The organism is Rhizobium sp. BK602 (genome assembly GCF_014195095.1).
In the GTDB taxonomy this organism is placed as follows: domain Bacteria; phylum Pseudomonadota; class Alphaproteobacteria; order Rhizobiales; family Rhizobiaceae; genus Rhizobium.
This window is the reverse complement of record NZ_JACIBC010000007.1, coordinates 57,672-173,014: the sequence shown is the minus strand read 5'-3', so window position 1 is coordinate 173,014 and position 115,343 is coordinate 57,672. Positions and strand designations below refer to the sequence as shown.

The 115,343-nt window shown below is 61.0% G+C and carries 105 protein-coding genes, 2 tRNA genes and 1 pseudogene (2 of these 108 cut by a window edge); 56 read left to right on the top strand and 52 right to left on the bottom strand.

Annotated features, from left to right (window positions below):
- The 4 genes from FHX11_RS22605 to FHX11_RS22590 form a co-directional block, all read right to left on the bottom strand.
- Positions 1–1,449, bottom strand: partial view of an alkaline phosphatase family protein gene (locus tag FHX11_RS22605; RefSeq protein WP_184361122.1) — the 5' portion only. The gene continues 108 nt to the left of window position 1, outside the view; the window shows 1,449 of its 1,557 coding nt (coding positions 1–1,449); the start codon lies at positions 1,447–1,449; its stop codon lies off the left edge, out of view.
- Positions 1,427–2,410 carry a UDP-glucose 4-epimerase GalE gene (galE, locus tag FHX11_RS22600; protein WP_184361118.1) on the bottom strand — a complete coding sequence of 328 codons (984 nt, stop codon included), beginning with the start codon at positions 2,408–2,410 and terminating at the stop codon, positions 1,427–1,429. Before galE ends, FHX11_RS22605 begins: the two co-directional genes overlap by 23 nt.
- A 1,279-nt stretch (positions 2,411–3,689) precedes the next feature.
- Complete coding sequence (locus FHX11_RS29985; protein WP_246781117.1) at positions 3,690–3,878, bottom strand: hypothetical protein; 189 nt, start codon at positions 3,876–3,878, stop codon at positions 3,690–3,692.
- 78 nt (positions 3,879–3,956) lie between these two features.
- Complete coding sequence (locus FHX11_RS22590) at positions 3,957–4,523, bottom strand: cytochrome b (RefSeq protein WP_184361113.1); 567 nt, start codon at positions 4,521–4,523, stop codon at positions 3,957–3,959.
- A 228-nt stretch (positions 4,524–4,751) separates the two neighbouring features.
- On the opposite strand from FHX11_RS22590, the gene FHX11_RS22585 reads away from it, so the two are divergent.
- Positions 4,752–6,038, top strand: a complete 1,287-nt coding sequence (locus FHX11_RS22585; RefSeq protein WP_184361110.1) for a nucleotide sugar dehydrogenase — start codon at positions 4,752–4,754, stop codon at positions 6,036–6,038.
- Positions 6,039–6,105: 67 nt separating this feature from the next.
- On the opposite strand, the gene FHX11_RS22580 is transcribed toward FHX11_RS22585, so the two are convergent.
- A complete protein-coding gene (locus tag FHX11_RS22580; protein ID WP_184361107.1) occupies positions 6,106–7,041 on the bottom strand; it encodes an SDR family oxidoreductase in 936 nt (311 codons plus the stop codon).
- A 188-nt stretch (positions 7,042–7,229) separates the two neighbouring features.
- On the opposite strand from FHX11_RS22580, the gene FHX11_RS22575 reads away from it, so the two are divergent.
- The gene (locus FHX11_RS22575) at positions 7,230–7,805 is read left to right on the top strand and encodes a sugar transferase (RefSeq protein ID WP_184361104.1); all 576 of its coding nucleotides are present in this window, start codon (positions 7,230–7,232) and stop codon (positions 7,803–7,805) included.
- A 204-nt stretch (positions 7,806–8,009) separates the two neighbouring features.
- Entirely contained in the window at positions 8,010–9,389 is a 1,380-nt protein-coding gene (locus tag FHX11_RS22570; protein WP_348649728.1) for an O-antigen ligase family protein, read from the top strand.
- A 91-nt stretch (positions 9,390–9,480) separates the two neighbouring features.
- On the opposite strand, the gene FHX11_RS22565 is transcribed toward FHX11_RS22570, so the two are convergent.
- From FHX11_RS22565 to FHX11_RS22530, 8 genes are all read right to left on the bottom strand, one after another.
- On the bottom strand, positions 9,481–10,602 hold the full coding sequence (locus FHX11_RS22565; protein WP_184361099.1) for a glycosyltransferase family 1 protein: 1,122 nt from the start codon (positions 10,600–10,602) through the stop codon (positions 9,481–9,483).
- Positions 10,603–10,645: 43 nt separating this feature from the next.
- Entirely contained in the window at positions 10,646–13,543 is a 2,898-nt protein-coding gene (locus tag FHX11_RS22560) for a glycosyltransferase family 1 protein (RefSeq protein WP_184361096.1), read from the bottom strand.
- A 6-nt stretch (positions 13,544–13,549) separates the two neighbouring features.
- Positions 13,550–14,764, bottom strand: a complete 1,215-nt coding sequence (locus FHX11_RS22555; protein ID WP_184361093.1) for an FkbM family methyltransferase — start codon at positions 14,762–14,764, stop codon at positions 13,550–13,552.
- 2 nt (positions 14,765–14,766) lie between these two features.
- Positions 14,767–16,002, bottom strand: coding sequence for an ABC transporter ATP-binding protein (locus FHX11_RS22550; RefSeq protein WP_184361090.1), 1,236 nt, complete (start codon positions 16,000–16,002; stop codon positions 14,767–14,769).
- Complete coding sequence (locus tag FHX11_RS22545) at positions 16,002–16,787, bottom strand: ABC transporter permease (protein WP_184361087.1); 786 nt, start codon at positions 16,785–16,787, stop codon at positions 16,002–16,004. Before FHX11_RS22545 ends, FHX11_RS22550 begins: the two co-directional genes overlap by 1 nt.
- A 50-nt stretch (positions 16,788–16,837) precedes the next feature.
- On the bottom strand, positions 16,838–17,806 hold the full coding sequence (locus FHX11_RS22540) for a GDP-mannose 4,6-dehydratase (protein ID WP_184361084.1): 969 nt from the start codon (positions 17,804–17,806) through the stop codon (positions 16,838–16,840).
- A 28-nt stretch (positions 17,807–17,834) separates the two neighbouring features.
- On the bottom strand, positions 17,835–18,809 hold the full coding sequence (gmd, locus tag FHX11_RS22535; RefSeq protein WP_246781114.1) for a GDP-mannose 4,6-dehydratase: 975 nt from the start codon (positions 18,807–18,809) through the stop codon (positions 17,835–17,837).
- A gap of 428 nt (positions 18,810–19,237) precedes the next feature.
- Entirely contained in the window at positions 19,238–20,350 is a 1,113-nt protein-coding gene (locus FHX11_RS22530; RefSeq protein WP_184361077.1) for a glycosyltransferase, read from the bottom strand.
- A 262-nt stretch (positions 20,351–20,612) separates the two neighbouring features.
- On the opposite strand from FHX11_RS22530, the gene FHX11_RS22525 reads away from it, so the two are divergent.
- Positions 20,613–20,981, top strand: a complete 369-nt coding sequence (locus tag FHX11_RS22525) for a phosphomannose isomerase type II C-terminal cupin domain (protein ID WP_184361074.1) — start codon at positions 20,613–20,615, stop codon at positions 20,979–20,981.
- Between the two features lie 117 nt (positions 20,982–21,098).
- Here the strand turns inward: FHX11_RS22525 and rfbC are convergent, their stop codons facing one another.
- The 5 genes from rfbC to FHX11_RS22500 all read right to left on the bottom strand — a co-directional run bounded on the left by rfbC (position 21,099) and on the right by FHX11_RS22500 (position 26,257).
- A complete protein-coding gene (gene rfbC / locus FHX11_RS22520) occupies positions 21,099–21,647 on the bottom strand; it encodes a dTDP-4-dehydrorhamnose 3,5-epimerase (RefSeq protein WP_184361071.1) in 549 nt (182 codons plus the stop codon).
- Positions 21,648–21,712: 65 nt separating this feature from the next.
- Positions 21,713–22,600: a glucose-1-phosphate thymidylyltransferase RfbA gene (gene rfbA / locus FHX11_RS22515; protein WP_184361068.1), complete on the bottom strand. Its 888-nt coding sequence runs from the start codon at positions 22,598–22,600 to the stop codon at positions 21,713–21,715.
- Between the two features lie 81 nt (positions 22,601–22,681).
- A complete protein-coding gene (gene rfbD / locus FHX11_RS22510) occupies positions 22,682–23,596 on the bottom strand; it encodes a dTDP-4-dehydrorhamnose reductase (RefSeq protein WP_184361065.1) in 915 nt (304 codons plus the stop codon).
- Positions 23,593–24,660: a dTDP-glucose 4,6-dehydratase gene (gene rfbB / locus FHX11_RS22505; protein ID WP_184361062.1), complete on the bottom strand. Its 1,068-nt coding sequence runs from the start codon at positions 24,658–24,660 to the stop codon at positions 23,593–23,595. The genes rfbD and rfbB overlap by 4 nt, the downstream gene beginning before the upstream one ends.
- Positions 24,661–25,291: 631 nt before the next feature.
- Positions 25,292–26,257 carry a hypothetical protein gene (locus FHX11_RS22500; RefSeq protein ID WP_184361059.1) on the bottom strand — a complete coding sequence of 322 codons (966 nt, stop codon included), beginning with the start codon at positions 26,255–26,257 and terminating at the stop codon, positions 25,292–25,294.
- Between the two features lie 49 nt (positions 26,258–26,306).
- Here FHX11_RS22500 and FHX11_RS22495 point away from each other — a divergent pair, with 49 nt between their 5' ends.
- A complete protein-coding gene (locus FHX11_RS22495; RefSeq protein WP_184361056.1) occupies positions 26,307–26,594 on the top strand; it encodes a hypothetical protein in 288 nt (95 codons plus the stop codon).
- A 360-nt stretch (positions 26,595–26,954) separates the two neighbouring features.
- Here the strand turns inward: FHX11_RS22495 and FHX11_RS22490 are convergent.
- Positions 26,955–27,028, bottom strand: a tRNA-Gln gene (locus tag FHX11_RS22490).
- A gap of 166 nt (positions 27,029–27,194) precedes the next feature.
- Positions 27,195–28,151 carry a hypothetical protein gene (locus FHX11_RS22485; RefSeq protein WP_184361053.1) on the bottom strand — a complete coding sequence of 319 codons (957 nt, stop codon included), beginning with the start codon at positions 28,149–28,151 and terminating at the stop codon, positions 27,195–27,197.
- Between the two features lie 438 nt (positions 28,152–28,589).
- Here FHX11_RS22485 and FHX11_RS22480 point away from each other — a divergent pair, with 438 nt between their 5' ends.
- Positions 28,590–29,501 (top strand): DUF1003 domain-containing protein, encoded by a 912-nt coding sequence (locus tag FHX11_RS22480; protein ID WP_184361049.1) that lies wholly within the window; start codon positions 28,590–28,592, stop codon positions 29,499–29,501.
- Positions 29,502–29,587: 86 nt separating this feature from the next.
- Positions 29,588–29,989 carry a cupin domain-containing protein gene (locus FHX11_RS22475; protein ID WP_184361046.1) on the top strand — a complete coding sequence of 134 codons (402 nt, stop codon included), beginning with the start codon at positions 29,588–29,590 and terminating at the stop codon, positions 29,987–29,989.
- A 51-nt stretch (positions 29,990–30,040) separates the two neighbouring features.
- Here the strand turns inward: FHX11_RS22475 and FHX11_RS22470 are convergent, their stop codons facing one another.
- The 3 genes from FHX11_RS22470 to FHX11_RS22460 form a co-directional block, all read right to left on the bottom strand.
- Positions 30,041–30,985 carry a DUF4357 domain-containing protein gene (locus FHX11_RS22470; protein ID WP_184361043.1) on the bottom strand — a complete coding sequence of 315 codons (945 nt, stop codon included), beginning with the start codon at positions 30,983–30,985 and terminating at the stop codon, positions 30,041–30,043.
- A 48-nt stretch (positions 30,986–31,033) separates the two neighbouring features.
- Positions 31,034–34,429, bottom strand: coding sequence for a class I SAM-dependent DNA methyltransferase (locus FHX11_RS22465; protein WP_184361040.1), 3,396 nt, complete (start codon positions 34,427–34,429; stop codon positions 31,034–31,036).
- Positions 34,430–34,763: 334 nt separating this feature from the next.
- Positions 34,764–34,853 (bottom strand) — tRNA-Ser (locus FHX11_RS22460).
- Between the two features lie 306 nt (positions 34,854–35,159).
- On the opposite strand from FHX11_RS22460, the gene rplU reads away from it, so the two are divergent.
- From rplU to modC, 11 genes are all read left to right on the top strand, one after another.
- Positions 35,160–35,477 carry a 50S ribosomal protein L21 gene (gene rplU / locus FHX11_RS22455; RefSeq protein ID WP_004127263.1) on the top strand — a complete coding sequence of 106 codons (318 nt, stop codon included), beginning with the start codon at positions 35,160–35,162 and terminating at the stop codon, positions 35,475–35,477.
- A 32-nt stretch (positions 35,478–35,509) separates the two neighbouring features.
- Positions 35,510–35,779, top strand: a complete 270-nt coding sequence (rpmA, locus tag FHX11_RS22450; RefSeq protein WP_018855954.1) for a 50S ribosomal protein L27 — start codon at positions 35,510–35,512, stop codon at positions 35,777–35,779.
- A 126-nt stretch (positions 35,780–35,905) separates the two neighbouring features.
- Positions 35,906–36,541, top strand: coding sequence for a GNAT family protein (locus FHX11_RS22445; RefSeq protein ID WP_184361037.1), 636 nt, complete (start codon positions 35,906–35,908; stop codon positions 36,539–36,541).
- Entirely contained in the window at positions 36,538–37,125 is a 588-nt protein-coding gene (locus tag FHX11_RS22440) for a GNAT family N-acetyltransferase (protein ID WP_184361034.1), read from the top strand. The genes FHX11_RS22445 and FHX11_RS22440 overlap by 4 nt, the downstream gene beginning before the upstream one ends.
- Before the next feature lie 541 nt (positions 37,126–37,666).
- Positions 37,667–38,779: a GTPase ObgE gene (obgE, locus tag FHX11_RS22435; RefSeq protein WP_184361031.1), complete on the top strand. Its 1,113-nt coding sequence runs from the start codon at positions 37,667–37,669 to the stop codon at positions 38,777–38,779.
- A 5-nt stretch (positions 38,780–38,784) separates the two neighbouring features.
- Complete coding sequence (gene proB, locus FHX11_RS22430) at positions 38,785–39,954, top strand: glutamate 5-kinase (RefSeq protein ID WP_184361028.1); 1,170 nt, start codon at positions 38,785–38,787, stop codon at positions 39,952–39,954.
- On the top strand, positions 39,947–41,230 hold the full coding sequence (locus tag FHX11_RS22425; protein WP_184361026.1) for a glutamate-5-semialdehyde dehydrogenase: 1,284 nt from the start codon (positions 39,947–39,949) through the stop codon (positions 41,228–41,230). The genes proB and FHX11_RS22425 overlap by 8 nt, the downstream gene beginning before the upstream one ends.
- Before the next feature lie 37 nt (positions 41,231–41,267).
- Positions 41,268–41,849 carry a nicotinate-nucleotide adenylyltransferase gene (locus tag FHX11_RS22420; RefSeq protein WP_246781124.1) on the top strand — a complete coding sequence of 194 codons (582 nt, stop codon included), beginning with the start codon at positions 41,268–41,270 and terminating at the stop codon, positions 41,847–41,849.
- 610 nt (positions 41,850–42,459) lie between these two features.
- Complete coding sequence (gene modA, locus FHX11_RS22415) at positions 42,460–43,257, top strand: molybdate ABC transporter substrate-binding protein (RefSeq protein WP_184361578.1); 798 nt, start codon at positions 42,460–42,462, stop codon at positions 43,255–43,257.
- A gap of 86 nt (positions 43,258–43,343) precedes the next feature.
- Complete coding sequence (modB, locus tag FHX11_RS22410; protein WP_184361022.1) at positions 43,344–44,045, top strand: molybdate ABC transporter permease subunit; 702 nt, start codon at positions 43,344–43,346, stop codon at positions 44,043–44,045.
- A complete protein-coding gene (gene modC / locus FHX11_RS22405) occupies positions 44,042–45,115 on the top strand; it encodes a molybdenum ABC transporter ATP-binding protein (protein ID WP_184361020.1) in 1,074 nt (357 codons plus the stop codon). Before modB ends, modC begins: the two co-directional genes overlap by 4 nt.
- Before the next feature lie 4 nt (positions 45,116–45,119).
- On the opposite strand, the gene FHX11_RS22400 is transcribed toward modC, so the two are convergent.
- On the bottom strand, positions 45,120–45,500 hold the full coding sequence (locus FHX11_RS22400) for a winged helix-turn-helix domain-containing protein (RefSeq protein WP_184361018.1): 381 nt from the start codon (positions 45,498–45,500) through the stop codon (positions 45,120–45,122).
- Positions 45,501–45,766: 266 nt separating this feature from the next.
- Between FHX11_RS22400 and rsfS the strand changes: the two genes are divergently transcribed.
- From rsfS to FHX11_RS22370, 6 genes are all read left to right on the top strand, one after another.
- The gene (gene rsfS, locus FHX11_RS22395; RefSeq protein WP_184361016.1) at positions 45,767–46,213 is read left to right on the top strand and encodes a ribosome silencing factor; all 447 of its coding nucleotides are present in this window, start codon (positions 45,767–45,769) and stop codon (positions 46,211–46,213) included.
- Between the two features lie 116 nt (positions 46,214–46,329).
- Positions 46,330–46,812, top strand: coding sequence for a 23S rRNA (pseudouridine(1915)-N(3))-methyltransferase RlmH (gene rlmH, locus FHX11_RS22390; RefSeq protein WP_184361014.1), 483 nt, complete (start codon positions 46,330–46,332; stop codon positions 46,810–46,812).
- Positions 46,813–46,993: 181 nt separating this feature from the next.
- Positions 46,994–48,466 (top strand): murein hydrolase activator EnvC, encoded by a 1,473-nt coding sequence (locus tag FHX11_RS22385; RefSeq protein WP_246781113.1) that lies wholly within the window; start codon positions 46,994–46,996, stop codon positions 48,464–48,466.
- Positions 48,456–49,781 (top strand): S41 family peptidase, encoded by a 1,326-nt coding sequence (locus tag FHX11_RS22380; RefSeq protein ID WP_184361012.1) that lies wholly within the window; start codon positions 48,456–48,458, stop codon positions 49,779–49,781. Before FHX11_RS22385 ends, FHX11_RS22380 begins: the two co-directional genes overlap by 11 nt.
- 117 nt (positions 49,782–49,898) lie before the next feature.
- On the top strand, positions 49,899–51,098 hold the full coding sequence (locus FHX11_RS22375; RefSeq protein WP_184361009.1) for a divergent polysaccharide deacetylase family protein: 1,200 nt from the start codon (positions 49,899–49,901) through the stop codon (positions 51,096–51,098).
- A gap of 83 nt (positions 51,099–51,181) precedes the next feature.
- Positions 51,182–51,721, top strand: coding sequence for an RNA pyrophosphohydrolase (locus FHX11_RS22370; protein WP_184361006.1), 540 nt, complete (start codon positions 51,182–51,184; stop codon positions 51,719–51,721).
- A 47-nt stretch (positions 51,722–51,768) separates the two neighbouring features.
- On the opposite strand, the gene bfr is transcribed toward FHX11_RS22370, so the two are convergent.
- From bfr to FHX11_RS29980, 5 genes are all read right to left on the bottom strand, one after another.
- The gene (gene bfr / locus FHX11_RS22365) at positions 51,769–52,254 is read right to left on the bottom strand and encodes a bacterioferritin (protein ID WP_184361003.1); all 486 of its coding nucleotides are present in this window, start codon (positions 52,252–52,254) and stop codon (positions 51,769–51,771) included.
- Positions 52,220–52,531 (bottom strand): (2Fe-2S)-binding protein, encoded by a 312-nt coding sequence (locus tag FHX11_RS22360; protein ID WP_184361000.1) that lies wholly within the window; start codon positions 52,529–52,531, stop codon positions 52,220–52,222. Before FHX11_RS22360 ends, bfr begins: the two co-directional genes overlap by 35 nt.
- 229 nt (positions 52,532–52,760) lie before the next feature.
- A complete protein-coding gene (locus tag FHX11_RS22355; RefSeq protein WP_184360997.1) occupies positions 52,761–56,249 on the bottom strand; it encodes an error-prone DNA polymerase in 3,489 nt (1,162 codons plus the stop codon).
- Positions 56,246–57,676 (bottom strand): DNA polymerase Y family protein, encoded by a 1,431-nt coding sequence (locus FHX11_RS22350; RefSeq protein WP_246781123.1) that lies wholly within the window; start codon positions 57,674–57,676, stop codon positions 56,246–56,248. Before FHX11_RS22350 ends, FHX11_RS22355 begins: the two co-directional genes overlap by 4 nt.
- A 40-nt stretch (positions 57,677–57,716) precedes the next feature.
- Complete coding sequence (locus tag FHX11_RS29980; protein WP_246781112.1) at positions 57,717–58,703, bottom strand: hypothetical protein; 987 nt, start codon at positions 58,701–58,703, stop codon at positions 57,717–57,719.
- Between the two features lie 163 nt (positions 58,704–58,866).
- Here FHX11_RS29980 and FHX11_RS22345 point away from each other — a divergent pair, with 163 nt between their 5' ends.
- Positions 58,867–59,304, top strand: coding sequence for a metallopeptidase family protein (locus FHX11_RS22345; RefSeq protein ID WP_184360994.1), 438 nt, complete (start codon positions 58,867–58,869; stop codon positions 59,302–59,304).
- 47 nt (positions 59,305–59,351) lie between these two features.
- On the opposite strand, the gene FHX11_RS30080 is transcribed toward FHX11_RS22345, so the two are convergent.
- The 3 genes from FHX11_RS30080 to FHX11_RS22335 all read right to left on the bottom strand — a co-directional run bounded on the left by FHX11_RS30080 (position 59,352) and on the right by FHX11_RS22335 (position 60,880).
- Positions 59,352–59,477, bottom strand: coding sequence for a hypothetical protein (locus FHX11_RS30080; protein ID WP_281411620.1), 126 nt, complete (start codon positions 59,475–59,477; stop codon positions 59,352–59,354).
- A 249-nt stretch (positions 59,478–59,726) separates the two neighbouring features.
- A complete protein-coding gene (locus FHX11_RS22340) occupies positions 59,727–59,933 on the bottom strand; it encodes a DUF1737 domain-containing protein (RefSeq protein ID WP_184360991.1) in 207 nt (68 codons plus the stop codon).
- Between the two features lie 23 nt (positions 59,934–59,956).
- On the bottom strand, positions 59,957–60,880 hold the full coding sequence (locus FHX11_RS22335; RefSeq protein ID WP_184360988.1) for a CoA ester lyase: 924 nt from the start codon (positions 60,878–60,880) through the stop codon (positions 59,957–59,959).
- A 125-nt stretch (positions 60,881–61,005) separates the two neighbouring features.
- On the opposite strand from FHX11_RS22335, the gene FHX11_RS22330 reads away from it, so the two are divergent.
- The 12 genes and pseudogenes from FHX11_RS22330 (at position 61,006) to FHX11_RS22280 (ending at position 70,723) form a co-directional block, all read left to right on the top strand.
- On the top strand, positions 61,006–61,242 hold the full coding sequence (locus FHX11_RS22330) for a hypothetical protein (protein ID WP_184361570.1): 237 nt from the start codon (positions 61,006–61,008) through the stop codon (positions 61,240–61,242).
- A 188-nt stretch (positions 61,243–61,430) separates the two neighbouring features.
- On the top strand, positions 61,431–62,039 hold the full coding sequence (leuD, locus tag FHX11_RS22325) for a 3-isopropylmalate dehydratase small subunit (protein WP_184360985.1): 609 nt from the start codon (positions 61,431–61,433) through the stop codon (positions 62,037–62,039).
- Between the two features lie 187 nt (positions 62,040–62,226).
- Positions 62,227–63,045, top strand: a complete 819-nt coding sequence (locus FHX11_RS22320; RefSeq protein WP_184360982.1) for a sugar phosphate isomerase/epimerase family protein — start codon at positions 62,227–62,229, stop codon at positions 63,043–63,045.
- Between the two features lie 186 nt (positions 63,046–63,231).
- On the top strand, positions 63,232–64,344 hold the full coding sequence (gene leuB / locus FHX11_RS22315; RefSeq protein WP_184360979.1) for a 3-isopropylmalate dehydrogenase: 1,113 nt from the start codon (positions 63,232–63,234) through the stop codon (positions 64,342–64,344).
- A gap of 102 nt (positions 64,345–64,446) precedes the next feature.
- Positions 64,447–65,262 (top strand): phosphatase PAP2 family protein, encoded by an 816-nt coding sequence (locus FHX11_RS22310; RefSeq protein ID WP_184360976.1) that lies wholly within the window; start codon positions 64,447–64,449, stop codon positions 65,260–65,262.
- A 62-nt stretch (positions 65,263–65,324) separates the two neighbouring features.
- Positions 65,325–66,068 (top strand): lipid A 1-phosphatase LpxE, encoded by a 744-nt coding sequence (lpxE, locus tag FHX11_RS22305; RefSeq protein WP_184360973.1) that lies wholly within the window; start codon positions 65,325–65,327, stop codon positions 66,066–66,068.
- Positions 66,069–66,187: 119 nt separating this feature from the next.
- Complete coding sequence (locus tag FHX11_RS22300; RefSeq protein WP_184360970.1) at positions 66,188–66,481, top strand: helix-turn-helix domain-containing protein; 294 nt, start codon at positions 66,188–66,190, stop codon at positions 66,479–66,481.
- Between the two features lie 160 nt (positions 66,482–66,641).
- Positions 66,642–67,391, top strand: a complete 750-nt coding sequence (locus FHX11_RS22295) for a glucose 1-dehydrogenase (RefSeq protein ID WP_184360967.1) — start codon at positions 66,642–66,644, stop codon at positions 67,389–67,391.
- Between the two features lie 284 nt (positions 67,392–67,675).
- Positions 67,676–68,185, top strand: a complete 510-nt coding sequence (locus FHX11_RS22290) for a DNA starvation/stationary phase protection protein (protein WP_184360965.1) — start codon at positions 67,676–67,678, stop codon at positions 68,183–68,185.
- Positions 68,185–68,408 (top strand): annotated as a pseudogene (locus FHX11_RS29860) (hypothetical protein). Before FHX11_RS22290 ends, FHX11_RS29860 begins: the two are co-directional and overlap by 1 nt.
- Before the next feature lie 110 nt (positions 68,409–68,518).
- Positions 68,519–69,553 carry an aspartate-semialdehyde dehydrogenase gene (locus FHX11_RS22285; protein ID WP_184360962.1) on the top strand — a complete coding sequence of 345 codons (1,035 nt, stop codon included), beginning with the start codon at positions 68,519–68,521 and terminating at the stop codon, positions 69,551–69,553.
- A 348-nt stretch (positions 69,554–69,901) separates the two neighbouring features.
- The gene (locus FHX11_RS22280; RefSeq protein WP_184360959.1) at positions 69,902–70,723 is read left to right on the top strand and encodes a lytic transglycosylase domain-containing protein; all 822 of its coding nucleotides are present in this window, start codon (positions 69,902–69,904) and stop codon (positions 70,721–70,723) included.
- A gap of 89 nt (positions 70,724–70,812) precedes the next feature.
- Here the strand turns inward: FHX11_RS22280 and FHX11_RS22275 are convergent, their stop codons facing one another.
- A complete protein-coding gene (locus FHX11_RS22275) occupies positions 70,813–71,454 on the bottom strand; it encodes a carbonic anhydrase (RefSeq protein WP_184360956.1) in 642 nt (213 codons plus the stop codon).
- Between the two features lie 170 nt (positions 71,455–71,624).
- Positions 71,625–72,500 (bottom strand): pyridoxal kinase PdxY, encoded by an 876-nt coding sequence (pdxY, locus tag FHX11_RS22270; RefSeq protein WP_184360953.1) that lies wholly within the window; start codon positions 72,498–72,500, stop codon positions 71,625–71,627.
- 290 nt (positions 72,501–72,790) lie between these two features.
- Here pdxY and FHX11_RS22265 point away from each other — a divergent pair, with 290 nt between their 5' ends.
- Together FHX11_RS22265 and FHX11_RS22260 are read left to right on the top strand one after the other, a co-directional pair.
- The gene (locus tag FHX11_RS22265) at positions 72,791–77,581 is read left to right on the top strand and encodes an NAD-glutamate dehydrogenase (RefSeq protein ID WP_184360950.1); all 4,791 of its coding nucleotides are present in this window, start codon (positions 72,791–72,793) and stop codon (positions 77,579–77,581) included.
- A 49-nt stretch (positions 77,582–77,630) separates the two neighbouring features.
- Entirely contained in the window at positions 77,631–79,019 is a 1,389-nt protein-coding gene (locus FHX11_RS22260) for an MFS transporter (protein WP_184360947.1), read from the top strand.
- Positions 79,020–79,218: 199 nt separating this feature from the next.
- On the opposite strand, the gene purH is transcribed toward FHX11_RS22260, so the two are convergent.
- The 4 genes from purH to htpX all read right to left on the bottom strand — a co-directional run bounded on the left by purH (position 79,219) and on the right by htpX (position 85,190).
- Positions 79,219–80,835, bottom strand: a complete 1,617-nt coding sequence (gene purH, locus FHX11_RS22255) for a bifunctional phosphoribosylaminoimidazolecarboxamide formyltransferase/IMP cyclohydrolase (RefSeq protein WP_184360944.1) — start codon at positions 80,833–80,835, stop codon at positions 79,219–79,221.
- 170 nt (positions 80,836–81,005) lie between these two features.
- Entirely contained in the window at positions 81,006–82,631 is a 1,626-nt protein-coding gene (locus FHX11_RS22250) for a heparinase II/III family protein (RefSeq protein ID WP_246781111.1), read from the bottom strand.
- A 169-nt stretch (positions 82,632–82,800) separates the two neighbouring features.
- The gene (locus tag FHX11_RS22245) at positions 82,801–84,207 is read right to left on the bottom strand and encodes an RsmB/NOP family class I SAM-dependent RNA methyltransferase (protein ID WP_184360939.1); all 1,407 of its coding nucleotides are present in this window, start codon (positions 84,205–84,207) and stop codon (positions 82,801–82,803) included.
- Positions 84,204–85,190, bottom strand: a complete 987-nt coding sequence (htpX, locus tag FHX11_RS22240; protein WP_184360936.1) for a zinc metalloprotease HtpX — start codon at positions 85,188–85,190, stop codon at positions 84,204–84,206. Before htpX ends, FHX11_RS22245 begins: the two co-directional genes overlap by 4 nt.
- Before the next feature lie 109 nt (positions 85,191–85,299).
- On the opposite strand from htpX, the gene FHX11_RS22235 reads away from it, so the two are divergent.
- The gene (locus tag FHX11_RS22235; protein WP_184360933.1) at positions 85,300–85,518 is read left to right on the top strand and encodes a DUF1674 domain-containing protein; all 219 of its coding nucleotides are present in this window, start codon (positions 85,300–85,302) and stop codon (positions 85,516–85,518) included.
- 150 nt (positions 85,519–85,668) lie between these two features.
- A complete protein-coding gene (locus tag FHX11_RS22230) occupies positions 85,669–86,433 on the top strand; it encodes a DUF3800 domain-containing protein (RefSeq protein WP_184360931.1) in 765 nt (254 codons plus the stop codon).
- Between the two features lie 307 nt (positions 86,434–86,740).
- On the opposite strand, the gene acs is transcribed toward FHX11_RS22230, so the two are convergent.
- The gene (gene acs, locus FHX11_RS22225; protein WP_184360928.1) at positions 86,741–88,699 is read right to left on the bottom strand and encodes an acetate--CoA ligase; all 1,959 of its coding nucleotides are present in this window, start codon (positions 88,697–88,699) and stop codon (positions 86,741–86,743) included.
- Between the two features lie 222 nt (positions 88,700–88,921).
- On the opposite strand from acs, the gene FHX11_RS22220 reads away from it, so the two are divergent.
- Positions 88,922–89,629: a DUF1013 domain-containing protein gene (locus FHX11_RS22220; RefSeq protein ID WP_184360925.1), complete on the top strand. Its 708-nt coding sequence runs from the start codon at positions 88,922–88,924 to the stop codon at positions 89,627–89,629.
- A 162-nt stretch (positions 89,630–89,791) separates the two neighbouring features.
- On the top strand, positions 89,792–90,205 hold the full coding sequence (locus FHX11_RS22215; RefSeq protein WP_184360922.1) for a hypothetical protein: 414 nt from the start codon (positions 89,792–89,794) through the stop codon (positions 90,203–90,205).
- 40 nt (positions 90,206–90,245) lie between these two features.
- Here the strand turns inward: FHX11_RS22215 and FHX11_RS22210 are convergent, their stop codons facing one another.
- Positions 90,246–90,905 (bottom strand): YggS family pyridoxal phosphate-dependent enzyme, encoded by a 660-nt coding sequence (locus FHX11_RS22210; protein WP_184361567.1) that lies wholly within the window; start codon positions 90,903–90,905, stop codon positions 90,246–90,248.
- Positions 90,906–91,106: 201 nt separating this feature from the next.
- Between FHX11_RS22210 and leuS the strand changes: the two genes are divergently transcribed.
- Genes leuS through holA form a run of 3 tightly spaced genes read left to right on the top strand, consistent with a single transcriptional unit; the run spans position 91,107 to position 95,301 of the window.
- Positions 91,107–93,737 carry a leucine--tRNA ligase gene (gene leuS, locus FHX11_RS22205; protein WP_184360919.1) on the top strand — a complete coding sequence of 877 codons (2,631 nt, stop codon included), beginning with the start codon at positions 91,107–91,109 and terminating at the stop codon, positions 93,735–93,737.
- Positions 93,727–94,248 (top strand): LPS assembly lipoprotein LptE, encoded by a 522-nt coding sequence (gene lptE / locus FHX11_RS22200; protein ID WP_184360916.1) that lies wholly within the window; start codon positions 93,727–93,729, stop codon positions 94,246–94,248. The genes leuS and lptE overlap by 11 nt, the downstream gene beginning before the upstream one ends.
- A 15-nt stretch (positions 94,249–94,263) precedes the next feature.
- Positions 94,264–95,301: a DNA polymerase III subunit delta gene (holA, locus tag FHX11_RS22195; RefSeq protein WP_184360913.1), complete on the top strand. Its 1,038-nt coding sequence runs from the start codon at positions 94,264–94,266 to the stop codon at positions 95,299–95,301.
- Positions 95,302–95,476: 175 nt separating this feature from the next.
- Here the strand turns inward: holA and FHX11_RS22190 are convergent, their stop codons facing one another.
- From FHX11_RS22190 to hemE, 9 genes are all read right to left on the bottom strand, one after another.
- Positions 95,477–96,358 carry a ParB/RepB/Spo0J family partition protein gene (locus FHX11_RS22190; protein ID WP_184360910.1) on the bottom strand — a complete coding sequence of 294 codons (882 nt, stop codon included), beginning with the start codon at positions 96,356–96,358 and terminating at the stop codon, positions 95,477–95,479.
- A 30-nt stretch (positions 96,359–96,388) separates the two neighbouring features.
- On the bottom strand, positions 96,389–97,186 hold the full coding sequence (locus tag FHX11_RS22185) for a ParA family protein (protein WP_184360907.1): 798 nt from the start codon (positions 97,184–97,186) through the stop codon (positions 96,389–96,391).
- A 19-nt stretch (positions 97,187–97,205) separates the two neighbouring features.
- Entirely contained in the window at positions 97,206–97,823 is a 618-nt protein-coding gene (rsmG, locus tag FHX11_RS22180; protein ID WP_184360904.1) for a 16S rRNA (guanine(527)-N(7))-methyltransferase RsmG, read from the bottom strand.
- 25 nt (positions 97,824–97,848) lie between these two features.
- Positions 97,849–99,729 carry a tRNA uridine-5-carboxymethylaminomethyl(34) synthesis enzyme MnmG gene (gene mnmG, locus FHX11_RS22175; protein WP_184360901.1) on the bottom strand — a complete coding sequence of 627 codons (1,881 nt, stop codon included), beginning with the start codon at positions 99,727–99,729 and terminating at the stop codon, positions 97,849–97,851.
- Between the two features lie 111 nt (positions 99,730–99,840).
- The gene (gene mnmE / locus FHX11_RS22170; RefSeq protein WP_184360898.1) at positions 99,841–101,175 is read right to left on the bottom strand and encodes a tRNA uridine-5-carboxymethylaminomethyl(34) synthesis GTPase MnmE; all 1,335 of its coding nucleotides are present in this window, start codon (positions 101,173–101,175) and stop codon (positions 99,841–99,843) included.
- 35 nt (positions 101,176–101,210) lie between these two features.
- The gene (locus FHX11_RS22165; protein ID WP_184360895.1) at positions 101,211–101,978 is read right to left on the bottom strand and encodes a methyltransferase; all 768 of its coding nucleotides are present in this window, start codon (positions 101,976–101,978) and stop codon (positions 101,211–101,213) included.
- Positions 101,979–102,171: 193 nt separating this feature from the next.
- Positions 102,172–103,437, bottom strand: coding sequence for a transcription termination factor Rho (gene rho, locus FHX11_RS22160; protein ID WP_004127423.1), 1,266 nt, complete (start codon positions 103,435–103,437; stop codon positions 102,172–102,174).
- 201 nt (positions 103,438–103,638) lie between these two features.
- Positions 103,639–104,193: a protoporphyrinogen oxidase HemJ gene (gene hemJ, locus FHX11_RS22155; protein WP_184360892.1), complete on the bottom strand. Its 555-nt coding sequence runs from the start codon at positions 104,191–104,193 to the stop codon at positions 103,639–103,641.
- Between the two features lie 4 nt (positions 104,194–104,197).
- The gene (gene hemE, locus FHX11_RS22150) at positions 104,198–105,232 is read right to left on the bottom strand and encodes a uroporphyrinogen decarboxylase (protein WP_184360889.1); all 1,035 of its coding nucleotides are present in this window, start codon (positions 105,230–105,232) and stop codon (positions 104,198–104,200) included.
- Positions 105,233–105,632: 400 nt separating this feature from the next.
- Here hemE and FHX11_RS22145 point away from each other — a divergent pair, with 400 nt between their 5' ends.
- The 5 genes from FHX11_RS22145 to dnaQ all read left to right on the top strand — a co-directional run bounded on the left by FHX11_RS22145 (position 105,633) and on the right by dnaQ (position 109,362).
- Entirely contained in the window at positions 105,633–106,454 is an 822-nt protein-coding gene (locus FHX11_RS22145; protein WP_184360886.1) for a pyruvate, water dikinase regulatory protein, read from the top strand.
- A gap of 129 nt (positions 106,455–106,583) precedes the next feature.
- Entirely contained in the window at positions 106,584–107,183 is a 600-nt protein-coding gene (locus tag FHX11_RS22140; protein ID WP_184360883.1) for a Maf-like protein, read from the top strand.
- The gene (locus FHX11_RS22135; RefSeq protein WP_184360881.1) at positions 107,176–108,033 is read left to right on the top strand and encodes a shikimate dehydrogenase; all 858 of its coding nucleotides are present in this window, start codon (positions 107,176–107,178) and stop codon (positions 108,031–108,033) included. Before FHX11_RS22140 ends, FHX11_RS22135 begins: the two co-directional genes overlap by 8 nt.
- Complete coding sequence (coaE, locus tag FHX11_RS22130) at positions 108,033–108,650, top strand: dephospho-CoA kinase (RefSeq protein WP_184360878.1); 618 nt, start codon at positions 108,033–108,035, stop codon at positions 108,648–108,650. The genes FHX11_RS22135 and coaE overlap by 1 nt, the downstream gene beginning before the upstream one ends.
- 1 nt (position 108,651) lies before the next feature.
- Positions 108,652–109,362 carry a DNA polymerase III subunit epsilon gene (gene dnaQ / locus FHX11_RS22125; protein WP_184360874.1) on the top strand — a complete coding sequence of 237 codons (711 nt, stop codon included), beginning with the start codon at positions 108,652–108,654 and terminating at the stop codon, positions 109,360–109,362.
- Positions 109,363–109,386: 24 nt separating this feature from the next.
- On the opposite strand, the gene FHX11_RS22120 is transcribed toward dnaQ, so the two are convergent.
- The 3 genes from FHX11_RS22120 to FHX11_RS22110 all read right to left on the bottom strand — a co-directional run bounded on the left by FHX11_RS22120 (position 109,387) and on the right by FHX11_RS22110 (position 111,277).
- Positions 109,387–110,019 carry a LysE family translocator gene (locus FHX11_RS22120; protein ID WP_184360871.1) on the bottom strand — a complete coding sequence of 211 codons (633 nt, stop codon included), beginning with the start codon at positions 110,017–110,019 and terminating at the stop codon, positions 109,387–109,389.
- Between the two features lie 145 nt (positions 110,020–110,164).
- Complete coding sequence (gene secB / locus FHX11_RS22115; RefSeq protein WP_184360868.1) at positions 110,165–110,647, bottom strand: protein-export chaperone SecB; 483 nt, start codon at positions 110,645–110,647, stop codon at positions 110,165–110,167.
- A 93-nt stretch (positions 110,648–110,740) separates the two neighbouring features.
- Positions 110,741–111,277 carry an FxsA family protein gene (locus FHX11_RS22110; protein ID WP_184360865.1) on the bottom strand — a complete coding sequence of 179 codons (537 nt, stop codon included), beginning with the start codon at positions 111,275–111,277 and terminating at the stop codon, positions 110,741–110,743.
- A gap of 146 nt (positions 111,278–111,423) precedes the next feature.
- Between FHX11_RS22110 and FHX11_RS22105 the strand changes: the two genes are divergently transcribed.
- The 5 genes from FHX11_RS22105 to gyrB all read left to right on the top strand — a co-directional run.
- The gene (locus FHX11_RS22105) at positions 111,424–112,125 is read left to right on the top strand and encodes a Tim44/TimA family putative adaptor protein (RefSeq protein ID WP_184360862.1); all 702 of its coding nucleotides are present in this window, start codon (positions 111,424–111,426) and stop codon (positions 112,123–112,125) included.
- Positions 112,122–113,240, top strand: coding sequence for a murein transglycosylase A (locus FHX11_RS22100; RefSeq protein ID WP_184360859.1), 1,119 nt, complete (start codon positions 112,122–112,124; stop codon positions 113,238–113,240). The genes FHX11_RS22105 and FHX11_RS22100 overlap by 4 nt, the downstream gene beginning before the upstream one ends.
- Positions 113,240–113,818 (top strand): Smr/MutS family protein, encoded by a 579-nt coding sequence (locus FHX11_RS22095; protein ID WP_184360856.1) that lies wholly within the window; start codon positions 113,240–113,242, stop codon positions 113,816–113,818. The genes FHX11_RS22100 and FHX11_RS22095 overlap by 1 nt, the downstream gene beginning before the upstream one ends.
- Positions 113,815–114,180, top strand: coding sequence for a helix-turn-helix transcriptional regulator (locus FHX11_RS22090; protein WP_184360853.1), 366 nt, complete (start codon positions 113,815–113,817; stop codon positions 114,178–114,180). The genes FHX11_RS22095 and FHX11_RS22090 overlap by 4 nt, the downstream gene beginning before the upstream one ends.
- A gap of 148 nt (positions 114,181–114,328) precedes the next feature.
- A protein-coding gene (gene gyrB, locus FHX11_RS22085) for a DNA topoisomerase (ATP-hydrolyzing) subunit B (protein WP_184360850.1) crosses the window boundary here: on the top strand, positions 114,329–115,343 show its beginning. Its footprint extends 1,421 nt past the window's final position; 1,015 of the gene's 2,436 nt are visible here — the first part of the coding sequence; its start codon is at positions 114,329–114,331; its stop codon lies beyond the right edge, outside the window.

The window sequence follows — 115,343 nt, the reverse complement described above, 5'->3', positions numbered from 1 at the left end:
GACCGCCGCATAGCTCTCCTCGCCAGCGACATCGACGAGCTCCATCGGGTCCTTTTCCAGATCGTAGAGCAGCGGCGGCAGCCCGGCGAAATGGACATATTTGAAGCGCTCGTCGCGGATGACGGCGAGATTGCAGGCATTCGATCCCAGCCCGAAATGCCGCTCCGCCTCGCCGCCGGCGATGTCGCGGAAATCGAATTCCCAGAAAGCCGCATCGCGCCATCCAGCCGGCTCCCTGCCGTCGAGGAAGGGCACAAGCGTGCCGCCGTCCAGATGATTGCCGGGCACGAGGCCGAACCGGTCGCAGAGCGTCGGGAAGATATCGGCGGCGCTGGTGAAACGGTCCACTCGCCGCCCCGCCCCGGCCGGATGGCCGGGATCGCGGATGACAAGCGGCACGTGATAGCTGCCATCGAAAAAGCCGCCCTTGCCGAGCATCCAGTGGTCGCCCATCATCTCGGCATGGTCGGAGGTGAAGACGATCAGCGTCTCGTCCCAGGCGCCGGCATCCTTCAACGCCTGCCAGATCCGCCCAAGCTGCGCATCCACCTCGGCGATCATGCCGTAATAGATGGCGCGGATCGCCGAGAGATCGCCTTCCGTCCAGTCGCTCGCCGGCCCTTCGCCGCCATGAATGAAACTGCCCTTGCCGATCTGCGGCAAGGCGAAGGCGAGGAAGGGATGCGCCGCCTGCTCCGTCTTCCGGTCGGGAGCGCGCGCGAAAGCCGGCCCGTCGCTTGGCGCAAACATGCGGTTATAGGGCTCCGGCACCGAAAAAGGCGGATGCGGCCTCAGGAACGAGACATGCGCGAACCAGGGCGCATCCTGCTCGCCGAGCCAGCGGATGAATTCGCCGGCGAGAAAGGCCGTCTGCGTCTCGTCCCTGGAATAGGAGGGCGCGGCATCGGAGATTTCACCGGGCCTGGCGCCGACCGGAATATGAATATCGCGGCTCGTCGCTTCCGCGTGCCCGCGCGAGCGCAGCCAGGAAAGCCATTGCTTCTCATGCTCGGGCAAGAGCTGGCGGGCGCTGAAACCGGGCAGCACGCCCTCATAGGTCGTCAAATGCGGATCGTTCGCGTCCATGCCGCGCGGATCGGGCGCGGTATCCGTATAGCCGAACAGCGTCGGATCGTAGCCGGCGCGGCGGGCGGCAAGCGCCAGATTGTCGAACCGGGCATCGAGCGGCGACCCATTGCGGCAGACGCGATGGTTCATCTGGTAAAGGCCGGTATAGAGCGAGGCCCTTGCCGGCGAACAGGGCGCCGTCCCGGCATAATGCCGGGCGAACAGCACGCCCTCGCGCGCCAGCGCATCGACATTCGGCGTCGTGACGCAGGCGTGGCCGACGGCGGAGAGACAATCGCCCCGCCATTGGTCGGCCGAGATCAGCAGCACGTTCGGGCGCCTGCCCGACGCCGTCCGATCAGTGCTGGTTGGACTTGGCATGCCAGTTCCAGGCGGATTCGATGATGCGCGAGAGATCATATTGCGGCGACCAGCCGAGAATATCGCGGGCCTTGTCGTTGTTGGCGACCAGAGTGGTCGAATCGCCCTCGCGGCGGCCGACATATTCGACCGGGAACGGCCGCTCCGACACGGTTTCGATCGCGCCCAGCAGCTCCTTGACGGTGGTGCCGGTGCCGGTGCCGAGATTCAGCGCGACGGATTCACCACCCCTCAGCAGATATTCCACCGCCCGCACATGCGCGTCCGCCAGATCGAGAACGTGGATATAGTCGCGCACGCAGGTGCCGTCGCGCGTGTCGTAATCGCTGCCGAAGACCTTGAAGCCCTGGCGGCGGCCGAGTGCTGCCTCGATCGCCAGCGGGATGGCATGGGTCTCCGGCGTGTGCCATTCGCCGATGCGGCCCTCGAAATCGGCGCCGGCGGCATTGAAATAGCGCAGCACCACGGAGCGCAGCCCCTTGTACTGATCGTAGTCGGCAAGCGCCTGCTCGACGATATATTTGGTGCGGCCATAGGGATTGATCGGCACCTGCCGGTGGCTCTCGTCCAGCGGCACGCTCTGCGGCAGGCCGTAGGTGGCGCAGGTGGAGGAGAAGACGAAGGCGCCGACACCGGCCGCCTGCGCCGCCGAAAGCAGCGTCAGCGTGCCGATGACATTGTTTTCATAGAAGGAGACGGGGTCCTTGACCGATTCGCCCACCTCGATCAGCGCCGCGAAATGCAGGATGGCCGCCGGCTTGTATTTCGCCAGCACCTCGTCGAGCCGCGCCCGGTCGCGGATATCGCCCTCCTCCGCCGGACCCCATTTGACGAATTCGCGATGACCGTTGGAGAAATTATCGTAGACGACGGGCTGGAATCCCTTGTTCGCCAGATCCAGACATGTGTGCGAACCGATATAGCCGGCGCCCCCGACCACAAGAACCGTTTCCCCTGCCATTCGCCATCCCTTCTCGACTCATAACGATTTGCCGCCCGAAGCGCGGCGGACCGGTTCGATCCGACGCATAGACTTAGAGAGCTGTAGCCGACTTGCAAGGCTTGGGAAAGGAGCAAGGCGGGCAGCGTCAAGAATGGACACAGGCCGCAATATGCTACATATCGAGGTTGTATCCCCTTGCCCAATTGGGTTGTGCTTTGCTAGCTTTCCGCCCAGAGAGCTGGGGGCGCTTCATGATTTTCGTAGTTTTTTGGCATCTTGTGCGTGGCGCCGCTGAAGCTTGTCGGCGTGGAGCCATGGCAGGATTGGCACTCTTTGGATTGACGACGGCTGTGGTCGCCCAGGTGCCGGGCGCGCCAATGCAATTCATGCTGGTTCATGCCGACCCCAACTCCGGCAACTGTCGGCCCGAGGGCTGCATGGACTGGATTGCGGCCGAAGGCATGATCGATGCGCGATCTCCCGCCGATCTGCGCAAGCTTCTGGCCAGCATCGGCAACAGGAAATTGCCCATCATCGTGAACTCGCCCGGCGGAAATGTAGCGGCCGCGATGGAAATGGGTGAGATCATCCGGAAGCGCGGCCTGTCCGTGGCTGTGGGCGGCACCAGGCTGCTGTCCTGTCCAAACGGCCAGCCGCTCTGCGGCGATGGCTGGCGCGCCGGCGCGAAAGGCGTCGTCTATTCCGTCGGCGCCACATGTCTTTCGGCCTGCCCTTTCGTGCTGTCCGCCGGCGTCAGACGCGTCGTCAGCCCCTTCAGCATCACGGGCGTCCATCAGATAAGGACGACCTATGACCAGGAGCGGATACTCTACCGGATGAGATATCAGGTCATTAACGGCAAGAAGCACATCATCAACCGCCAGGAGCTCAGCCGTAAATTTGTCGGACTGTACGACAGCACAAAACTCTCGAAATCGCTGCGGTCAAAGATCCTCGCTTATTTCAAGAAAATGGGCGTTGATAGGTCGATCCTCGATATGGCGATGAGTGCTGCTCCAAGTTCGATACGGCTCATTACGCCGGATGAAGCGATGAAAATAGGCCTGCTGACCGACCTCGCCGGAGCCGACGACTTGGTCAAGGCCGGAGCTTGCGCGGTCGGCCAGCCGTTTACGTCCTGCCAAGCACCAATATCCACGGATGCAACTGCCCTTATTGCCAATCCACCCTTTGCGGATTGGCAATTGAACCCCATGCAGGATTTCCTGCCATCTTTTGCGACGCCGAACAGCAGCCCGACCCCACAACGCAGCGACTGCGTCCAGGAACCAGTGAACTACTCGCCCCACTGGGATTCGAGCCGGGCGATTTCCTCCGAGATTTCCGTAATGCGTTGCCGCAACTCCGCTTCCGTACCGTCGTCGACTTCGCCCTCGCCGAAACAATAGCGGGCTATATGCAGCTCGAGCTTGGCTTCCAGCGCTTCCCGCTGGTCACGAAGATGTTTGAGATAGCTGTTTCGCATCGCGAACCACGCTTTCCGAGAATTGGTCTCAGAATACTAAATAGGTCCGGAGAGGGAAAGTTTCGATAGTGTCGCAGGCTATCCCCGGGTCGGGACCATGCGGGCGAGCACCTGATCGCGCAACACATAGTGATGCACCAGGGCAGCGGCGGCGTGCAGTCCGGCGACGGCGATGATCAGCCAGGCCGTGACGCTGTGCAGTTCACCGATCACCCGCCGCGTCGCCGGATCGACGACCACAAGGGCCGGAATCGAGAAAAGCCCGAAGAAATCAGGCGCATTGGCGGACGCCCAGCGGATCAGCAAGCCATAGGAGACCTGCGCGACCATCAGCACATAGAGAATGAGGTGCACGAGGGTCGAGGCCACATGCTGAAGCCCCGAGACGGCGGGCGCGACGCGCCGATGCGTCAGGAGACGCCAGACGATGCGCAGCAGGAGGACGGCGGCGAGCAGGATGCCGAGCGAGACATGCAGAGAAATCAATCCCAGGCGCATCGGCGTGCCGCGGGCGGCAAAATCCCAAATCTGCGCCGTCCCGAACAGGGCCAGGACCAGGCCCGCGGTCAGCCAGTGCAGCGTAATGGTGAAACGGTCGTAGCGGGTGGCCCGCTCGCCGGCGGCTGCGCTGTCGAAATTCTGCATGATCAATGATCTCCTTGGGAAGGACACGGGAGCAAACGCGCGACGCCTTCTCATTATTCGATCGCCTCGAAACGAGGGGCGGCGTCTTGCCGATCTCCCTATTGCAAAGCCCCGACCTGATATTCACATTGATCTGACACGCACCTGAATTCGCACCTCGACACAAAGATTTGCGCTGACATGCCCCTGCGGTTTGGGCTAATTCAGGTCGATTGTTCGAGGTAGATTGTGTTGACCGAAAAAATTGCCGTCATCGGCCTGGGCTATGTCGGATTGCCCGTGGCCATCGCGCTCGCCGAAAAATTTCCCGATGTCGTCGGCTTCGATATCAAGGCCTCCAGGGTCGCCGCCCTGAAAGCGGGCGAGGACAACACGCGCGAGGTCTCGCCGGCGCGCCTGAGGGAAAGCGGGCTGCGCATCACCGGCGACATCCAGGATCTGCGCGACCGCGACATCTTCATCGTCGCCGTGCCGACGCCGATCGACCGCAACCGGCAACCGGATCTGCGCCCGATGATCTCCGCTTCGCGCACTGTCGGACAGGCTTTGAAAAAGGGCGGCATCGTCGTCTATGAATCGACCGTCTATCCCGGTGTGACCGAGGAAGTCTGCGGCCCCGTGCTCGCCGAGGTCTCGGGCCTGCGCCAGGGCGAGGATTTCCATCTCGGCTATTCGCCGGAGCGGATCAATCCCGGCGACAAGGAACATACGTTCGAGCGCATCGTGAAGGTGGTGGCCGGCGACAGCGAGGAAGCGCTCGAAAGGATCGCCGCCGTCTACGGTGCGGTGGTCGAAGCCGGCATCCACAAGGCGCCGAGCATCAAGGTGGCGGAAGCCGCCAAGGTGATCGAAAACACCCAGCGCGACCTCAACATCGCCCTGATGAACGAGCTGTCGATCATCTTCGAGAAGATGGACATTCGCACCGCCGATGTGCTGAAGGCGGCAAAGACGAAGTGGAATTTCCTGCCCTTCACCCCCGGCCTGGTCGGCGGCCACTGCATCGGCGTCGATCCCTATTATCTCACCGCCAAGGCGGAAGAGCTCGGCTATCACCCGGAAGTCATCCTGTCGGGCCGCCGCATCAATGACGGCATGGGCGCCTTCATCGCCCAGAAGCTGATCAAGATGCTGGTTTCGGCGCAAAAACCGATCAACGGCGCCCGCATCGGCATTTTCGGCCTGACCTTCAAGGAAAACGTGCCGGACCTGCGCAACAGCCGCGTGCCCGACATCATCCGCGAACTGCACCAGTTCGGCCTCGAGCCGCTGGTGCACGATCCCATGGCGAGCCACGGCGAGGCGGAAGAGGAATATGGCGTGCGGCTGGCGTCGCTCGACGAGTTCGGCACGCTCGACGCCCTGGTGCTCGCGGTTCCCCATAAGTCCTACCTGGCGGATGGCGCGGCGGAAATCCTCACCCTGCTCGGCGAAAACGGCGTGGTGGTCGACGTGAAGGCGGCGCTGGAACGCGACAATCCGCTGCTTGAAGGCCACGCCGTCTGGAGCCTTTAGAGCAATTCCAGGAGAAGTGCGTAGCGGTTTTCCGTCCGGAATTGCGTAGAAACAAAGGGATAGGCCGTTACGACCGATCCTGCATGGCTGCGGCCACCGTCAGCCGCAGCCCTTCATCGACCGAAAAAGGCGGCGACCAGCCGGTGACCGCGATCGTCTCGCCGATATCGACCTGCAGCGACCCCAAAAGACGCTCGGCCGCCGCGCGACGGCCGGCGAGCGCCGCGAGCCCTTCCAGCAGGCGCGACGGAACGGGCAGCATGAGCGCTCGTCTCCCCATCGCCGTCGCAAGCTTGCCGATCAGCCCCCCGGTCGAAAGATCCGCGCCGTCACTGATCAGAAACACCCGGTTCGCCGCCGCCGGGTGACGGGCGCAAGCCAAGATGAAATCGACGAGATTGCCGACGAAGACCAGCGACCGTCTGTTCTCGACGAGGCCGAACGGCCAGGGAAATGGCCGCCCGGCCCATGTCATCAGGCTCGCGAAATTCGCCTTCACCCCCGGCCCATAGACGAGCGGCGGGCGGATGATGACGATCTCCATGCCCGTTTGCGCGCCGACGGCCAGCAGCGCTTCCTCCGCCTCCAGCTTCGACTGGCCGTAGGGGTCTTGCGGATGCGGCGCATCGGATGCGGTGAAGGGCCTGCCCGGCGCGGTCGCCTCGCCATTGACCTTGATCGAGCTCAGGAAGATGAAACGACGGACGCCGGCGCTGGCCGCCTGCCTTGCCAGATTGACCGTGGCATCGACATTGACGGCACGGAAGGCGGCAAGCGGATCGGCGGCCTTGTCGTTCATGACATGGACGCGCGCCGCCAGATGCACGACGGTTTCGACATCCGCAAGTGCAGCGGACCAATCGCTCGCACCATCGATCGCGCCCATGGCCAGGAAACCGGGCCGCGGATCACGGCTGATGGGGCGATGCTCGATCCCCCGTCGCGAGAGCTCCGTGCAAAGCGCCTGCCCGACGAAACCCGTTGCCCCCGTGACCAGCATCATGCGCCCATCGCCCTTCGATTACGCTCATACATCCGATTGGCCATGCTTTCGCATACTCCGCCGAGAAGGAACAGGCCCGACAAAATCCTCGCTGGGACGATTGTGCATAAATGCATGATATGAGATGGACTGCACGTAAACCCATCATCGGCGCCGCGAAATCGGCTCCGGTCAGATCATCAGAGACGATGCCCTATACGATCGCCAAGCGCCTATTCGACTTCCTTGCCGCCCTCGCCGCAGCCGTCGTCTTTTCCATTCCGGTCCTGATCGTCGCCGCCGCCGTGCGGCTGACCTCCCCCGGCCCGGTTCTCTACTGGTCGGATCGCGTCGGGCGCGGCAACCGGATTTTCCGCATGCCGAAATTCCGCAGCATGCGCACCGATACGCCAGCGGTCGCCACACACCTGCTGAAGGACGCCAATGCCTATCTGACGCCGATCGGCTCCTTCCTGCGCAAATCGAGCCTGGACGAGCTGCCGCAGCTCTGGTGCATCCTGAAGGGCGAGATGAGCATCGTCGGCCCCCGCCCCGCCCTCTTCAACCAGCACGACCTGATCGCGCTGCGCACCGAGCGCGGCGTCGACGCGCTGCTGCCGGGCCTGACCGGCTGGGCGCAGATCAATGGCCGCGACGAACTGCCGATCCCGCAGAAGGTGGCGCTGGACGAAGACTATCTGCGCCGCCGCTCCTTCCTCTTCGATCTCAAGATCATCTTTCTGACGGCCTTGAAGGTTCTGCGCAGCGATGGTGTGACCCATTAGCAATTCCAGGAAAAGTGCGCAGCGGTTTTCCGTCCGGAATTGCGTCAACCAATTCTGGCCAGCCTCGAGCGGAAACGGCGATGGCGGACAAGCCCATGCCAAAAATGCCGTATTCCTGCCCCTTTACAGCCCTACTGGCCATCGTGAATGCTCGACAGGCCGAATGAATCGAACCGGACGAAGGCGGAGACACCATTGGACGACGTGCGCGCGAACAAACCGCAGGCCGAGCTTACGGCCGGAGCCATTGCCGGCACGCGCCCCACGGGCATCATGCCGTGGCCCCTGGCGATCTTCGGAAGCCTGCTCTGGATTCTCGTCGCCTCCCCGACCCTGGTCGAAAGCGATGCCTATCGCTACGCCTGCGCCCTCCTGTCGCTGATCGCACTCTATTACTACATGAAGGCGCCGGTGCGGCCCAGGACCGACTGGATCGGCTGGCTGTGCATGGGCTGGGCCGCCTATGTGCTCGCCCGCTTCGGCGTCACCTACTGGCTGACGCCGGGCCACGATATCGGCGCTTCCGACTGGCTCTATGCCTTTCCCTTCTTCTTCCCGATCCTCGGCGTCGCCCTTCTGCTGCACGAGGCGCTGCTGGAAAAGATCGTCGCGGCCTATTTCGCCGTGACCCTGACCATGCTCATCGCCACCCAGCATTTCCGCGAGGTCTTCGCCGGCGAGACCGTCAAGCCGCTGATCATGAACAACCAGATCCACGGCGCCGTCGCCTGCGGCATGATCGTGATCTTCACGCTGTTCTGGCTGCTGCATTACCTGACCGACAAGTCGAGCGACCGGCGGATCGCGCGTTTTGCCTATATCGTCTCGCCCTTCATCGTCGGCCTCTGTTTCATCGCCATCTACGGCGCCAAGTCGAAGGGCGTCTGGCTGGCACTCGGCATCACCCTGCCGCTGCTGGCGCTGGTGGCATTGAGCTATCTGCGCCTGAAGCTCGGCGCCATCGTCATCGCCATCGCCGCCATCCTGCTCGTCACCGGCATCTACAGCGTGCGCCACAATCTCGACAAGACGGCGGGCCCGACCGTGACGGCGACCGTCGCGATGCTGGAAAGCGTCACCGGCGGACACGATCTCGGCGGTGCCGTGACGAACACGATCGGCTCCACCAACACACCGGTGTCGATGGACGAGCGGCTGCAGCTCTGGTCGAACAGCTGGGAGGTCTTCTCCTCCGCGCCCGTCTTCGGTTGGGGCAACCGCTGGCTCGAGCGCTGGAGCGAGACGCGCTATTCGCACATCCAGTACACGCTGCTGCACAACGGCTATCTCGAGATCCTGGTGCGCTACGGCCTGTTCGGGGCCGCCGTGCTCGCCTTCATGCTCGCCACCTTCGTGCGCACGGTGCGCCGCGCCTACAAGGCCGCCATCATCCCCCGCGCCGCCTGGCACGCCTATGCCGTCTGTCTGTTCTTCTTCGCACTGACGCTGCTCAGCAACTCCAACAACCGCCTGGCCATCGGCGAAAGCCTGGCACTCGCCAGCTCCGCCTTCGCCTGCTGGTGCAATATGCGGCTGAAGGGGGAGCACCTGGCGATGACGAAAGTGGATTCGAAGGTCGCCTGATCCGGACGAGCACTTGCGGTGGCCGCGATGGGAAAGGGCATCCACGCACCGCCGTTTCCGTCAATGTCTGACGTGAAAGCGATGCGTCCGATCAAATAGCGCCACGGCGCTTGGCGATCGCCTTTTCAAAAACGCGCTCCAGCTGCCGCGCGCTCTCGCTCCAATCGAAGCGGGCGGCATTCGCCCTGGCGTTTGCGCAAAGGCGCGCATGGAGGGCATCATCGGTGGCAAGGCTTTCCAGGCCGCTGCGGATCGACTGCACGTCGTTGGGATCGACGAGCAGGCCGGCATTGCCGGCGACTTCCGGCATGGAAGAGGTGTTCGACGCCAACACGGGAATACCCATCGCATTGGCCTCGATGATCGGGAAGCCGAAGCCTTCATAAAGCGAGGGCATGGCCAGGAACCGCGCCTGGCCGTAAAGCTGCGCCAGATCGGCATCCGATACATAGCCGGTCAACCGGACGGACGATTCGATCTGCAAATGGGCGATATGCCCCTTCAAATCCCCCAGCCGCCAGCCCTGACCGCCAGCAAGCACAAGCAGAAACCGCTGGCGTATCGCCTCGGGCAAGGCGGCATAGGCCTGCAGCAGCCGCAGCAGGTTCTTGCGCGGCTCGAGCGTCCCCACGAAAAGCATATAGGGTCGATCGATGCCGAAGGATGCGAGAGCCTTGGCGTCCTGCGCCCCGCCGATCGCCGTCAGGCCAGGATGGATGACGTGAAGCTTGCCGGCGCAGGCCGGGAACTCCGATTTCAAGACATCGGCCGTGGCGGCGGAAACGGCGACGATCTCGTCGGCAACGGCAACGCCCGGCTTCATCAGCAGCCGATCGGCCATCCAGGTCTGCCAGCGCATGGTGGCGGCCATATCCCGCCAGACGAGGTCATGGATGGTGATGACGCGCGCGATCCGCCGGTCGAGACGATAGGGCAAGCGATGGGCCGGGCCCCAGAAGATGTCGACCTCGTCCCTCGCCGCAAGCCGCGGCAACACGGTCTGCGCCCAGACCATACGGCGCACGCCGCCGGGAAACCGCGAGACACGCACCTGCCCCGCCGCCAATACCTCCTGCCCGGAATGAGGCGCTTCCGGCAAATAGAAATAGAGCTGATGCCCGAGCAGCGCGAGATGCCGGCTCATTTCCAGCACATATCGGCCAATGCCGGTCATGCTGGTTATGAAATTGCGGGCGTCGATGCCAATTTTCATCGGTCGGGTATCATTTCCAAGCGGTTCCGTATGACAGGGCGAATTACAGCGATACTCGCAAAGGATCGCTCCACCAACCTACGGCTTCCTGAATAAGAGCCACCTCGGCAAAGGCGCCGCTATTTTTCTTGAGTTCCACCGGAATTTCGATCGCAACATACAGGCTGTCGCCCGCAGGCAGCACGAAGGGTATCGATATTCGCGGATTTTCGGCGGCGACTGCCCTTCCATCCGCGGCAAAGACGCGGTAGCCGACCTTCACCGCAAGCGAACCATCATCCACCCCAGCACTCGACCAGGCGCTGGCGGACAGGTTCGTGACACGAACCGTGTATTTCAGCATACGGTCAATGACGATCGGCCCTTCTACCAATTCCAGCGTATGCTGCGTTTCCCCCGCACGAAGCACCTTCTGCATTTTCGTATTGCCGATGGCACTGATCGGAACAAAGGTTTTATCCGAGCCAGGCTTGTAGACCTTGTACCATTTTTCATTAAGAACGACGTTCTGCAGTTCCTGCGCACTCGATTGCCAGCTTACACTATCCTGGGACGCTACTGCCGCCGATCGATCACCACGCGAGCGAATGAACGTTCGAACAGTCTCCGCCAAAGAGGCCGGAGAACCCACCGTGAAGAAATCGCAGTGCGGGCAATAGGCGGTCACTTCACGAAATACCGGAATGTCGCTGGCGATGACCGACTTGCCGAAATGACCCGCCTCGACAATGGGAAGGCCAAAACCTTCGGCAAAGGACGCAGCGATCAGTGCATCGCTGTCGGCATAGGCCTTTTGCAGCTTTTCGTCGGAAATGCCGTTGAACCAGAACAGGCGCTTGCCGTACTCGGGGTGGTTTTCAATGCGGCGGATGACATGCTCCACTCCCCAACCAGGTTTTCCGACAATCGTCAGCGTGATATCCCGCCCTTCACCCCAGAGAATGTCAAAGGCATCCAGCGCAACCGCATGCCCCTTGCGCGGCTCCAATGTTCCGACCATCAGAAAACTTGGGCGCTCGTCCTGGCGAATAGCAACCACTTCGGCAGACGAGGCTTGCTCGGCAAAATCAGCACCAAGATGCCAATAGCCAATCTTCATCTCTCTCGGAAACTGGATCGCTTCGAGTATTGCAATCAATTCATCGGCGACCGCTTTTGAAATGCAGATAAAAGCATTTGAATAAGATAGTGCCGCCTGAAACCAACTCGAGAAGAGAGGGGGCATACCCGGGTCGCAGAAACCCGGAAATCTTAGCGGTATTGTGTCATAGAGGCACGAGATGACGGTCGCCCCCCTCAAGCGAGCCGCGCGTAGCGTCACATAGTGATGCCTGTAGAACTCCCAGGAGCTATCGAGCATCAAGATACGATCACGCGCAGAGAAATCCAGCCTTGCATCCGTCGTGAAGGCGGTTGCTGCCCTGTTTTTCTCGAGTGTCTCCGGAATGGCAAACCAGCCATCGAGAGAATCGCTGTATGCAACGACCCGCTCGACGCCATCGTCATCCTGCGTCTCGAGATTGGCGCAAATATTCTTGACGACCCGCTGAATGCCGGTCTTGTGGTCGATGCGATAGGTGGAGGTCGCATCGAGAATAAGGCGCTCGCGCGTCGGGACTACTTTCTCAGAACGGGCCAATAATTCGGCGACTTCATCTGCGGATAAGGTCGTATTGTCCACATGCCCGAGTACAGTTTTGCGAGCATCAATCTCCGACGAGGCCGCCTCTCTGGACCTCCAGAGGGCTACAGTTTCTTCCAAGGCATCGACCGCAATAGCGGCGGATTTTGCCCAACTGAATTCCTGAGCGCGAAAACGCTGCTCTTCCGCAATCGCCTTCGTCCCATCCTGATGGGTAAGAGCCTGCTCCATCACCCGCGCGATGTCCTTTGCATCGGCTGGATCGAACAGAAGCCCGCTATCGCCGATGACTTCCGGCAGAGCACCAGTCTTCGAGGCAATGATCGGAGCGCCGCAGGTCATAGCCTCCAGAGCCGTAAGGCCGAAACCTTCGAGCAACGAGGGCTGGATAGCCAGATCGGTGGCTTTGTAGAGCGAAACAAGTTGGGTGTCGGTCACATGACCAAGTGTTATCAGATCCTCTTCAGGAAGACCTAATTTCAACCATCGATCCATCTCGTCCTTGAGAAGCGACTGAGGATGATCGCCGGCCAATACAAAGCTATAGCGATTGCGCATTTCCGACGGAAGTTGAGCGAAAGCCTCGATGGCCGATTTCACGTTCTTTCGCCAGTCCAGACCGCCCACATAAAGAATGAACGGCTTCTCGATAAAATTCGGCAATTCAGCGTTCGGCCGCCCTATCGCGTCGATAAAATCCTTCGAAACGCCGGCAAGAATATTAACGGCTCTCTCATTCTTCGAAAGCGCAATACTCTCGGTGCGCGAATAGTCTGAGATGCAAAGATTGAGATCGTAGCGCGCATAAAAGGCGAGGCGTCGCTCATAATATGACCGCATGCCGGAAGACGCGAGGTATTGCTGAGGATAACGATAGGGAATCGCATCATAGAAAATCGAAGCGATTGGAATTCCTGTGATGTCATTGGGAGTCAGGGGGACAGCCCTATCACCATAGCCTTCAAAAGGGCTGGCGGACAACGCGATGTCAGGTCCCAAACACGAAACATGATAAGCGAGCGCAATCTCGCTTAACCGCCGCTCTTCCGTATACCCGTCGACACCTTCGCCCCCTGCGGCAATGCCATGCCACATATGAATATTGTCGGGTTTGATCCATTTTTGCAAATGATCCCGGGCCGCCAGAGCCTCCAAGGGCATGGCTGCATTGAGCGAAACAACAAGCTCGACATCCGGATGGTTGTCGACGATTCCCAGGATCAGTTCTTGTACATAACGTCCGATCCCCCGCAACCGGCTCGCCGTCTGAAAGCACTGACCATCAATCCATAGCCGCATAGGCTGTTATCTCTCAATTTTTGGCGGAGTATTTTCCAGCAGCTGTTTCCATTGCGCTGAAAAGTCCTTTGGAGCGTCGATATACCACTTGGCTTCACCGTCGATATCCGTACCATACGACGTGACGCCATATCCGCGTGACCGCGCGAATGCTTCCAGCTTGCCTCGTAGTCTTGGGAAGCGGTGAAGCTCCCGCAGAGCTCTACCCTTCCATTCCTGATTCTTGGAAAGCCAGCGGATTACCTTTTCAAGCAAAACCCTCACGAATTGCCGAGGTAAGCTGACCAGTTTCGCTTTTAAGACATTGATTTCACGCAAGGGGCCTGTCAGGCGCCAGGAAAGGCTATGGTAAATCTCACGCAGTTCGGCGCTAAGTTGCGCTTCTCTGTCACGCGTGTTCGAAAGCGCGCCTTCCAGAATGCCAAGTCGCTCGTCGCGAAGTTGAATATCCTGTCTAAGCTGAACCTGCTCGGCACGAACGCCTTCCAATTGACGGTCGCGTTCCGCCAGCAAGGAGCGCAACGGTGTGGCGAAGCCACTGTTCTCGGCAAGTACGAAATTATCGAATACATTCGGACCCGGACCGAAGAAGGGCAAAAACTCCGGATGTTGCTCGCTCACATAAAAACGGCTCAGCCCGTCAAAATAGGCAAAAGTATAGCCGAGCTTCAGAAGCGTAGGTTCCCAAGCGTCATGAGCAGCGATCTGCGAATTCGGCAGGGTGCTTTCGACAACGACGATCCATGGCCGAGCCTTCGACGGCTGCCAGCTTTCTATGACGGACTGCTCCATCCCTTCGACATCGATTTTGAGCCAATGGATATCGCGGTCGCCTCCCTGGGATAGGACGACGGACAAAGGCACAAGCGGAACTTCGGTTTCCACGACCCGATGGCCCGACGCTTGATGCTTCGCAGCAATATCGCGATTGCTGGTACTTAGCCCCGTTTCGGGAATTTCGAAAAACCGTAACGAGCCTTCACCAGCACCGATTGCCGCCTGAACTACCAACTCGTCGGGCCGATTCTGACGGACCTTGTCTGCATAATATGTCGTTGCTTCAGCATGGACACCACGCCAGCCATTCTCGTAAAAGGCGCGGCTTACGGAATCGGTAACCGGGTCTTGAGCACCGATATCGATATAGAAACCGTTCTCGATATGCTTCAAGGCGCGCCAAAGAATGACATCTTCGAAGTTCTGTGCGTAGGAAGTGAACACGCCTAATCAACCCTTACTATGCGAAATGTTGCATCCAGCCAGCTGCTTCCGATAAAATCGAACTGATTGGTGTTCACGACGTCAAAAACCAAGGCATTATCTTGCCACTCGTAATTCCTGTCGAGATGAGTATCCGAGTTCACCAACGCTGGCGAAAACGAATAGGAACCGGGGCCAAGCGTGCAGGTGAAAGGCAATTCATACAGAATTCTTTCTCCTGACTTCACATTTTCGACGATCTGTTTCGTATGCCATGTATTCGTACCCCAAACGACATGACCGGTTCGGTCTCGAAGCATGTAGCCAAGGACGAGTTTGGGGATGTCCACATACGCGTTCACTTCGAGACGCAGCAAAAGCCGCTGGCCCACGTAGGCTGTCTTGATAGGCTGCCGCGTATCTTCGTCCAATAAGTCGATGGCCTCTGAGCGGACCTCGAAACTTCCCGATCGCGTATGCAACCATCCATCCTGATTGCGTTTCTGCTCTATGGTCAGATTGCTGTTTTCCCGCTCCGCGATCATCGCATTATAATAATCGACAACCTCGTCCGGCGGACCGTCTTTCAGGATCGCGCCCTTATCCAGCAGGATCACCCTGTCGCACAGCGCCTTGACGTCTCCCAGACCATGCGTGACGAGGAGGATCGACGTTCCCTCTGCCTTGAACTGCCGGATGCGGTCGAAGCTCTTGTGCTGGAAATAGCTGTCTCCGACGGAGAGAACCTCGTCGACGATCAGGATGTCAGGCCGCTTCGCGGTCGCCAGCGCGAAGGCGAGGCGTGCCTGCATGCCGCTCGAATAGACGCGCACAGGCTGGTCGAAGAACTCGCCGATCTCGGCGAATGCCTCGATGGCCGGCATGAGCTCGCTCAGTTCCTGCTGCGAAAACCCCATCAGTCCGCCGGCCTGATAGACGTTCTGCCGGCCGGTGAACTCGGGATTGAAGCCGAGGCCCAGTTCCAGGATAGCGCTGATGCGGCCGGAAACATGGACGCTGCCGCTGCTCGGCCGGACGGTGCCGGTGACGATCTTCAACAAGGTGCTCTTGCCGGCGCCGTTCTGGCCGATCAGGGCCACGGCTTCTCCGGGACCGACTGCAAACGAAATATCGCGGCTCGCCCAGAATTCCGAGACAGGAGCAAACGACGCCCCGAACCAGTTCGCGAACCTTTTCAGATTGCTGTGATAAGTCGGATAGCGTTTGCTGACGCGATCAACCGTAAGTACTGAGGTCATCAAAGCGCATCCACAAGATCGGCGCTGGCGCGACGGAAGACAAAGAAGGACAGGAAAACCATGAATGCACTCAGCACGATTGCGGGCCACATGCCGCTCCAGGAAGGCCCCTGATCGAGAAGCAGGGCATTCTGGTAGAGCGTGACCAGCGGCATCATCGGATTGAAATGCAAAAGCAGCTGAAATCGTTCAGGCACGGCCGTGGTCACATAGACAATCGGCGTAAACCAGAACCAAAGCTGCATCACAACGGTCATGACCTGGGCGACGTCGCGGGCAAAGACATTCAAAACGCCGAGAAATACGCCGATTCCGAACGCAAGCACTGAAATCAGCAGCATGCCCGGTATCAGATAGAGCCAAGCCAGACCCGGATAGTGACCGAAGAACAGGAAAATCACCGCAATGGCAACCAACAGCAGCAGATGATTGATGATCGCGCTGCCCCAGACGATGATCGGCAGGCAGAGCCGGGGAAACGAAATCTTCTTCAGCGTCGATGCCTGCTCGATGAAAACGCCCATGCTGCGCGTCAGGATCTCGCTGAACAGGCCCCAGGCTGCCATACCGGACAGAAGATAGATCGGATAGGCGGCCGGGCTGCTCATGTTGGGCATCTTTGCCCGCATGACCTCGGCCAGAACGATCGAGAAGATCAATGCCTGTGCCAGCGGATGCAGGATAAACCATAGCGCCCCCAGCCGGGATCGCGCAAATCGTCCGCGCAACTCACCCTTGATAGAGGCAAGAATAAAATGCCTGTATCTCCAAACACTGCTCAGCAAATGCTCTCTCCAATATTCGGCTATATGATCGGATATCCAGGCCGATAATGTTATCGGCCCGCCAATCGGATCTTCCAATCGTCAAGCACATCGCCAAGTGTGCGGCTCAATTCTATCTCCGGCTTCCAACCAAAGGCGTTCAAGGCCGCCTCGTTGTCACCGGCAGCGACTGTAATTTCGGGCCCGCGCAACCGTTGCGGATCGATCTCGATCTCCACGTCCAATCCGGAAAGCGCGATCAGCCTGTCGAGGATCGACTGAATCTGCACCGGCTGTCCCGAGGACAGATTGAAGACGCCGCCGAGGTGATCCGCGGCCCCCTCGATCAGCGCGGCGTCGGCATAGGCGCGCACGACATCCCGCACGTCGAGAAAATCACGGAAGGCCGAGAGGTTGCCGACGCTGATACGGGGAGGTTTGCCGCCCACCGAAATTTCGGCGAGCTGCTTGGCGAAGGCGGAGACGACATAGGCATCCGTCTGGCCGGGGCCGGTGTGATTGAACGGACGAAACCGGATGGATTTCAGCCCATCATAGGCAAGTTGCCCGACAAGCACGTCCGCGGCCGCTTTCGTCGCGCCATAGACGTTCATCGGCTTCAGCGCGGCGCTTTCCCTTATCGGCGCCTTTGCCGCATCGATGAACGAAGCACCATAAGCCTCGGAACTGCCGGCAAAGATGAAGCGCGCTTCCGGCGCAAACTCCATCGTGGCGTAGGCGAGGTTCATCGTGCCCTGGAAATTCACATCCCATGCTCGCTGCGGCATCCTGCGGGCATCCGCGGGGGCTGCGATCGCGGCGAGATGAATGATCGCCGTCGGCCGACAATCACGGATCAGGGTCTCTACCTGACCCCGATCCGCAATATTGGTCTTCCAGTCCGACGCATCTCCCTGACCGGCGGTCACTATGGTCAGCTCGGAGCCGGCCGCAGGCCGCCGGCTTTCCAACTCACGCTGCAGCCACGAGCCAACAAAGCCGCTGGCACCGGTAATGAGAATGCGATGTCCTCTCGCCATGAGATGTCTCGTCGCTCAGTCGGAAAACTTACTTGCTCAGTCGCTTGAGATCGGCCTCGACCATTTCGACGATCATCTCTTCGAGACCGATCTTCGGTTCCCATCCAAATTTCTTGCGGGCCTTCTCCGGATTGCCGAGCAACACGTCCACTTCCGCCGGACGGAAAAGCTCGGGGTCGATGACCAGATGATCTTCCATCGTCAGGCCGGCATGCTTGAAGGCGATGGCGCACATGTCGCGAACGGTCGTCGTGCGACCGGTTGCGATCACATAATCGTCGGCGACATCCTGCTGCAGCATCAGCCACATCGCGCGGACATAATCCTTCGAATGGCCCCAGTCGCGCTTGGCGTCGATATTGCCGAGCCGAAGCTCCTTTGCCAGGCCAAGCTTGATGCGAGCCACGGCATCGGTCACCTTGCGGGTCACGAATTCAATGCCGCGAAGCGGCGATTCATGGTTGAAGAGAATGCCGCTGGAGGCATGCAGACCGAAGCTTTCGCGATAGTTCACGGTGATCCAGTGGCCATAGAGCTTGGCGACCGCGTAAGGCGAGCGGGGATAGAAGGGCGTCACCTCGGACTGCATCGGCTCCTGAATGAGGCCGTACATTTCAGACGAGGACGCCTGATAGAACCGGGCTTCCGGCCGCTCTATGCGCACGGCCTCCAGCACATTCGCAACGCCGAGGCCCGTCACCTGGCCGGTCAGGAGCGGCTGCTGCCAGGACGATTTGACGAAGGACTGCGCGCCGAGATTGTAGACTTCGTCCGGCTTCACGTCCTTGATCGTTCTGATCAGGCCGGAAAGATCCAAAAGATCGCCGTCGACAATGCGGACGTCGCGCTCGATGCCCAACCACTCCAGACGAGTAAGATTGACATCAGCGGTACTCGAACGGCGCGCAAGTCCATGGACTTCATAACCCTTCTGCAGCAGCAGCTCTGCAAGATAGGCGCCATCCTGACCCGTAATACCCGTGACCAATGCTTTCTTCACCAAGATCCATCTCCATGTTTGCCGCATCACATCGGGCGGCGGCACCAGACAGACCGAGCGCCGTCGAGCGCATCGTCATGCCTGGCTGCGTTGTTTTCCAGCGCCATTTAGCCCGTCCGGACCTCAATGACAACGATCATAAGCAATTTCGCTCTGAGCGATCTCCCAGTGGCGCAAATATACTCACGAGGAATCGGTACACCAATCCCCTCATGTATGCATCATCGCTTTACAAGTCGTCGCGCAAGTTATGGCAACATTGACCCACGATGTCTCACGCGGTTGTTTTTAATACAAGGACCGACGAAGCTTGCTCGGTTCCTTCAAGCGCCAAAACGGCCATATCGTGGCATTGCACACAAATACCGCGGCGGCCGGGTCATCGCGCACCGTCCGACCGTTTCCGGAAGCCGGCTTCCACAGCCCCGAGCTCAAACCGGATCGACCAATTCGCGATAAAGACCATCATATGCGCAGCACATTTCCTGCGCGGTGAAGCGGGCAAGATAGCGTTCGCGTGCCGCGGCGCCGAACGCGGCAGCCTTCTTCTCATCGTCCCATAGAAGCTTCATGGCGTCGGCCAGGGCATCGGCGTCGTCCGGCGGCACCACCAATCCCGTTTCACCCTGCAGGTTGACGAAGCTTGTTCCGGTGCCGATTTCACATGAAATCATTGCCTTACCGAACATTGCCGCCTCGACGAGAGACAATCCGAAAGCCTCGGAACGGAGATGGGAGGGAAATACGAAGGCCGTGCAAAGCTCGAGCAGGGCGATCTTGTCGCTATCCGGCAAGGAGCCGAGAAAATGGATATTGCCGAAATTCTGCTGCGCGGCCTGCTTCAATTCCGCCTCCATCGGTCCGTCACCGACGATCACGACATCCAGGCCATTGCGTTTCGCGGCCTCCAGCAGGATATGGACCCCCTTGTAGTAGCGCAAAACACCGACAAACAGGAAAAAGCGAGGGGGGAGCCGGCTGCGCCAATGCGCAAGCGTGGCCTCGTCCGCCTTTGGATAGTCGGCCTCATCCAGCCCCAGCGGGATCACGCTTGTCTTGGATCTGAATTTTTCAAGCACATCACTTGATGTCAGATAGTTCGGAGAGGTCGCGACGATGCGGTCGACGCTTTTCAGAAAGCGCGACATCAGCGGCCTGTAGAATTGCAGCAGGACCTTCTGCTTCACGATGTCCGAATGATAGGTCACGACAGTTGGCTTGCCGGGAGGAACAGCAAGATGGACGATGTCCATCACCGGCCATGGAAAGTGATAGTGAACGATGTCGGCCTTTCGGCTCAACTCGCGGAAACGTCCAAACGCCTCGCGCGAAAAGCCGGTGGATGCGAATTCGAAATCGAGCTTGGCCTTGTGCGCCATATGGCCATCGAATTCGACGCTGTTTTCCCGCGGCATCTTGCTGAGCGAGAGCACATCGGTCTCGACGCCATAGCGGGCAGTGCCCTTGGCGATCGCATGGATGGTCCGTTCGATTCCGCCGAATGTATCCGGCCAATAGGTTTTGAAGAAATGGAGAACGCGCATGGCATCCCTGTATCGAAAAGCAATCGCGGCGTCACCTATGGTGTCGCCGACCGTTGGAAACATCCGACCTTCGTATCGGCGCCTTCCCGGTTCCACCACGCCACCGATAGATCCTCCGGGGCGCCAGATCCCATGAATCTCTGCGGGAACATTTATCATTATTGGCTAAAAAGCCTTGCCCTGTCGGCGACGTTAAATTAATGCCGCCTGTACTTTTCAGCCGCGTCATGGCTGATCGGTTGCCTATGCAGAGGGAATTTCATTGAGATCAGGAAGTCTTTACAAGGTTGGCGACAATGATCGCCGTCCATGGGGAACATGGCATGTGCTCGATATCGGCGAGTGCCATGTCGTCAAGCGCATCGTCGTCAATCCCGGCGAGCGGCTGTCGCTGCAATATCACAATCATCGCGCGGAGCGCTGGACGGCCGTTTCGGGACAGGGCGTTGCCGAGATCGATGGAGCCGAACATCCGCTGCGGCTCGGGCATACGGTCGATATTCCGCTCAAGGCGACGCATCGGGTTTCCTGCACCGGCGATCAACCGCTGATCTTCATCGAGATCCAATATGGCGAGCTGCTGGATGAGAACGACATCATCCGATTGAGCGACGACTACAATCGGGTCTGATTGAGGCGGCCGATGGCGTTTTGGTCGCCCAATGCGCCATCTCCAGCCCTGTCAGAGCAAACTATCGACGATGCAACCGGGGCTATGTTTGCGTTGCCGAACCAGGTCTCTTGGATTTTACGCGAATAGTTCCGCGTCGTGCAGGGCAGGCAGTTTCTGGTCCTTTGGCGAGAGGGTGAGGGCGTCGGCGGTGTTCCAGTCGATGCCGATGGCCGGGTCGTCAAAGCGGATGCCGCGATCGCAGTCGGGGACGTAGTAGTCGGTGGTCTTGTAGAGGAATTCGACACGCTCGCTCAGCGTCAGGAAGCCGTGGGCAAAGCCTTCCGGGATCCAGAGCTGGCGCTTGTTGTCCTCCGACAGGAAGACGCCGACCCATTGGCCGAAGGTCGGCGACGAGCGCCGGATGTCGACGGCAACGTCATAGACCTCTCCGACGACGACGCGCACCAGCTTGGCCTGCGCGCGCGGTGCCAGCTGATAATGCAGGCCGCGCAGCACGCCCTTGCCCGAGCGGCTGTGATTGTCCTGCACGAAGGCGGCGCTTCGCCCGATCGCCGCTTCGAACTTCGCCTGGTTGAAGCTTTCGAGGAAAAATCCGCGATCGTCGGCAAACACCGTCGGCTCGATGATCTTGACGTCCGGTATGGCGGTATCGATGGCTTTCATAGGTCTTCCCGTTTCGCTCTGACTGCATTCGACAGGCCGGCAACAGGGCCGGCCGCCTGACGCACTTAAAATATCCGCTCGTGAAGCATGTTCAGAAGATATTGCCCATAGCCGTTCTTCTTCAGAGGCTCGGTGAGCGCCTCGACCTGCGCCGCATCGATCCAGCGGCTGCGATAGGCGATCTCCTCCGGGCAGGCGACCTTCAGGCCCTGCCGGCTCTCGATGGTGGCGATATAATGGCTCGCCTCCAGCATCGATTCATGCGTGCCGGTGTCGAGCCAGGCATAGCCCCGGCCCATCGTCTGCACGTCGAGCTGTCCCGCTCTCAGATAATGCGCATTGACGTCGGTGATCTCCAATTCGCCGCGCGGCGAGGGACGGATCGATTTGGCCACCTCCACCACGTCGGCGTCGTAGAAATAAAGCCCGGTGACGGCATAATTGCTCTTCGGCTCCTTCGGCTTCTCCTCGAGGCTGATCGCCCGGCCGTCCGCATCGAATTCGACCACGCCATAGCGGTGCGGATCGTGCACGTGATAGGCAAAGACCGTCGCACCCGCCTCCTTGTCGCTTGCCTGGTGCAGAAGCTTGGCGAAGTCGTGCCCGTAGAAGATATTGTCGCCGAGGACCAGCGCCGACGCAGCACCATCCAGGAACGCCTCGCCGATCAGGAAGGCCTGCGCCAGCCCGTCCGGGCTCGGCTGCACCGCATAGTCGAGCTTGATGCCCCACTGGCTCCCATCGCTCAACAGCTGCTCGAAACGCGGCGTGTCCTGCGGCGTCGAGATGATCAGGATCTCGCGGATGCCGGCCAGCATCAACGTCGTCAGCGGATAATAGATCATCGGCTTGTCGTAGATCGGCAGAAGCTGCTTGCTGACGGCAAGCGTCGCGGGATAAAGCCGCGTGCCGGAGCCGCCTGCGAGGATGATGCCTTTGCGTGCCTTGTTCATGGTCCAGCGTCTCGTCTTGGTTTCGGTCTGCGGCCGGCCGGCCATCGATCGCAACCGATGGCGACAACGGCCTTGGGCGGGTCAAAGCGCGGTGGAGGCCAGTCTGGTAGGTGCCAGTCTGCCGATGACGTCGTCGACGCCCTCCTGCCATGCGGGAAGGGTCAGGCCGAAGCGATCCGTCAGCCTGGCGCAGTTCAGCCTGGAATTCTGCGGCCGCTTGGCCGGCGTCGGATAGTCGGCGGTCGGGATCGGCTTCAGCGCATCGAGCGTGAGCGCAAGCGTAAAGCCCCGCGCCGCCGCGTCACGGACGATATGCGCGGCATAGCCATGCCAGGACGTCTCGCCCCGCGCGCTCAGATGATAGGTGCCCGACACATCCACCGCCCCCGGAGCGCTGGCAAGCTCAAGGACCCGGCGGGTGACATCGGCGATCAGCGCCGCGGACGTCGGTGCCCCGACCTGGTCGGCGACCACGTTCAGCGTGCTGCGCTCCCCGGCAAGGCGCAGGATGGTCTTGAGGAAATTGTTGCCGTGATGGCCATAGACCCAGCTCGTCCGCAGGATGACATGGGAGCCTCCGGCCGAACGCACCGCCTCTTCGCCCAGCCACTTGCTCTCGCCATAGACCGACTGCGGATTGATCGGATCGCTCTCCACATAGGGATCGGCCTTCGAGCCGTCGAAGACGTAGTCGGTCGAATAATGCACGAGCAGGGCGCCGTGATCGGCGGCCCAGCGCGCCAGCACCCCGGGGGCGGCCGCATTCACCGCCATCGCCTGGTCCTTCTCGCTCTCGGCGCGATCGACGGCGGTATAGGCGGCGGGATTGACGATGATGTCGGGCTTGCGCTCCCTCAGAACGGCAAGAATGCTCGCCTCGCTCGCCAGATCCATCTCGGCGCGCGTCACCGCGTCGATGGTGCCGAGCGGCGCGAGTGCGCGCTGCAATTCGAAGCCGACCTGCCCGTTGGCGCCGGTGACGAGGATTAAGCTCATGCGCGCACCTCGTATTGCTTGTCCAGCCAGTCGCGATAGGCGCCACTGGTGACGTTCGCCACCCAGTCCTGATGGGCGAGATACCATTCGATCGTCTTGCGAATACCGGTCTCGAAGGTCTCTTCCGGCTTCCAGCCGAGCTCCCGCTCCAGCTTGCGCGCATCGATCGCGTAGCGCCGGTCATGGCCGGGTCGGTCCTTCACGAAGGCGATCTGGTCCTGGTAACGGCCGCCGCCGGCTTTCGGCCGCAGCTCGTCGAGAATGGCGCAGATCGTGTGCACCACCTCCAGATTGGGCTTCTCGTTCCAGCCGCCGACATTATAGGTCTCGCCCACCTTGCCGGCCTCCAGCACCCGGCGGATGGCGCTGCAATGATCCTTGACGTACAGCCAGTCGCGGATCTGCTGGCCGTCGCCGTAGATCGGCAGGTCCTTGCCCGAGAGCGCATTCAGGATCACCAGCGGGATCAGCTTCTCCGGGAAATGATAGGGGCCGTAATTGTTGCTGCAATTGGTGGTCACCACCGGCAGGCCGTAGGTGTGATGCCAGGCGCGCACCAGATGGTCCGACGCCGCCTTGCTGGCGGAATAGGGGCTGTTCGGCTCGTATCGATTGAGCTCGCTGAACGGCGCGTCATCCTTCGACAGCGTGCCGTAAACCTCGTCGGTCGAGACATGCAGGAAGCGGAACGCCTGTTTCTCGTCCCCCGCCAGGCCGTCCCAATAGCCGCGGACCGCCTCCAGCAGATTGAAGGTGCCCACCACATTCGTCTGGATGAAATCGCCGGGGCCGTGGATCGAGCGGTCCACATGGCTTTCGGCGGCGAAATTGAGCACCGCGCGCGGCCGGTGCCGCGCCAGCAGATCCCCCACCAGATCGCGATCGCCAATATCGCCATGCACGAACACATGACGATTGTTCCCCCGCAACCCCTGCAGCGTGTCCAAATTGCCCGCATAGGTCAGCTTATCAAGATTGATCACCGTCTCATCGAACCGTTGCAGCCAGTCGAGAACAAAATTCCCGCCAATGAAACCAGCGCCACCTGAAACCAATATCGTCATGCCAATCCCATAGCTATCAAGCCAAGCCCAAATACTATCCGGACCAGCACGCCTGCCCCCACCCAATACCGCCCAAGCAAAACCATAATGCCTATAAACCACAAAAATAGCCCGAAAAACCCCACTTTCGGATTCGCGTGGCCGTTGTGCTCATCTCACGATACTCCCGATGCGAAAAAGCATCACTGCTCTCGCTGACGACACCTAAAACGCATCGCGATCTTGATCTTTGATTGTGCGCATGTCGCGCAAAACAGCGAAATGCGCGATGACGGGGCAAGACATTCTTCGACCGTATCGGCATCCAGCAGGATATCCCGATAGAGAACCACTGAATCCGTCGATACGAAAGACCGCCCGCCCGCTTGAGGGCACGGCGGAACATGGCGCGCGAGGGCAAACAGTCGACGACAGTTCAGGAAAATCACTGGATCAGGAAGCTTGAATTGGCTGGGGAACCTAGATGAGCAGGAGCACCTTTAAAAACGATTTTTTACCAACTGGTTAGCCGAACTCGTGTCAACAATTTGGGGGTAGGATTCGGAGTTGTCAACTGTCGAATATTACGTCGAGCCCGGGTACTGTCGGCGTGTCCTGTGTCTGCATCGGTGCATGCAATAGAGCGACGATTTCAGACGCCCCGCACCACCCCAATCAATCGCCGAAACTCGGCGTCCTTGCTGTCGCTTTTCCAGCGATTGACGAACCGGCATACGATCTGAAGGTTGTCCTTTTCGTATTGCCCGTTGCTGTCGATTCGGTCGAGGGAGCAGAGCATTTCCGGGTCGTCCTCGTCTCCATCGTATTGGAGGGGCAATTCGGTTATGGCGCATCGCCCGTCCTGCTCGGCCAAAAGGGCCGTAAGGAACGGCATCAACTCATTTTCCGGAATCAGAAGGTCCTTGTTTTTGACCGTGCGCTGCACCGTCTGCCCGTTCGAGAAATTGACTGTTCCTTTGGCTGTGGCGGCCATTCGCCAGATCGCCTTTTGCCGGGCGTTGAAATTGATCCCTGGATTTTTGCGTCGGCGTTCCACCTTCGCGCGCCATTCAGGCCGCGAATGCCATGGGGTGAGATCGTCGCCATTCAGAAGGGCCATTGCGTAGTCGGCGTTATCCGGCGTCAATTGCTGGAGTGTGCCTTCCGTGAACAGGAATTCCTGAGCCTTGGGATGCAGGCCGCCCCATTCCAGCCGATTGCCCAACCGGTTTTGGTTCGACCATGGGACGCAGGATTTGTGGCAGATAATCACGTCACCTTGCGCGCCAACAGGCTCTTTCAATGGCTCGAAGACCGCCGACTCAGAGCCCGACGTTGTCCACCAAAGCTGTTCTTTTTCACGGTGAAACCAGATGTCGCCATCGCTTTCGACAATGGTCGTCATCAAATTGAACCAGCGCGATGCTGTCTGCCGTGTGGGTGTTTTTCCCGCCGCTGTCTTGCTTTTGCTGAGGCAGAAATTGATGTAGCCGTCTCGGTCGCCTGCTTCCCAAAAACCATGGACCGCCGCATCGTTCATGGTGGCGATTGTGCCGCGCTTGAGGCAATCCGGCCAAGCGTAATTCTCTCGCCCAAAATTGGCGATATAGACCTTCATGCGCTCCGAGACCTACCGCGCTTGACTGTACCGCAGGCGCATAGAACGCTTGCGCCGCCAGATCGAGGAAGCTCGAAAGCGCCGTCAACGCATGTTGCTGCTGCTCCTGCTGGCCATCCTTGCCATGCAGGAATCGATTTTGGCAGCATTTCAGCGCTCATATGTAGACTGGCCTGATCCCGATCCAGGGCCGTTAGATTGGACGCCTGACCCGGCAAACGACTTTGCCCCACGCCACGGCAGTGACGACTACTGTGACGGCTACAGCCGCGAGCAGTGGAATCGGATGTTGGATGTTCTCGAAGTGAACCCGGAGTTCTCGACTGCAATTGTTTGATACGCTCCTGCCAAATCTCGGTATTTAAACTCCAGCGCACGACAGCGCGAATGTCTTCTTCAGTAGGAACGTACTCCTCGTCCTCTTCAAGCATGCGAAACAGCCCTTCAGTCTGGATGAACAGCTCGGCTGCTCGTACCTTGGCCGTTTTTCGCACGGTTGTATTTAACGAGCGGTATAGCTCCTTGCGGCGAAGGCGATATTGGAGATGGGGAGGTGCGCGTCGCCTGAATACAAAGGAATCAGCTTCACGCCGAAGATAATTTGACATCGCCAATGCGCCCTATGTGGGGGTGCAATGTGGGGTCATCCCCAACGTTGACGAGATCGGCGTAAATTATTGAATTAAAACAAGATTTTTGGCTGGGGAACCTGGACTCGAACCAAGATTAACGGAGTCAGAGTCCGTCGTTCTACCATTGAACTATTCCCCAACGACCGCTAGGCGATAACACCCTTCGCGGTGAAGGCTGCGCCTCTATAATCGAATTTGCCGCGGATGCAAACACTTTAACGCGGACGGATACGATTTTTTGAAATGGGCGCCGCTGCTTCCGCTTGCCTCGCCGCCAAGACGAAGGATGCAAGGCGATATCGCCCCTATCGCAGCACCGGTTCGCCATGGAACCGCCGCCGCGACGGCTTGGAGACGCCGAAACCGACCTCCATCATCAGCCGCGGCTTCTGTGTCGGCACGGTGCCCATATGGAAACCGAAGGGATCCTCGACAAAGCCGAAACCGGCCTTGCCGGTCAGCGTGACGGTGCTTTCCGGCCCGTAATAACCGAGGACCTCCTCGGCCGGATGCCCCACAAGCAGCGTCAGCTGATGCTTCACGGCCCGCCGCCTGTGGCTGCCCCTGACGAAGACATGCGGCCCGGTGCCCTCGTCCACATCGACGAGATTGAAGAAGAATTTCAGCATCCGCCAGTCGTCGAGGTCGAAATGATACTTGAAGGAGGCGCGGCTGAGATCGGCTTCCGATGCCGATTTTGTCGGGAAACTCCACCAGATGCGGGTGGTGATCACCTGGGCCTGCCCACCCAGATAATGCCTGGCCACATCGCTGAGCAGAGGGTCGTTCTGGACCGTGCGGACGGCCTCGCAATCCAGCGAGCGTTCGAAGAAATGACCGCTGAGGATGGACCGCCCGAAGCGCGCCTCGGCCTGCTCGTGCTCGGGCGCGACGAATTCGAGCTTCCTGTCGAAATTGCCGAAGCAGCCCGTGGCATGGGCAAATTCGGCAATGTCACGATGGATGTCGTCCGGCAGGATCAGGCCCGAAAAAATCCCGTCCGTCCGCAGCGCATCGACGACGCTGCCATGCTCGATCCCGGCAAACATCGAGGCGCCGGACGCGGGACGCGCCACCGGCCGCCGCGTCGCCAGCCAATGCATGCGCCGGAACGGCAAGGTCCGGGCGAGCAGGAACATGGGCAGCCAGGCCGGATTTTCCTTCAGATCCGTCAGATAGGTGGGGATCCGGACGGCCATCCGCTTGAAGCGGCCGCCTTGTCTGGCGATGGACTCCAGGTCATTTGCCGGAGGATTGTGCATGGTATCCTTTCCGCACGCGTGCCGAGCCCATGGAACAGGCTGCGCCCGCCGGAAGCTCATTGAATTCGATCACTCGTTCGGCGCCGCAATACGCCTGCTGCAATGCGGCAAATAGGAGCCGGCCCTCTTCCGTCAAGAGGTTGAAAATTCACAATTTCATTTCATTGCCACGACCGGCACGCAGGACTATAGCAAACGTTTCCGGCACTCTCGGGCCGGTTGTCGCGAAAGAGAGAGATAAAATGACGCCGGCGGCCGAATTCATTTGCCTTTGTTTAGGACAGGATTGCTACTAACCGTTTGTCGCCGACGGGGCGGGCTGCGAGGATCAGGCAGACGCGGCGCCGCTTGGGGAGCCGACCCCCGCGGCCGGCAGACAGTCACAATCCTGTTCCGATCATTGGCTAGAGGAACGGAAACTTTGAACGAGGGCCGCATATGACAGAGACAGAGACCGTTGATCCGACCGAAGGCATCGTCGACTTCGACGCCGGCGAAGGCGAAGCGGCAACCGTGGAGATGGACGACTATACCAAAAGCCTCGCGCAGGCGAAGGCCAAGTCCGTCAAGCTTGTCGACGCCATCACCGGCGCACCGCTGAAAAAGAAGGACGCGGTGCATTTCGACGATCTGCGCCCATCGCTGGCCGAGTTCATGCGCCAGAAGCATCCCAACATCCGCTCCGACGACTATGTCAGCCGCAAGGCGATGGACGATTATCGCGCCCAATATATCGCCGAACTGCTGACCGACGAGCGCGGCGAGCTTTCGAACCTCGAGGACGAGGTCGTCGAGAGCCTGAAGACGCACGACACGCTCGCCGAGAATATCGAGGAGGATTACGAGGATCACCGCTCCATCGGCGACCGCATGGCAGACATCGTCGCGGCTTTCGGCGGCAGCTGGACCTTCATCATCTCCTTCTGCCTGTTCCTGGCGGTCTGGATGGGCATCAATGTTATCATGGGCGAGAACAAGGCCTTCGACGCCTATCCGTTCATCCTGCTGAACCTCATTCTCTCGACCATCGCCGCGCTGCAGGCGCCGATCATCATGATGAGCCAGCGCCGGCAGGAGGCCAAGGACCGGCTGCGCGCGCTCAACGACTACAAGGTGAACCTGAAAGCCGAACTGGAAATCCGCCACCTGCACGAAAAAGTCGACCATCTCCTTAACCGCCAATGGGAACGCCTGACCGAGATCCAGCAGATCCAGATCGAGATGATGCTCGAGCAGGCCAAGGCCGCCACGCGGGCGATGAAGGTCTCCAAGGCTTCGAAAGCGAAGACGAGCGCGCTGAAGAGCCTGTTTGGCGGCAAGGCCAAGGTCGCGGATGATTCGGAGGAATAGGGGCGCGGGAAAAGCCCGACTCATTGACATCCACGATCGTTATGACACCGTTCAAGGCGGCACCCTGAACGATAGGCCGAGGAAAAATGAGCGAGCATTCACAGGCCGTTATCACCACCGCTGAAGAGCGACCGCGCGACGGATGGAACGATCCCGTCCACGGCTCCATCTCCTGGCACACGCTGCTGAGCAGCGACATCACCCCCACCGACAGCATGAGCGCCGGCATCGCGGACCTTGCGCCCGGCGGCGAACTGAAGCCGCATCGGCACGATCCATCGGAAATCTACTTCATCTTCGAAGGAACCGGGATCGTGCGGATCGACGGCCAGGAAACGACGGTCAAACCCGGCACGACCGTCTTCATCCCCGGCAACGCCGAACACGGCATCCGCAACGAATCATCGGCAAATTTGAAATTCTTCTACGTGTTTCCGACGGGATCGTTTGCGGAAGTGGTTTATCGGTTTCCGGAGGCTATCTCATAGCGACAGTCGACAAGGATGGCAAACCCGGTGGCCAATCGATCAAGTGTGGCTTTACTGCACCGCGTCAGCCCGTTCACCTGCCGTGGCGGCAATACCAAGCACGGCGCCGAGCGGCACACCATCCGCCACTCTCAACCAGTCTTGATAACCCGTAGAGCTTCGGCCCTTGACGAGAGCAGAGGCTGGTGAAGGCTTCGAAAAGGGGATGTCTCTGGTGAGTTCCAAGTGATCACCACGTTCGATAAGGCCGCCATCCCGAACCAACTGCTCACGTAGTTTTCGCACATTCGACGGCAAGCTCTCTGTGATCCTCGAATTGATTTTGGAGCCAGCCGTCAAAACGTAGGTGCCATCCTCGTAGCGTAGAAATGCCCGATCCTCGAGCCGCTTTGGCAGTGTGGAATAGAGGTCGATAATCAGGTTTTGCGCCTCGTCGTCGCGCTGCTCGACCTGTCCGGCCGGCGATGTAGAGGTTCTCTCCTTGACAGAGAAGAGATCATATCCGAGCGCTTCCAGAACATAGATCATGTTCCCAAGATAGGTTTGCATCGTCGCAATATCGGCGCGGGGAAGGTTTGAGCTCGTCGGCTTGTTCGCATTTGCGACAATCACCTTACCATTGTTGCCCCGGAGGATGGACCACAGCTTTTCCTCCAACCATTTCACATGCGCACGCGTGAGGTTGTCGTCCTTGCTGGTGAAGATCAGGAAGGTGTCAAATTCGATCGGGAACTTGCCGCTTATGTAGCGCTGCGAGAAGTCATCACTCTCGCCAACATAGATCTCTGGCAGGTCATCCTCAGCGCCGCTCTTGATCAGCAAATAGACGCATGACCGGGCTAGCACTTCCGCTTCCAGAGCTTTCTTAAAGAACTCGGGCTGCCCGGCAATAGCGACACCAGTCCAGTTGTCGAGCTCGACGGTTCGTAGGCTGCGCGGATCTTTGCCGGTGATGAAGATCTTCACGACACGACCAACGAATTCACTCACGCTCATGCATCACCTCTAAAGCCCAACTAATGGCACAACCGGTAAGATGCTCATTCAAGCCGCCCGTCGGAGCTCGAAACTCTTGCCATCGGACGTTGAAACGAGTCCCATGCGGTAGAGGGAGGCAATAACGGCGGAGACGGAATCCAAGCATTTGCGACCTTGCTTAAAGGAGGCAGCGATTGTGGCCGACTCTATTGGTCTCTCGGCTTGCATTAGCATCTGATGGACCGCAAAGGTCTGATCCCGCTCATCCTTGGGGAAAGCAGGCTTCGGTCCAGAAACAGCGGCGGCGCTCACCTCGCCGAGATCAGCCTCCAGCTGCTCCGCCTTTTCCTTGTCCGAGCCGAAACGCGGAATCTGGTAGTCGGGCCGCAGCCAGCGCACCTTGCCCCGCGCCTCCTCCTTTACCCGCTCCTTGTTTAAAGCGACGAGACGGATGAGCACCTCTTCCTCCGACATGTCGACTGGCCATCCATAGGCCGCGGCCACGGTGGCGTCGAGCCTATCGTGCAGTTCCTTCAGGATCAGGACCAGCCCGTCATCGAAGATGAGTCGCTCCTTGTCATTCAGATCATCGGGCTTCACGCCCACCCTCAACCGCTCCAGCACGTTATAGAGGCCGGTCAGCGTCAGGTGCTCGTGGTCAACCAACACACGCTTGCGATGGGCATCCAGATCCTCCGCGATGGCACCAATCGCTGACTTCTGAGTGTCGGTGGCATCGGGAAAGGGGAAGGGGTCGAAGCAACGGGATTTGGAATAGCGCGGATCGTTACCCACACCAAGCCAACCACCGGCGCGAAGAGCCCAAATACCGTGGAAACGCGAGGATAGGACGCCAAGTGGAAAACCATCGCTCAGACCAATGGCGACGAGCATGTTGTCCGGCAGGATCGAGGCATCGAGGAACTGGAAAACACGGTGCTTAGCGGTTTCGACGGTGGCGATGTAGCGAGGGAGATTGACAAGAGCGGGACGCAGGTCTCTGCGAGGCTCGCCAAAAATCCACCAATTATCTCGATAAGTAGCGCGATTATTTACATCCCGCTCTGGCTTAACAGTATTGAGAACGTGCTGATAAACCGCCGGAAAGCGGAGGCGAACCTCTTCCGCCGTTAGGCCAAAGAGATCGATCACCATAACGCCGCGAGGACGGTCCATCAGATCACGTCCGTTGCGATAGATTCGGATATGGTTCTCCAGTCCCGTCTGCCGACCAAGGCCAAGGTGCTCTGCTTCCCCGGGGGTGACAATGAAGCCTGAACCGTGAAGCGACATGCCTCGTGAAGAGAGCCCTTCATTTGCCTTCATCGAATTGGCCGACGCAACATCCACCCCCACCGTCAGATCCGAATTGATTTTGCCCCTGAATTCCCCAAACAGGATCACCGGGCTGTCGGTCTCCACGCCTTCCTCTGCCGTCACCTCCAACAGCACGCCATCTTGTTTGCCAGCCTCGACTACGGTCATGGCGATACGAACGGCAGCGTTGTCGCGAGTAACCTTGGTCCACGGATGGTCCGGGATCGCCATGATGATGGAGAGCGGCTTCCTGGCATTGAGATAGGGCTCCATCACCCGGCGCTGGAACACCTGGCTGATTGAATTGGTGGTAACGAAGCCGAAGCGCTTCAACGGGCTTTTGGCCTTAAGCAGGATATCAGCGGAGCGATCCCACCAATACATGACGAAATCCGCACTTTCGTTCATGTGCTTGTGCGCTTTCCACAGTGCCTCGGTGTAAGCACTACCCATACGCGCGCGGATGTCCTTACCGCCGATGAAGGGCGGATTGCCGACGATGTAATCGGCCTTCGGCCAGTCGGGCCGGCGGGCATTCGGATAGGTCTCCTCTCCATCGACCACTTTCGGCAGCGGATAGCCGTTCCAGGTCAGCACCGCATCGCGGTTCTCGATATTGTGAAAAGCCTTCAGGATCGGCTCTGAAGGGGCAACGCCGCGATTGCGGAAATGCCATTGCAGGTGACCGATCCACAACACCAGTTCGGCGATCGCCGCCGCACGCGGGTTAAGCTCCAGGCCCAAGAACTGGTGCGGATCGACGGTGTGGCTTTCATAGGCCAGAGCTTCCTGTCCGCCGAGGTCGTTCAGCGCCTCAAGCACCTCGCCTTCTAGCCGCTTCATTAGTTCCAGCGAGACATAGAGAAAATTGCCCGTGCCGCAGGCTGGGTCGAGCACACGGGTTTCGCACAATCTATCGTGGAAAGCCTGCACGGTCTTGATCGCGGCCGCCTCCTTGCCTTCCGACTTTTGCCGGTCTGCGGTGGAACGGGCATTGTCCCATTCCTCGCGCAAAGGATCGATAACTGTGGCAATGACAAGGCGCTCGACATAGGCGCGCGGCGTGTAGTGTGCGCCTAGGCGACGGCGGTCGGTCGGGTCCAGCGCCTGTTCGAGGAACGTGCCGAAGATCGCCGGCTCCACGTCGCGCCAATCGTAGGCTGCGGCTGCAGCGAGTTCGCCGATTTCTTCCTTGGCGAGCTTGAGCGCGCGGCGATTTTTGAAGAACTCGCCATTGAATTTCTTCACCTTTGCCCGGATCGCGGCGGCGTCTCCGCCTTCGTCCATCGCCTTCCAGAGATTTTCCATCATGCCAGGAAAGATTTCCGGCTTTTGCGCGCAATCCCTCAACAGGTCCTTAAAACTGTCCTTTGGCAGAAGCTCCACATCTTCCGCGAACATTGTGAAAAGCACGCGCATCAAGAACATCGCCACGTCTTCGGTGGCGTGACCCTGCTCCTCCAGCGCCTTCGACACCCTAGCGATACGGGTAGCAATTTCACGCGTTACCTTGGCGGCGTAACGCGATGGATCGAGCGACAGCGGATCGGTCCAGATCGCCTTCAGGCGCTCGCGGATCTTTTCGTCGCGCAAATCTTCCAGATAGATACGGAAAGAACGGCGATCCGGGAACTGGTCGTAAGCCTTTCCGTCCCGGCGGAAATTGGCGTAGACCTCAATACAATGGCCAACATCGCAAACGAGAACGAATGGCGGTGGCTCATGCGATGCCGGCAAAAGCCGGACATAGTTCTCCGCCTGCTGACGGGCATTCATCATCAGCACGTCCCAAGCACGATTCGCACCAGCACGGCGACCTCGTGGCGCAGCAGCTGCAAAACCAGGCAGCTGCGGAGCATCAAGCTTCTTGTCGCCGCTAAGGCGACTTTGCTTTGCCTCTAGAAGAAAACAATCTCGCTTGTAAAGATCGATGCGCTTGGATGAGACAGTGCCGTCCCGCGCACTCTCGCGCACCACACGCTCAAAGACATAATCATTGGCCTCATGAGCAGCGGACGCAGGATTGGCATGCGGCAAACCCAGGAGATCACACAGTTCGGTCAGGAACAACGCGTAATTTGCCCTTTCCTGCCCGCCCTCTTGATGCTGCCAACGGTCAATAAATCGCTCTACTTCTGCCTGCATAAATAGATCTCGCCCCAACTTCTCAGGCAAATTTAGCCCGTAAGGAAATTCATGCAAGCGGCCAGTTCTTTACATGATCGACCACTGAGCTCGAGCTCACAGATTGCATGTTTAGTTCGCCGGCTACTTTCGCTCTATCGGTATCGCCGTCTCTAACGCCCTGCTGGGTGGGACAGTGGGTGTCCCGTTCGGATGATTAGCTTCATAGAACGCAAACTACGCCGCTGTGAGCATTAAGATGCTGAGAGTGCGGCCCTAGCCATTCGATATCGGCATCTAAGATCGAGAGAAATCAGCAGATCACTAGAAAGCCTTAAGGCCCAAAGATCAAAAATGGCGGAGAGGGTGGGATTTGAACCCACGATGCCCTTGCAGGCATGCCGCATTTCGAGTGCGGTGCATTCGACCACTCTGCCACCTCTCCGGATATGCTGGTCGGCGCGTTTGAAGCGCGGGCTGTCTCATAGCGACAGTCGGCAAGGATGGCAAGGGCGAATATGAAAGCTTTTCATCCTTTTGCCTTGACAGATCACAGGCCCTTATATATCCCGTGCGACGCAATAGGTGTGGATAAGTCCGCGCCTTGCCCGCCCTGCTTCTCGCAGGGTTTCACCGGCAGATCTTTTTAGAGGCTCAAGCCTTTGGAATCCCTGCTCAATTTCGACTGACAAAAAGACGGCCGCTTGTCCAGCGTGGCAAGAGAGCCGGAACGAACATGAAAGGATAAAAAATGTTCGCAGTCATCAAGACCGGCGGTAAGCAGTACCGTGTGGCAGCCAACGACGTGCTGACCATCGAGAAGCTCGAAGTCACCGCCGGCGGCACCGTAGAATTCACCGAAGTCCTCGTTATCGGCGAAGGCGCCGACGCTGCGATTGGTGCTCCCTTCGTCAAGGGCGCTTCCGTCAAGGCCGAAGTGGTCGAGCACAACCGCGGCAAGAAGGTCATCGCCTTCAAGAAGCGCCGTCGTCAGAACTCGAAGCGTTCGCGCGGCCATCGCCAGCATCACACGGTCGTCCGCATCACGGACATCGTGGCTGCCAAGTAAGTAACGGGATCAAGGTTTAAAGGAGAACTCCAATGGCACATAAAAAAGCTGGCGGTTCCTCGCGCAACGGTCGCGATTCCGAATCCAAGCGCCTTGGCGTGAAGAAGTTCGGCGGCGAAACCGTCATCGCAGGCAACATCATCGTGCGTCAGCGCGGTACGCAGTGGCATCCGGGCGCCAATGTCGGCCTCGGCAAGGATCACACCATTTTTGCGCTTACGGCCGGCAATGTGAACTACCGTACGAAGGCCAATGGCCGCGTATACGTGTCTGTCATGCCGAAAGCGGAAGCAGCGGAATAAGCCGGTAGCGCTCAAAAACAGCCGGCGTCTCATCGACCCGGCTGATCGCATCAGGTTCAGTCAAGAAAAAAGGGGAGATGGGGCGCCATCTCCCCTTTTTCTTTACCCCAACAGGAGGACTGAACCATGCAAGGCGAATTGTTGAGGGAAGGCCAATCGAGGTCTCCCGAAGAACGGCTGAGGCCGGAGCGGTTAAGGACCGATTGCCCTGTCTTGTTGTCGGAAAGGCTCGTTCTGCGCGCGCCTCACGAAGAAGACATCGACGCCCTTGCCCATCTCGCCAACAACGCCAATGTCGCCACAATGGTATCGCGTATGCCGCACCCGTATACGACCGCCGATGCCGCCGATTTCGTGCGACGCACGAAGCTTGGCGAGATTGGCAAGTGCGTCTATGCCATTACCAAAGCCGACAACGGCGCCTTTCTCGGTTGCTGCGGCGTCGAGCCGACGGCCGACCCGGAAACGGTGGAGATCGGCTACTGGCTGGGCGAGCCCCATTGGAACAGGGGCTATACGACGGAAGCCGCCCATGCCCTGATCGACATGGTCTTCCGCACCCGTGAAAACGTCGCCCAGATCGACGCCCGCTGCCGGGTCATGAACGTCGCCTCGCGGCGGGTCGTGCAGAAGTGCGGCTTCCAGTTCCAGGGGTCCGGCCTTGCCGCCTCGCTGGCGCTCGGCAGCACGGTATCGGTCGAATGGTACAGGCTCGACCGCAAGACCTGGATGTCGCTCCGAAGCTGGGGAGGGATGAGATGAACGCGCTCGCCCTCACCCGCCGTGACGCCCGTATCCCGACGCCCGGCCCGACCCCGGTCATCCAGACGGGACGGCTGACCCTGCGGCCGCACCGGCTGAGCGATGCCGACGCCATGACGGAATCGCTGTCGGATTTCGCCGTCACCCGCATGCTCGCCCGCGTGCCGGTTCCCTATGACCGGCAGGATGCGCTGGATTGGCTGATCCCGCAGACCTCCGGTCTCGGCACCGACTGGGCGCTGGCGATCACCGAGAGAGACGACGTCCATATCGGCATGGTCGGTATCGATCTCAGGCATGGCCGCTGGCACCTCGGCTACTGGCTGAACCGCTACTACTGGCGGCGCGGCATCATGGGCGAGGCGGTGGCGGCGACGCTGGAGCGCTTCGCCCGCCGCATGCCGGATGTCGTCGTCCATTCCGGCGTCTTCGCCGACAACCAGGCATCCTTGAAGCTGCAGCAGAAGCTCGGCTTCGAGATCACGGGCTGCGCGGAGATCTACAGCTTCGCCCGCAACACCATGGTTCCGCATATCGAAACCGTGCTGAAGCCGGGCGCGCTGCGGCTTTCGCGGGCAGCTTGATATGAGATGAAGCTGGTCAGGGAGGCTTGTGCTTGTTGCGCCTGAGTGCCTGGCCCCTCACCCTAGCCCTCTCCCCGTTTCCACGGGGAGAGGGGATTATCCTTTTAAATCAGCAGCTTCGCAACCAGCCGCGAGAGAACGGCAAATACTGATCCGTCCCCTCGCCCCGCGAGCGGGGAGAGGGCTAGGGTGAGGGGCCAGGCAGGCAAGCGCGGCAACCGCGGGCGTGCCTGACCATCACCAATTCCGTTCATCGATCTCAACCCACCTCGGCGAGCGATCGAAGCCTCAAGCCATATGTCCGCATAGGGCGATTGGAAGAGGCTGAAACTCCGCAGGATGTTATAGATCATCACTTCACGATAATCTTTGACCTGCGGCTGAACGGCCTATATCGAAGGCAACATGACGGGCAAATGCGCGCCGCATATCCTGACGAATATGCAAAAGGCGCGGCACGAATTGAAAAACAGCGTATCGGCTTTCCGTAATCGCATTCGATTAGGAAATCCGGGCGCCGATACCGGGTGACGGACGCAAGATGAAATTTCTCGACGAAGCAAAGGTCTATATTCGCTCAGGCGACGGCGGCGCAGGCAGCGTCTCCTTCCGGCGCGAGAAGTTCATCGAGTTCGGCGGCCCCGACGGCGGCGATGGCGGCCGCGGCGGCGACGTCTGGGTCGAAGCCGTCAACGGGCTGAATACGCTGATCGATTTCCGCTATCAGCAGCATTTCAAGGCGACCATCGGCATGCATGGCATGGGCCGGAACCGCGCCGGCGCCAAGGGTGCCGACGTGACGCTGAAGGTCCCCGTCGGGACGCAGATCTTCGAGGAAGACGGCGAAACCCTGATCTGCGACATCACGCAGGAAGGCCAGCGCTTCCGTCTGGCCGCCGGCGGCAATGGCGGCTTCGGCAACGCCTATTTCAAATCCTCGGTCAATCAGGCGCCGGACTGGGCCAATCCCGGCCTGCCCGGCGAGGAAAAGACCGTCTGGCTGCGGCTGAAGCTGATCGCCGATGCCGGTCTCGTCGGCCTGCCGAATGCCGGCAAGTCCACCTTCCTGGCCGCCGTCAGCCGCGCCCGGCCGAAGATCGCCAACTATCCGTTCACGACGCTGCATCCCAATCTCGGCGTCGCCACCATCGACGGCCAGGAATTCATTCTGGCCGACATTCCCGGCCTGATCGAGGGCGCGCATGAAGGCGTGGGCATCGGCGACCGCTTCCTCGGCCATGTCGAGCGCACCCGCGTGCTGCTGCATCTGGTCTCCGCCCAGGAAGAAAAAGTCGGCAAGGCCTACAAGACCGTGAAGCACGAGCTTGAAGCCTACGGCAACAGCATCCCCGACAAGCCTGAAATCGTCGCGCTGTCGCAGATCGACGTGGTGGATGAAGAGACGCTGAAGAAGAAGACCCGCGAACTGGCGCGGGCCTGCGGCAAGACGCCCTTCCAGATTTCCGCCATCACTGGTCGCGGCATGACCGAAGTGCTGCGCGCGCTCCGCGACGTCATCGTCGAAGCCAATGCCGGCGAAGCCGACAAGCCAGCAAAGACGCTCAAAGTGCGGCATCGCGACGTTCAGGCCTCCGACGATCTGGACGACGGTCGCCGTGGTGACGGCGGTCGCCGTGGTGACGGCGAGGAGTAGCAGGGATGACTGCCCGCAAGTCGCTCGATCGCTACCGCCGCATCGTCATCAAGATCGGCTCGGCCCTTCTCGTCGACCGCAAGACCGGCCTGAAGAAATCCTGGCTCGACGGCATGTGCGCCGATATTGCCGCGCTGAAGGCCAAGGGCATCGATGTCCTCGTCGTCTCCTCGGGCGCCATCGCGCTCGGCCGCTCGGTGCTCGACCTGCCGTCCGGCGCGCTGAAGCTGGAGGAGAGTCAGGCCGCCGCCGCCGTCGGCCAGATTGCGCTCGCCCGCGCCTGGTCGGAAAGCCTGTCGCGTGACGATATCGTCGCCGGCCAGATCCTGCTGACGCTCGGCGATACCGAGGAGCGCCGCCGCTATCTCAACGCGCGGGCCACCATCAACCAGCTGCTGAAGATCGGCGCCGTGCCGATCATCAACGAGAACGACACGGTCGCCACCAGCGAAATCCGCTATGGCGACAATGACCGCCTCGCCGCCCGCGTCGCCACCATGACCGGCGCGGATCTGCTGATCCTGCTCTCGGATATCGACGGGCTCTACACCGCCCCGCCGCATCTCGATCCGCAAGCGAAATTCCTGGAAACGATCGCCGAGATCACGCCCGAGATCGAGGCCATGGCCGGCGGCGCCGCGTCCGAACTGTCGCGCGGCGGCATGCGCACCAAGATCGACGCCGGCAAGATCGCCACGGGCGCCGGCTGCGCCATGATCATCGCCTCGGGCAAGACCGAACGGCCACTCAACGCCATCGCAAACGGCGCGCGTTCCTCCTGGTTCGCGCCATCGGGCACGCCGGTGACCGCCCGCAAGACCTGGATCGCCGGACAACTGCAGCCGGCCGGCGAGCTGCATGTCGACGAGGGTGCGGTGACCGCGCTCGGCGCCGGAAAGAGCCTGCTGCCCGCCGGCGTGCGCAAGATCACCGGCCATTTCGGCCGGGGCGACACCGTTGCCGTCATCGGCCCGTCGGGCCGCGAAATCGCCCGTGGCCTTGTCGGCTACGATGCCGAGGAAGCCCGCCAGATCACCGGCCGCAAGTCGGCCGAGATCGAGGCGATCCTCGGCTATCCCGGCCGCGCCGCCATGGTGCACCGCGACGACCTCGTCATGACCGCGTCCGTCAAGACGAAGGCCGAGAAATTGAAGAAGGATGAAGCCCATGCTTGATACAGTCGCACAAAGCCCCGACATCGACACCTTGATGAACGATATCGGCCGCAAGGCCCGGGCTGCGTCGCGACCTCTGGCCTTCGCTTCCACCGAGAGCAAGAACAAGGCGCTCGCCGCCATGGCCGAGGCGATCCTCGCCCGCAAGGATCATATCCTGGCCGAAAATGCCAAGGACCTGAAGGACATCGAGGGCACGGATATCCTGGCTTCCTTCGTCGACCGCCTGACGCTCAACGACAAGCGCGTCGCGGAAATCGCCGAGGGCATCCGCGCCATTGCCGCCCTGCCCGATCCGGTCGGCGAAGTCATCGCCGCCTGGGATCGTCCGAACGGGTTGAAGATCGAGCGCGTGCGCACGCCGCTCGGCGTCATCGGCGTCATCTTCGAAAGCCGGCCGAACGTCACGGCCGATGCCGGCGCGCTGTGCCTCAAGGCCGGCAATGCCGTGATCCTGCGCTGCGGCAGCGATTCGCGCCGCTCGTCGCAGGCGATTTATGAATGCCTGGTCGAAGGCTTGAAAGCCGCCGGCCTGCCGGAATATGCGATCCAGCTCGTGCCCGTCACCGACCGCGCCGCCGTCGGCGCCATGCTGCGCGGGCTGGAAGGCAATATCGACGTCATCGTGCCGCGCGGCGGCAAGAGCCTCGTCGGCCGGGTGCAGAGCGAAGCCCGCGTGCCGGTCTTTGCCCATCTCGAGGGTCTTTGCCACGTCTATATCGACGCTTCGGCCGATCTGGACATGGCGAAATCGATCGTCGTCAATGCCAAGATGCGCCGCACCGGCGTCTGCGGCGCGGCCGAAACGCTGTTGGTGGATTCCAGGGTCGCGGCGACGCATCTGAAGCCGCTGCTCGACGGGCTGACCGCGGCCGGCTGCGAAATCCGCGGCTCCGCCGATGTGCTTGGCCTGGTGCCGGGCTTGAAGGCGGCAACGGAAGAAGACTGGTCGACGGAATATCTCGCCGCCATCATCTCGGTCGCCATTGTCGACGGTATTGACGGCGCGATCGCCCATATTGGCCAATATTCGTCGAACCACACCGAAGCGGTGATCGCCGAAGACCCCGCCGTGGTCGAGCGCTTCTTCACCGAGATCGATTCGGCGATCCTCCTGCACAATGCCTCGACGCAGTTCGCCGATGGCGGCGAGTTCGGCATGGGGGCGGAAATCGGCATCGCCACGGGCAAGATGCATGCGCGCGGCCCGGTCGGCGTCGAACAGCTCACCTCCTTCAAATACCGCGTGCGCGGCAGCGGACAGATACGGCCCTGACGTGCTGACAGAAGAGATCGATCACCGCTATCTGCGCATGCCGCATGCCGAGCGCGGCATGGTGGTCGGTCTTTTCGGCGGCTCGTTCAATCCGCCGCATGAGGGTCATGCGCTGGTGGCCGAAATCGCCATCCGCCGCCTCGGCCTCGACCAGCTCTGGTGGATGGTGACGCCGGGCAATCCGCTGAAGAGCCGCAATCATCTGGCGCCGCTGGCCGAGCGTGTCGCGCTAAGCGAAGCAATCGCCCACGATCCGCGCATCAAGGTGACGGCCTTCGAGCAGGCGCTTGGGCTGAGCTACACGGCCAATACGCTCGCCCACGTCAAGGCGCGCAACACCCAGGTCCATTTCATCTGGATCATGGGCGCCGATAGTCTCAACACCTTCCATCGCTGGCAGAAATGGCAGCAGATCGTCCGCACGTTCCCTATCGCCGTCATCGACCGGCCGGGATCGACGCTCTCCTATCTCTCGGCGAAGATGGCCAAGACATTCCACTATGCCCGTGTCGATGAGGATGACGCGCGGGTGCTCTGGAAGAAGCGGGCACCCGCCTGGACCTTCATCCATGGCCCGCGCTCGACACTGAGCTCGACGGCCCTGCGCGCCGCGCAATAGAGCAACTCCAGGAAAAATGCGGTTTTCCGTCCGGCATCGAGGCGCCGGCAATTCGATTTTCGGGAAAAACCTCCAGAAATGAAAAGCCCGACGGGGGAGGAGATCCGTCGGGCTTTCAAACCTGATCAGCAACAGGGAGGAGGAGAGTTGCTGATCGTTATCGGAAGGCATTGGGAGGAGGAGATCGCCGTTCCGATGATTGAGTTTTAGCAGATTTGACCAAAAGATAAATCGCCGATTGCGCAATGCAGCAATGCATAGAGAGCATAGCTATGAAAATTGCCTGCTCAAAAAACGCTTCTTTTTACATCATCCCGATGCGGGGCAATATATCAGCCGAAATGACATATTCACGAAAAAGCCATAGATTCGCACGATTCGTTACGTTGCGTCTTGCGCTGTGAGCGTTCGCCAATCTTCTGGGCGATTCCAGTCATGCGTTCACGGCATGTCAAAATGCTTCCCTCTATGGCAACGGCGATAAAATCCATAAAATTCGCAGGGTTATGGTGTCCACATGGCGCTGTATTTTTCCGGATATATCCCCTAGCCAAGCTTCGTCAGCCGTTATATCTCTCGAAACATCTCGACAATCCTAGGGAGAAATATGATGGCCACGGGTCGCCGCCAATGGATCAAGCTTGCAACCGCCGCCCTTTCCGCCGCCTGGCTCGGCCTGTCGGTCATTCCGGCACCGGCGCTCGCCGCTGAAAAAATCACCGTCTTTGCCGCTGCCAGCATGAAAAACGCGCTGGATAATCTCGATGCCGCCTATACCAAGAAGACCGGCACGCAGATCACCGTCTCCTACGCGGCCAGCGGGCCGCTCGCCAAGCAGCTCGAAAACGGCGCACCGGCCGACGTGTTCATCTCTGCCGACAAGAACTGGATGGACTATGTCGCCGACAAGAAGCTGATCAAGGCGGACAGCCGCGTCGACCTGCTGGGCAACGAGCTCGTCCTCGTCGCCGCCAAGGACAAGGCCAAGCCGGTCGAGATCAAGCAGGGCCTGGATCTTGCCGCCCTTCTCGGCGACGGACGCCTGGCGATCGGCCAGCCGGAATCGGTGCCGGCGGGCAAATATGGCAAGGCGGCGCTCGAGAAACTCGGCCTCTGGTCTTCCGTCGAAAAGAAGGTCGCCGGCGCCGAAAGCGTGCGCGCAGCACTTGCCCTGGTCTCGCGCGGAGAAGCCCCCTTCGGCATCGTCTACCAGACCGACGTTTCCGCCGATCCGGGCGTCGCCGTCGTCGGCACCTTCCCGGAAGACAGCCATCCGCCGATCGTCTATCCCATCGCGATCACCGCCAGCAGCAGCAATCCGGACGTACAGGCCTATGTCGACTATCTGAAATCGGCTAAGGCTGTTCCGTTCTTCGAGCATGAAGGCTTCACGGTCCTGAAGCGGTGAGCCGCATCGCTCGACCATAGGCAAAGAGCTTTTTCGACAGGCTCGCCGGCTTCTGGCGAGCCTGACATGTTTTGACGAGGCGGAACTTGGACATATTGGGTTTGAGCAGCGACGAATGGACGGCCATCGAGCTCAGCCTGCGCGTCTCGACTGTCGCCATGCTGGTGAGCCTGCCCCTCGGCATTGTCGCCGCACTGTTGCTCGCCCGCGGCAAGTTCTGGGGCAAGTCGATCCTCAACGGCCTCATCCACCTGCCGCTGATCCTGCCGCCTGTCGTCACCGGCTTCCTCCTCCTCATCCTCTTCGGCCGCAAGGGACCGATCGGCGCGCTGCTCGATCAATATCTCGGCATCGTCTTCTCGTTCCGCTGGACGGGCGCAGCCCTCGCCTGCGGCGTCATGGGCTTCCCGCTGATGGTCCGCTCCATCCGCCTGTCGATCGAGGCGGTCGACCGCAAGCTCGAGGAGGCGGCCGGGACGCTGGGCGCCAGCCCGAGCTGGATTTTCCTGACTGTCACCCTGCCGCTGATCCTGCCCGGCATCATCGCCGGCATGATCCTGTCGTTTGCCAAGGCGATGGGCGAATTCGGCGCCACCATAACCTTCGTCTCCAACATTCCCGGCGAGACGCAGACCCTGTCGTCGGCGATCTACACCTTCACCCAGGTGCCGGGCGGCGACGCCGGCGCGCTGCGGCTGACGATCATCGCCGTCATCATCTCCATGGCCGCCCTGCTGGCCTCGGAATTCCTCGCCTATCTCGCCGGCCGGAGGGTCGATTTCGAATGACGCTCTCCGTCGATATCCGCCACAGGCTCGGCAACTTCTCCCTGGAGGCCGCCTTCACCTCCGATGGCGGCGTCACCGCGCTGTTCGGCCGCTCCGGCTCGGGCAAGACCTCGATGATCCGCATCATCGCCGGCCTCATCCGGCCCGACCACGGCCATGTCAGCCTCGACGGCGACGTGCTTGCCGACAGCGGCAAGCATCTCTTCGTGCCGCGCCATCGCCGCCGCTTCGGCTATGTCTTCCAGGAAGCCCGCCTTTTTCCGCATCTCTCGGTGCGGCAGAACCTGAATTACGGCCGCTGGTTCGCCCCGAGGACGGAGCGCGGCGAAAGCTTCGACGGCGTCGTCGACCTGCTCGGCATCGAGGCGCTGCTCGACCGTCGACCGGCAAAGCTTTCCGGTGGCGAGAAACAGCGCGTCGCCATCGGGCGCGCCCTGCTGTCGTCGCCGCGCCTGCTGTTGATGGACGAGCCGCTGGCGGCGCTCGACGAGGCCCGCAAGGCCGAGATCCTGCCCTATCTCGAACGGCTGCGCGACGAGACGAAGGTGCCGATCATCTATGTCAGCCACTCGATCGCCGAGGTGGCGCGGCTCGCCAACCGTGTCGTCGTCATGCGCGACGGCAAGGTGGAGGCGACGGGACCGGCGGTGGAGATCTTCAGCCAGCTTTCCGGCCCGCAGGCGATCGACCGCCGCGAGGCCGGCGTCCTGCTCGAGGGCCGCGTCGAACAGATCGATGGCGGGCATCGTCTGAGTATCGTCGCGCTGAAGACGGCGAAACTTTTCGTGCCCGGCGAGGCGGCCGGCATCGGCAGAACCGTCCGTGTCCATATACCCGCCCGCGACGTCATGCTGGCGACGGCCAGGCCGGAAGGCCTCAGTGCCCTCAACATTCTCGAAGGCTGCATTGTGGGGATGGGCGCCGCGGCCGACGGCACCGTCGAGGTAAGGGTCGATTGCGGCGGCGATACCGTGCTGGCCCGCATCACGCAATTTTCCGCCGAACGGATGGACCTGCGCGTCGGCCTGCCCATTCATGCCGTCATCAAGACCGTGGCGCTCGAATCCTGAAGGATCAGGACCTGGCTGCGGCGACGCCCTGGTTGCGATTGGCTTCCAGCCATTCGAGATCGCCGGCAATTGCCGCGCGCATCGCGCCTTCCATGGCCCGGAACCGCGCCAGCAACTCCTCGCCGAACGGCGTCAGCGCCGCGCCGCCGCCCTTCTGGCCGCCGCGCTGCGATTCCACCACCGGCTCGCGGAACATGCGGTTCAATTCGCTGATGAGCAGCCAGGCGCGACGATAGGACATGTCCATGGCGCGGCCGGCGGCCGAGATCGAGCCGGTGTCGCGAATATGTTCGAGAAGCTCCATCTTGCCGCGCCCGAGCCGGTCCTGACCGGGAAAACTGATGCGAAGGATGGGCTTCAAAGTGTCTGGTGGAGCTTTGGTCATGGTGTCGGCACGTTTCGGTTTCGCTCGTGTATACGCGCCCTTTACCCGCCTGTACATGGAGCAGGAGGACTGCAAAATACGGGCGGCATCACCATCTGCGAAAACTCTTGCGGGGTCCTGGCGCGAAGAATTGCCCGGATATGGTGCAAAAGAGCCGGTTTTTGCTACAAAACCCGCTCTTCATGAGCGATAGATATTGTTCTGCGTCTTGAAACCGTAATGTTTTGGTGCCTATCTTTCTTGTGTGATCGACTCAGATCACCTATGTGCATGTTCTGTTACTCAAGGAAGGAAGAGCACTGACAACAGTACACGCCAAGGGAAGAACGCATGTCGTTATCCCGAAGAGCCCGGAACGTGGCGCCGATGCCGCTGCCCGAGCCCTGCAAGCCGTCCTCGCAAGCCTCGAGGACTCCAAGGCCGAAAATATCGTCACCATCGACATTGCTGGCAAATCCGCGCTTGGGGACCACATGGTCGTCGTCTCCGGCCGCTCGAACCGGCATGTCCTGGCGATTGCCGACCACCTCATCACCGACATCAAGGACGAAGGCCTGGGCAATGCCCGCGTCGAAGGTCTGGAAGGCGGCGACTGGGTGCTGATCGACACCGGTGACGTCATCATCCATGTGTTCCGTCCCGAGATCCGCGAGTTCTACAACATCGAAAAGATGTGGGCCGCACCCGATCTCGACGAAGGCACATTGCACTAGATCGGTTTCCGGACGTACTCCCGGTTCCGGTTCGCAATTTTGAATCGCCGGACAGGATTGCCCGGCAAGGATTGATATTTGCGCCGCCGTGACGGCGGAAATGCTTGGGAGCGGGAATGCGGATAGGTCTTTTTGCCGTGGGACGGTTGAAAACCGGCCCTGAAAAGGATCTTGCGGCCCGTTATCTCGACCGCTTCGCCAAGGCCGGTCCGGCGATCGGCCTGGAACTGGCGCGCATGACCGAAGTTGCCGAAAGCCGCGCCTCCAACGGCGAGACGCGCAAGCGCGAGGAAGCGGCCCTGCTTGCCAAGGCGCATCCGGACGGCGGCATCCTCGTCCTCCTCGACGAGCGCGGCAAGGCGCTGGACAGCGAAGCTTTCGCCGCCCTGCTCGGCACCTTCCGCGATCAGGGCAAGCGTGACCTGACCATCGCCATCGGCGGCGCCGACGGCCTCGACCCCTCGCTATACGACAGGGCCGACGCCACCATCTGCCTGGGCAAGATGACCTGGCCGCACCAGCTCGTGCGCATTCTCATCGCCGAACAGCTCTACCGCGCCGTCACCATCCTGTCGGGCCATCCCTACCACCGCGTTTGAGGCCGCACAGCCGGTTGCCAGGCCCGCGAAAACAGTTTGGCTTTCCGCCGTTTTGAGTTAACGGAACGCTCACACAGGCGTGTTTTGATTCCCGCCGAAAAAATCACGATGCTTCCTAGGTAATCGCGGCAAATCAGCTTAGTTTCACGCGATCCGAAGGGACCAGGCTCGAACCGACTGGATGAAGACAACCCCGACCATGCTTTCCCGTCTGCTGCTGCCGTCGCTGGCCGCATGTCTTGGTGTGAGCGCCTATGTCGCGGGACCATTCCCGTTCCGCGATATCGCCCTGGCGCAGGATAGCGGCGGCGCGGCGGCGCAAACGACAGCCAATCCGCCGTCCTCGCCAACCCCCACTACCGCGCAGGGGCCGGGACCAGCCGAGCAAGCTCCCGATCCGGCTGCCGATCTCGCTCGCAAGCGCGACGAGACCCGTGCGGCGCTGGAAGAACTGTCGAAGACGATCAATCTTTCCTCCGACAAGACGAAAGCCCTGGAAGACGGCATCGCCGCGCTCGACAAGAGCACCGCCAGCCTGCGCCAGGCGCTGATCGACAGCGCCGCGCGCCGCAGGGACATGGACCGCAAGATCCAGCAGAGCGAGAAGACGCTGACGGATCTCGCCGTCAAGGAAGACAAGGTCCGCAAATCGCTGCACGATCGCCGTGCGCTGCTGGCCGAGGTCCTGGGCGCACTGGAGCGCATGGGCCGCAATCCGCCGCCGGCGCTGCTGGTGACGCCCGACGACGCGCTCGCCTCCGTGCGCAGCGCCATCCTGCTCGGCGCCGTCGTTCCCGGCATGCGCAAGGAGACTGACAAGCTCATCGCCGACCTCACCGATCTCACCAAGCTGCAGGCCGCCACCGCGGCCGAGAAAGCCGATCTCACCGCCACCATGACCAACAGTCTGGAGGAGGAGCGGCGCATGGACCTGCTGATCGCCGAGAACGACAAGCTCAGCCAGGAGAATGCCGCCAAGCTCGATCTCGAACACAGGCGCGCCGAGGAACTGGCGAGCCAGGCGACCAGCCTCGAGGGTCTCGTCGCCTCGCTGGAGAGCCAGATCGGCTCGGTGCGCGACGCCGCCGCAGCGGCGCGGGCGGAACAGCTCCGCCGCGAGCAGCTCACCGATCAGCAGCGCGAACAGGCCAAGGCCCTGGCCGAAAGCGGCGTGCCCGATAAAAACCGCATTACGCCCGCATATCCGTTTTCCGACCTTAAACAGAAATTGGAGCTGCCTGTGGCGGGCGACATTCTCCGCCAGTTCGGCGACGACGATGGCACGGGCCACACGGCGATGGGTGCGACCATTGCAACCGGCCCCGATGCGCTCGTCACGGCTCCCGCCGATGCGACGGTCGTTTACGCCGGCGCCTTTCGCAGCTACGGCCAAATGATCATTCTGGATACCGGCGACGGCTATCATATGGTGCTGTCGGGCATGGACGCGATCAAGACGCGCCTGGGCAAATTTGTCTTCGCGGGCGAGCCGCTCGCCGTGATGGGCCAAAAAAGAGTCGCGAGCGCGACCGCATTGGCGCTGGAAACGGATCGGCCAACGCTTTACATTGAATTCAGAAAAGATGGAAAACCGGTCGATTCTCGACCCTGGTGGACCTCCAAAGACACTGGAAAGGCACGCAATGATACGTAGGGCTTCTCTTGTTCTCGTTGGCGCATTGATGGGTGCGACCGCGATGAGCGTCATCTACACGGCGGTGGTGCCGGCGGAAGCCGCTGGCTCGTCCACGTACAAGGAGCTGTCGATTTTCGGCGACGTCTTTGAACGCGTTCGCGCCCAGTACGTGACGCCGCCCCAGGAAGACAAGCTCGTGGAAGCCGCCATCAACGGCATGCTGTCTTCGCTGGACCCGCATTCGAGCTACATGAATGCCAAGGATGCCGACGACATGCGCACCCAGACCAAGGGTGAATTCGGCGGTCTCGGCATCGAAGTGACGATGGACAACGACCTGGTGAAGGTCATCACCCCCATCGACGACACGCCCGCCGCCAAGGCCGGCGTTCTCGCCGGCGACTACATCACCGCCATCGACGGCCAGTCGGTTCGCGGCCTGAAGCTGGAGGACGCGGTCGAGAAGATGCGCGGCGCGGTCAAGACGCCGATCAAGCTGACGCTGATGCGCAAGGGCGCCGACAAGCCGATCGAGCTTACCATTATCCGTGACGTGATCGCCGTTGCCGCCGTCAAGTCGCGCGAAGAGGGCGATGTCGGCTATCTCCGCATCATTTCCTTCACCGAGAAGACCACGCCGGATCTCGAGGCTGCGATCGCCAAGATCAAGAAAGATATCCCTGCCGACAAGCTGAAGGGCTATGTTCTCGACCTGCGCCTCAATCCGGGCGGCCTGCTCGACCAGGCGATCAACGTTGCCGACGACGTGCTGGAGCGTGGCGAGATCGTCTCCACCCGCGGCCGCAATCCGGACGAGACCCGCCGCTTCAACGCCGGCCCGGGCGACATCACCGACGGCAAGCCGATCATCGTGCTGATCAACGGCGGTTCGGCTTCCGCTTCGGAAATCGTCGCCGGCGCCCTGCAGGATCTGCGCCGCGCCACCGTGGTCGGCACCCAGTCCTTCGGCAAGGGCTCCGTGCAGACGATCATCCCGCTCGGCGACGGCAATGGCGCACTGCGCCTGACGACGGCGCTCTATTACACGCCGTCTGGCCGCTCGATCCAGGGCACCGGCATCACGCCGGACATCAAGGTCGACCAGCCGCTGCCCGACGAATTGAAGGGCAAGCTCCTGACCGAGGGCGAATCCAGCCTGCCGGGCCACATCAAGGGCCAGAGCGAGACCGACCAGGGCTCCGGCTCGGCCGCCTACGTGCCGCCGGACCCGAAGGACGACGTCCAGCTCAAATACGCGCTCGACCTGCTGCGCGGCGACAAGACCGATCCGGCCTTCCCGCCGAATCCGGAAAAGGCGGTCTCCTCCAAATAAGGAAGCAGCGCCGGGCTGGAAACAGACCCGGCGCTTTCATATCCGGGGAATCCTCCGCGCCGCCGATGAGGGAGCGCTCCGGAGCAGACAGTTTCCCGCTTGGGGTGGATACGGACTTTGGGAACGGATTTGCATGCACCGCTCGGCCAGAATCGCGGCCCTGGCCGGAAACGGCCACGCCCGCCCTTCGGTCGCATCCTCGGCGGCCTCTGCCTGATCGCGATCGCCAGCTTTTCCCTCTATTCGGCGCTGTTGCGCGACGATCTCCAGAAAACCCAGCCCATCGTGGCGGCCGAGAAGACTGCTCCTGCGCCGCCGGCCGACGACAGGCCGGCTCCGGCCGCTCAAACGGGCCTGACGGAGGTCGATCCACAATCCGGTGCCAATAGCTCGCGGATCGTCACCGGCGACGGCTCGGTCGTGACCATGTTCAGCCCGAACACGCGCGACGGCAGCGGTCCGGTGCTGATCAACGCCAATCAGATCGGCCAGGACCCGCGCATGGCGGCAACGCCGAACGACAGCCTGCTGGAGGATTCGCCTTTCGGCAGGCTGCCGATCACCGCGCCAAGCGGGCTGCGGCCGATGGATCAATATGCGCGACCCTGGTCCGGCGCGCGCGGCACGCGCGTCGCCATCGTCGTCAGCGGTCTCGGCCTCAGCCAGACCGGCACGCAGCGGGCCATCGAGAAACTGCCGGAAGATATCACCCTTGCCTTTGCCGCCAGCGGCAACAGCCTGCAGCGCTGGATGCAGGAGGCGCGGCGCGGCGGACATGAGATCCTGATCCAGGTGCCGCTCGAACCTTTCGACTATCCCGGCAACAATCCCGGGCCGGATACGCTCCTGACCTCGCAGCCGGCGGCCAGGAACATCGAGAACCTGCATAAGGCCATGGGCAGGATCACCAACTATACCGGCGTGATGAACTATCTGGGTGGGCGCTTCCTGTCGAACACCGACGCCCTGCAGCCCGTCATGCGCGATATCGGCAAGCGCGGCCTGCTGTTCCTCGACGACGGCTCCTCCGCCCAATCCAAATCCGGCGCCATCGCCAAGGCGCTGGAAACACCGCATGCCTTCGCCGACATGCAGCTCGACGGCGAGTTGCAGCAGGACGCCATCCTGAAGAAGCTTGACGAGCTGGAGCGCGTCGCGCGTCGCAACGGCTCGGCCATCGGCGTCGCCGCCGCCTTCGACGAGAGCATCGACGCCATCAGCAAATGGAGCGAGGAGGCGGCCATGCGCGGCATCGAGATCGTCGCCGTCTCGGCGCTAACCGACGACCCTAAAGCAATTCCAGGAAAAGTGCGTTAGCGGTTTTCCATCCGGAATTGAGCAGAAACAATAAGTTAGAGCGGTTGCACGCTCTAGACATTCCTGACCGCTGGAGAACGAAGATGAGCAAGCCCCATACGCCCGTCAGAGCCGAAGACCTGCCTTACCGCCCCTGCGTCGGCATCATGGTGCTGAACCGCGACGGCCTGGTCTGGGCCGGCCGGCGCATTCCGGTCGGAAACTCCGAATATGACGGCTCGCCGCAGCTCTGGCAGATGCCGCAGGGCGGCATCGACGCGGGCGAGGACCCGCTGGAAGCCGCCTATCGCGAACTTTACGAAGAGACCGGCATGAAGACGGTGACGCTGCTGGCCGAAGCGAGGGAATGGATCAACTACGATCTGCCGCCGCAGTTGATCGGCATCGGCCTCAAGGGGAAATTCCGCGGCCAGACCCAGCGCTGGTTCGCCTTCCGTTTCGATGGCGACGGGAGCGAAATCGCCATCAACCCGCCGCCGGGCGGTCATGATCCGGAATTCGATGCCTGGGAATGGAAGCCGATGACGCAGCTTCCGGGTTTGATCGTCGCCTTCAAACGCTCGGTCTATGAGCAGGTGGTGGCTGAATTCCAGCACCTGGCCGGCCTGAAGGCTGAAGACTGAGGCGTAGGAGATCCGGCCGCCGCAAAAGCGGCCGGAACGGGATGCGATTATTCGGCGGAATCGGCCGAATCGGCATTGAGCTGGCCGTATTTGGCCTCGCCGATCTTGCCGAGCAGCTCGAGCTGGGTTTCCAAGAAGTCGATATGGCCTTCCTCGTCGATCAGCAGCTCCTCGAACAGCTTCATCGACACGTAGTCGCCGGCGTCATGACAGATGTCGCGCGACTTCTTGTAGGCGGTGCGGGCGTCGTATTCGCCGGCGAGATCCGCTTCCAGCACTTCCTTGACATTCTGGCCGATGCGCAGGGGCGCCAGGGTCTGCAGGTTCGGATGACCTTCGAGGAAGATGATGCGGGCGACGAGGCGGTCGGCGTGCTGCATCTCCTCGATGGATTCCGCGCGCTCCTTCTTGGCGAGCTTGGTATAGCCCCAGTCCTCGAGAAGCCGATAATGAACCCAATATTGGTTGACTGCGCCGAGCTCGAGGAACAGAGCCTCGTTAAGCCGCTCGATGACTTTTTTGTCGCCTTTCAATGTCCGCTCTCCTGTTTTCTTCATGGAATTTTTTCAGGCGGGACATGAAATCAAATATTTCGGCTTCCGTCGAGTGGCGACGGGCATGATAGTCCTCGGTTGTCTGTATAATGATATCAACGACATTCGGGAAACAGCCGCAGCAACGGCCGCGCTTCGACATGGCGTGATACACCTTGGCGGGGACGATGAGCTGCCAACAGTCCTGATCGAGGAGCTCGGTGATGACCTCCCGGATTTCCTTGTCGGTGATGTAATTACAGCTACAAACCAGCATTCTTCGCTCAGCCCGTCAAACATGACATTTGCTGTCTTGTTATCTGCGAAAGAAGACGATCTTTGTCAAGAAAAATCGATTCATTTTTCGCTAGAGCAAATCCATGAAAAACGCGCAGCGGTTTCCCGTCCGGAATTGCATCGGACAAAAGCCTAGAGCGGTTCCGTGAAACGCTGAACCGCTCTAGGCACGGCCGGCATCGCCCTATCCGAGGCACCACCGATCGATTTCAATGAAAATTGCGGCCGCGCGGCATGACCCTGGCGGTCTCGGCGGCATCCTTGCGGCCATCTGTCGCGACCTTGCCGTCCTGCCCGCGATCCGGATGCCCAGGTCCGCCAGCATGTCTTCGCTGCCGATGATCCATGGTCGGGCGCAAAGCCTCGTCCGCCCGGTCGCTGACGCCGAAACGTCTGCTGTCGCGTTGCAGGATGCCAAGCGCCGGCGTCATGTCCTCGATGTGATCGACCACCACATGGATGACGCCGCTCTCGCTCTGCAGGCGGCCACGGATCTTCACCAGCCGGGCGCCCATGACGATGGCGCGGTATTTCTCGAACATTTTCGGCCAGACGATCGCATTGGCGACGCCGGTCTCGTCCTCCAGCGTCATGAAGATCACGCCCTTGGCCGAACCCGGCCGCTGGCGCACCAGCACCAGCCCGGCGATCGTCACCATCCGGCCGTTGGCGACAGAGGGCAGATCCCGGCTGCGCACGATGCCCTGCCGCGCGAAATCGGCGCGCAGGAAGGAAACCGGATGCGCCTTCAGGGATAGCGATAGATAACGGTAGTCCTCGATCACCTGCTCGCCGGGCAGCATTTCGGGGAGCGACACCGCCGGCTCCACCTGCAGCTCCGCATGATCGCCGAGATCGAAGAGCGGAAGCTTCTCGGCCGCACTGCCGGCATCGAGCGCCCTGACCGCCCAGAGGGCCTCGCGCCGGCTCAGGCCGATGGAGCCGAAGGCATCGGCATCCGCCAGGCGTTCGATCTGCGCTTTGGCAAGCCCGGAGCGCAGCCAGAGATCGCGCACGGACCGATAGCCATCGCCGCGACGGGCGACGAACTGCTCCATTTCCTTGTCCGACAGGCCCTTGACCTGCCGGAAGCCGAGGCGGACGGCACATCGCGTCCTGATGTGATCGCGCATCGACGCATGCCGGGGTTCGATCGCCTCCCGATCGAACCTCGCGTCCTCCAGCAGGCAATCCCAGCCGGACCGGTTGACATCCACCGGCCGAACCTCGACGCCATGCTCGCGCGCATCGCGCACGAGCTGCGCCGGCGCATAGAAGCCCATCGGCTGGGCATTGAGGATCGCCGCGCAGAAGACATCGGGATAATAGGTCTTGAGCCAGGAGGAGGCGTAGACGAGAAGGGCGAAGGAGGCGGCATGGCTTTCGGGAAAGCCATATTCGCCGAAGCCTTCGATCTGGCTGAAGCAGCGTTCGGCAAAGTCGGGAGGGTAACCGTTCGCGACCATGCCCGAAACCATGTCCTGCTTGAACTCGTCGACTTTTCCCGTCCGCTTGAAGGTCGCCATGGATCGGCGCAGGCGGTCAGCCTTGGCGGCCGAAAATCCGGCGGCCGTAATGGCGATCTGCATCGCCTGTTCCTGGAACAGGGGAACACCCAGCGTTCGCTCCAGAACCGCCTTCAATTCCGGCCGGTGATAATCGATCGGCCGGTTGTGAAGGACGTCGTCCCGCCGCTTGAGATAGGGATGCACCATGTTGCCCTGGATCGGGCCCGGGCGAACAATCGCCACCTCGATGACCAGATCATAGAATTTGCGCGGCTTGAGGCGCGGCAGCATGCTCATCTGCGCCCGGCTTTCGATCTGGAAGACACCGATCGTATCGGCGCGGCAGATCATGTCATAGACCGGGATTCCGTCGGGATATTCGCCGCTGCCAAGATCGGCAAGCTGCTTCTTCACGTCATAATGCAGCAGAAGGAGATCGAAGGCCTTGGCGAGACAGGTCAGCATGCCGAGCGCCAGCACGTCGATCTTCAATATATTGAGATTGTCGAGATCGTCCTTGTTCCATTCGATCATGTAGCGGTCGTCCATCGCCGTTTTCATGATCGGCACCACCTCGTCCAGCCGGTCCTTGGTGATGACGAAACCGCCGACATGCTGGGTCAGATGCCGCGGAAAGCCCATCAATGTCGTGGCATAGGACAGGACACGCCGCGTCGTCTTGTCCTTGAGATCGAGGCTGGCAAGCCTGGCTTCCCGTTCGGACAGCTCCTCCGTCGACCAGCCCCAGACGCCGCTCGCAAGCGCCGACTGCACATCCTCCGACAGGCCGAAGGCCTTGGCGACTTCGCGGCCGGCCGAACGCGCCCGGTAGCTGGTGACCGCCGCCGTCAGTCCGGCATGTTCCTTGGCGTAATGCCTGTAGATGAACTGAATGACCTCTTCACGCTTCTCATGCTCGAAATCGACATCGATGTCCGGCGGCTCCTCCCGCTCCGTCGAGATGAAGCGCTCGAAGAGCAGGGTCGTCATTTCCGGATTGACCTCGGTAATCCTGAGACAATAGCAGACCGTCGAATTGGCCGCCGATCCCCGCCCCTGGCACAGGATATTCTCGCTGCGGGCAAACGCCATGATGCGGTGCACCGTCAGGAAATAGGGCTCATATTGCCGCTCGCGGATAAGCTTGAGCTCATGCTCGATCTGCATCGAGACCTTCTCGGGAATCTTGTCAGGATACCGCCATTTCGCGCCCTCCCAGGTCAGCCGCTCCAGCGTTTCCGCAACGCTTTCGCCGGGAATGCTCTCATCGGGATAATTATGCTTCAGCTCATCCAGCGAAAAAGACAGCCGACTAAGGAATTTCTGCGTATTGGCGATGGCTTTCGGATAATCCCGGAAGAGCCGCGTCATCTCGGCTCCGTCCTTCAGGAAACGTTCAGCATTTGCCGCCAGTTTGAAGCCGGCTTCGGCGATCGGTACATGCTCGCGGATCGAGGTCACGATGTCGGCAAGCGGCTTGCGTTCGGTTGCGTGATAAAGCGGCTGGTTGCTGGCGATCAGCCGCACGCCGTTGCGCTGCGCCAGAATGGAAAGTGAGGCAAAGACCAGCCGATCCTGCCCGTCATAGGCCGGCGACAGGACCATATGGAGCTTCCGGCCGAAGCGCATCCATAGCCGCGCAAGGCATTGCTCCAGCCTTGCCTGCCCCTCCGTTGTCTCCACGCTCGCGGCATCCGGAACGAGCGCCAGCATCATCTCGTCGCCCCATTCCAGCAGATCGCTTTCGTTGAGGATGCAAATGCCTTTCTCGCCGCGCAGATTGCCGGCGCTGAGCAGCCGGCAAAGATGCGCCCAGCCCTGGCGGTTCTGCGGGAAAGCGAGGATATCGGGCGTTTCGTCGGCAAAGACCAGCCGGGCACCAGGTTGGAAAGGAACCGGTTTCAGGGCTTCCTGCTCCGGCTCCCCCCGTTTCCGGCGCTCCGCATTGTCCGCGACCACCCTCTCATATTCCGCCTGGAGAAGCTTGGCATGCGCATGCGCCTTGACCACGCCGGCAACCGAATTGCGGTCGGCAATTCCCAGTCCGGACAGCTTCAGGCGCGCAGCCTGGATGACCATCTCCTCCGGATGCGAGGCGCCTTCGAGAAAGGAGAAGTTGGTGCGCGCGCCGATCTCGAAGAAGGGCGTGATTTCAAATGCTGGGGCAAGAGCGGGGGCGGGGGCGCTCATGGGAATATTCCATGCATGAACCAGTCCGGCGCCGTCCCGCCCCGACCATAAAGCCCCTTGCGGAACAGCCAGTAGCGATGACCGTCCTCGTCCTCGACGCGGAAATAATCGCGGGCCGGCGCATCGTCCTCCGCCTCGATCCACCATTCCGCCGCCAGCCGTTCCGGCCCCTCGGCCCGCTGCACCCGATGCATCATCCGCCGCCAGCGGAACTGCCGGGGCGGGCCGTCTGGGACTTCGGCGGCGAAGGTTTCGATCGGCTCCGGCACGCGGAACAGCCTGAGCGGCCGCTCGCCCCGGAAAAAGCCGTGGCCGGCATCCTGCCCGCCCGTCCGCCGGCGCGGAACAAGGATCTCCATGGCGTGCAACGGTTGGACCGCCCGTTCGGGGACATGGCTTTGCCTGAGCTCGAAGCCCTGCAGGCAATCCGGCCCCAGCCGCGCCGCCACCCGGTCGACGAAGGCGGCAAGCGACGTGCCCTGCCGATCCTCGCCGATGAAATCGCCCTGGGCGGTCTCGAAAGGCGCATGCTGCAGAACATTGAGGCGGACGATCTCGAAGCCGTATCCGACATCGAGATCATCATGAATGGCGGTAAAGCGCTCCGTGAACAGGCCGGCGATCCGCCCCGGCTCGCGCAGCGGCTGCGACGCGCCGGCGGCGACGCGGAAGACCGCGCCGTCGACCCGAAACAAAAGAAGCTCGAAGGACCGGCCGCCGACGCCGCGCGCCTCCAGCCCCGGTTTCAGGGTTTCGGCAAGCGCATGGGCGAGCCGCAGGAGATCGGCCTCCGCCTGCACCGGCTCGGCAAGCCGCCGCTCGGCCGACAATTGCGCCACGGGCCGGCGCGGCGAGATCGCCTCCTCGGCGAGGCCGATCGCCTGGTCGAGCCGCAGAAGCAGCTGCGCCCCGAAGCGGCGGGCGAGCGGCGCGCGTGGCGCGGCGAGAAGATCGCCCACCTGCTTCAATCCCAGCTTCTGCAGGGCGGCGACGGTTTCCTCGCCGAGCCTCAGCGACGCCACCGGCAACGGCGCCAGCGCCTCCTCCATCGCCTGCGGAGGAACGACGCGGCTGTCGTCGAAACGCGCAACCGCCCAGGACAGGCCCGGCGCCGAGGAAATCGCGCCGCGCACGTCGAGCCCGAGCCCGGAAATGCGGATCAATATATCCTCGAGCAGCGCCTCTTCGCCGCCGAAGAGATGGGCACAGCCGGTGATGTCGAGAAACAGCCCGTCCTTGCCGTCGATCGCCACCAGCGGCGTATAGCGGTCGCACCAGTCGGCGATCGCTTCCAGGAGCTTGCGGTCCGCCGCAAGGTCCTCCTCGACGATGTCGAGCGCCGGACAGATCGCCTTCGCCTCGGCCACGCCCTGGCCGGGCTTCAGCCCGATCATCTCGGCCCTCTCGTTGAGGGCGGTGAGCCGCATGCTATTGTTGAGCTTGCCGGCGCAGGCCAGCGGCGGCGCCTCAAGCCGGCCGGCCGAACGCCAGGACAGACCCCAGCGCTTGCGGGCGATCCGGTCGGTCGGCAGATGCGGGAAGGTCAGCGCCAGAATGCGCTGCGTGTTCGCCGGGAAAGGCAGGGCGCCGGACATCGGAGACAGGGGTAAACTGGCGGTCATGGGCATTCCACTCCAGGGTTATGGAAAAAGGCGCCGGGTTGCGGCTCTTTTCCAGGGTGAGACGAAAGACCGGATGACCGATGCTGCCGCCAAGCACCGTTCCATCCGGCAGGGGCCGCGCCAAAGCCGGCGCGGGTTCGACACGGAAGCGGAAGAGGGCGCTGCTCGCCTCCTCCTCGCCTCCCTGCCGCAGGAGAAACAGGGGCCGGCCCGCCGCCTTGGCCCTAAGCGCCAGCCGCCGGCTCTCGGTCAGCCCGAAGCGGGCGGGATTGCCGCGCACCTCCAGGACGACGACTGCGAAGGCGGCACTGGCAAGGGCTGCTTCCGCCAGCCACAGGGCCTCTTCCAGCTTGCGCGGCGCGGCCTGCAGGAAACCGGCCGGCTCCAGCCCGAAATCTCTGAGACCGATGGCATAGGGCAGGCCCGCCTCCATCGCCGCCACCGTGTCGCCGATCCACAGAACCGGTGACACGGCCGCGGTCTTGCCGGGGGCCTGCGCGCCCCCAAGCCGCCCCTCAGGCCGCCCTGCAAAAACTCCAAGCCGCGCGGCAAGGGCAAGCGCAAAGCCGCTGGCAGCGCCCGCATCCCGCAGACCGAGCGAGCGGATCTCCGTCAGCGCGTCGAGCGGCACGCCGCCCTGCATCGCCGCGTCGAGATCAACAATCCCGGTCGCAAGCAAAAGCTGGGCTTCCGCCGCCGGACGATGATCCGGTTCCGTTGCCAGCGCCTCATGCGCCGCTGCGGCCAGCGCCGGAAGCGGCCTGCCTTCCAGTCGGGCGATGGTTTCACGCAGGGCAAAAAGCGTTTCCCGCGCCACGGCGGTCTCAGCCATGACGTTAGCTCCAGATCGATAATGTTCCTGTTATGTTCTTATGGATTCCAGAGGTCGGCCGAAGAGTCAACATGATTCTATGAGAAAATTTTCCTATGCCGCATTCGGCTCTCGAAAAACCCAAGCAAAGGTTCTATATGACCAGCTAAGGAAGGAAGCATTCATGGCCCGCATTGACCAGAGCGAGGATTGGCGGGACCGCCATGCCCCCTCGATCAGCACATTCGAATCGCTGGCCATGGAGGCCTACAGCCATCTGCCGGAGGAATTCCGTGCGCTCACCAAGGATCTCATCATCCTGATCGAGGATTTCCCCGACGACGACGTCTTCGAGGACATGGCGCTGGAAACGCCTTTCGACCTGCTCGGTCTCTTCGAGGGCCGCGGCATATCCGAGCGCTTCACCGCCCAGACCGGGGAAATGCCGAACAAGATCCGCCTCTATCGCCGGCCGATCATCGATTACTGGGCGGAAAACGAGGAAACCCTCGGCGACATCATCACCCATGTCCTGATCCACGAGATCGGCCACCATTTCGGGCTCAGCGACGAAGACATGGAGCGCATCGAGGAAAGCGCCGAAGAGGCGACGGATCGGTGACGCAGCGCGCATTTGCAAATTGTTGAAAAGAGACGAAGCCCGGCAATTTACTCGCCGGGATGAAGCCTTTGCCGGCGCCGGTCATTCCAATCATTGGCGAACACGGCGATCCAGCCCAGCGCCGCGATGACAAAGGGCAGAACAAAGAAAAAGAAGATGGCTGCGCTATTCATAGTTTCAGCCTCCCCAAAACGTGCCTTGCTGCCATATGTAATGTAAAAGCAGCAAAAAGCCAACTAACGCTGGAAAGAATAGCAATCCAGGAGAATTGCAAAGAGGCCGCGCCGTTCACGGCCGAGACGACAGGAGCGATCAGGCCCGCCGCAATACAGGCGGTTGACGCGCGGTCAAGCGCATTGGCCAATAGCTTGGTTCGCTCGTTATGGACAAGGGTCACGACGGCCTGCTCTGCTTTTTCCGTATCACTGCTCGGAAAGCTTCATCTCCGGATCGTAATCCTTGCCTACGACTTCTTTGACAACAGCCTGGCCGCACTGCATCACGCCGGTCGCGGCGTTGAAGCTGTAGGTCGGCGAGCCCGAGAGCTCCCAGCCCTTGTTCAGCGCGGCGGTCACCTTGTGGCAGAAGGAAGCGTCGTCGGGACCGGTGAGGAAGCGGTAGAGTTTCATCGAAGCATCTTTCGTAACATATTTCAGCCCTCAGCCTGTCGAAGGGCGGCGGAACGCTGCGCGATCAGGCGGGCTTTATGAACCAGTCTTTCCGCCTGGACAAGGTGCAGCCGCTCGACCATGCGCCCGTCAAGATTGACGACATTGAGAGTTGCGGCATCCGGTGCGGCGAAGGCGGCGATAATGGCTTTGGCCTCGGCAATCGCGGCCTCGTCCGGCCCGAAATGCCGGTTGGCCGCCTCGATCTGGTTCGGATGGATCAGCATCTTGCCGGCAAAACCCATGGCGCGGCCCTGGCCGCATTCGGCGTCCAAGGCTTCCGCATCCCTGAAATCGTTGAAGACGCTGTCGATGGCGTCGAGCCCATAGGCGCTGACGGCCAAAATCACCTGCATCAGCCAGGGCACGAGATAGGCGCGGCCGGGCTGCGGCAGCACCCCGGTTTCCTTGCGCAGATCGTTGAGGCCGACGACGAAGCAATCGAGCCGGCTTGCCGGCGTGCGTCCAGCCTCGGCGATGGCGGCCGCATTCAGGATGCCGCGCGGCGTCTCGATCATCGCCCAGATGCGCAGGCTCTCCGGTGCATCCGCCTCGGCAAGCCTGTCGCCGACATCGATCACATCCTGCGGTTCGTCGACCTTGGGCAGAAGCACCGCATCCGGTTCGAGCGCCAGCACCAGCTCCAGATCGTCGGCGCCGAAGCCAGACGACAGCGCATTGATGCGGATGATCCGCTCCTTGCCGACAGGCTTCGGCCCGGAGAAAAAGGCCCGCAGGTTCTCGCGTGCTTCCGCCTTCTTCTCCGGCGCCACCGAATCCTCGAGATCGAAGATGACCGCATCGCAATCGAGACCGGCTATCTTTTCAAGCGCCCGGCGATTGATCGCGGGGACGCTCAGCACAGAACGGCGCAGGCTGATGGGACGGAGAGGGGTGGCTCTACTCATCCTCCACTTCTGCCGCGCTTTCGATCGTCAGGCAAGATGACAACGGCAAGACAACAAAAAGCCATGCTCCTCTTGCAGAGGGAAGGAGAGAGGACCACATTTCCATGAGTAGAGAGGTCTCGACCATGCAGAATATCCGCTCCCTGTTCATCGCGCTTGCCGGCATCACCGTGTTTGCCGCCATGGCGCTGTTCACCGTTTCGCTGACGCTGGCCGTCGGCGGCATCCTCACCGTCCTCCTGGCTGCCCGCGCGATTTCGCTGCGGATGAAGCCGGCTCCGGTGCGCGCCAAGGCGAACAACGCTCAGCAGCGCGAGATGCGCGTCTGGAACGACGGCCGCGGCACGATCATCGACCTTTGAGGGCCGGATCGAGGCAGGGCGACGCCTTGCGGCTCCCCGGCGCGCCGGGGGACGCACATTCCTGAAGGGCAGGGGTGCGGCTATAGCGCCCGCTTTTAGAGCATTTCCAAGATTCCCCTTCAATTTTGGCCGGATTTGCTCTATTGGCAGGATAATTCGTGCGTAGACGAAAATTGAAGGCAGGACCTATGGACAAGTTCGTGAAATTGACCGGTGTCGCGGCACCGCTTCCGGTCGTCAATGTCGATACCGACATGATCATCCCGAAGGATTATCTGAAGACCATCAAGCGCACCGGTCTCGGCAAGGGTCTGTTCGCCGAAGCCCGCTACAATGAGGATGGCTCGCCGAACCCGGATTTCGTGCTGAACAAGCCGGCCTACCAGAACGCCAAGATCCTCGTCGCCGGCGACAATTTCGGCTGCGGCTCCTCGCGCGAACACGCGCCCTGGGCACTGCTCGACTTCGGCATCCGCTGCGTCATCTCGACCAGCTTCGCCGACATCTTCTACAACAACTGCTTCAAGAACGGCATCCTGCCGATCAAGGTCAGCCAGGAAGATCTCGACAAGCTGATGGACGATGCCGCGCGCGGCTCCAACGCCATCCTGACGGTCGATCTGGAAAACCTCGAAATCACCGGCCCGGACGGCGGTTCGCTCAAGTTCGAACTCGACGAATTCAAGCGCCACTGCCTGCTGAACGGCCTCGACGATATCGGCCTGACGCTGGAAAAGGGCAAGGCCATCGACAGCTTCGAGAAGTCGAACGCCGCCTCGCGCCCCTGGGCCGCCTGAGCGGTTTCATCATCCTATTCGCATGCCGAAGCCGGGCCTTCCAGCCCGGCTTTTTCTTTGCTCTATCGGAAGAACAGGGGGCCGGGCCGCCTGTAATATGCCCGACAAAAAGAAGGTCCATATAGGTCTGCAGAGCCCATCGGGCCTCTCCCGCCCTCGATTTCCTCCTCCCCACTGGAGCATCCCCATGACCTCCCTTCCCATTGTCGGCGCCGCCATGACGCTTGACGACGTCGAAACCCATCGCAACTGGCTGCTGGAAAAGCCGCGCGACCTGGAATTGCAGAGCTTCGTCGAGGCCGAGGTCCTGAACGGCGACTGGGCACCGCTGGCCGAGCGCGCCCGCAAACTGCTTGACGGCCACCAGGGCCGCCTCGGCATCCACGGCCCGTTCTGGGGCTTTGTCATCGCCTCGCAGGACCCGGAGATCCGCGCGGTCGTCTCCAGGCGCTTCCTGCAGGCGCTCGACGTCTGCGCCAATATCGCCGCCACGCAGATGGTCATCCATAGCCCCTACACGTCCTGGTCCTACAACAACCTCGACAACAACAGGGGCGAGCGCGAAAAGATCATCGAATATACGCATCTGACGCTGAAGGAGGCCGTCAGGCGCGCCGAGGACATCGGGCTCACCATGGTCATCGAGAATATCGAGGACAAGGACCCGCATATCCGCGTCGGCTTGGCCGACAGCTTCAATTCGCCGGCCGTCGCCGTGTCGATCGACACCGGCCACGCCCAATATGCCCATGGCTACACCGGCGCTCCGCCGGTCGATTACTACGTCCACGCCGCCGGCAACCGCCTGCAGCATGTCCATTTGCAGGATGCGGACGGCTATGCCGACCGCCACTGGAGCCTGGGCGAGGGCAACATCCACTGGCGCGCCGTCTTCGCCGCCCTTGCCAGGCTCGACAGCAATCCGCGGCTGATCATCGAGATCAAGGACAAATCGAAGATCCCGGCATCGGCAGCCTATCTGGCCTCGCTGGGGTTGGCTGAGTAGGACTAAGGCAAAGCAAACCACCCGCCCTCGTGGTGAGGAGGCCCAAAGGGCCATCTCGAACCACGAGGGCGGGTGGTTACTCTCAAAAGCCCGAAAACCGTACCGTTTCGTCTCCTTCCTCGCTTGAAAAGCCGCATTTGCAGGTCTAAGAACCCGCAACTTGTTTCTTTTGCGGAGGCTTTTCCCATGACAGTGCGCAATCTCTTCCTCCTGCCGGGCGACGGCATCGGTCCCGAAGCCATGGGCGAAGTTCGCAAGATCATCGCCTATATGAACGAGGCGAAGAATGCCGGTTTCGTCACCGACGAGGGCCTGGTCGGCGGCAGCGCCTATGACGCGCATGGCGCGGCGATCTCCGATGCTGATATGGCCAAGGCGATGGCTGCCGATGCCGTGCTCTTCGGCGCCGTCGGCGGCCCGAAGTGGGATAGCGTGCCCTACGAAGTGCGCCCGGAAGCCGGCCTCTTGCGCCTGCGCAAGGATCTGCAGCTGTTTGCCAACCTGCGCCCGGCCATCTGCTACCCTGCGCTGGCATCGGCCTCCTCGCTGAAGCCGGAGCTGGTCGAAGGCCTCGATATCCTGATCGTGCGCGAACTCACCGGCGGCGTCTATTTCGGCGAGCCGAAGGAGATCATCGACCTCGGCAACGGCCAGAAGCGCGGCATCGACACCCAGGTCTACGACACCTACGAGATCGAGCGCATCGCCGGCGTCGCCTTCGAACTGGCGCGCACCCGCAACAATCGCGTCTGCTCGATGGAAAAGCGCAACGTCATGAAGTCCGGCGTGCTCTGGAACCAGGTCGTCACCGCGACGCATAAGGAAAAATACGCCGACGTGCAGCTCGAGCATATGCTCGCCGACGCCGGCGGCATGCAGCTCGTGCGCCAGCCGAAGCAGTTCGACGTCATCGTCACCGACAACCTCTTCGGCGACATGCTCTCCGACGTCGCCGCCATGCTGACCGGCTCGCTCGGCATGCTGCCGTCCGCTTCGCTCGGCGCTCCGGATGCCAAGACCGGCAAGCGCAAGGCGCTCTACGAGCCCGTGCACGGCTCGGCACCCGATATCGCCGGCAAGGGCATCGCCAACCCGATCGCCATGATCGCCTCCTTCGCCATGTGCCTGCGCTACTCCTTCGGTCTCGTTTCCGAAGCCGATGCGCTGGAAAAGGCGATCGCCAACGTCCTCGACAGCGGCATCCGCACAGGCGACATCATGTCACCGGGCAGCCGCCAGGTCGGCACCGCCGAAATGGGCGACGCCATCCTCGCCGAATTCAAGGCGCTCTCGGCATAAATCGCCAGCTATATTTCACGTGAAACATCAAAGCCCTCGTTCCTGGTCGCGGAGCGGGGGCTTTTTGTTGAACTGAACCCCATCGCCCCCTATGTCCCTGAGATGGATACGGAAACGACACCGCCGCCGGACAACGCGACCCCGAGGCAATCATCGCCCTGGCGCAGGCTGGCGCGGCGCTATGCGCTCCGCCGGAACAGGCATCGGCCTCTTCCCTGGCTCGGCTATGCGCTGACCACCATCAATATCGTCGTCCTCGCCCTCCTGATCTTCGATGCGCCGCTCGGGGAGGCGGCAATGGATCTTTCGCCGCGACTGATCGCGATCGCCGGCGCCGTCACCGATATCGGCAGGCTCGCCTGGATTCTCGCCGCCGCCATCGTCGCACTTGCCCTCGGCCTCCTGCTTACGTGGCGGTTTTCGCGGGCGCAGGGCCGCTATCATGCCGCCCGTCTCGTCCGCAAGGTGGCCTATGTCGGCCTTTCCGTCCTGGCCGCCAGCATCGTCGTGCATATCCTCAAATATGCGATCGGCCGGGCACGGCCGCCGCTATACGGCCAATACGGCATTTTCGGCTTCGAACCCTTTCACGGCGATTTCCTGTTCCAGAGTTTTCCCTCGGCCCATTCGGCACATGTGGGTGCGCTTTTCGCCGCGCTCGCCCTGCTTTTCCCGCGCTTCCGGCTGCTGTTCGCCGGCATCGGCCTCTGGCTCGGGGCGACCCGCATCATCATCGGCGTGCATTATCCGAGCGACGTCGCCGCCGGCCTGGCGCTTGGCGCCTGGGTCGCTTTCGCCGTCGCAATCCTGTTTTCCCGCTTCGGCCTGGTCTTTTCCACCGGACGGGACGGCTGGCCCAAACCGCGCCCGCGATTCGACTTGCCTGTCGATCGTCGCAAATTCGTAAAAAAACTGTAGCAGGAGCCTGCTACGGCTGATCCGGGATTGGGATCAAACATATCGACGACAGGCGGTGGGGCATGCAGGCGATCTTGACGTCTCTCGACAGGCGTTGGCGACGGAACACGAGAGGCTTCGCGCCGTCGCATTGGAATATCTGCCTGTTCCTGACCGCCAATATCGTCCTGCTCGCCGCGCTACTCTTCGACTGGCCGGTCGGCGCCAATATCAGGAACATGGCGCCGCCCATCCATTTCTTCGGCAAGATGCTGACCAGCTTCGGCGAATCCGGCTGGCTCATCCTGATCAGCGCCTTCCTGTTCTTTGAGGGCTGGGCCGGTAGCCGGCTATTGCAATCGGCCCGCTGTCGCTGCCAGGCGCTGCGCATCTGCCAGATCGGCGGCTATCTGCTGACCACGATCGCGCTTTCCGGCATCATCGCCAACCTGCTGAAGCGCGCCATCGGCCGCGCCCGGCCGACGCATTTCGAGGATTGGGGTCCCTTCGGCTTTTCGCCCTTCAACGGCCATGCCAGCTTCGAAAGCTTCCCCTCCGGTCATGCCACCACCATCGGCGCCTTCTTCGTGGCGCTCGCTTTCCTGTTTCCGCGCTATCGCTATATCTTCATTGCCTGCGCCCTGTGGCTCGCCACCACGCGCGTGATGATCGGCGCGCATTATCCGAGCGACGTCATCGCCGGCCTGGCGCTGGGCGGCTGGTTCTCCTTCATGACCGCCATCGTCTATTCCCGCTACGGCCTGCTCTTCCGCATCGGCGCAACCGGCTGGCCGGTGCCGAGACTGCCGCTGCTGAAGGGGAAGTAGCCGATTTATCATGCCGCCCCATCTGCCGCCTCGCATGGTTGCCAAGCATCCCCCGCATTCATATATCTGAAGCGGTGAATCTGCGGGAAATCCATCCCGCCTGCGACATGGCAAAGACGATGAGCGAGACCGGACAGATACGATTGAGCGAGCGACAGATGGGGCTGATTGCCCGCGCGCTCGCCGAACCGCGTCGTGTCCAGATGCTGAAAGAGATCGGCGGCACCGCCGATCCGATGCCCTGCAGCGTGCTGACGCAATGCCACGCCGTCAGCGCCGCCACGATTTCCCATCACCTCAAGGAACTCGAAAACGCCGGTCTCATCGAGATCCTGCGGGATGGCAAATTCGCAAGCCTCGTGCTGCGCCGCGACATCCTGAATGCCTATATGGCGGAACTCGCCAATATCTGACGATTCTTTCTTGCATGTCGCACTCTCTCCGCCCTTGCATCAGTTAGATGATTATCTAAATATCAAATTGACGGGATGAAGGCCGCTACCTTGGGGCCTCGTTTACGCCAATAATTCGATAATTGTACAACCATCTAACAATATCTCGACAGGAGATGACATGAGCAAGCTAGCAGGCAAGGTCGCGATCGTGACCGGAGCATCGAAGGGGATCGGCGCAGGCATCGCCAAGGCATTTGGCGAAGCGGGCGCGTCGGTCGTGGTCAATTACGCATCGAGCCGGGAAGGCGCCGACAAGGTCGTGGCCGAAATCACCGCCAAGGGCGGCAAGGCGATCGCGGCTCATGGCGATGTTTCGAAATCCGCCGATGTGAAGCGGCTTTTTGCCGAAACCAAGGAAGCCTTCGGCGGCGTCGACATCCTCGTCAACAATGCCGGCGTCTATAAATTCGCGCCGCTCGAAGAGATCACCGAAGAGGAATTCCACCGCGAATTCGACATCAACGTCCTCGGCACATTGCTGACGACACAGGAAGCGGTGAAACATTTCGGACCGGATGGCGGCAATGTCATCAACATCGCCTCGAACGCCGTCACCCTGAACCTGCCGACCGCCGCGGTCTATACCGCCACCAAGGCGGCCGTGACATCGATCACCCAGATCCTCGCCAAGGAACTCGGTCCGCGCAACATCCGCGTCAACACCATCTCGCCGGGCGGCGTCGAGACCGAAGGCGTGCACGCCGCCGGCATCATCGGCACCGATTTCGAAAAGCATCTGGTTTCGCAAACGCCGCTCGGTCGCCTCGGCCAGCCCACGGATATCGCTCCGATCGCCGTCTTCCTGGCTTCGAAGGATTCCGGCTGGCTGACCGGTGAAACCCTCTATGCAGGCGGTGGCCTGAAATAAGCCTGCATAAGCTTCTGCCGCCTCCCTCCCGTACGAGGGGGCGGCCTCCTTGGCGCCGGGACAATCCGTCCCCGCTACATTAGCGAGCGATTGCCAAAGCCTCTCCATCTTCATACTATCATTGACGTTCGGGTCTTCCGCCGATCACCGCAGCCGGTTTTGCCGTGACATGCTCAGGACAAATCCCGCCCGCCGCATGATCCCAAACAACAGCGAACGTCATACAACTCCGCTAAAACCTCTCGGCGATCGCTGATGCGAACAATGAAACGGAGCACATCATCATGAGCAGCGCCAATACAAGATCGAAACTGGGCACCCGTACCAATCTCAGCGAAGATGCGACACGCGATATCTCGGCGGCGCTGAGCGCCCTGCTGGCCGATGTCTTTGCCCTTTATCTCAAGACCAAGAATTTTCATTGGCATATGAGCGGTCCGCATTTCCGCGATTATCACCTGCTGCTCGATGAACAGGGCGACCAGATCTTCGCCATGACCGACCCGATGGCCGAGCGGGCCAGGAAGATCGGCGGCACGACGCTGAGATCGATCGGCCAGATCGCCAGGCTGCAGCGCATTCCCGACAATGACGCCGACTATGTCGATCCGCAGGACATGCTGGCCGAATTGGCCGACGACAATCTGAAGCTTTCGGCCGAAATCCGCGCCGTCCACGATGTCTGCGACGAATATGGCGACATCGCCACCGCCAGCCTGCTGGAAAATTGGCTGGACGAGACGGAGCGCCGCACCTGGTTCCTGTTCGAATCCACCCGCAACAGCAACCGCTGATGGCCGCAGAGGAGACAAACTTGGCGTTCCCGCCGACGCGGGAACGCAAAATCCTTGACTCCTGTGGAAAACATCTTAGAACCGGCGGCGGAAAAGGAAGGCTTCCATGCTTCGCTTCGAACAGATCGATAGCTTCAGCCACCTGGCGCGATTTGCCGGGCAGGATGTCTATTTTCCGGTTTCTTCCAAAACCAAGGCCAAAACGACGACGAAAACCGTCTGACGTCTCTGGCCTGCCGCTCTCTCCCCGGCCCGGCCGGGGACAGGAACCGGCCGTCATGGCTGTGGTTCCCCCCTCGACCAAGAGGAGAGAAGAGAAAGAGAGCTTGTGAAATGGGTTTCAAAGTTGCAGTAGCGGGCGCGACCGGAAATGTAGGCCGCGAAATGCTCAACATCCTGTCCGAACGCGGTTTTCCGGCTGACGAGGTCGTCGCGCTGGCATCGGCGCGCTCGCAGGGCACCGAAGTGTCCTTCGGCGACCGGACGCTGAAGGTTTCGAACCTGGAGAACTATGATTTCTCCGACACCGACATTTGCCTGATGTCGGCCGGCGGCGATGTGTCCAAGAAGTTCTCGCCGAAGATCGGCGCCCAGGGCTGCGTCGTCATCGACAACTCCTCGGCCTGGCGCTATGACGCCGACGTGCCGCTGATCGTGCCGGAAGTCAATCCGGACGCCGTCACCCAGTTCACCAAGCGCAACATCATCGCCAACCCGAATTGCTCGACCGCGCAGCTCGTCGTGGCCCTGAAGCCGCTGCACGACTTCGCCAAGATCAAGCGCGTCGTCGTCTCGACCTATCAGTCCGTTTCCGGCGCCGGCAAGGACGGCATGGACGAGCTGTTCAACCAGACCCGCGCCGTCTTCGTCGCCGACCCGATCGAAGCGAAGAAGTTCACCAAGCGCATCGCCTTCAACGTCATTCCGCATATCGATAGCTTCATGGAAGACGGCTACACCAAGGAAGAGTGGAAGGTGCTGGCCGAAACCAAGAAGATGCTCGATCCGAAGATCAAGGTCACCTGCACGGCTGTCCGCGTGCCGGTCTTCATCGGCCATTCGGAATCGGTCAATATCGAGTTCGAAAACGAGATCACCGCCGATCAGGCCCGTGACATCCTGCGCGAGGCGCCGGGTTGCCTCGTCATCGACAAGCGCGAGAACGGCGGCTACATCACGCCTTACGAGTCCGCCGGCGAGGATGCCACCTACATCTCGCGCATCCGCGAAGACGCGACCGTCGAGAACGGCCTCAACCTCTGGGTCGTCTCCGACAACCTGCGCAAGGGTGCCGCGCTCAACGCCATCCAGATCGCCGAACTGCTCGTCAATCGTGGCCTGATCAAGCCGCGCAAGCAGGCTGCATAAGCGTTTGTAAACCAATTTACGGTTTATAAACCTTGGCCAATTAATCAGAGCATGAGCAAAAGCCTCGCCATTTCCGACCGAAAGGCGGGGCTTTTGCAGATATTTGAGCAATTCCAGGAAAAGTGCGCAGCGGTTTTCCGTCTGGAATTGCGTTCAACAAGAACCTAGAGCGACCATGTTTCACGCGAAGCGAAAACATCGATCGCTAAAATGTGTTGATGACAGAACCGTCGGATGCTGGCATGGTCCGGTGGCGACAAGACCGCGCAAGGGCCTGGAAATAGGGGGGCACCGCGCTTTTCAAAACGTTGCCGCGTTCTGCGCGCGGTGAGAATTCGGGGACCTAGAATGCGCATCACCAAGTCTGTAATGGCAGCTCTCATGGCGGGCGGGTTGCTGTTGACGGCACCATTTGCGGCCAATGCCGCCTCTTGCGGCAACACCTCAGCCGGTTTCGAGAACTGGGTGCGGGAATTCAAGCAGGAAGCGCAGGGTCAGGGCATCAGCCCCTCCGTCCTCGACCGGGCTTTCGCCAACGTCCATTACAATCAGCCGACCATCCGTGCCGACCGTGGCCAGAAGAGCTTCAAGCTCTCCTTCGAAGAATTCATGAAGAAGCGCGGCGGCCAGACCATCATCAGCCGCGGCAAGAGCATGAAGCAGGCCAATGCCGCCCTGTTCTCGAGGATCGAGAAGCGCTACGGCGTTCCCGCCGGCCCGATCATCGCCATCTGGGGCATGGAAACCGGCTTCGGCAGCTTCATGGGCGACCAGCATACGCTCTCGGCGGTATCGACGCTTGCCTATGACTGCCGCCGCTCGGCCTACTTCACCGATCAGCTCTATGCCGCTCTCAAGCTTGTCGGCGAGGGCTATCTGAGCCCGTCGGCACGCGGTGCCGCCCATGGCGAAATCGGCCAGACGCAGTTCATGCCGAAGAACGTCGTTCTCTATGGCGTCGACGGCGATGGTGACGGAAAAGTCGACCTCGTCGGCTCGCGCGCCGATGCGCTGTCATCGACCGCAAACTTCCTCAGGGGCCATGGCTGGCAGCCGGGCGCTCCCTACCAGCCGGGCGAACCGAATTTCGCGGCGATCGGTGGCTGGAACGATGCAAGCGTCTATCAGCAGGCGATCGCCTATATCGGCAAACAAATCGACGGCCAATAATCGCAACCGCACGAAATCAAAAAAGGCGCTCCGACCATCGGGTGGGAGCGCCTTTTTCGTTTGATCTATTGCCTTGTCAGGCGTCGCGGTCAGACGTCGGGCCGGATGAAATCGAGAGTCTTGGCGTCCATCACCCAAAGTTCGCCGGTCGAGATATCGAACCAGGCACCGTGCAGGTTCAATTTTCCTTCTTCCTCCAGCACCTTGATTTCGGGGAAGCTGCGGAGATTGTTGAGCGAATTGCGGATCGAGATACGCTCCAGCGCCGTCTGCCGCTCGGCCGGCGTCATGATGTCGTTGCTCTGGATCTGCTCCGCCGCCGGCTTCACCAGGGCCATCCATCGGCCGATGAAATCGCCCGGCGACAGCGGCTCGGCATTGGGATCGAGCGCAGCCCGAATGCCGCCGCAGCGGCCATGGCCCATGACGACGATGTCGGAGACCTTCAGCGACTGTACCGCAAATTCCAGCGCCGCCGAAGTGGCATGGAAATGACCGTCCGGCTCATAGGGCGGCACCATGTTGGCGACATTGCGGATGACGAATAGCTCGCCCGGTCCGGCATCGAAGATGATCTCCGGCGCCGCGCGGGAGTCGCAACAGGCAATCACGAGGGTCGAGGGGTTCTGGCCGGTTTCAGCAAGACTGCGATAGCGTTCGCGCTCGTCCGCATAACGCCCGCTCATGAAGTTGCGATAACCGTTCAGAAGAGAGTTGGGAAAGCTGTCCATGGAGATTGAATTACAGCGCGCCGCCGCGGATGGCAACTGTTTATGGCAGTGCAAAATCCTGGAGCAGGCCGCGCAAAACTGCGCAGCGACTTTGCGACCACGACATGCGCAAAATCAAAGACCTAATGCGCGAGAAGCAAATCTGAGGGATCGCGACGCGCTTCAGGCCCTCAGCTCTTGCGCCGCTGCGCCGGATGCATGAGCCTGCGCATCTGCACCATCGCCATCGGCGTCGACAGGCTGGCGGCATCGGCAGCCAGCGTCAGCTCGTCGCTGCCGCGCTTGACCGCGCGCGCCAGCACCTCATACACGCTGGCCGTGGTCAATTGCAGGGCCCGCTCTTCCTCCATGCCCGACAGGAGCCGTGACAGGAATACGGCGGACAACAGGTCGCCGAGCCCGTTCGGCGCGCCCTCGATGCTGCGATGTTCGGCCAGCAGGGCATTGCGGCCGCTGAGATAGAGATTGCCGATGCCGCCGGCCATCATCGGCACCGCCGAGGTTACCAGCATGCGCGACGGCCCTAGCGCGAGCGCCGCTTCCATGATGGCGTTATTGTCGTCCAGCGGCGCGCCGGAGAGCCAGGCAAGCTCGTAACGGTTCGGCGTCGCCAGGGAGGCGAGCGGAATGAGCTCATCGCGAATCGCCACCGCCGTCGCTTCCGGCACGTAAAGCCCGCCGGCATCGCCGATGACCGGATCGCAGGCATAGAAAAGGTCGGGATTCTTTTCCCTGAGCGCCGTTACCAGCCGGGCGACCGAACGCGCCTGCGCGGCATTGCCGAAATAGCCCGACAGCACCGCCTTCACCTCCGGCAGCCAGGGCGCGGCGATAAGATCGTCGATGGCGTGGTCGAAGTCCGTCTCGTTAAAGGTCAGCCGCGTCGAACGGCCATGGCCGGGATGCCAGGGCAGGACGATGGTCGGCAGGGCCCAAACGGGATGGCCGAGCGTCTCCAGCGCGAAGACGGCGGCGCGGTTGCCGACCGATCCCCTGACGACATGGCTGGAGATGACGATAACGGCGCCCGCCGACATATCCGACATGATGCTTGATTCCAGTTTCGATTTCCGGCCTCGATGGCCTTGTGATGAGCCCTTTGTCGCCATTCTGTCAACCGCACTTCACAGAGTCATGAAAACCTCTGTTGAAACACGGTCATCGACGGTACAGTCTCCCCTTACGCGCTTTCAGCCGAGATCACGCAATTCGGCAAGATTCTTCAAAAATTGAAGCGCTTTTGGTCAAAAAGCGATCAAAACCGCATTCATTTTGCCAGTTTTTTCGATAAATCTTCTGATAATGTGCCAAAAATCTTGAAAACCGGAGGAATTTCATGTCGTCTAGGACCAATCCCAAACGGGAAAAACAGATCGAGGCGGCACGCAAGATCGCCGCGGCGACCGGGGAGCCGCATCTTGATCCGGAAATCCTGTTCGGCCGGGCGAGCAATGACGACATGGAGCGTTATAGCCCGGAAATGCTCGCCCTGGCGGCCGTGCATGCGGCACGCGAACTGGCGGCCTGGAGCGGCGCATCCCCCCGCGTCACCATCGAGCAGGTTGCCAATATCGATCCCGATGGCGTAGCCGTATCGATCCTGTCGATCACCGACCACAACATGCCCTTCCTCTACGAATCGATCATGGGCGAGGTGACGAGCAGCTACCGCGACCTCTTCATGGCGGTCCACCCGATCCTGGTCGTCGAAGACGGCAAGCAGCCGAGCCTCTATTCAGCCGACCGCCCAAGCGATCCCGCCCATCGCGTCAGCCATATCCAGCTGCATTTGACGCCGCTGACCACGGCTCTGGCGGCGGATCTGATCAAGCGGATACAGACGGTCCTCGACCAGACGCATTTGACCGTGGCCGACTGGAAGCCGATGCTGGCGCGGCTCGACACCGTCATCTCCGAGCTTTCCGTCTATGAGGCGAACGGTCGCCGCAGGGCGGACCGCGACGAGGCGCTGGCCTTCCTCGCCTGGCTGCGCGACGGCAATTTCACCTTCCTCGGCATGCGCGAATACGTCTATTCCGGCAAGGGCGCCAACGCCAAGGTGGAGCGCGACCGCGGCACCGGCCTCGGCATCCTCTCCAATCCGGATGTGCTCGTGCTACGCCAGGGCAAGGACGCCGTCACCACCACGCCGGAAATCCTCGCCTTTCTCGACGGCCCCGATTTCCTGATCGTCACCAAGGCCAACGTCAAATCGGTCGTCCATCGCCGCGCCTATATGGATTATGTCGGCGTCAAGCGCTTCGATGCCGAGGGCAACGTCACCGGCGAATTGCGCATCGTCGGCCTCTTCACCTCGACCGCCTATACCAATGCCGCCACCGAAGTGCCGCTGCTGCGCTCGAAGGTGCAGAAGGTCAAGGATCATTTCGGCTTCGACCCCACCAGCCATTCCGGCCGCATGCTGGAAAACACGCTGGAATCCTACCCGCGCGACGATCTCTTCCAGATCGACACGACGCTGCTCGCGAGCTTTGCCGAGCAGATCAACGACCTGACCGACCGGCCGCATGTCCGCGCCCTGCCGCGCATCGATCATTTCGACCGCTTCGTTTCCGTCATCGTCTATGTGCCGCGCGAAGAATATGATTCCGTCGTCCGCGAGAAGATCGGCAACTATCTGAAGACCGTCTATGACGGTCGCGTCTCCGCCTATTATCCGGCTTTCCCGGAGGGCGGCGTGGCGCGCGTGCATTTCATCATCGGCCGCAGCGGCGGCAAGACGCCGCATATTTCGCAGGCCAAGCTCGAGGAGGCGATCCGCGCCATCACCGCCCGCTGGGACGAGCGCTTCGTCATGCTCGCCGGGCCGAAGGCGCCGCGCATCTCCGTGAGCCAGGCCTTCCAGGAAGCCTTCACGCCCGAGGATGCCGTCGCCGATCTGCCGGATATCACGGCAACCGCCGGCGACGAGCCGATCCGCATCGCCTTCTACGTCCGCAAGGACGAGGGCAACGATATCCTCTCGCTGAAGATCTTCCACGGCCGGGGCAATCTGGCGCTGTCGCGCCGCGTGCCGCTGCTCGAAAACCTCGGCTTCAACGTCATCAGCGAGCGCACCTTCGACATCTATGTCACGGCCAAGGACGACACGACCGGCCATGTGGTGCTCCATGACATGGAACTGGAAGCCCGCAGCGGCGCGACAATCGATCTCGCCCGCCATGGCGCGGCGCTGGAGGAAGCCTTCCTCGCTGCCTTCGGCGGCACGATCGACAATGACGCCTTCAACCGGCTGATCGTCTCCGCCGATCTCTCTGCCCGCGAGACCAATGTCCTGCGCGCCTATGCCCGCTATCTCCGCCAGGCCGGCATCGCCTATTCGCAGGACTATATCGCCGCCACGCTGGACAAATATCCGCGCATCGCCGCCTCGCTCTTCCGCCTGTTCCACGACACGCTCGACCCCAGGCTCAACGACAAGAACCGCACGAAGAAGCTCGGCGAACTGCACGCAGCCATCGAATCCGGGCTTGCCGATGTTCCGAGCCTCGACGACGACCGCATCCTGCGCCGCTACGTCAACGCCATCGACGCGACACTGCGCACCAACTATTTCCAGAAGAACCCCGACGGCACGCCGAAGGCGATGCTGGCCTTCAAGCTCGATCCGAAGCTGCTGGACGGCCTGCCCGAGCCGCGTCCTTTCCGTGAAATCTTCGTCTATGGCGTCGAGGTGGAAGGCGTGCACCTGCGCTTTGGGAAGGTGGCACGCGGCGGTCTGCGCTGGTCGGACCGCGCCGAGGATTACCGCACCGAAGTGCTCGGCCTCGTCAAGGCGCAGCAGGTGAAGAACGCCGTCATCGTACCTGTTGGCGCCAAGGGCGGCTTCTATCCGAAGAAGCTGCCAGTTGGCGGCAGCCGCGACGAGGTCTTCAATGCCGGCCGCGAGGCCTACAAGACCTATATCCGTACGCTGCTGTCGATCACCGACAACATCTCTGGCGCCGATATCATTGCACCGCCGGATACGGTGCGGCTGGATGGCGACGACCCCTATTTCGTCGTTGCCGCCGACAAGGGAACCGCCACCTTCTCCGACACCGCCAATGCGCTGGCGCAGGAAGCCGGCTTCTGGCTGGACGACGCCTTCGCTTCGGGCGGCTCGGCCGGCTACGACCATAAGAAGATGGGCATCACCGCCCGCGGCGCCTGGGAAACCGTCAAGCGGCACTTCCGCGAAATGGACATCGACATCCAGACGACGCCGTTTTCCGTCGTCGGCGTCGGCGACATGTCCGGCGACGTCTTCGGCAACGGCATGCTGCTGTCGCCGAAGATCCGCCTGATCGCCGCCTTCGACCATCGCGACATCATCATCGACCCCGATCCGGACATGGCAAAGACGCTGGCAGAACGGCAGCGCCTCTTCGACCTGCCGCGTTCGAGCTGGCAGGATTTCAACAAGTCCGTCCTGTCGAAGGGCGCGATGATCATCTCGCGTTCGGCGAAATCGGTGACGCTGACACCGGAAGCGGCAGCCGCGATCGGCATCGACAAGACAGTTGCCACCCCCTTCGAAATCATGACGGCGATCCTGAAAGCCCCCGTGGACCTGCTCTGGTTCGGCGGCATCGGCACCTATGTCAAGGCGCCGGCCGAAACCGATTCGGAAGTCGGCGACCGCGCCAATGACCCGATCCGCATTACGGCCGAAGAGGTCCGCGCCAGGGTGATCGGCGAGGGCGCCAATCTCGGCGTCACCCAGAAGGGCCGCATCGCCTACGGCCTGAAAGGCGGGCGTTGCAACTCCGACGCCATCGACAACTCCGCCGGCGTCAACACCTCCGACGTCGAGGTCAACATCAAGATCGCCCTTGCCTCGGCCATGTTCGACGGCCGCCTGACGCGGGCAAAACGCGACACGCTGCTGGCATCGATGACCGACGAGGTGGCCGCGCTGGTGTTGCGCAACAACTATCTGCAGTCCCTGGCGATCTCGCTTACCGAGCGCAAGGGCACCGGCAACGGCCTGGAGCTCAGCCGCTTCATGAGCGTGCTGGAAGCGGCCAAGCAACTCAACCGCAAGGTCGAGACCCTGCCCGACGACCAGACCTTTGCCGAGCGTTACGCCAACGGACGGCCGCTGACCCGCGCCGAAATCGGCGTCCTTCTCTCCTATGCCAAGATCGTCCTCTTCGATGCGCTCGCCGCCAGCGACCTGCTCGACGATCCCTATTTCGCCGCAACCCTCAGCCGCTATTTCCCGGCGAAGATGCAGCGCTCCAATGCCGGCGATATCGCCGGCCACCGCCTGCGCCGCGAGATCATCGCGACGGTGCTGGCGAACGAGGCGATCAATCGCGGCGGGCCGGGTTTCGCCGTCAGCATGATGGATGCGACGGCGGCGTCGGCCGCCGAAGTGGTCAAGGCCGCCGTGCTCGCCCGCGACGGCTTCGATCTCGATCGGCTCTGGAACGAAACCGATGCGCTTGATGGCAAGGTCGGCGGCCAGACGCAGAACCGCGTCTATGGCGAGATCACCGAAGTCTATACGGCGCTCACCCGCCTGCTATTGAAGACGAGCGCCGCCAAGGGCGATATCGGTGAAACCATTAGCCGGCTTCAAGCGGCCTGGAAAAAACTGCGGCCTGTCTTCCTCAGCCATATCCCGGCGGATTTCGCGGCGGAAATCGCAACACGCCAGGCCGATTACGAGGCCGCCGGCCTGCCGGAAAAGCTGGCGGCGGAAATCGCGACGATCTATGCCCTCGTGCTGGTGCCGGAAATCATGCAGATCGCCGAGCGCACCGGCGATACGCTGAACCGCGCCGCCGAAAGCTATTTCACCGTGTCGCAAACCTTCCGCGTCGGCAGGCTGCTGCTGGCCGGCAGCCGCATCGTCACCAGCGACCACTATGAGAGCCTCGCCCTGGCGCGCAGCCTCGACCAGATTGCCGGCGCCCGCCGCGACATCGTCATCTCGGCGCTGTCGAACCATCCGAAGGACAAGCAGCCGGTACAGGCATGGCATGCGGAGGATCGCATCCGCATCAACCGCATCGCCGAGGAGCTGGCCGGCCTCAGCGAAAGCGGCGATCCGAACCTCGCCCGCATCACCGTCGCCGCCGGTCTGCTGACCGACCTTGCGCACGACCGGGCAAGGTGAGACAGTCCCGCCCGACTCAATAGCCGACCGGCGAAGCAAGGGCAGGAATTTGGTGGCGACGGAAACGAGCGATGATGTGCCGGCGAAAGTGCCGGCACGGGGCATCTGGGGCTGGATGTTCTTCGACTGGGCGGCCCAGCCCTTCTTCACCGTCGTCACCACCTTCATCTTCGGCCCCTATTTCGTGGCGCGGCTGACGGCGGATCCGGTTTCGGCGCAGACGACTTGGAGCAACATGGCGACGATCTCCTCGGTGATCATTGCCGTGCTGTCGCCGGTGCTCGGCTCGATCGCCGACCAGTCCGGGGCGCGCAAACCGTGGATCGCCTTTTTTGCCGTCATCAAGATCGCCAGTCTTTTCTGCCTTTGGGAAGCGGCTCCCGGCTCGCCGGTGATCTATCCGGTGATCTTCATGATCCTGGCCTCGATCTCGGCGGAATTCTCGATCGTCTTCAACGATTCGATGATGCCGAGGCTCGTCGGCAAGGACGATGTCGGCCGGCTGTCGAATACCGCCTGGGGGCTGGGCTATCTCGGCGGCATGATCGTGCTCATCGCCGTCGTGACGCTTTTGGCCGGCAATCCCGAGACCGGTAAGACCATCCTCGGCCTGACGCCGCTGTTCGGCCTCGATGCCACGCTCGGCGAGGACGCACGCATCACCGGCCCGATCGCCGCCGTCTGGTATTTCCTCTTCATCCTGCCGATGTTCCTGTTCACGCCGGATGCCGCACGCGGCCTGCCGCTCCGCTCAGCCGTCCGCTCCGGCCTGCACGAATTGAGAACGACGCTCGGCGAGTTGAAGCGGCGCCGCGGCATCAGCCTCTTCCTGATCGCCCGCATGATCTACCAGGACGGCGTCAATGGCTTGTTGATCCTCGGCGGCACCTTCGCGGCCGGCATGTTCGGCTGGGCGACCATCGAGATCGGCATCTACGGCATCATCCTCAACGTCGTCGCCATTTTCGGCTGCTTCATCGCCGGCTATGTCGACCGCTGGCTAGGTTCGAAGATAACCGTCGTCATCAGCCTCACCTTACTGCTCGTCGCCACCTTCGGCATCGTCTCCACCGGGCCGGGCTTCACGCTTTTCGGCCTCGTGCCGCTTTCGACCGTCGATTCCGGCGGCCTGTTCGGGACGGCGGCGGAAAAGGCCTATATCGGCTACGGCCTCTTGATCGGCATCGCCTTCGGCCCGGTGCAGGCTTCCTCGCGTTCCTATCTCGCCCGCAGCGTCAGCCTGTCGGAAGCCGGCCGCTATTTCGGCATCTACGCGCTCTCCGGCCGCGCCACCAGCTTCATGGCAACGCTGTTCTTCTCGCTGGTGACCTATTGGAGCGGCTCCGCCCGCCTCGGCATGGCGACGCTGGTCATTTTCCTGGCCGGCGGCCTGCTGCTTCTGCTGCCGACGCCCTATCCGGCGGACAGGGAGAGATAGGGATATCCTTATTTCGAAAAGAGGATATGCTCATTTCCTTCTCCCCAGCGGGGAGAAGGTGGCCCGAAGGGTCGGATGAGGGGGGCCCGCGGCATATTCGGAGCCGACCATGGCCACTGCCGACGACCCTTCCACGGTAACGCCCCCGCACCCGCGCGTTCCGCGCAACCCTCTCCCCGCTGGGGCAAGGGTAGAACCATCAATGGCGGAAGTGACGCACGCCAGTGAACACCATCGCGACATTGTGCTCGTTGGCAGCGTCGATGACCTCCTGGTCACGCATCGAGCCGCCGGGCTGGATAACGGCCGTGGCGCCGGCTGCGATTGCCGAGAGCAGGCCGTCGGCAAAGGGCAGGAAGGCTTCGGAGGCGACGGCGGAGCCGCGCGTCAGCGGCTCGGCGAGCCCCATGGCCTTGGCCGCCTCTTCCGCCTTGATCGCCGCGATGCGGGCGGAGTCGACGCGGCTCATCTGGCCCGCGCCGATGCCGGCCGTCTGGCCGTCCTTGGCGTAGACGACGGCATTCGATTTCACATGCTTGGCGACACGGAAGGCGAACTTCATGTCTTCCAGCTCCTGCGCCGTCGGCGCGCGCTTGGTGACGACCTTCAACTCCATGTCCTCGACCAAGGCATTGTCGCGGTTCTGGACGAGCAGGCCGCCGGAGACGGTCTTGGCGGTGAGGCCAGGCACGCGCGGATCGGGCAGGGCGCCGACCGACAGCAGGCGCAGGTTCGGTTTGCGGGCGATGATTGCCTTGGCTTCCTCGCTGACCGCCGGCGCGATGATGACTTCGGTGAAGAGCTTGACGATCTCCTCTGCCGTTTCGGCATCGAGCAGGCTGTTCAGCGCGATGATGCCGCCAAAGGCCGAGGTGGAATCGCAGGCGAGCGCCCGCTTATAGGCTTCCACCAGGCTCGGGCCGGTGGCGACGCCGCAGGGGTTGGCGTGCTTGATGATCGCGCAGGCCGGACCCTTTTCCGGCAGAAACTCGGCAACGAGTTCATAGGCCGCGTCGGTATCGTTGATATTATTGTAGGAAAGTTGCTTGCCCTGCAGGAGCGTCGCCGTGGAAACGCCGGGGCGGTTCTCGCCGGTGACGTAGAAAGCCGCCTTCTGGTGCGGATTTTCGCCGTAGCGCATTTCCTCGCGCAGCGCGCCGCCGATGACGCGGTGACGCGGCGTGGCGATATCGAGCACGTCGGCAAACCAGTTGGAGATCATCGCGTCATAGGCCGCGGTGCGGGCAAAAGCCTTGGCGGCCATGCGCTTGCGGAAATCGTAGGTCGTCTGGCCGGCATCGGCCGAAAGCTGCGCCAGCAGCTCGGCATAATCGGCCGGATCGGTCAGGGTGGTCACATAGGCGTGGTTCTTCGCCGAGGCGCGGATCATCGCCGGGCCGCCGATATCGATGTTCTCAACCGTCGTCGGATAGTCGCCGCCGGCCTTGCGAACGTCCTCGAAAGGATAGAGGTTGATGACGGCGAGATCGATCCCCTCGATACCGTGCTCCGCCATCGCGGCCTGATGCTCGGCATCGTCGCGGATGGCGAGCAAGCCGCCGTGCACCTTCGGATGCAGCGTCTTGACGCGGCCGTCCATGATTTCCGGGAAGCCCGTGACGTCCGAAACGTCGGTGACGGCCAGGCCGGCCGCGGCGATCGCCTTGTGCGTGCCGCCGGTCGACAGCAGCCGCACGCCCTGTTCGCTGAGCGCGCGGGCCAGCTCGACGATGCCGGTCTTGTCGAAGACCGACAGAAGCGCGGTTTTCACCTTCACCTTGTCGGGAGCGGGGATTTTCTTGGAAACGACGGCCATGGGCTTTCTCCGGTCTAAAGCAATTCCAGGAAAAGTGCGCAACGGTTTTCCGTTGGAATTGCGGGATAACAAAAACAGAGCGGGAACCGCTCTGGCATGAGGAGATGAGATGTCCGGCGGATGGGCACGGGACGATATGCCGCCCCGTTAGCATAGCTGACGCTGTTAGCCTATGGCCGATGGGACAAAAACCAACGGATTTCCGGCTTTTCGGAGATCGGGAAGACGATCTCGAGCTGGTCGGAGGAGCGCATGCCGGAGGCATCGGCGAAAAATATGTCCTCGGCTACCAGCACTTCGTTGCCCGGCGAGGAAAACACCCAGGTTTCGCCATCCGGCGCGATCAGCAGGGCGCTGTCCGTCTCGGTCTGCAACAGGCTGATGCCGGGATGGACATGGAAACGGGCCGAGGCCAGGCATTCGGCCCTCGGCTGATGCTTCTTGCCCTCGGGCACGAAGAAGCGGTCACGGCCGGCGAGAATGGTGCCGGCGGCGTTCAGGCTCAGCTCGCGCTCGTGCACATAACCGAAGGGCGCGAGATAGCCGTCATGCGCCGCCCGGACATAATCGCGGCCGTCCTCGGTCTCGGCACGCTCGACAATGACCTTCTTCACGCCCCGGACCATCACCGGGCCAAGCGTCTTCGACTTGGAAAAATGGCAGGAAGAGGTGTCGTTGAGCGTCACGGTCGAATGCGCCGCCGTCATGCGGGCGGCCTGCACATAGCGATCGCCGGCAAATTCCGGCGCACCGGAATTGACGATGAAGCGGGTCTTGCCGGAGGACATTTCGAAGGACAGGCAGCCGGCATGCGCGGTGCGGCTGAGATCGGCCGAGACGGGACAGCCGGTATCGACGATGACGACGGCCTGGCCGGCCGCCAGCCGATGATATTTGGCATGCGGCAGCGCCTTGAAGGTCTGGCCCGCCGTCTCGTCGTAGCGCAGCACCGACATCAGTTCGTTGGCCAGCGTCGAGGTCGCGCCGTTGAACAGCGCCAGGTCGCCATCCTGATGACGGAAGAAGCGCAGCGCCGGATACATGCGGTCGATGCCGGGGATGAGCCGCGACGGCACGTCATGACCGAGATTGACATAGGTCTGGCGCAACGGCAGCAGGTCGAGCAGCAGTTCCAGCGCCACGCGCGGATTGCGCGAGATATGCCCGCCATCGGGCAGGATCTGCCGGTCGATTTCGCGGTTGAGCGCCTGACCGGCGCGCTTCAGCGTCGAGGCCCTGTTCGGCATGGAGACCGAGGACATGGCAAGCGCGATGCGCACCCGGAAGCGGGTGGCGCCATCCCGCGTCGTCGCCGCAACCCGGCGAAGATAGCGCACATGCAGAACCAGCATGCGCATGAAACGGCGATAGAAACCGCTATCGGTGCCCTGCAGCAGCACCGGCGAATGCGACAGCCAGGCGATCAGCCGCTGCGCGGCTGTGTCGGGCGCCCAGGCGATGCCCTGCAGCTTCCGGCCATGCACGGCCATCCAGTCGCTGACGATGGAACGGGCCAGCGCGGAGGCCTGATCGCTCTTTTCCGCCCGCAAATGCCGCAGCCAGCGGAAATTGTGCAGTTTGGCGGCAAAGGCATGCGACGGCAGTTCGAGGGAAAAGGGCGATACGCCATCGGTTTCGAGCACACGGCCCGCCAGCAGGATGCGCCCGTTCAGAAGCTCTTCGACGAAAAAGGGATCGACGCTGCGCAGGTCCGTCGGTGCCACGATCAACCGTTCCGGCACACGCATCGTGTGGCGGGTGAGGCGCAATCGCGCCAACGCCGCGCGGCGAGACATCCGCCGCCATGCTTCCCGCATGTGTAAACTCACCAAACCCTGCCGCAAAAATACATCTTTGCTCGCGCCTACTCTCAACATCCGTGGTTAAGAAGAGGTTAGGAATATCTCAAATAGGGACACTCTGCCCGATTTTTGATCAATCAGGCGTAACCGCTCGAACATACCACTATCGCGTGCGGCGAAGCACCACGGCATAGAAGCCATCAAGCCCCGAGGCAAAGCCAGAGAGCGGCAGCATGTCGGGCGTGGTGCGGAAGGCACCGAGAGGAGAGATCGCCGCTTCGAGACCTGGCCAATCCTGCGGCCTGATCGCCACGCGCTCGGCGATATCCGTCCCGGAGAGGATACGTGCGACCAGATCCTCGCCCTCTTCGGGATCGAGCGAGCAATTGGAAAAGACGACGATCCCGCCGGGCTTGACCAGCGTCAAGGCATGGCGCAGCAGACGCTCCTGCAGGCCGGCAAGCTTGGCGATATCCTCTGGTCCCTTGGTCCAGAGCACATCCGGATGGCGCCGCGTCGTGCCCGTGGACGAGCAGGGGGCGTCGAGAAGGGCGGCGTCGAAGAGCTCGTCCGGCTGGAACTTCGCCATGTCGGCCACGACCGCTTCCGCCTCCAGCCCAAGCCGCGCCAGATTGGCGGCGAGCCGCTTCAGGCGGTTGGCGGACTGGTCGAGCGCCGTCACCTTGCCGCCGGCAAGGATGAGCTGCGCCGTCTTGCCGCCGGGCGCGGCGCAGAGGTCCACGACCCTTTTGCCGGCAAGCGAACCGAACAGCTTGGCGGGAATGCTGGCGGCGGCATCCTGCACCCACCATTGCCCGTCGGCAAATCCGTCCAGCGACGGGATCGAACCTTCGAAGGCGGCGAGCCGCACGCCGCCGGTGGGCAGCACGACGCCATTCAGGCGCTTGGCCCAGCCATCGGCATCGGACTTGACCGTGACGTCGATCGCCGCCGGTTCCAGCTGCGTCTCGGAGATCCTGAGCGCCGCGTCCTTGCCATAGGCAGCCTCCAGGCGCGACAGGAACCAGGCGGGCATGGCCGGCACATCGGCAACCCGGCTCAATATCTCCGCCTTCTCCCGCCCGATGCGCCGGAGAATGGCGTTGACCAGCTTGGCGAAGCGGCGGTTGCGCGGGTCCTGATTGGCCTGTTCCACGGCGATGTCGACAGCCGAATGATCCGGCACGTCGAGATAGAGCATCTGCGCAGCACCCACCACCAGCACATGATGCAGGGCGCGCGCGCCTTCCGGCAATGGCGAGTCCAGCAGCGAGGAAATCGCCGCCTCGATGCGCGGCAGGTGCCGCAGGGCGGAATTCAGGATGGCGCGCACCAGCGCCCGGTCGCTGTCGCCGAGCGCCTTGTAGGCGGGATTGCCGCCCTCGGCATCCAGCATGCCGTCGAGCGGCGTCTTGCGGTCGATGACAGCCGAAAGGATCTTCGTCGCGGCCGCGCGCGCGGCAAACCCAGGCTTGGATGGAACCGAATCACGCGGTCTGCCTTGGGCCGAGCGGTTGCCTGCCTGCTTTCCGTCTTTGTTGAAACGTTTGTTTTTATTATCAGAACTCAAGACCAGGGACCCTTCGGCGGTTGCGAACCACCGCGACCCGTATTCGGCACGGAGCGCGATTTGCGCACCGGATTAGCAGTCATGGCCGGTCCCGTCGAGCCAAAGCCGGACGAAACGCCGCCGGAAGGGCCTGCGCTGCCGCCATGGCGCGCCATCTCCTGCAGCGCGGCAATGCGGTTCTCCGTGTTCGGATGGGTCGAGAACAGATTGTCCATGCGCGCGCCGGACAAAGGATTGATGATGAACATATGCGCCGTCGCCGGATGCCCTTCGGCTTCCTCGTTCGGAATATGCGCCGCGCCCCGCGCGATCTTGCCGAGCGCCGAGGCGAGCCAGAGCGGATTGCCGCAGATTTCCGCGCCGCGGCGGTCGGCCGAATATTCGCGGGTACGGCTGATCGCCATCTGCACCAGCATGGCGGCAAGCGGAGCGACGATCATCGCCACCAGCACGCCGACAGCGCCGAGCGGATTGTTGTTGTCGCGGCGGCCACCGAAGAAAAAGGCGAAATTGCCGAGCATGGAGATGGCGCCGGCAAGCGTCGCCGTGATCGTCATGGTCAGCGTGTCGCGATTTTGGACATGCGCGAGTTCGTGCGCCATGACACCCGCCACTTCCTGCGGCGTCAGCGCATGCAGAAGGCCGGTCGAGGCGGCGACGGCGGCATTCTGCGGATTGCGGCCGGTGGCGAAGGCATTCGGCTGCGGATTGTCGTAGAGATAGACCTTCGGCATCGGCAGGCCGGCATTGCGGGCGAGATCGCGCACGATGCCGTAGAACTCCGGGGCGCTGCGCTCATCCACCTCCTGCGCGCCATAGGTCGACAATACCATGCGGTCGGAATTCCAGTAGGAAAAGAAATTCATGCCGGCGGCCGCGACGAGCGCGATCATCATGCCGGACTGACCGCCGATCAGGTAGCCGACGCCCATGAACAGCGCGGTCATGAAGGCCAGAAGCATGGCGGTACGCATGAGATTCATCTAAACTCTCCAACACATCTGTCGTCCAAACCTTTTTCTTTGCGGCCGGACGCACTATGATTTGGCTATTCCTCCCTGCATTTCAATATTTCGGAGGTCGCGCGAGACCATGCAGACTGCAGATAACGACAATAAAATCGACACCGAGACCGACGACATTGCACGCAAGCCGCTCTCGCCAGCAGCTAAGCGCGCCCTTGCCGAAGCCGAGGAGCGGCGCCAAGCACAGGCGCAAGCCCAACTTGCCCCCGAAATCGGCGGCCGCGGCGGCGCCGACCCAGCCCGCTTCGGCGATTGGGAAATCAACGGCCGAGCGATCGATTTTTAAGGTAAAATTAAAGTTCAATTTTATCCAATCAAAGCGGATCGTCGTTTTGATGGAATCATAGATTGCAAATAAGAGTCGTCTTCACTTCCAATCAAGCTTATATTTAATCAGCGTTTTGGGAGGGCGCGATTCGTCGGGTAGGAGATTGCAGTGGAAGATTCTATCTCTGATATAATATTTCGCGCTCGAAACAACTATACACCTCCAAAACTCTCATCAGAAACGGATAATATTCGTCAAAAATTAAGCCAAAAACCTATGGGTAATAGCTATATATTTGCCGACGAAGCGGGATGCTTTACTTTTAATAGAAACCAAAACGTGAGCAAATATTTTATAATTTGCACCGTTACAACAAAGGATCTTGGCGTTGGACACGCGCTACAAGAACTCCGCCATCAATTACTTTGGGATAAATTCGATATTGGAGATTTTTTTCACGCTACCGTTGACTCTCAAGCTGTCAGAGATCGAGTTTTCCAGGAAATTCTAAAATACGATTTCCAAGTTCAGGCTACTATTTGTGAAAAAGCAAAAGCTCAGCCGCATATTCGTCAGGACAAGTCCAGATTCTATAAATATCCCTGGTTTTATCAATTCAAACATGGCGTTACGAAACACGTCGACAAGAATACGCGGGTGTTAATTACCGCCGCATCAATCGGTACGAAGAAAGAAAGAGCGACGTTTACAACCGCTCTCAGTGACGTGATGTCGCAAACTATCCACAACATACAATGGGCTGTCGATTTCCGACCGTCCAATTGTGATCCGTGCCTACAGCTAGCCGACTATTGCGCATGGGCAATTCAGAGAAAATGGGAAAGAGGAGATAACAGGTCTTATGACCTTATTAAAAATCGTATTTCTTACGAGTATGAACTCTGGAAAAACGGCAAACAACTCTACTACTGAGTAGGTGCAACCCGCCATATCGGCGATCTTAGCTATCTCTTGAAAGTCCCAGGGGCCTTTGTCACTAAGCAAGGGTTGCATTAATAGAATAGAGTCTTATTTGATTCAGTCAATAGAATCATTCACTTAACAAATGAAAACGATTCAACCGCTTGGTTTCGCTCGATTCTTTTTAAAGAGCGCAACAAAAGTTAGCCATTAAAACCTACATGTGTGCGGAACTTAACCCTAAATGATCTGATCAATGAATTTAATGAGTGCTGAAAAACGCCGCCTCAGTTCTCCAAGGCGGCGTTTTAAATAATAATCAAGCAGCATCCGCCTTGTTCTGCCGATTGGCGATCAGATCGTCGACAACAGCCGGATCGGCGAGCGTCGAGGTATCGCCGAGCGCGCCGAAATCGTCTTCGGCGATCTTGCGCAGGATACGGCGCATGATCTTGCCGGAGCGGGTTTTCGGCAGGCCGGGGGCGAACTGGATCTTGTCGGGCGAGGCGATCGGGCCGATCTCGGTGCGGACGTGTTTCACCAGCTCCTGGCGCAGTGCGTCCGAGCCCTCCTGACCGGCCATCAGCGTCACATAGCAATAGATGCCCTGGCCCTTGATCGAATGCGGATAGCCGACGACCGCCGCCTCCGAGACATGCGTGTGCGACACCAGCGCCGATTCGACCTCCGCCGTGCCGAGGCGGTGGCCGGAAACGTTGAGCACGTCATCGACGCGACCGGTGATCCAGTAATAGCCGTCCTCGTCGCGGCGGCAGCCGTCGCCGGTGAAATACTTGCCCTTGTAGGTGGAGAAATAGGTCTGGATGAAGCGCTCGTGATCGCCATAGACCGTGCGCATCTGGCCGGGCCAGCTGTCGGCGATGACGAGATTGCCGTCGACGGCACCTTCCAGCACATTGCCTTCATTATCGACCAGCTGTGGCTGTACGCCGAAGAAGGGCAGGGTGGCCGAACCGGGTTTCAGATCCGTCGCGCCCGGCAGCGGCGTGATCATATGGCCGCCGGTCTCCGTCTGCCACCAGGTATCGACGATCGGGCAGCGGCTGTCGCCGACCACCTTGTAATACCATTCCCAGGCTTCCGGATTGATCGGCTCGCCGACCGTACCGAGCAGGCGCAGGCTGGAGCGCGAGGAGCGCTTGACGAAATGATCGCCGACGCCCATCAGCGAACGGATCGCCGTCGGCGCGGTGTAGAAGATGTTGACCTTGTGCTTGTCGATGATCTCCCAGAATCGGCCTTGATCCGGATAGTTCGGCACGCCCTCGAACATCAGCGAGGTCGCGGCGTTCGCCAGCGGCCCGTAGACGATATAGGAGTGGCCCGTCACCCAGCCGACATCGGCCGTGCACCAGTAGATATCGCCGGGATGATAGTCGAACGTATATTCGTGCGTCATCGCCGCATAGACGAGATAGCCGCCCGTGGTATGCAGCACGCCCTTCGGCTTGCCGGTGGAGCCGGACGTATAGAGGATGAACAGCGGGTCTTCCGCCTTCATCTTCGCCGGCGGACAATCCGCCTTCACCTTGGCGGTTTCCTCGTGGTACCAGAGGTCGCGGCCGGGCGTCCAACCGGTCTTGCCGCCGGTGCGGCGCACGGCCAGGACGGTCTTGACGGTGACTTTCTGCTTGGCGGCGATCTCGATCGCCTTGTCGGTATTGTCCTTGAGCGGGATGGGCTTGCCGCCGCGGATGCCCTCGTCGCAGGTGATGACGAAGGTGGACTGGCAATCGACGATGCGGCCGCCCAGCGCCTCGGGCGAGAAGCCGCCGAAGACGACCGAATGCACCGCGCCGATGCGGGCGCAGGCGAGCATCGCATAGGCCGCTTCCGGGATCATCGGCATATAGATGGTGACGCGATCGCCCTTCTTGACGCCGTGCTTCTTCAGGACGTTCGCCAGCCGGCAGACCTGCTCGTAAAGCTCGTTATAGGTGATCTTCTTGTCGAGATAGGGATTGTCGCCTTCCCAGATGAAAGCGACGCGATCGCCGTGCTTCTTCAAATGCCGGTCGATGCAATTGTAGGAAACGTTGGTAACGCCGTCCTCGAACCACTTGATCGAGACCTTGCCGGTAAAGGATGTGTTCTTGACCTTGGTATAGGGCTTGAACCAGTCGATCCGCTTGCCGTGCTTGCCCCAGAACTTGTCGGGATCCTCGACGCTCCGCTTGTACCATTTCTGGTATTTCGCCTCATCGATCAGCGCGCGCGCCTTGACCGGTTTCGTCACCGGATGAATCTTGTCCGACATGGTTTCCTCCTCAAATTCCGGCACCCATTTCGCAATATTGGGCGGCCATTCCGCGCTATCAATAGCAGGTCAAACCACGACAGCAATTGGACAAAGCGCATTTCATCCGCAAAGAATTGCAATTCCGCGACGCTGCGGTTATATAGGGCCATATTTCCCGGACAATGTGGTGTTACACCCCGGACCGCGACACCGGCGCGGACTGACAGAAGGACTATATCCATGGCTCAACAATTGCTCATGCCGAAGGCAACCGCCATCTGGCTTGTCGACAATACGGCCTTGTCATTCGACCAGATCGCGCAGTTCTGCAAGCTGCATCCGCTCGAAGTCAAGGCGATTGCCGATGGCGAAGCTGCCCAGGGCATCAAGGGCCTCGACCCGATCGCCACCGGCCAGCTCTCGCGCGACGAGATCGCCCGCGCCGAAGCCAATCCGAACCACAAGCTGAAGCTTTCCGAGCCGAAGGTCCGCGTGCCGGAATCCAAGCGCCGCGGCCCGCGCTACACGCCGGTCTCCAAGCGTCAGGACCGCCCGAACGCCATTCTCTGGCTGGTGCGCAACCATCCGGAATTGAAGGACGCGCAGATTTCTCGCCTCGTCGGCACCACCAAGTCGACCATCGAGCAGATCCGCGATCGCACGCACTGGAACTCGACGAACCTGGCCCCGATGGACCCGGTCACGCTCGGCCTGTGCAGCCAGATCGATCTCGACATGGAAGTCGAAAAGGCCGCCAAGGGCCGTCCGCTGCCGACCGCCGCCGAACTCGGCGCGACGCTACAGCCGGCGCAGGAAACCGAGAAGCTCGGCTTCAGCTATGAGCGCGACGACCACAAGGAAAAGGAAATCGACGCCGACGCCGTTTTCGCCAAGCTGAAGTCGCTGAAATCAAGCACCCCGGACGACGAGGACGACGATCATTACTGAGTGCTGATCGATTGCATTTTGTTAGAGCCCCGGTTTCCCGACCGGGGCTTTTTCATATCCAATTATGGCAACGCTTATGATGCATGGTGCTGCGCCCTTATGCGGCGAGCCGTAAGACATGCTATACACTCTCCCTAAGGTTAGGCGAGAGATGAACCTGCAATGTCAATCTTGACATGGGATGCGTATGATTGCGTGCTCGGCCTGGTGGCCTGCGCGATGGCCGCGCGAGTGACAAGGCTGAAAGTCCTGGAAGGGCGTTTCGGAAAATTCGCGATATTTGAACACGTCATACTGCCAGCTATCTTTGTCATTGCTGGTGTCATTGTTTGCCTATTTGTCGAAATCGATGAAGCTATCGTCACTGGCATCATCGTCACATTGTCAGCTCTTATATTGGCTATGCTGATGGCCTTTGCGCCATTCCTGTTTATAGTTTGCGCGTTTTTCGCCTTCGCCTTCGTCACATCCTGGGAACATCTGACCCAGATGGCAGCAGTTTTATTCGTCGGTGTGACAATCGGAAACCTTATCGGTTTTGGACTAGGATCCCGAGGCCGAGCGGCACAGCAATAGTGGCCACCGCATCCTTACGCTGGGGGCTTTGACAGCGGATTTACCGCGCCCCGAAAATCGCCGAACCGACACGGACGCTCGTCGCGCCAAAAGCCACGGCGACCTCATAATCGCTCGACATGCCCATGGAAAGCTTTTCGACGCCGGCCTGTTTGGCAAGCTTGGCGAGCAGCGCGAAATGCGGCCCCGGATTCTCGTCTGCCGGCGGAATGCACATCAATCCTTCGATCGAAAGCCCGAGTTCCCCCCGGCAGAGATCGACGAAGGCGACGGTATCGTCGGGCGCGATCCCGGCCTTTTGCGGCTCCAGACCTGTATTAACCTGTACATAGAGCCTGACGGCCTTGCCCTGCCGCTGCATTTCATCGGCGAGCGCACGGGCGATCTTCTCCCGGTCGACGGTTTCGATGACGTCGAACAGCGCGACGGCGTCCGCCGCCTTGTTCGACTGCAGCGGCCCGATCAGATGCAATTCGATATCGGACGTCTCGGCCTTCAGCGCCGGCCATTTGCCCTGGCTTTCCTGCACGCGGTTTTCGCCGAACACCCGCTGGCCAGCCGAGATCGCCGGACGGATCGCCTCGGCATCGAAGGTCTTGGAAACGGCAACGAGCTGCACGGCGCCTTCCGGCCTCCCGGCCTCGCGTTCCGCCTTCGCGATGTGAGACCGGACCTCGTTCAGCCGCTCTTGAAGTTCCATCATTTCGCCTCGATATCTATGCCTATTCTCAAGACTTTGCAGTAAAGAGGCAAGCCGCCTTTGCCAAGGGCGGAAGCCGCCGAATCCGGCTTTGCATTGCAAGATAAAGCACTTGCCGAGCCTGCTAAACTTGACGCTTGGTTGGTTTCGTGATGAAGGTCACGGCCAACTCCCCATGATTTTTCGGAATACAAGATAAAGATGGCTACCGAACGTTATAATCCGCGCGATGCCGAGCCCCGCTGGCAGCAGAAATGGAACGAGGAAAATGTCTTCCTCACCGACAACGCCGATCCGCGCGAGAAATATTACGTCCTAGAGATGTTCCCCTATCCGTCGGGCCGCATCCATATGGGCCATGTGCGCAACTATGCCATGGGCGACGTCGTCGCCCGCTACAAGCGCGCCCGCGGCTATAACGTCCTGCACCCCATGGGCTGGGACGCCTTCGGCATGCCGGCGGAAAACGCCGCGCGCGACAATAAGGTACATCCGAAGGAGTGGACCTACCAGAACATCGCCTCGATGAAGGCGCAGCTGAAGGCCATGGGCCTGTCGCTGGACTGGAGCCGCGAATTCGCCACCTGCGACGTTGATTACTATCACCGCCAGCAGATGCTCTTCATCGACATGATGCAGAAGGGGCTGGTCTACCGCAAGAAGTCCAAGGTCAACTGGGACCCGGTCGACAACACCGTGCTCGCCAACGAGCAGGTCATCGACGGTCGCGGCTGGCGCTCCGGCGCGCTGGTCGAACAGCGCGAGCTGACGCAATGGTTCTTCAAGATCACCGAGTTCAGCCAGGAACTGCTGGATGCCCTGGACACGCTCGATCACTGGCCGGAAAAAGTACGGCTGATGCAGAAGAACTGGATCGGCCGTTCCGAGGGGTTGACGATCCGCTGGGAAATCGTGCCCGAGACCTCGCCGAATGCCGATCGCGAGATCACCGTTTACACGACACGCCCGGATACGCTGTTCGGCGCCTCCTTCCTGGCGATTTCGGCTGATCATCCACTCGCCAAGGAAGCGGCGGCCTTGAATCCGGCTATCGATGCCTTCTGTGAGGAGTGCCGCCGCGCCGGCACCTCGCTCGCCGCTCTGGAGACCGCCGAGAAGAAGGGCATGGATACCGGCATCCGCGTCCGCCATCCGCTCGATCCGTCCTGGGAGCTGCCCGTCTATATCGCCAACTTCGTGCTGATGGACTACGGCACCGGCGCCATCTTCGGCTGCCCGTCGGGTGACCAGCGCGACCTGGATTTCGCCCGCAAATATGATCTGCCGGTTGTGCCGGTGGTCATGCCGAAAGACGGCGATGCGGCGAGCTTCACCGTTGGCGATGTCGCCTATGATGGCGACGGCGTCATGATCAATTCGCGCTTCCTCGACGGCATGAGCACGGAAGAAGCCTTCGATACGGTGGCGACAAAACTGTCCGCCGAAAACCTCGGCAATGCGCCGCAGGCCGAGCGCAAGGTGAATTTCCGCCTGCGCGACTGGGGCATTTCGCGCCAGCGCTATTGGGGCTGCCCGATCCCGGTCATCCATTGCGAAGATTGCGGCGTGCTGCCGGTGCCGAAGCAGGACCTGCCGGTCAAGCTGCCGGATGACGTCACCTTCGACCTGCCGGGCAATCCGCTCGACCGCCATCCGACCTGGCGGCACGTTGCCTGCCCGCAATGCGGCAAGGATGCCCGTCGCGAAACCGACACGATGGACACCTTCGTCGATTCGAGCTGGTACTACACCCGCTTCACCGCCCCCTGGGCTGATGAACCGACCGACAAGGCCGCCGCCGATCATTGGCTGCCCGTCGATCAATATATTGGCGGCATCGAGCATGCGATTCTGCACCTGCTCTATTCGCGCTTCTTCACCCGCGCCATGCGCGAGACCGGCCATGTCGACGCCAGGGAACCCTTCAAGGGCCTGTTCACGCAGGGCATGGTCGTCCACGAAACCTATAGCCGCGGCAATGGTCTGACCCGCGAATGGGTATCGCCGGCCGATATCCGCATCGAGGAAACCGACGGCCAGCGCCGCGCGACCCTGCTGTCCACCGGCGAGGATATCGCCATCGGCGCCATCGAGAAGATGTCGAAGTCGAAGAAGAACGTTGTCGACCCGGACGATATCATCGCCTCCTACGGTGCCGATACCGCCCGCTTCTTCGTGCTCTCCGATTCGCCGCCGGACCGTGACGTCATCTGGTCGGAGGCCGGCGTCGAGGGCGCGCATCGCTTCACACAGCGCATGTGGCGCCTGGTCTCGGAAGCAGCGGACGAGCTGAAAGCCGTTTCGCCGAATCCGGCTAAGGAAGGCGAGGCGCTGGCGGTCTCCCAGATTGCCCATCGCACGCTGAAGGCGGTTCAGGGCGATTACGACAAGCTCGCCTTCAACAAGGCGGTGGCGCGCATTTACGAATTCGTCAATGCGCTGGCCGCACCCTTGGCCAAGGTCGCCGCCGGCGGCGCGGATGCCGCTTATCGTTCCGCCGTTCGCGAAGCTGTCGAGATCCTGATTGCCCTCGTCGCGCCCATCACGCCGCATCTGGCGGAAGAATGCTCGGCCGCTCTCGGCAATACGCATCTCGTCGCCACCAGCGCCTGGCCTGCCTATGACGACGCGCTGGTCGTCGAGAACGAGATCGTCTATCCCGTGCAGATCAATGGCAAGAAGCGCGCCGAATTGACAATCGCGCGCGATGCGGATCAGAATGCCGTGCAACAAGCCGTGCTCGCCCTGGATGCCGTCGCAAGCGCATTGAATGGTCAGGCGCCAAAGAAGATCATCGTCGTTCCACAGAGGATCGTGAACATTGTCGTCTGATAAGCTTTTCAAACTCGCTCGCCTTGCGGGCGTGGCGTCTCTGATTGCCGCTGCCGGCCTTCTCTCCTCCTGCCAGGTTCGGCCGCTCTATGCCGAGAGCACGGGTGTCACGCAGAAGCTCGCCGATGTTTCCTTCTCCGACGCCAATTCTCGCGTCGGCCAGCAGGTTCGCAATCAGTTGATCTTCATCGCCGGCCGAGGCGCTGGCGAAACGAAGAACCCGAAATATACGGTCGATCTCAGCGTCAGTTCCGGTACAGGCGGCGTTCTCTATCTGCCGTCCTCGGATACGTCGGGTGCCGGCCGCACCACGGTCACGGCGTCCTTCACGCTGAAGAATGTCAGCGACGGCAAGGTGCTGAAATCCGGCAGCCGGTCAGTGACCTCGCTGGTGGACTTCCCGACGCAGGAATTCGCCAAGGCACGCGCCATTCGCGATTCGGAAGACCGCGCTGCGCGCGAAGTCGCCGAGCTTGTGGGTGCCGATATCGCCGCAGCGCTCAGCCGCTGATAAGAGCGCGCGGCGATGTCGGAAATCAAGTCCCACGAATTCGACGGATTCCTGCAAAACGCCGCGCGCCATTACCGCCTCTTCGTCATCTACGGCCCGGATCGCGGTCTCGTGTCCGAACGGGCGGGGCAGGTCGCCGCCAAAAGCGGCGTCGACCTGAATGATCCCTTTTCGCTGATCAAGCTCGATGTCGGCGACCTGCAGAACGATGCCGGTCGCCTGCTGGACGAGGTCAACGCCATCGGCCTGTTCGGCGGCGAAAAACTGGTCTGGATCCGCGGTGCCGCCAATGAAAAGGCGCTGGTCGATTCGCTGCAGATCATCGCCGACAGTCCTCCGGAAGCGAGTTTCGTCGTCATCGAGGCCGGCGACCTCAAAAAGGGTTCCGGCCTGCGCAAGATCGCCGAAGCTTCGCGGGCCGTTGCCATCATCCCCTGCTATGCCGACGATATCCGTGCCCTGAACAGCCTGATCGACACCGAGCTAACGAGCGAAAACCTGCGCATCACGCCGGCGGCGCGACAGGTGCTGCTGGAGCTGCTGGGCGGCGACCGGATCGCGTCGCGCAACGAGGTGCGAAAGCTCGCGCTCTATTGCCGCGGGCAGGGGACGATCGAGGAGGATCATGTCAACGATATTATCGGCGATGCCAGCGCGATTTCCGCCGATGACGCCGTCGACGCCATATTGAAGGGCGATTCGCAGGCCTTTCTCCACGCGATGCAGAAGATCGCCTCGTCGAAAACGCCGATGTTTCTGGTTCTGCAGGGCTGCCTGCGGCAATTCCAGCTTCTCGACGTGATGCGTGCCGAGATGGATGAAAAGCGGCTGCAGCCGGCCCAGGTGATGCAGACGCTCGGCCGGCATCTGCATTTCCGCCGTAAGCCGATCATCGAGCAGGCGCTGCGCAGCTGGACGGCACCGGCGATCGCCCGTGAAATGAGCCGGCTGCAATCGGCCATCCTTCAGAGTCGGCAACGCGCCAGCCTTGAGGATACGATTGCCACGCACACATTGCTGGCAACCACGCTTCAGTCGGCACGTAAAGGCTGAGGTTTCACGAAAGCGGTTATCCTTCAGGACAACCGAGCTGACTTACAGCGCTAAGCATTTGAAAATAATGGATAAATATAAAAAGGCGGTTGGCGTCTCATAAACGCAAACCGCCTTAACTCGCTTCAGACGGACTCTGGATGGAAAACCATTCCGCAGTTTTCCCAAACTTGCTTTAGCGCCGTTCCAGCAGCCGGCAGATTTCCTCGAGCTGCTCCAGGGTCTTGTAGGAGATCTTCACCTGGCCGCCATTGCCGCGATGATTGATCGAGACATCCAGCCCCAGCGTGTCCGACAGCGTGCGCTCCAGCGCGAGAGTATCGGAATCCTTGTCATCCTTGCGCGCCGCCGGCCGAGGATCGCTTTGCGCCTTGATATCGTTCTGCGCCAGCCGTTCGGCATCGCGCACCGACATGCCCTTGGACACGATGGTCCGGGCAAGGGTGGCGGGATCGGAGGTGGAAACCAGGGCGCGGGCGTGACCGGCGGACAGGCTGCCCGCCGCAAGCATGTCGCGGACCGGATCGGGCAGCTTCAAAAGCCGCAGCGAATTGGCGACATGGCTGCGACTCTTGCCGATGATCTCGCCGAGATCGTTCTGCGTATAGCCGTGTTCGGCGATCAGCTGCTCATAGCCCAGCGCTTCTTCCAGCGGATTGAGGTCGGCGCGCTGAACGTTTTCGACGATGGCGATTTCCAGGGCCGTCTTGTCGTCGACATCGCGGACGATAACCGGGATCTCGATCAATCCGGCGAGCTGCGCCGCACGCCAGCGTCTTTCGCCGGCTATGATTTCAAAACGATCCGTGGAAGCAGTCCGCACCACGACCGGCTGCACGATACCGTGCTGGCGGATCGAACTGGCGAGATCGTGCAATTCCGTCTCATCGAAATAGCGGCGAGGGTTCCGGGGATTACGGCTGATGAATTCGATCGGCACCAGACGATCCGGATTGACGCTCGGCCTTCCGGTTTCGACGGGGGTCGGCTGATCCATCTCCCCGATCAGAGCCGCCAGACCGCGACCGAGACGCCGCTTCGAAAGATCATCATTCATCCTACTCACCCACTCCAGAACAAAACTCTATCAGGCTGCCGCCTTGCGCTGCCGCTCCCGCTGAATGACTTCCGAGGCCAGTTGCAGATAGGCCTGACTGCCGGCGCATTTCAGATCGTACAGGATCGCCGGCTTGCCGTAAGACGGCGCTTCCGACACGCGTACGTTGCGCGGAATCAACGTATGGTAGACTTTTTCGCCCAAATGCGTCCGCACATCATTGACGACCTGCTGCGCCAGATTGTTGCGGGAATCGAACATCGTCAACACGATACCCTGGATATCGAGCATGGGATTGACGGTACGACGCACCTGATCGACCGTTTCCAGGAGCTGACTGAGACCTTCCAGCGCAAAGAACTCGCACTGCAGTGGCACCAGAACCGAATGCGCCGCAGCCATCGCGTTCATCGTCAGCAGATTGAAGGAGGGCGGGCAATCGACAAGAATATAGGAGAAAGCGGCCGCATCGGCGGCATTCAAGGCGCGGCGCAGGCGGAAGACGCGATCCGGCTGCTGGGCGATCTCCATCTCGATGCCAAGCAGATCCATGGTCGACGGCACGATATAAAGATTGGGGACCGCCGTCTCCTGAACCGTCTCGACAATGCTATGGGTACCCACAAGCACGTCATAGGAGGAGAGCTTGCGATCGCGACGGTCGATGCCCAGGCCGGTGCTGGCATTGCCCTGCGGATCGAGATCGACGATCAGCACGCGCTCGCCAATGGCGGCCAGCGCGGTCGCCAGATTAATGGCCGTGGTCGTCTTGCCCACTCCACCCTTTTGGTTTGCGATGGTGATAATCCGGTTTCGCTCGCCGATCATTTGCCACATATCCATATGGTTAAATTCGACGTCGAGGGCGATTCAGCTCCAAAATCACGGAATCTCGCTCGACAACACTCGCATGTTTTACCAGATCGAATTCCCAACGACCACGGGCTTTCTGAATCTCGCGCTCATAATCCCGGCCTTTGTGCAGCAGCAGACGGATATTTTCGTTGCGCTCCGCCCACGGTGCTGCATAGTCCAGCAGCATATCCAGCTCCGCCAACGCGCGCGCGGAGACGACATCGCAGTCGGTGATGAGCTTCGGCGCTTCCTCGATTCGCACCGCATGCACGGCACCGCGAGCCTCGCATTCGCGCAGGCAAACCCGAAGAAATGCCGCTTTCTTCTGATTGCTTTCCACCAGATCGACGTGTCCAGCCCCCTGTTCCGCCAGCAGAATTGCCGTGATCACACCGGGAAAACCGCCGCCGCTGCCTAAGTCCACCCAATGCACCGGCTTCGGATAGAGCTGAAAAATCTGGGCACTATCGGCAATGTGCCGGCGCCACAGATCGTCGATCGTCGACGGTGCCACCAGATTGATGGTCTTTGCCCATTTCTGAAAGAGCTCGGCAAAATGCTGGAGCCGTCCCTGTGTTTCACGTGAAACACGTACACCGTTTAATTCCATCGCAGGACTCTCACACCTTGCAATCTCAGGAGACCATCTTCTGCTCACCGGCGGCCGCCAGCTTCCGCAGATGCGCCAGCAGCAGCGAAATCGCCGCCGGCGTCATTCCGTCGATGCGCGAGGCCTGGGCAATATTCTTCGGCCGTGCCACGCCCAGCTTCTGCTTCAGCTCATTCGAAAGACCCGACAGCGCGGCGAAATCGAAATCCGCGGGAATGACCCGCTCTTCCTCGCGCCGAACCTGAACGATATCCGACGTCTGACGATCCATGTAGACGGCATAGGCCGCTTCGATCTCGACGGCATCGGCAACGCGGCGGTCGATGGCCTGCAGCTCCGGCCACAACCTCGACAGGGAAGTGATCGACTGATCCGGATAAGAAAGCAGATCATAAGCCGATCGACGCTGCCCATCCTTGTTCAGATGCAGCCCGGCCTTTTCCGCTTCGCTGGGCGTCACGTTCAGCTGCTTTAACAGCGACCGCGCCTTTTCCAGCCGTTCCATGTATTCGCCAAAGCGTGCGGCACGGTCACCTTCGACGCAACCGATCGACAGCCCAAGCGGAGTCAGCCGTACATCGGCATTGTCGGCACGCAAGGACAGGCGATACTCCGCCCGCGAGGTGAACATGCGATAGGGCTCGGCAACACCGCGCGACGTCAGATCGTCGATCATCACCCCGATATAGGATTCCGTCCGGCTCAACTGGATAGCATCGCCGCCAGATGCCAGGCGCGCGGCATTCAGACCGGCAATCAAGCCCTGCGCCCCAGCCTCCTCGTAACCAGTGGTTCCATTGATCTGCCCAGCAAGGAACAAGCCCGGAATCTTGACCACTTCCAACGAAGGCTTCAGCTCGCGCGGATCGACATGATCATATTCGATCGCATAGCCACTTTGCAGGATACGAACTCGTTCCAGACCCGGAATGGTTCTGATGAAGGCGTCCTGAACCTCCTCGGGGAGGGAGGTCGAAATACCATTCGGATAAACGGTGCTATCGTCCAGGCCTTCCGGTTCCAGGAAAATCTGGTGGCCGTCGCGTTCGCCAAACTTGACGATCTTGTCCTCGATGGACGGGCAATAGCGTGGACCGATACCCTCGATCTGCCCGGAATACATGGCGGATCGCCCGAGGTTATCGGCAATGATCTTATGCGTTGCCGGCGTCGTTCGCGTGACCCCGCATTCGATCTGCGGATTCACGATGCGATCGGTCATGAAGGAGAAGGGCACCGGTTCGTCATCGGCACCCTGACGTCCAACCGTATCCCAGTCGATCGTCGTACCGTCGAGGCGCGCCGGCGTTCCCGTCTTCAACCGGCCCAGCGCCAAATTGTAGCGTTGAAGCGTTGCCGACAAGCCAACCGACGGCTTTTCGCCGACGCGGCCCGCCGGGATTTTCTTGTCGCCGATGTGAATGAGCCCACGCAGGAAGGTGCCGGTCGTCAAGACCACGGCACCGCAACGCAGCGTCCGGCCATCGGCAAGAATTACCGCCGACACCCGGCCATGATCGACGGCGAGATCGAAGGCATCGCCCTCGATCACTTCCAGATTTCCGATCGCCGGGATCTCGGCCTGCATGGCCAGACGGTACAGCTTGCGGTCCGCCTGTGTACGCGGACCGCGGACCGCCGGGCCCTTCTTGCGGTTGAGCATCCGGAATTGAATACCGCCAGCATCGGCGACACGGCCCATCAGACCATCGAGCGCATCGATCTCACGAACCAGATGCCCCTTGCCAAGACCGCCAATCGCCGGGTTGCAGGACATGACACCGATTGTGTCGCGCTTATGCGTAACAAGCGCGGTTTTTGCACCCAGCCGCGCGGCCGCGGCCGCAGCTTCGCTACCCGCATGTCCGCCACCCACAACGATGACATCATATATTGTATCGAGCATTGCCATAGCCCTTCACTGTTGCCGTCTGTTTGGCACAGCAATTTCAGGAGTCAAGAAGGTTTCACGTGAAACGTTCCGGCGCTTTCATTCCAAGGCCATGTTTCACGTGAATCATTTACCGATGCAGAACTCGGAAAAAATAACATCCAACAGATCTTCGACATCGACCCTGCCGGTAATGCGGCCAAGGCTATGTCCGGCCTGGCGCAGATATTCGGCGCGAATATCCAAGCCGGCAGACGTGGAGTTAACGGCCTGCGATAGAGCCGCAAGGCTATCATTCAACAACGTACGATGTCTCAAGCGGCTCGGCAGAGCCAGCGACAGAGCCTCGGACCGCGCCTGAAGATCATTGGCAAGCAGCCCGTGAAGCTCCGGCAAGCCAGCGCCGGTGGTGGAGGAAATACAGAGATCGTAGGCGCCCCTGTCTTCCGGATGGAGATCGGACTTGGTGCCGATGCGGAAAATCTTTCCGGTAAAGCCGGCAAACTCCGTCTCCGGCGCGGTGCCGATCTCCGCCAGCGACAGAATGATATCCGCGTCCGCCGCCGTTTTCAGCGCCCGCCGAATCCCCTCGCGCTCGATCATTTCTTCCGTTTCGCGCAGGCCGGCGGTGTCATAGAGCTTCACCGCATAGCCCTCGATGTTGAGATCGACATGCAGAACATCGCGGGTCGTGCCGGCTATATCGGTTACGATCGCCACCTCGCGGCGGGCAAGCGCATTCATCAGGCTCGACTTGCCGGCATTCGGCGCGCCCGCGATCACCACCTTCAGCCCATCACGGATGATCTCGCCGAAATCGGCGCCGGCGAGATGCCCGCGCACTTCCGCCTGGAGCCGCGCCATATCCTCCCAGACCATGTCGGACACCGAGCCCGGCACATCGTCCTCATCGGCAAAATCCAGCTCCGCCTCGATCAGGGCACGTGCCCGGGTCAGGCGATCGGCCCACTCCTGATAGAGCTTTGAGAGCCCGCCCGCCGTATGCTCCACCGCCAGGCGGCGCTGCATTTCCGTCTCAGCAGCAATCAGATCGGCCAGGCCTTCGATTTCGACAAGATCCATCTTGCCGTTTTCAAGCGCCCGGCGGGAAAACTCGCCATGCTCGGCCAAACGGCAATCGGAAAACGTAGACAGTTCCTGCAACAGCGCCGCAACCACCGCCTTGCCGCCATGGATATGGATTTCGGCACAATCCTCACCGGTGAAAGACGCCGGCGAGGGGAAAATCAGGATCAAGCCCTGGTCGACAGTAAGACCGTTACGAGTCCGAATCGTTTTCAATGCCGCATGCCGCGGCTTCGGTAGCGATCCCGCCAGTGCCGTGATCGCATCCATCGTCGCCGGCCCGCTGACCCTTATGACAGCCACGCCGGCCGGCGGAGCACCGCTGGAGAGCGCGAAAATGGTATCGTTCATGCTTTCATTCCGATTGATCCGCATCCGAATCGATTTGCCACCCGGACGACAACATATATTTAAGCTGCCTTTCGGCCCATCGCGTGGAAAAGGCGCGCCATGGCGCGATAGGGATCGCGCCGCGCAGCCGCCCGCTCCAGTGCAATCAGCTCGAGCGCCTGCTGTTCCTCGAAAGAACAAGCATCGAGATGATCGGAGAAAATCCTTACTCCCTGCCAGTCGCAGTCAGCAAAACCGCAAGCTTCCATTTCACCCATGATCATCAGGGGATCGTCCGCTCGCGTACTGATCCCCAAATTTCCCGTGCTGCTCGGCTCACCCGTTTCGATCAGCCGCCTCGCTATACCATAATCGCCGCGAAGCGCTTCACGAAAGCCATTGGCCAACAGGTTTCGCGACATGATGCTGAGCAGGCCGCCAGGGGCGACATGAGCCGCCAATTTGCGGATAGCCGGAACGCTATCGTCCAGATACATCAAGACGCCGTGGCTGCAAACGGCGTCGAACATTCGTCCCGGCTCGAAACTTGCGATATCGCCAGCGGCAAATTCAACGCACGCGCCCACATCCGGGGATAACGCCACCTTGCGCAGTTCTGCGCGGCGCAGCATCTCAGCCGAAACGTCGACTCCCAGCACTCTAAAGCCCGCTTCCGCGAGACGCAGCGACATTTCACCATCGCCGCATCCCATATCCAATATGGTGCCGCCAACGGGCGTTCGTTCGCGCACCGCCTCGAATATCAGCTCGTGGCGGATTCTGCCGCGTATCCCCTCGGAATAGGCCTGATAGGCGGCACCGACATTTCCGAAATCATCCACGTGCATGTTTCTCTCCTGCCTCATCGCCGGAATATACAACGCACAAATACGGACTGAACTTCGACGGCCGACGAATCGACATCGGTCAGGATAATTGCATAAGGACGCGCCACAAATAGAACGGGCCGCAAAAACGCGGCCCGATCATTGCATATGTCAGCCTCTTCCGCGCCTGAACAGGCGAGAATCCGGCTAAGGATTACGTATTCATCGAATCGAAGAAATCCGGATTGTTCTTCGTCTGCTTCAGCTTGTCGATGAGGAACTCGATGGCATCGGTGGTGCCCATCGGTGCCAGGATGCGGCGCAGAACGAAGATCTTCTGCAGATCCTGGCGCGGCACCAGCAGGTCTTCCTTGCGCGTGCCGGACTTGAGGATATCCATAGCCGGGAAGATGCGCTTGTCGGCAACCTTGCGGTCGAGGACAATTTCCGAGTTGCCGGTGCCCTTGAATTCTTCGAAGATCACTTCGTCCATGCGGCTGCCGGTATCGATCAGCGCCGTGGCGATGATCGTCAGCGAACCGCCTTCCTCGATGTTACGCGCAGCACCGAAGAAGCGCTTCGGACGCTGCAGGGCGTTGGCGTCGACACCGCCGGTCAGAACCTTGCCGGAGGAGGGAACGACGGTGTTGTAGGCGCGGCCGAGGCGGGTGATCGAATCGAGCAGGATGACCACGTCGCGGCCATGCTCGACCAGACGCTTGGCCTTCTCGATGACCATTTCAGCCACTTGGACGTGGCGCACGGCTGGCTCGTCGAAGGTCGAGGAAATGACTTCGCCGCGCACGGAGCGTTGCATGTCGGTCACTTCTTCCGGACGCTCGTCGATCAGGAGAACGATCAGGTAGCAGTCCGGATGGTTCGCCGTGATGGAATGGGCAATGTTCTGGAGCAGGACGGTCTTACCGGTGCGCGGCGGCGCGACGATCAGGCCACGCTGGCCCTTGCCGAGCGGCGCCACGAGATCGATGACGCGGGGCGACAGATCCTTCGAGGTGGGAACGTCGAGTTCCATGCGGAAACGCTCGTTCGGATAGAGCGGCGTCAGATTGTCGAAATGGACCTTGTGACGGATCTTTTCCGGATCGTCGAAATTGATGGTGTTGACCTTCAGCAGCGCGAAATAGCGCTCGCCTTCCTTCGGTCCGCGGATCGGGCCCTCGACGGTGTCGCCGGTCTTCAGCGAGAAGCGGCGGATCTGCGACGGCGAGATATAGATGTCGTCCGGACCCGGAAGATAGTTCGCATTGGCCGAACGCAGAAAGCCGAACCCATCCTGCAGAACTTCGACAACACCCTCACCGATGATTTCCACGTCCTGGCTGGCCAGAACCTTCAGGATGGCAAACATCAATTCCTGTTTGCGCATCGTGCTGGCATTTTCGACCTCGAGCGATTCAGCAAAAGCCAGGAGATCGGTCGGGGATTTGTTCTTAAGTTCTTGGAGCTTCATTTCAGCCATGAAGGGATTTACTCTGTGTTTTATCGGAGGGGAAAGGCAATGTTGGTCGTATTCAGAACCGCGAGAGGGATATTCGCGAGCGACAGAACTGATACATGCCACGAAGAAGAGATGGCGGGAAAATAGCGATTCACTTTGTGCCCCGCAAGGGGGGCGGACGAAAACAAGAAAATTTAACGTCGGCGCGAAATCCCGCCCGTTTCAAGCAAACGGCTTCACCACCACCAGAATGACGATCAGGATCATCAGCACCGTCGGCGCCTCGTTCATCAGGCGCCAGTAGCGGGCGGAATAGCGGTTCTCATCGCGCCCGAACGCCCGCACGGCGCGGCTGAAAAACATATGGACGCCCGTCAGCAGCACGACGAGGCCGATCTTGGCATGCAGCCAGCCGCCCTGGAAATCATAGACGGACCAGGCGAGATAGAGGCCGAAAATCCAGGTCAGCATCATGGCCGGCGTCATGATCACGCGCAGAAGCCGCCGTTCCATCACCTTGAAGGTCTCCGATTGCTGCGAGCCTGGCTCCGCATCGGTATGGTAGATGAAGAGCCGCGGCATATAGAAAAGACCCGCCATCCACGAGATCACCGCGATGATATGCAGCGCCTTGATCCAGAGATAGAGATTGTCCGGATGCCAGGCAAACAGCACGATCGCCAAAACAATGAAGGCCAGGATCATGAAATAGGCGCGCCGGCTGGCATAGGCGCCGGGACGAGGGTCCGTCTGCTTCTCCTGCGGTCGGTCGCTCATACCCTCAGCCTTTCCAGGCCCGCACGCGTTCGACAAGCGCCGAGACATGGGCGGGATTGGCCTGCGGCGTGATACCGTGGCCGAGATTGAAGATCAGCGGGCCGTTGCCCAGCTGCTGCAATATGTCATCGATCCCGTCTTCCAGAGCTCTGCCACCGGCAACCACGCGCATCGGATCGAGATTGCCCTGCACCGGTCCCTCCCGTTGCAGCTCCTTGGCAAAGGCCAGCGGCACGGACCAGTCGAGCCCGATCGCATCGGCGCCGGTCTTCTGCCGGTAGGTCTTCAGCTGATATCCAGCCCCCTTGGCAAAGGCGATGATCCTTGCCTGCGGCCTCCGTGCCTTGACCGATGCGATCATTCTCGCGACCGGCCTGGCAGCGAAAGCCTCGAACTCCTTTTCACCGAGCACGCCGGCCCAGGAATCAAAGATCTGCACGGCATCGGCGCCGGCATCGATCTGCGCCACCAGGTAATCGGCCGAGATATCCGCAAGCAGCGTCAGCAGATGCTCGAACGCCTTTGGATATTGATAGGCGAAGAGCCGGGCAGGGGCCTGGTCCGGCGTGCCGTGGCCGGCGATCATATAGGTCGCGACCGTCCATGGCGCTCCGCAGAAACCGAGAAGCGTCGTTTCATCAGGCAGTTCGCTGCGCAGCCGCCGCACCGTTTCCATGACGGGAGCGACATGCCCAAGTACGCCATCCGCTTTCAGCGCGAAAATGCCCGCCTCGTCGATCGGCTCCATTTCAGGACCATGCCCCTCGGTAAAGCGGACATTGCGTTTCAACGCATCGGGAATGACCAGAATATCGGAAAACAGGATTGCCGCGTCGAAACCGTAACGACGAATGGGTTGCAGCGTCACCTCGACGGCATGTTCCGGGCTGTAACAGAGATCGAGAAAGCTGCCGACCTTCGCTCTCGTCTCCCGATATTCCGGAAGATAGCGGCCTGCCTGACGCATTAGCCAGAGAGGGGGAGGGCTCAGCGTTTCTCCGCCAAGTACCCTCATGATCTTCCGGCGCTCGTCGCTCAATGACTTATCCCATCTAAAAACCAAAGATATTTAAAAGGTTTCTATTTCTTAGAGTCGGTGACTATCAAGGATTAAAATCCATCCACGACCGATCCAAAATGTCGCGCCTCGGCCTCGATTGCGGCAAAGAAATCAAATGGGCGCCGGGATATGTGGATAAGATCAGGCTTAGATCAATCTTTCCAGGTGCTTGCTGGAGATTTCATTTCGATCCGATCTGGGGAAAAACTGGGGAGCGTCCGGATCAAAATCAGCTTATCCACATTGCCCACAATCCCACTGAGGCGCTGCGGCCAAAATTCGAAATGTGGAAAAGTCGGCGGTTTTCCACTTGCCCCCGACCGGGCGCTTCCCGTACCTCTCTTCTCTCCCAAGATATCAACAGGTGATGGAAAGTAGCGTGGAAAACCGGACAAGCTTCTTTCATCTGCATCTGATTTCTGACTCAACGGGCGAGACTCTGATCTCCGCCGGTCGGGCCGCGTCAGTGCAATTCCATGCCAGTCAACCGATCGAGCACGTCTATCCGCTGATCAGGAATCGCAAGCAGCTGCTGCCGGTGCTGCAGGCGATCGATCATAGTCCTGGCATCGTCCTCTATACGATCGTCGATCGCGAGCTTGCCGATTTCATCGATGAGCGCTGCCGCGAGATGGGCGTACCCTGCGTCAACGTGCTTGAACCGGTGATGAACGTCTTCCAGACCTATCTGGGCACGGCGTCGCGCCGGCGCGTCGGCGCCCAGCATGTGATGAACGCCGACTATTTCGCGCGCATCGAAGCGCTGAACTTCACCATGGATCATGACGACGGTCAGATGCCGGACGATTATAATGACGCCGACGTCGTCATTATCGGCATCAGCCGGACTTCGAAGACGCCGACCAGCATCTATCTGGCGAACAGGGGCATCAAAACAGCCAATATCCCGATCGTTCATGGTGTTCCCCTGCCGGAAAGTCTGCTGCGGGCCACCAAGCCGTTGATCGTCGGACTGGTGGCGACCACCGATCGCATATCGCAGGTTCGCGAAAACCGTATCCTCGGCACCACGCCGGGCTTCGACCGCGGCGGCTACACCGATCGCGCCACCATCTCCGAGGAGCTGAAATATGCCCGCTCGCTGTGCACCAGGCATAATTGGCCGATCATCGATGTCACCCGGCGCTCGATCGAGGAGACGGCGGCAGCCATTGTTGCCCTGCGCCCGAAGCTGCGCTAGAGCAATTCCAGGAAAAGCGTGCAGCGATTTTCCGCCCGGAATTGCATAAAAACAAAACGTTAGAGCGTTTCCGCAATTCCATGAAACGCTCCAGGCGCTGCACAGCGTTATTTTTAAGGTTCTCCGATCATGACAATGCCGCTCATCCTTGCTTCCTCCAGCCCGTTCCGGCGGATGCTGATGGACAATGCCGGCCTGCAATTCAAAGCCGTTGCCGCCGATATCGACGAGCGCGCGGTCGAGGCGCCGCTGGAGCGGGATGGGGCCAAGCCGGATGCGGTGGCGCTGGTACTGGGCAAAGCCAAGGCCAAGGAGGTGAGCGACCGTTTTGCCGGCTCGCTGGTGATCGGTTCGGATCAGACCATGTCGCTTGGCGATCAGGTCTTTCACAAGCCGAAGACGATGGCCGAGGCCGAAGGCCATCTGCAAAGCCTGTCCGGCAAGACCCACCGTCTGAACAGCGCCGTCGCACTGGCGCTGAATGGCGATATCATCTGGGAGCATATTTCCCATGCCGAGCTGACCATGCGGGATCTGTCCGCCGGCTTCATCCATCGGCATCTGAACCGCGTCGGCGACAAGGCGATGTCGAGCGTCGGCGCCTATCAGCTCGAGGGGGAGGGCATCCAGCTTTTCTCGAAGATCGACGGCGACTATTTCACCATCCTTGGCCTGCCGATGCTGCCGCTGTTGCAGAAACTTCGTGAATTGGGGGCGATCGATGGGTGATTCACGTGAAACATCCGCGCCGAATGCCTTCGTCACCGGCTATCCCGTCAAGCATTCGCGTTCACCCTTGATCCATGGTCACTGGCTGCGCACGCTTCATCTTGCCGGCAGCTATCGTGCCGTCGAAGTGACGCCGGAGGATTTTCCGGCCTTCATCGCCGGATTGAAGGACGGCTCGTCCGATTTTGTCGGCGGCAACGTCACGATCCCGCACAAGGAGATGGCATTCAAGCTGGCGGATCGGCCGGATGACTTGTCCGAGGAACTTGGCGCCTCGAACACGCTCTGGCTCGAGGACGGGCTGCTGCATGCCACCAACACCGACGGCCGCGGCTTCACCGCCAATCTGGATGAGCGTCAGGCAGGCTGGGACAGCACCGACCGCGCCGTGATCCTCGGTGCCGGCGGGGCGAGCCGGGCCGTGATCCAGGCGGTGCGCGACCGCGGCATCCGGGAGATCCATGTCATCAACCGCACCGTAGCGCGGGCGCGGGAACTGGCCGACCGTTTCGGTCCGCGGGTGCATGCCCATCCGATGCCGGCGCTGGCCGAGGTGATGCAGGGTGCCGGTCTTTTCGTCAACACGACCTCGCTCGGCATGGACGGCGAAGAGGCGCCCCTGATCGATTTCTCACCGCTGGCTGGAAACGCCGTTGTCACCGATATCGTCTATGTTCCGTTGAAGACGCCGCTCTTGGCGCAGGCCGAACAGCAGGGCTTCGCCATTGTCGATGGTCTCGGCATGCTGCTGCACCAGGCCGCGCCTGGCTTCGAAAAATGGTTCGGCAAGCGTCCGAAGGTCGATGAGATGCTAAGAGCATTGATCATCGCGGATATGGATGGACATTGATGATCCGCGTCGGTCTCACGGGTTCGATCGGGATGGGGAAGTCGACCTCGGGGAAGCTCTTCGCCGAAGCTGGCATTGCGGTCAACGACGCCGACGCCGTGGTGCATGACCTTTATACCGGCGAGGCCGTGCCTCTGGTCGAGGCGGCCTTTCCGGGAACGACCGAAAATGGTGCCGTCAACCGGCAGGAACTCGGCCGCAGGCTTGCCGCCGATCCCTCCGGTTTCAAACGGCTGGAAGCGATCGTGCATCCGCTGGTGCGTGAGCGCGAGCGCAAGTTCCTTCAAGAGCAACAGGCAGCCGGCGCCGATATCGTCGTGCTCGACATTCCCCTGCTGTTCGAGACGGGTGCGGACAAGAGGGTCGACAAGATCGTCGTCGTCAGCTGCGATCCACAGATTCAAAGGGAGAGGGTGCTTGCCCGGCCGGGCATGACGGAGGAAAAATTCAATGTGATTCTCTCGCGCCAGACGCCGGATGCCGAGAAGCGGGCCAGGGCCGATTATGTCATCGACACCAGCCACAGTATCGACACCACGCGGGAGCAGGTGAGAACCATCATAGCCGATCTGCGGCGGCAGCCGGCCGGAGACCAACCCACAGGCGGGGAGCCCTGACATGCGCGAAATCATCTTCGATACGGAAACCACCGGTCTCGACAACAGGGCGGATCGTATCATCGAAATCGGCGGCATCGAGCTTTTCAACCATTTCCCGACCGGCAAGACACTGCATCTCTATATAAATCCCGGCGACCGCAAGGTTCACCCGGATGCGCTGGCCGTGCACGGCATCACCGACGAATCGCTGAAGGACAAGCCGCCCTTCGCCGACGTCGCCGACCAGATCCTCGCCTTTTTCGAGGGCGCCAAGTGGATCGCCCACAACGCCACCTTCGACATGGGTTTCGTCAATGCCGAATTCGCCCGCCTTGGCCGTCCGCCGATCCTGCCGGATATGGTGATCGATACGCTGGCCATGGCGCGGCGCAAGCATCCCATGGGGCCGAATTCGCTGGATGCGCTCTGCCGTCGCTACGGCATCGACAACTCGCATCGCACCAAGCACGGCGCGCTTCTCGACTCCGAACTGCTGGCCGAAGTCTATATCGAGATGATCGGCGGTCGGCAGACGGCGCTTGGCCTCGGCAGCAGCAACGGGTCTTCCGCGCGCTCCCGCCGCAATGACGAGGTGGAGGATGTCGTCGTGGAGATCATGACGCGGCCGTCTCCCCTGCCGAGCCGGATGAGCGAGGACGAAGAGGCGGCGCATGCGGCGCTGATCGCCAAGCTCGGGGAAAAGGGCATCTGGTCGAAATACCGCGCCTAGATATTCCGACCGGCAGAGGCACGGCTAGGTTCTGCTTCCGAGCGCAAGCCGGCAGGCAAGACCCGTGAACACCGCGGCGAGAAGATATTGCGGCAGCTTCGGGAAGCGGACGAAGCCGGAAAGGCGGACGCGGATATGGCTGCCGATCAGGATGACCGAGCCATTCACAACGAAACCGATTCCATTCAATATCGTGGCGAGCAGGAACATCTGCCCGACCATCGACCCGCCTTCCGGGCTGACGAATTGCGGGAAGAGCGCAAGGACGAACAGCACCATTTTCGGGTTCAGAAGGTTGGTCGCCAGGCCTTCCGTGACAATTCGGCTGTTCGAAAGCGGCTTCGGGGCGGATATCGGAGAAACGTTTGCTCCTTCGGAGCGGATCGTCTTGTACGCCAGGTAAAGAAGGTAGGCGCAGCCGGCCCAGCGGACGATCTCATAGGCGATCGGCACGGTCGCGAAGAGCTGCGAGAGGCCGAGCGCCGCGGCCAGGGCATGACAATAGGTGCCAAGCGCGATGCCCGCATAGGTCAGAAACCCCGCTGCTCGCCCCTGGCTGACGCTACGCGATGCGATGAGCAGCATATCGGGGCCGGGCGTAGCGGTGAGGACCACGGCGGCGGCGGCAAAAACTGTGAGTGTGGAAAGATCCGGCATGATTGTCCCCTTCGGATTGAGCCGGAATTCCCGTCTAGCAAATTTCACCATAATGGCAAGCAGTGCACGGTATGGTCCCTAAACGAAAAATGCCCGGACGATGATCCGGGCATTTTCGTCTGCATCGGTGAAAGATGCGAAAAGCTTAGTTCGGAACCGAAGACACCTGCGCGCGGGTCTGTTCTTCGGCCATGCGCTGCGTGAACATCTGCGCGAAATCGATCGGGTCGATCATCAGCGGCGGGAAGCCGCCGTTGCGGGTGATGTCGGCGATGATCTGGCGGGCGAAGGGGAACAGCAGGCGCGGGCACTCGATGAAGAGCAGCGGCAGCATATGTTCCTGCGGGAAGCCGGTGACGCGGAAGACGCCGCCATAGACCAGCTCGGTGTGGAAGAGAACCCGATCGCCGTCCTTGGCTTCGGCGCTCAGCGTCAGCACGACGTCGAAATCCGAATCCGACAGCGGATTGGCATTGACGTTGACATTGATATTGATGTCGGGAGCGTTTTCCCGGGCCTGCAGCGAGCGCGGAGCGCCCGGATTTTCGAAGGAGAGATCCTTGGTGTATTGAGCAAGGATGGTAAGGCTCGGGCTGGCTGCGCCGTTGCCGCTGTTCTCGTTGGCCATGGGGTTTCCTCTGACGTCTATGGGTGTCGCCATCTAGCATTTCGCATAAGGGCTTACAACCCTTGAGGCCTGGGCTGATTCCGGCCTTTCTTGCTAGTCTTCAAGCCGTTTCCGGTCGGACCAGGGAGAGTTGCGATCGGGCTCGCGGTGGAAATCCGTCTCGTCGAGATCGACCACCTGTCCACCACCCGGCTGGCGGGGCTGCGGGCCTGGAGCGCCGCCCGGACCGGATGTGTATCCGGGACCGCGCCGGAAGGCGCGCGACGAGCCGAGCACCACGATGCGCTTGCGCAGAACCGTCCAGGCCAGTTCGCGCACGGCGGGGATGAAGAGCAGCAGGCCGATTATATCGGAAATGAAGCCGGGCAGCATCAGCAAAAAGGCGGCCACCACGATCATGGCGCCATGCACCATCTCCCGGCCGGGATCGCCGCCATTGCGGCTTTCGGTCGAAATGCGCTGCAGGATGCCGATACCCTGGATTCTCAGGAGCGCGGCCCCGAGCAGCGCGCTCAGGATGACCAGCGCCAAAGTCGCCCACAGGCCCACCACCTTCCCGACGATGATGAAGCCGGCGATTTCGGCGAGCGGCATCAGGAAGACGAAGACGGGAAGAAGGGATAGGCGCATGATAGGGTGTCCTGAAAAGCGGGCTTATACGCTAAGCGTTAGTTCATCGCGTATAATAAAGATACCGGTCCGCTATTTGAATGATAGATGGATGCGGACTATATGGGGACTGAAACTTTTAATTTTAATGGTGGTTCCGACACGAGATGGGTGCAAACGACTTTGTGACGATCTTTTTCCTGGTGGCGGCGGTGCTGATCTTCTTTCAGTTGCGCAGCGTCCTTGGCCGCCGCACGGGAAATGAGAAGCCGCCGCGCGATCTCTACGGCTCCTCCGATCCCGCTGCCGGTCCGAACGCGCCGGATGCCGGCAAGGTGGTGACCCTGCCGCGCCGGGACGCGGCCGACGAGGAAGACCGTTTCGCCGCCATCGACGCTTTCACCCCGGCCGGCACGCCGCTCAACGATTCGCTGCGCGAACTGAACAAGGCCGATCCGAGCTTCAACCCGAAGGAATTCGTCAACGGCGCCCGCATGGCCTACGAGATGATCGTCATGGCCTTCGCCGATGGCGACCGCAAGGCGCTGAAGGGCCTGTTGTCGCGCGAGGTCTACGAGGGCTTCGATGCCGCCATCGCCGAGCGCGAAGCCAGGGGCGAAAAGGTGAAGTCCACCTTTGTCGGCATCGACAAGGCGGATATCGTCAGCGCCGAGATGAAGGAGGCGGAAGCCTTCGTGACCTTGCGCATCGTCAGCCAGATGATTTCGGCGACCTATGACAAGGCCGGCACGCTGATCGACGGCGATGCCGAGGCAGTGGCGGAGATCAGCGATGTCTGGACCTTCGCCCGCGACAGCCGTTCGCGCGACCCCAACTGGAAACTCGTGGCGACCGAATCCGAACAATGACGAGCGCATCGAAGGATTTCAGGCTGGAGCCGGCAACCTTCGCCGATCTGAAGGGCTGGAGGGATGACGATCCCTCCAGCCTTTTTCGCGCCATGAGGGACTGTCGCGCCCATATCCGCGATGTAAAACCCTATCGCACCGGCGTCGCCGGCCTGACCGCCGATGATCTTCTGACCCTGCTCGATGCCGCCGAGGGCTATGAGCCCCGCGACGCGGCCGAGGCGCGGGCCTTCTTCGAAGAGCGCTGCCGGCCCTTCTTCATCCGCCGCGGCGATGGCGGCAGCGGTTTCGTCACCGCCTTTTTCGAGCCGGAGATCGCCGTTTCCGCGACGCCCGATGAAACCTATCGCTATCCTTTCTATCGCCGGCCGGACGATCTGGTCGATCTGGACGACGGCAACAGGCCGTCGGAGCTCGACCCGTCCTATATGTTCGGCAGGCTGAAGGATGGAGCGATCTGTGCCTATCCCGATCGTGGCGAGATCGATCGTGGCTATCTGGACGGCAAGGGTCTGGAGATCGCCTGGGCGAAGTCCAGGGTCGACGTCTTCTTCGTGCATGTTCAGGGTGCCGCGCGGCTACGCTATGCCGATGGGCGCATGGGCCGCATCACCTATGCCGCCAAGGCCGGTCATCCCTTCTCGGCCGTCGGTCGCTTGCTCATCGAACGCGGCATGCTCGACCGGGCGACGATCTCGATGCAGACGATCCGTGATTGGCTCTACGCCCATCCGCAGGAGGCCGACGAGGTCCTCTGGCACAATCGCTCCTACATCTTCTTCCGCGAGGCCGATGTGAGCGATCCCGCGCAGGGGCCCATCGCCGCCGCCAAGGTGCCGCTGGTCGCCGGCCGGTCGCTCGCGGTCGACCGGCTGATCCACACCTTCGGCTTTCCCTTCTTCATTCGCTCGGAAGGCTTGACCCATCTCGATGCCGGCCAGCCCTTCGGGCGCCTGATGCTGGCGCTCGATACCGGCTCGGCGATCGTCGGCCCGGCGCGCGGCGATATCTTCACCGGTTCCGGCTACGATGCCGGCGAGCTGGCCGGAACCGTGCGCCACGACGCCGATTTTTATATACTGGTTCCGAAGGCGGCGGCTGAGAGGTTTGGCTGATGGCCCCGGAACGATCCTCCAAGGAGCGAAAGCTCAGCGCCGACGAGCGTATCCTCTGGGGCAAGGTGGCGAAAAGCACGCGGCCCATGCCAGGACGGCTCGCCGATATCGAGGCTTTCGAGGAGATATTGGAAGCACAGGCGCAAGAGGCCGCGCGCGCCGAAACCTCGAAGATCAAGCCTCTACCCGCCGATCAGCAGACGCAGTCACCACCGGCGAAACAGCCCTCGGGCCAACATCAGCCGCTGGAACGGCCGGTCAAGCGCAAGATCGCCAAGGGCCGGCTGGCGCTGGAGGCGCGCATCGATCTTCATGGCCTGATCCAGAGCGAGGCGCATGTCATGCTCCTGGATTTCCTGCTGCGCGCGCATGAACGCGGCCTGCGCCATGTGCTCGTCATCACCGGCAAGGGCAGCTCCATGGGCAGCGAAGGCGCGCTGAAACGCGCCGTGCCCATGTGGTTCTCCAAGCCGGAATTCCGCTTCCTGATCTCGTCCTACGAGACGGCGGCGCAGCATCATGGCGGCGAGGGCGCCCTCTATATCCGCCTGTCGCGCCTGAAGGGGGACCGGCCATGACGCCCTTCGGCGAAGCGGTCCGCAAGCTCAGGGCGCGCAAGGGCGTCTCGCAGAAGGAAATGGCTGAGGCGCTGAATGTGACTCCGGCTTATTTATCCGCCTTAGAACATGGAAAACGCGGCACGCCGACCTTCGACCTGTTGCAACGCATCGCCGGATATTTCAACATCATCTGGGACGAGGCCGAGGAATTGTTCCTTCTGGCACGCTTTTCCGACCCGCGGGTCGTCGTCGATACCTCGGGTCTGGCGCCGGAATATACGGCCTTCGTCAACCGCTTGGCGGACCGGATTCGCACGCTTGAGCCCGCCACCATCAAGGAACTCTCCCAGCTTCTGGAAAATGCCGGCAAAAGGGGCTGAAAACCGCCGTAATCCCCTGTTTTATACCTGATATCCGGGCCTTCCGTTTGGAAGTCGAGGGGGAAACATCCTATATTCAGGAAAAGAAAAACCGCTGATTCGGTAGGGATTCGCGGGATTCTCTAAAACACTGGAAAGACTTCAATACATGACCGACATCTCCGTAACCGAAAACGGCGGCAATGCCGAGTATGGCGCAGACAGCATCAAGGTTCTCAAGGGCCTCGATGCCGTGCGCAAGCGCCCCGGCATGTATATCGGCGACACGGATGATGGCTCCGGTCTGCATCACATGGTCTACGAAGTCGTCGACAACGCCATCGACGAGGCTCTGGCCGGTCATGCCGATATCGTCACCGTGACGCTCAATCCCGACGGTTCGGTGACGGTCACCGACAACGGCCGCGGCATTCCGACGGACATCCATAGCGGCGAAGGCGTCTCGGCGGCCGAGGTCATCATGACCCAGCTTCACGCCGGCGGTAAGTTCGACCAGAACTCCTACAAGGTTTCCGGCGGCCTGCACGGCGTCGGCGTTTCCGTCGTCAACGCGCTTTCCGTCTGGCTGCGGCTGAAAATCCGCCGCCAGGGCAAGATCCACGAAATGAGCTTCACCCATGGCGTCGCCGATGCGCCGCTGAAGGAAACGGGCGATGCGGGCGAGGCCACCGGCACGGAAGTCAGCTTCATGCCGAGCTCGGAAACCTTCACCATGACCGAGTTCGACTATGGAACGCTGGAGCATCGCCTGCGCGAGCTCGCCTTCCTGAATTCCGGCGTCCGCATTCTGCTCACCGACAAGCGTCATTCCGACATCAAGCAGGAAGAGATGCTGTATGATGGCGGCCTCGAGGCTTTCGTCTCCTATCTCGACCGCGCCAAGAAGCCGCTGGTCGAAAAGCCGGTCGCCATTCGTGGTGAGAAAGACGGCATCACCGTCGAAGTGGCGATGTGGTGGAACGACAGCTACCACGAGAACGTGCTCTGCTTCACCAACAACATTCCGCAGCGCGACGGCGGCACGCACATGGCCGGTTTCCGCGCCGCGCTGACCCGCCAGATCACCTCCTATGGCGAAACCTCGGGCATCACCAAGAAGGAAAAGGTGACGCTCACCGGTGACGATTGCCGCGAAGGCCTGACGGCGGTGCTGTCGGTGAAAG

Excerpts from the sequence above, each read along its gene's own strand:
- galE (WP_184361118.1), bottom strand. The coding sequence starts at position 2,410 with ATGGCAGGGGAAACGGTTCTTGTGGTCGGGGGCGCCGGCTATATCGGT.
- FHX11_RS29985 (WP_246781117.1), bottom strand. The coding sequence starts at position 3,878 with ATGCGAAACAGCTATCTCAAACATCTTCGTGACCAGCGGGAAGCGCTG.
- FHX11_RS22590 (WP_184361113.1), bottom strand. The coding sequence starts at position 4,523 with ATGCAGAATTTCGACAGCGCAGCCGCCGGCGAGCGGGCCACCCGCTAC.
- FHX11_RS22580 (WP_184361107.1), bottom strand. The coding sequence starts at position 7,041 with ATGATGCTGGTCACGGGGGCAACGGGTTTCGTCGGGCAGGCGCTTTGC.
- FHX11_RS22575 (WP_184361104.1), top strand. The coding sequence starts at position 7,230 with ATGCCCTATACGATCGCCAAGCGCCTATTCGACTTCCTTGCCGCCCTC.
- FHX11_RS22565 (WP_184361099.1), bottom strand. The coding sequence starts at position 10,602 with ATGAAAATTGGCATCGACGCCCGCAATTTCATAACCAGCATGACCGGC.
- FHX11_RS22560 (WP_184361096.1), bottom strand. The coding sequence starts at position 13,543 with ATGCGGCTATGGATTGATGGTCAGTGCTTTCAGACGGCGAGCCGGTTG.
- FHX11_RS22550 (WP_184361090.1), bottom strand. The coding sequence starts at position 16,002 with ATGACCTCAGTACTTACGGTTGATCGCGTCAGCAAACGCTATCCGACT.
- FHX11_RS22540 (WP_184361084.1), bottom strand. The coding sequence starts at position 17,806 with ATGGCGAGAGGACATCGCATTCTCATTACCGGTGCCAGCGGCTTTGTT.
- FHX11_RS22530 (WP_184361077.1), bottom strand. The coding sequence starts at position 20,350 with ATGCGCGTTCTCCATTTCTTCAAAACCTATTGGCCGGATACATTCGGC.
- rfbC (WP_184361071.1), bottom strand. The coding sequence starts at position 21,647 with ATGAAAGCCATCGATACCGCCATACCGGACGTCAAGATCATCGAGCCG.
- rfbA (WP_184361068.1), bottom strand. The coding sequence starts at position 22,600 with ATGAACAAGGCACGCAAAGGCATCATCCTCGCAGGCGGCTCCGGCACG.
- rfbD (WP_184361065.1), bottom strand. The coding sequence starts at position 23,596 with ATGAGCTTAATCCTCGTCACCGGCGCCAACGGGCAGGTCGGCTTCGAA.
- rfbB (WP_184361062.1), bottom strand. The coding sequence starts at position 24,660 with ATGACGATATTGGTTTCAGGTGGCGCTGGTTTCATTGGCGGGAATTTT.
- FHX11_RS22500 (WP_184361059.1), bottom strand. The coding sequence starts at position 26,257 with ATGAAGGTCTATATCGCCAATTTTGGGCGAGAGAATTACGCTTGGCCG.
- FHX11_RS22485 (WP_184361053.1), bottom strand. The coding sequence starts at position 28,151 with ATGCACAATCCTCCGGCAAATGACCTGGAGTCCATCGCCAGACAAGGC.
- FHX11_RS22480 (WP_184361049.1), top strand. The coding sequence starts at position 28,590 with ATGACAGAGACAGAGACCGTTGATCCGACCGAAGGCATCGTCGACTTC.
- FHX11_RS22475 (WP_184361046.1), top strand. The coding sequence starts at position 29,588 with ATGAGCGAGCATTCACAGGCCGTTATCACCACCGCTGAAGAGCGACCG.
- FHX11_RS22470 (WP_184361043.1), bottom strand. The coding sequence starts at position 30,985 with ATGAGCGTGAGTGAATTCGTTGGTCGTGTCGTGAAGATCTTCATCACC.
- FHX11_RS22465 (WP_184361040.1), bottom strand. The coding sequence starts at position 34,429 with ATGCAGGCAGAAGTAGAGCGATTTATTGACCGTTGGCAGCATCAAGAG.
- rplU (WP_004127263.1), top strand. The coding sequence starts at position 35,160 with ATGTTCGCAGTCATCAAGACCGGCGGTAAGCAGTACCGTGTGGCAGCC.
- rpmA (WP_018855954.1), top strand. The coding sequence starts at position 35,510 with ATGGCACATAAAAAAGCTGGCGGTTCCTCGCGCAACGGTCGCGATTCC.
- FHX11_RS22445 (WP_184361037.1), top strand. The coding sequence starts at position 35,906 with ATGCAAGGCGAATTGTTGAGGGAAGGCCAATCGAGGTCTCCCGAAGAA.
- FHX11_RS22440 (WP_184361034.1), top strand. The coding sequence starts at position 36,538 with ATGAACGCGCTCGCCCTCACCCGCCGTGACGCCCGTATCCCGACGCCC.
- obgE (WP_184361031.1), top strand. The coding sequence starts at position 37,667 with ATGAAATTTCTCGACGAAGCAAAGGTCTATATTCGCTCAGGCGACGGC.
- proB (WP_184361028.1), top strand. The coding sequence starts at position 38,785 with ATGACTGCCCGCAAGTCGCTCGATCGCTACCGCCGCATCGTCATCAAG.
- FHX11_RS22425 (WP_184361026.1), top strand. The coding sequence starts at position 39,947 with ATGCTTGATACAGTCGCACAAAGCCCCGACATCGACACCTTGATGAAC.
- FHX11_RS22420 (WP_246781124.1), top strand. The coding sequence starts at position 41,268 with ATGCCGCATGCCGAGCGCGGCATGGTGGTCGGTCTTTTCGGCGGCTCG.
- modA (WP_184361578.1), top strand. The coding sequence starts at position 42,460 with ATGGCCACGGGTCGCCGCCAATGGATCAAGCTTGCAACCGCCGCCCTT.
- modC (WP_184361020.1), top strand. The coding sequence starts at position 44,042 with ATGACGCTCTCCGTCGATATCCGCCACAGGCTCGGCAACTTCTCCCTG.
- FHX11_RS22400 (WP_184361018.1), bottom strand. The coding sequence starts at position 45,500 with ATGACCAAAGCTCCACCAGACACTTTGAAGCCCATCCTTCGCATCAGT.
- rlmH (WP_184361014.1), top strand. The coding sequence starts at position 46,330 with ATGCGGATAGGTCTTTTTGCCGTGGGACGGTTGAAAACCGGCCCTGAA.
- FHX11_RS22385 (WP_246781113.1), top strand. The coding sequence starts at position 46,994 with ATGAAGACAACCCCGACCATGCTTTCCCGTCTGCTGCTGCCGTCGCTG.
- FHX11_RS22380 (WP_184361012.1), top strand. The coding sequence starts at position 48,456 with ATGATACGTAGGGCTTCTCTTGTTCTCGTTGGCGCATTGATGGGTGCG.
- FHX11_RS22370 (WP_184361006.1), top strand. The coding sequence starts at position 51,182 with ATGAGCAAGCCCCATACGCCCGTCAGAGCCGAAGACCTGCCTTACCGC.
- FHX11_RS22360 (WP_184361000.1), bottom strand. The coding sequence starts at position 52,531 with ATGCTGGTTTGTAGCTGTAATTACATCACCGACAAGGAAATCCGGGAG.
- FHX11_RS22355 (WP_184360997.1), bottom strand. The coding sequence starts at position 56,249 with ATGAGCGCCCCCGCCCCCGCTCTTGCCCCAGCATTTGAAATCACGCCC.
- FHX11_RS22350 (WP_246781123.1), bottom strand. The coding sequence starts at position 57,676 with ATGCGGCTCACCGCCCTCAACGAGAGGGCCGAGATGATCGGGCTGAAG.
- FHX11_RS29980 (WP_246781112.1), bottom strand. The coding sequence starts at position 58,703 with ATGGCTGAGACCGCCGTGGCGCGGGAAACGCTTTTTGCCCTGCGTGAA.
- FHX11_RS22345 (WP_184360994.1), top strand. The coding sequence starts at position 58,867 with ATGGCCCGCATTGACCAGAGCGAGGATTGGCGGGACCGCCATGCCCCC.
- FHX11_RS30080 (WP_281411620.1), bottom strand. The coding sequence starts at position 59,477 with ATGAATAGCGCAGCCATCTTCTTTTTCTTTGTTCTGCCCTTTGTCATC.
- FHX11_RS22340 (WP_184360991.1), bottom strand. The coding sequence starts at position 59,933 with ATGAAACTCTACCGCTTCCTCACCGGTCCCGACGACGCTTCCTTCTGC.
- FHX11_RS22335 (WP_184360988.1), bottom strand. The coding sequence starts at position 60,880 with ATGAGTAGAGCCACCCCTCTCCGTCCCATCAGCCTGCGCCGTTCTGTG.
- FHX11_RS22330 (WP_184361570.1), top strand. The coding sequence starts at position 61,006 with ATGCAGAATATCCGCTCCCTGTTCATCGCGCTTGCCGGCATCACCGTG.
- leuD (WP_184360985.1), top strand. The coding sequence starts at position 61,431 with ATGGACAAGTTCGTGAAATTGACCGGTGTCGCGGCACCGCTTCCGGTC.
- FHX11_RS22320 (WP_184360982.1), top strand. The coding sequence starts at position 62,227 with ATGACCTCCCTTCCCATTGTCGGCGCCGCCATGACGCTTGACGACGTC.
- leuB (WP_184360979.1), top strand. The coding sequence starts at position 63,232 with ATGACAGTGCGCAATCTCTTCCTCCTGCCGGGCGACGGCATCGGTCCC.
- FHX11_RS22310 (WP_184360976.1), top strand. The coding sequence starts at position 64,447 with ATGGATACGGAAACGACACCGCCGCCGGACAACGCGACCCCGAGGCAA.
- lpxE (WP_184360973.1), top strand. The coding sequence starts at position 65,325 with ATGCAGGCGATCTTGACGTCTCTCGACAGGCGTTGGCGACGGAACACG.
- FHX11_RS22300 (WP_184360970.1), top strand. The coding sequence starts at position 66,188 with ATGAGCGAGACCGGACAGATACGATTGAGCGAGCGACAGATGGGGCTG.
- FHX11_RS22295 (WP_184360967.1), top strand. The coding sequence starts at position 66,642 with ATGAGCAAGCTAGCAGGCAAGGTCGCGATCGTGACCGGAGCATCGAAG.
- FHX11_RS22290 (WP_184360965.1), top strand. The coding sequence starts at position 67,676 with ATGAGCAGCGCCAATACAAGATCGAAACTGGGCACCCGTACCAATCTC.
- FHX11_RS22285 (WP_184360962.1), top strand. The coding sequence starts at position 68,519 with ATGGGTTTCAAAGTTGCAGTAGCGGGCGCGACCGGAAATGTAGGCCGC.
- FHX11_RS22280 (WP_184360959.1), top strand. The coding sequence starts at position 69,902 with ATGCGCATCACCAAGTCTGTAATGGCAGCTCTCATGGCGGGCGGGTTG.
- FHX11_RS22275 (WP_184360956.1), bottom strand. The coding sequence starts at position 71,454 with ATGGACAGCTTTCCCAACTCTCTTCTGAACGGTTATCGCAACTTCATG.
- pdxY (WP_184360953.1), bottom strand. The coding sequence starts at position 72,500 with ATGTCGGATATGTCGGCGGGCGCCGTTATCGTCATCTCCAGCCATGTC.
- FHX11_RS22265 (WP_184360950.1), top strand. The coding sequence starts at position 72,791 with ATGTCGTCTAGGACCAATCCCAAACGGGAAAAACAGATCGAGGCGGCA.
- purH (WP_184360944.1), bottom strand. The coding sequence starts at position 80,835 with ATGGCCGTCGTTTCCAAGAAAATCCCCGCTCCCGACAAGGTGAAGGTG.
- FHX11_RS22250 (WP_246781111.1), bottom strand. The coding sequence starts at position 82,631 with ATGTCTCGCCGCGCGGCGTTGGCGCGATTGCGCCTCACCCGCCACACG.
- htpX (WP_184360936.1), bottom strand. The coding sequence starts at position 85,190 with ATGAATCTCATGCGTACCGCCATGCTTCTGGCCTTCATGACCGCGCTG.
- FHX11_RS22235 (WP_184360933.1), top strand. The coding sequence starts at position 85,300 with ATGCAGACTGCAGATAACGACAATAAAATCGACACCGAGACCGACGAC.
- acs (WP_184360928.1), bottom strand. The coding sequence starts at position 88,699 with ATGTCGGACAAGATTCATCCGGTGACGAAACCGGTCAAGGCGCGCGCG.
- FHX11_RS22220 (WP_184360925.1), top strand. The coding sequence starts at position 88,922 with ATGGCTCAACAATTGCTCATGCCGAAGGCAACCGCCATCTGGCTTGTC.
- FHX11_RS22215 (WP_184360922.1), top strand. The coding sequence starts at position 89,792 with ATGTCAATCTTGACATGGGATGCGTATGATTGCGTGCTCGGCCTGGTG.
- FHX11_RS22210 (WP_184361567.1), bottom strand. The coding sequence starts at position 90,905 with ATGGAACTTCAAGAGCGGCTGAACGAGGTCCGGTCTCACATCGCGAAG.
- leuS (WP_184360919.1), top strand. The coding sequence starts at position 91,107 with ATGGCTACCGAACGTTATAATCCGCGCGATGCCGAGCCCCGCTGGCAG.
- holA (WP_184360913.1), top strand. The coding sequence starts at position 94,264 with ATGTCGGAAATCAAGTCCCACGAATTCGACGGATTCCTGCAAAACGCC.
- FHX11_RS22190 (WP_184360910.1), bottom strand. The coding sequence starts at position 96,358 with ATGAATGATGATCTTTCGAAGCGGCGTCTCGGTCGCGGTCTGGCGGCT.
- FHX11_RS22185 (WP_184360907.1), bottom strand. The coding sequence starts at position 97,186 with ATGATCGGCGAGCGAAACCGGATTATCACCATCGCAAACCAAAAGGGT.
- rsmG (WP_184360904.1), bottom strand. The coding sequence starts at position 97,823 with ATGGAATTAAACGGTGTACGTGTTTCACGTGAAACACAGGGACGGCTC.
- mnmG (WP_184360901.1), bottom strand. The coding sequence starts at position 99,729 with ATGCTCGATACAATATATGATGTCATCGTTGTGGGTGGCGGACATGCG.
- mnmE (WP_184360898.1), bottom strand. The coding sequence starts at position 101,175 with ATGCGGATCAATCGGAATGAAAGCATGAACGATACCATTTTCGCGCTC.
- FHX11_RS22165 (WP_184360895.1), bottom strand. The coding sequence starts at position 101,978 with ATGCACGTGGATGATTTCGGAAATGTCGGTGCCGCCTATCAGGCCTAT.
- rho (WP_004127423.1), bottom strand. The coding sequence starts at position 103,437 with ATGGCTGAAATGAAGCTCCAAGAACTTAAGAACAAATCCCCGACCGAT.
- hemJ (WP_184360892.1), bottom strand. The coding sequence starts at position 104,193 with ATGAGCGACCGACCGCAGGAGAAGCAGACGGACCCTCGTCCCGGCGCC.
- FHX11_RS22140 (WP_184360883.1), top strand. The coding sequence starts at position 106,584 with ATGACAATGCCGCTCATCCTTGCTTCCTCCAGCCCGTTCCGGCGGATG.
- FHX11_RS22135 (WP_184360881.1), top strand. The coding sequence starts at position 107,176 with ATGGGTGATTCACGTGAAACATCCGCGCCGAATGCCTTCGTCACCGGC.
- coaE (WP_184360878.1), top strand. The coding sequence starts at position 108,033 with ATGATCCGCGTCGGTCTCACGGGTTCGATCGGGATGGGGAAGTCGACC.
- dnaQ (WP_184360874.1), top strand. The coding sequence starts at position 108,652 with ATGCGCGAAATCATCTTCGATACGGAAACCACCGGTCTCGACAACAGG.
- FHX11_RS22120 (WP_184360871.1), bottom strand. The coding sequence starts at position 110,019 with ATGCCGGATCTTTCCACACTCACAGTTTTTGCCGCCGCCGCCGTGGTC.
- secB (WP_184360868.1), bottom strand. The coding sequence starts at position 110,647 with ATGGCCAACGAGAACAGCGGCAACGGCGCAGCCAGCCCGAGCCTTACC.
- FHX11_RS22110 (WP_184360865.1), bottom strand. The coding sequence starts at position 111,277 with ATGCGCCTATCCCTTCTTCCCGTCTTCGTCTTCCTGATGCCGCTCGCC.
- FHX11_RS22105 (WP_184360862.1), top strand. The coding sequence starts at position 111,424 with ATGGGTGCAAACGACTTTGTGACGATCTTTTTCCTGGTGGCGGCGGTG.
- FHX11_RS22100 (WP_184360859.1), top strand. The coding sequence starts at position 112,122 with ATGACGAGCGCATCGAAGGATTTCAGGCTGGAGCCGGCAACCTTCGCC.
- FHX11_RS22095 (WP_184360856.1), top strand. The coding sequence starts at position 113,240 with ATGGCCCCGGAACGATCCTCCAAGGAGCGAAAGCTCAGCGCCGACGAG.
- FHX11_RS22090 (WP_184360853.1), top strand. The coding sequence starts at position 113,815 with ATGACGCCCTTCGGCGAAGCGGTCCGCAAGCTCAGGGCGCGCAAGGGC.